The organism is Actinoplanes cyaneus, assembly GCF_016862095.1.
Classification (GTDB): domain Bacteria; phylum Actinomycetota; class Actinomycetes; order Mycobacteriales; family Micromonosporaceae; genus Actinoplanes; species Actinoplanes cyaneus.
On the sequence record NZ_BOMH01000010.1, the window covers coordinates 1 to 112824 of the forward strand.

At 71.6% G+C, this 112824-nt stretch carries 95 protein-coding genes; 50 read left to right on the plus strand and 45 right to left on the minus strand.

Going from position 1 to position 112824, the window contains the following annotated elements; all coding sequences use genetic code 11:
* Positions 1–75: 75 nt before the first annotated feature.
* Positions 76–858, minus strand: coding sequence for an Rv1486c family protein (locus Acy02nite_RS06760; protein WP_203738945.1), 783 nt, complete (start codon positions 856–858; stop codon positions 76–78).
* A gap of 89 nt (positions 859–947) precedes the next feature.
* On the opposite strand from Acy02nite_RS06760, the gene Acy02nite_RS06765 reads away from it, so the two are divergent.
* Entirely contained in the window at positions 948–1754 is an 807-nt protein-coding gene (locus Acy02nite_RS06765) for a DUF3097 domain-containing protein (RefSeq protein WP_203738946.1), read from the plus strand.
* Here Acy02nite_RS06765 and pdxR read toward each other — a convergent pair.
* Entirely contained in the window at positions 1735–3153 is a 1419-nt protein-coding gene (gene pdxR / locus Acy02nite_RS06770; protein WP_203739029.1) for a MocR-like pyridoxine biosynthesis transcription factor PdxR, read from the minus strand. The genes Acy02nite_RS06765 and pdxR overlap by 20 nt on opposite strands.
* A 66-nt stretch (positions 3154–3219) precedes the next feature.
* Between pdxR and Acy02nite_RS06775 the strand changes: the two genes are divergently transcribed.
* On the plus strand, positions 3220–4092 hold the full coding sequence (locus tag Acy02nite_RS06775) for a DMT family transporter (RefSeq protein WP_203738947.1): 873 nt from the start codon (positions 3220–3222) through the stop codon (positions 4090–4092).
* Between the two features lie 431 nt (positions 4093–4523).
* Here the strand turns inward: Acy02nite_RS06775 and Acy02nite_RS06780 are convergent, their stop codons facing one another.
* Positions 4524–5834: a serine hydrolase domain-containing protein gene (locus Acy02nite_RS06780; RefSeq protein WP_203738948.1), complete on the minus strand. Its 1311-nt coding sequence runs from the start codon at positions 5832–5834 to the stop codon at positions 4524–4526.
* 83 nt (positions 5835–5917) lie between these two features.
* On the opposite strand from Acy02nite_RS06780, the gene Acy02nite_RS06785 reads away from it, so the two are divergent.
* The 4 genes from Acy02nite_RS06785 (at position 5918) to Acy02nite_RS06800 (ending at position 9067) form a co-directional block, all read left to right on the plus strand.
* On the plus strand, positions 5918–6394 hold the full coding sequence (locus Acy02nite_RS06785; RefSeq protein ID WP_425548142.1) for an NfeD family protein: 477 nt from the start codon (positions 5918–5920) through the stop codon (positions 6392–6394).
* A 35-nt stretch (positions 6395–6429) separates the two neighbouring features.
* On the plus strand, positions 6430–7548 hold the full coding sequence (locus Acy02nite_RS06790; RefSeq protein ID WP_203738950.1) for an SPFH domain-containing protein: 1119 nt from the start codon (positions 6430–6432) through the stop codon (positions 7546–7548).
* 168 nt (positions 7549–7716) lie between these two features.
* Positions 7717–8388 (plus strand): hypothetical protein, encoded by a 672-nt coding sequence (locus Acy02nite_RS06795; RefSeq protein WP_203738951.1) that lies wholly within the window; start codon positions 7717–7719, stop codon positions 8386–8388.
* 91 nt (positions 8389–8479) lie between these two features.
* Positions 8480–9067 carry a dihydrofolate reductase family protein gene (locus Acy02nite_RS06800; RefSeq protein ID WP_203738952.1) on the plus strand — a complete coding sequence of 196 codons (588 nt, stop codon included), beginning with the start codon at positions 8480–8482 and terminating at the stop codon, positions 9065–9067.
* An 81-nt stretch (positions 9068–9148) separates the two neighbouring features.
* Here Acy02nite_RS06800 and Acy02nite_RS06805 read toward each other — a convergent pair whose 3' ends face one another.
* Positions 9149–9955, minus strand: a complete 807-nt coding sequence (locus Acy02nite_RS06805; RefSeq protein WP_203738953.1) for a TrmH family RNA methyltransferase — start codon at positions 9953–9955, stop codon at positions 9149–9151.
* A 163-nt stretch (positions 9956–10118) separates the two neighbouring features.
* Here Acy02nite_RS06805 and Acy02nite_RS06810 point away from each other — a divergent pair, with 163 nt between their 5' ends.
* Both Acy02nite_RS06810 and Acy02nite_RS06815 read left to right on the plus strand, forming a co-directional pair.
* Entirely contained in the window at positions 10119–11936 is a 1818-nt protein-coding gene (locus Acy02nite_RS06810) for a flavohemoprotein (RefSeq protein ID WP_203738954.1), read from the plus strand.
* Positions 11937–12004: 68 nt separating this feature from the next.
* Complete coding sequence (locus Acy02nite_RS06815) at positions 12005–12838, plus strand: YwqG family protein (protein ID WP_203738955.1); 834 nt, start codon at positions 12005–12007, stop codon at positions 12836–12838.
* Positions 12839–12924: 86 nt separating this feature from the next.
* On the opposite strand, the gene Acy02nite_RS06820 is transcribed toward Acy02nite_RS06815, so the two are convergent.
* Positions 12925–13722: a tetratricopeptide repeat protein gene (locus tag Acy02nite_RS06820; protein WP_203738956.1), complete on the minus strand. Its 798-nt coding sequence runs from the start codon at positions 13720–13722 to the stop codon at positions 12925–12927.
* A gap of 235 nt (positions 13723–13957) precedes the next feature.
* On the minus strand, positions 13958–15256 hold the full coding sequence (locus tag Acy02nite_RS06825; RefSeq protein ID WP_486303522.1) for a MurL-like N-terminal domain-containing: 1299 nt from the start codon (positions 15254–15256) through the stop codon (positions 13958–13960).
* A gap of 74 nt (positions 15257–15330) precedes the next feature.
* Between Acy02nite_RS06825 and murD the strand changes: the two genes are divergently transcribed.
* The 9 genes from murD to Acy02nite_RS06870 all read left to right on the plus strand — a co-directional run bounded on the left by murD (position 15331) and on the right by Acy02nite_RS06870 (position 28210).
* On the plus strand, positions 15331–16680 hold the full coding sequence (gene murD, locus Acy02nite_RS06830) for a UDP-N-acetylmuramoyl-L-alanine--D-glutamate ligase (protein ID WP_203738957.1): 1350 nt from the start codon (positions 15331–15333) through the stop codon (positions 16678–16680).
* 1236 nt (positions 16681–17916) lie between these two features.
* Complete coding sequence (locus Acy02nite_RS06835) at positions 17917–18822, plus strand: MurR/RpiR family transcriptional regulator (RefSeq protein ID WP_239174375.1); 906 nt, start codon at positions 17917–17919, stop codon at positions 18820–18822.
* Position 18823: 1 nt separating this feature from the next.
* Positions 18824–19018, plus strand: coding sequence for a hypothetical protein (locus Acy02nite_RS06840; RefSeq protein ID WP_239174349.1), 195 nt, complete (start codon positions 18824–18826; stop codon positions 19016–19018).
* A gap of 32 nt (positions 19019–19050) precedes the next feature.
* Positions 19051–20478, plus strand: a complete 1428-nt coding sequence (ngcE, locus tag Acy02nite_RS06845) for an N-acetylglucosamine/diacetylchitobiose ABC transporter substrate-binding protein (RefSeq protein WP_203738959.1) — start codon at positions 19051–19053, stop codon at positions 20476–20478.
* Between the two features lie 31 nt (positions 20479–20509).
* On the plus strand, positions 20510–21412 hold the full coding sequence (locus Acy02nite_RS06850; protein ID WP_203738960.1) for a carbohydrate ABC transporter permease: 903 nt from the start codon (positions 20510–20512) through the stop codon (positions 21410–21412).
* A gap of 14 nt (positions 21413–21426) precedes the next feature.
* The gene (locus Acy02nite_RS06855; protein WP_203738961.1) at positions 21427–22332 is read left to right on the plus strand and encodes a carbohydrate ABC transporter permease; all 906 of its coding nucleotides are present in this window, start codon (positions 21427–21429) and stop codon (positions 22330–22332) included.
* A gap of 31 nt (positions 22333–22363) precedes the next feature.
* Positions 22364–23998 carry a bifunctional 3'-5' exonuclease/DNA polymerase gene (locus Acy02nite_RS06860; RefSeq protein WP_203738962.1) on the plus strand — a complete coding sequence of 545 codons (1635 nt, stop codon included), beginning with the start codon at positions 22364–22366 and terminating at the stop codon, positions 23996–23998.
* 117 nt (positions 23999–24115) lie between these two features.
* Positions 24116–27715 carry a methionine synthase gene (gene metH / locus Acy02nite_RS06865; RefSeq protein WP_203738963.1) on the plus strand — a complete coding sequence of 1200 codons (3600 nt, stop codon included), beginning with the start codon at positions 24116–24118 and terminating at the stop codon, positions 27713–27715.
* 18 nt (positions 27716–27733) lie between these two features.
* Complete coding sequence (locus Acy02nite_RS06870) at positions 27734–28210, plus strand: gluconokinase (RefSeq protein ID WP_203738964.1); 477 nt, start codon at positions 27734–27736, stop codon at positions 28208–28210.
* 32 nt (positions 28211–28242) lie between these two features.
* Here Acy02nite_RS06870 and Acy02nite_RS06875 read toward each other — a convergent pair whose 3' ends face one another.
* Complete coding sequence (locus tag Acy02nite_RS06875) at positions 28243–29067, minus strand: metal-dependent hydrolase (RefSeq protein WP_203738965.1); 825 nt, start codon at positions 29065–29067, stop codon at positions 28243–28245.
* A gap of 109 nt (positions 29068–29176) precedes the next feature.
* Positions 29177–29575 (minus strand): DUF1707 SHOCT-like domain-containing protein, encoded by a 399-nt coding sequence (locus tag Acy02nite_RS06880; RefSeq protein ID WP_239174352.1) that lies wholly within the window; start codon positions 29573–29575, stop codon positions 29177–29179.
* Between the two features lie 220 nt (positions 29576–29795).
* Here Acy02nite_RS06880 and Acy02nite_RS06885 point away from each other — a divergent pair, with 220 nt between their 5' ends.
* Both Acy02nite_RS06885 and Acy02nite_RS06890 read left to right on the plus strand, forming a co-directional pair.
* Positions 29796–31436 (plus strand): sensor histidine kinase, encoded by a 1641-nt coding sequence (locus Acy02nite_RS06885; protein WP_239174355.1) that lies wholly within the window; start codon positions 29796–29798, stop codon positions 31434–31436.
* 21 nt (positions 31437–31457) lie between these two features.
* Entirely contained in the window at positions 31458–32129 is a 672-nt protein-coding gene (locus tag Acy02nite_RS06890) for a response regulator (protein WP_203738967.1), read from the plus strand.
* A gap of 478 nt (positions 32130–32607) precedes the next feature.
* Here the strand turns inward: Acy02nite_RS06890 and Acy02nite_RS06895 are convergent, their stop codons facing one another.
* The 3 genes from Acy02nite_RS06895 to Acy02nite_RS06905 form a co-directional block, all read right to left on the minus strand.
* Entirely contained in the window at positions 32608–33093 is a 486-nt protein-coding gene (locus Acy02nite_RS06895; RefSeq protein ID WP_203738968.1) for an NUDIX hydrolase, read from the minus strand.
* Positions 33094–33478: 385 nt separating this feature from the next.
* Positions 33479–34957, minus strand: a complete 1479-nt coding sequence (locus Acy02nite_RS06900) for a GGDEF domain-containing protein (protein ID WP_203738969.1) — start codon at positions 34955–34957, stop codon at positions 33479–33481.
* Positions 34958–35007: 50 nt separating this feature from the next.
* Positions 35008–36834 (minus strand): amylo-alpha-1,6-glucosidase, encoded by a 1827-nt coding sequence (locus tag Acy02nite_RS06905; protein WP_203739032.1) that lies wholly within the window; start codon positions 36832–36834, stop codon positions 35008–35010.
* A gap of 114 nt (positions 36835–36948) precedes the next feature.
* Between Acy02nite_RS06905 and Acy02nite_RS06910 the strand changes: the two genes are divergently transcribed.
* Positions 36949–39603, plus strand: a complete 2655-nt coding sequence (locus Acy02nite_RS06910) for an MGH1-like glycoside hydrolase domain-containing protein (RefSeq protein ID WP_203738970.1) — start codon at positions 36949–36951, stop codon at positions 39601–39603.
* A gap of 308 nt (positions 39604–39911) precedes the next feature.
* Here Acy02nite_RS06910 and Acy02nite_RS06915 read toward each other — a convergent pair whose 3' ends face one another.
* The 4 genes from Acy02nite_RS06915 to Acy02nite_RS06930 form a co-directional block, all read right to left on the minus strand.
* Positions 39912–40184 carry a hypothetical protein gene (locus tag Acy02nite_RS06915; RefSeq protein ID WP_203738971.1) on the minus strand — a complete coding sequence of 91 codons (273 nt, stop codon included), beginning with the start codon at positions 40182–40184 and terminating at the stop codon, positions 39912–39914.
* A 70-nt stretch (positions 40185–40254) separates the two neighbouring features.
* Positions 40255–40896, minus strand: coding sequence for a type IV toxin-antitoxin system AbiEi family antitoxin domain-containing protein (locus Acy02nite_RS06920; protein WP_203738972.1), 642 nt, complete (start codon positions 40894–40896; stop codon positions 40255–40257).
* Between the two features lie 174 nt (positions 40897–41070).
* The gene (locus tag Acy02nite_RS06925) at positions 41071–42900 is read right to left on the minus strand and encodes an anthranilate synthase family protein (RefSeq protein WP_203738973.1); all 1830 of its coding nucleotides are present in this window, start codon (positions 42898–42900) and stop codon (positions 41071–41073) included.
* Positions 42901–43237: 337 nt separating this feature from the next.
* Positions 43238–43471, minus strand: coding sequence for a hypothetical protein (locus tag Acy02nite_RS06930; RefSeq protein WP_203738974.1), 234 nt, complete (start codon positions 43469–43471; stop codon positions 43238–43240).
* Between the two features lie 185 nt (positions 43472–43656).
* Between Acy02nite_RS06930 and Acy02nite_RS06935 the strand changes: the two genes are divergently transcribed.
* Complete coding sequence (locus Acy02nite_RS06935; RefSeq protein ID WP_203738975.1) at positions 43657–44055, plus strand: response regulator transcription factor; 399 nt, start codon at positions 43657–43659, stop codon at positions 44053–44055.
* On the opposite strand, the gene Acy02nite_RS06940 is transcribed toward Acy02nite_RS06935, so the two are convergent.
* The 3 genes from Acy02nite_RS06940 to Acy02nite_RS06950 all read right to left on the minus strand — a co-directional run bounded on the left by Acy02nite_RS06940 (position 44048) and on the right by Acy02nite_RS06950 (position 47975).
* Positions 44048–45016, minus strand: a complete 969-nt coding sequence (locus Acy02nite_RS06940; protein ID WP_203738976.1) for a permease prefix domain 1-containing protein — start codon at positions 45014–45016, stop codon at positions 44048–44050. The two genes, Acy02nite_RS06935 and Acy02nite_RS06940, sit on opposite strands and share 8 nt — an antisense overlap.
* The gene (locus Acy02nite_RS06945) at positions 45013–45402 is read right to left on the minus strand and encodes a PadR family transcriptional regulator (protein ID WP_203738977.1); all 390 of its coding nucleotides are present in this window, start codon (positions 45400–45402) and stop codon (positions 45013–45015) included. The genes Acy02nite_RS06940 and Acy02nite_RS06945 overlap by 4 nt, the downstream gene beginning before the upstream one ends.
* 398 nt (positions 45403–45800) lie before the next feature.
* A complete protein-coding gene (locus Acy02nite_RS06950) occupies positions 45801–47975 on the minus strand; it encodes a glycoside hydrolase family 3 C-terminal domain-containing protein (RefSeq protein WP_203738978.1) in 2175 nt (724 codons plus the stop codon).
* A gap of 157 nt (positions 47976–48132) precedes the next feature.
* On the opposite strand from Acy02nite_RS06950, the gene Acy02nite_RS06955 reads away from it, so the two are divergent.
* The gene (locus tag Acy02nite_RS06955) at positions 48133–48789 is read left to right on the plus strand and encodes a TetR/AcrR family transcriptional regulator (RefSeq protein WP_203738979.1); all 657 of its coding nucleotides are present in this window, start codon (positions 48133–48135) and stop codon (positions 48787–48789) included.
* Here the strand turns inward: Acy02nite_RS06955 and Acy02nite_RS06960 are convergent.
* Positions 48764–49600, minus strand: a complete 837-nt coding sequence (locus tag Acy02nite_RS06960; protein ID WP_203738980.1) for an oxidoreductase — start codon at positions 49598–49600, stop codon at positions 48764–48766. The genes Acy02nite_RS06955 and Acy02nite_RS06960 overlap by 26 nt on opposite strands.
* Positions 49601–49707: 107 nt before the next feature.
* On the opposite strand from Acy02nite_RS06960, the gene Acy02nite_RS06965 reads away from it, so the two are divergent.
* On the plus strand, positions 49708–50610 hold the full coding sequence (locus Acy02nite_RS06965; protein WP_203738981.1) for a LysR family transcriptional regulator: 903 nt from the start codon (positions 49708–49710) through the stop codon (positions 50608–50610).
* Positions 50611–50653: 43 nt separating this feature from the next.
* Here Acy02nite_RS06965 and Acy02nite_RS06970 read toward each other — a convergent pair whose 3' ends face one another.
* The 3 genes from Acy02nite_RS06970 to Acy02nite_RS06980 are packed head-to-tail and all read right to left on the minus strand — an operon-like array spanning position 50654 to position 52590.
* The gene (locus tag Acy02nite_RS06970; protein ID WP_203738982.1) at positions 50654–51874 is read right to left on the minus strand and encodes an NYN domain-containing protein; all 1221 of its coding nucleotides are present in this window, start codon (positions 51872–51874) and stop codon (positions 50654–50656) included.
* Between the two features lie 45 nt (positions 51875–51919).
* Positions 51920–52189, minus strand: coding sequence for a GlsB/YeaQ/YmgE family stress response membrane protein (locus Acy02nite_RS06975; RefSeq protein WP_203738983.1), 270 nt, complete (start codon positions 52187–52189; stop codon positions 51920–51922).
* A gap of 17 nt (positions 52190–52206) precedes the next feature.
* Positions 52207–52590: a YccF domain-containing protein gene (locus tag Acy02nite_RS06980; protein ID WP_203738984.1), complete on the minus strand. Its 384-nt coding sequence runs from the start codon at positions 52588–52590 to the stop codon at positions 52207–52209.
* 95 nt (positions 52591–52685) lie between these two features.
* Here Acy02nite_RS06980 and Acy02nite_RS06985 point away from each other — a divergent pair, with 95 nt between their 5' ends.
* Complete coding sequence (locus Acy02nite_RS06985) at positions 52686–53189, plus strand: hypothetical protein (RefSeq protein WP_203738985.1); 504 nt, start codon at positions 52686–52688, stop codon at positions 53187–53189.
* A 148-nt stretch (positions 53190–53337) separates the two neighbouring features.
* Here the strand turns inward: Acy02nite_RS06985 and Acy02nite_RS06990 are convergent, their stop codons facing one another.
* Both Acy02nite_RS06990 and Acy02nite_RS06995 read right to left on the minus strand, forming a co-directional pair.
* The gene (locus tag Acy02nite_RS06990) at positions 53338–55446 is read right to left on the minus strand and encodes a sigma-70 family RNA polymerase sigma factor (protein WP_203738986.1); all 2109 of its coding nucleotides are present in this window, start codon (positions 55444–55446) and stop codon (positions 53338–53340) included.
* Between the two features lie 122 nt (positions 55447–55568).
* The gene (locus tag Acy02nite_RS06995; RefSeq protein ID WP_203738987.1) at positions 55569–56837 is read right to left on the minus strand and encodes an alpha-hydroxy-acid oxidizing protein; all 1269 of its coding nucleotides are present in this window, start codon (positions 56835–56837) and stop codon (positions 55569–55571) included.
* Positions 56838–56883: 46 nt separating this feature from the next.
* Between Acy02nite_RS06995 and Acy02nite_RS07000 the strand changes: the two genes are divergently transcribed.
* The 6 genes from Acy02nite_RS07000 (at position 56884) to Acy02nite_RS07025 (ending at position 68523) form a co-directional block, all read left to right on the plus strand.
* Entirely contained in the window at positions 56884–58380 is a 1497-nt protein-coding gene (locus tag Acy02nite_RS07000) for a DNA polymerase IV (protein WP_203738988.1), read from the plus strand.
* A gap of 341 nt (positions 58381–58721) precedes the next feature.
* Positions 58722–63533, plus strand: coding sequence for an RHS repeat domain-containing protein (locus Acy02nite_RS07005; protein ID WP_203738989.1), 4812 nt, complete (start codon positions 58722–58724; stop codon positions 63531–63533).
* Positions 63534–63546: 13 nt separating this feature from the next.
* The gene (locus Acy02nite_RS07010) at positions 63547–63894 is read left to right on the plus strand and encodes a hypothetical protein (protein ID WP_203738990.1); all 348 of its coding nucleotides are present in this window, start codon (positions 63547–63549) and stop codon (positions 63892–63894) included.
* A gap of 241 nt (positions 63895–64135) precedes the next feature.
* Positions 64136–65890 carry an aa3-type cytochrome oxidase subunit I gene (ctaD, locus tag Acy02nite_RS07015; protein ID WP_203738991.1) on the plus strand — a complete coding sequence of 585 codons (1755 nt, stop codon included), beginning with the start codon at positions 64136–64138 and terminating at the stop codon, positions 65888–65890.
* 125 nt (positions 65891–66015) lie between these two features.
* Entirely contained in the window at positions 66016–67485 is a 1470-nt protein-coding gene (locus Acy02nite_RS07020) for a hypothetical protein (protein ID WP_203738992.1), read from the plus strand.
* 483 nt (positions 67486–67968) lie between these two features.
* A complete protein-coding gene (locus Acy02nite_RS07025) occupies positions 67969–68523 on the plus strand; it encodes a TetR/AcrR family transcriptional regulator (RefSeq protein ID WP_275407289.1) in 555 nt (184 codons plus the stop codon).
* A 107-nt stretch (positions 68524–68630) separates the two neighbouring features.
* Here Acy02nite_RS07025 and Acy02nite_RS47145 read toward each other — a convergent pair whose 3' ends face one another.
* The 9 genes from Acy02nite_RS47145 to Acy02nite_RS07070 all read right to left on the minus strand — a co-directional run bounded on the left by Acy02nite_RS47145 (position 68631) and on the right by Acy02nite_RS07070 (position 78276).
* Positions 68631–69677 carry a GtrA family protein gene (locus Acy02nite_RS47145; RefSeq protein ID WP_203738993.1) on the minus strand — a complete coding sequence of 349 codons (1047 nt, stop codon included), beginning with the start codon at positions 69675–69677 and terminating at the stop codon, positions 68631–68633.
* A 452-nt stretch (positions 69678–70129) separates the two neighbouring features.
* On the minus strand, positions 70130–70741 hold the full coding sequence (locus tag Acy02nite_RS07035; RefSeq protein WP_203738994.1) for a TetR/AcrR family transcriptional regulator: 612 nt from the start codon (positions 70739–70741) through the stop codon (positions 70130–70132).
* 249 nt (positions 70742–70990) lie between these two features.
* On the minus strand, positions 70991–71911 hold the full coding sequence (locus Acy02nite_RS07040; RefSeq protein ID WP_203738995.1) for an NAD-dependent epimerase/dehydratase family protein: 921 nt from the start codon (positions 71909–71911) through the stop codon (positions 70991–70993).
* Positions 71908–72996: a cytochrome P450 family protein gene (locus Acy02nite_RS07045; RefSeq protein WP_239174359.1), complete on the minus strand. Its 1089-nt coding sequence runs from the start codon at positions 72994–72996 to the stop codon at positions 71908–71910. Before Acy02nite_RS07045 ends, Acy02nite_RS07040 begins: the two co-directional genes overlap by 4 nt.
* Entirely contained in the window at positions 72993–73745 is a 753-nt protein-coding gene (locus Acy02nite_RS07050) for a glycosyltransferase (protein WP_203738996.1), read from the minus strand. The genes Acy02nite_RS07045 and Acy02nite_RS07050 overlap by 4 nt, the downstream gene beginning before the upstream one ends.
* The gene (locus Acy02nite_RS07055; RefSeq protein WP_203738997.1) at positions 73742–75178 is read right to left on the minus strand and encodes a class I adenylate-forming enzyme family protein; all 1437 of its coding nucleotides are present in this window, start codon (positions 75176–75178) and stop codon (positions 73742–73744) included. The genes Acy02nite_RS07050 and Acy02nite_RS07055 overlap by 4 nt, the downstream gene beginning before the upstream one ends.
* Positions 75179–75184: 6 nt before the next feature.
* Positions 75185–75928 (minus strand): glycosyltransferase family 2 protein, encoded by a 744-nt coding sequence (locus Acy02nite_RS07060; RefSeq protein ID WP_203738998.1) that lies wholly within the window; start codon positions 75926–75928, stop codon positions 75185–75187.
* Complete coding sequence (locus tag Acy02nite_RS07065) at positions 75925–76920, minus strand: 3-oxoacyl-ACP synthase III family protein (RefSeq protein WP_203738999.1); 996 nt, start codon at positions 76918–76920, stop codon at positions 75925–75927. The genes Acy02nite_RS07060 and Acy02nite_RS07065 overlap by 4 nt, the downstream gene beginning before the upstream one ends.
* 15 nt (positions 76921–76935) lie before the next feature.
* The gene (locus Acy02nite_RS07070) at positions 76936–78276 is read right to left on the minus strand and encodes a serine/threonine-protein kinase (protein WP_239174379.1); all 1341 of its coding nucleotides are present in this window, start codon (positions 78274–78276) and stop codon (positions 76936–76938) included.
* Between the two features lie 156 nt (positions 78277–78432).
* On the opposite strand from Acy02nite_RS07070, the gene Acy02nite_RS07075 reads away from it, so the two are divergent.
* The 5 genes from Acy02nite_RS07075 to Acy02nite_RS07095 all read left to right on the plus strand — a co-directional run bounded on the left by Acy02nite_RS07075 (position 78433) and on the right by Acy02nite_RS07095 (position 81758).
* Positions 78433–78816, plus strand: a complete 384-nt coding sequence (locus Acy02nite_RS07075) for a hypothetical protein (protein WP_203739001.1) — start codon at positions 78433–78435, stop codon at positions 78814–78816.
* A 103-nt stretch (positions 78817–78919) separates the two neighbouring features.
* On the plus strand, positions 78920–79492 hold the full coding sequence (locus tag Acy02nite_RS07080) for a TetR family transcriptional regulator (protein WP_203739002.1): 573 nt from the start codon (positions 78920–78922) through the stop codon (positions 79490–79492).
* Positions 79493–79551: 59 nt separating this feature from the next.
* Positions 79552–79746: a sensor histidine kinase gene (locus Acy02nite_RS07085; protein WP_203739003.1), complete on the plus strand. Its 195-nt coding sequence runs from the start codon at positions 79552–79554 to the stop codon at positions 79744–79746.
* 88 nt (positions 79747–79834) lie between these two features.
* Positions 79835–80908: a hypothetical protein gene (locus Acy02nite_RS07090; protein WP_203739004.1), complete on the plus strand. Its 1074-nt coding sequence runs from the start codon at positions 79835–79837 to the stop codon at positions 80906–80908.
* A gap of 214 nt (positions 80909–81122) precedes the next feature.
* Positions 81123–81758: a hypothetical protein gene (locus Acy02nite_RS07095; RefSeq protein WP_203739005.1), complete on the plus strand. Its 636-nt coding sequence runs from the start codon at positions 81123–81125 to the stop codon at positions 81756–81758.
* Between the two features lie 13 nt (positions 81759–81771).
* Here the strand turns inward: Acy02nite_RS07095 and Acy02nite_RS07100 are convergent, their stop codons facing one another.
* Complete coding sequence (locus Acy02nite_RS07100) at positions 81772–82659, minus strand: SDR family oxidoreductase (protein WP_203739006.1); 888 nt, start codon at positions 82657–82659, stop codon at positions 81772–81774.
* Between the two features lie 86 nt (positions 82660–82745).
* Between Acy02nite_RS07100 and Acy02nite_RS07105 the strand changes: the two genes are divergently transcribed.
* A complete protein-coding gene (locus Acy02nite_RS07105) occupies positions 82746–83306 on the plus strand; it encodes a TetR/AcrR family transcriptional regulator (protein ID WP_203739007.1) in 561 nt (186 codons plus the stop codon).
* 59 nt (positions 83307–83365) lie between these two features.
* Here the strand turns inward: Acy02nite_RS07105 and Acy02nite_RS07110 are convergent, their stop codons facing one another.
* Both Acy02nite_RS07110 and Acy02nite_RS07115 read right to left on the minus strand, forming a co-directional pair.
* Positions 83366–84598 (minus strand): SLC13 family permease, encoded by a 1233-nt coding sequence (locus Acy02nite_RS07110; RefSeq protein ID WP_203739008.1) that lies wholly within the window; start codon positions 84596–84598, stop codon positions 83366–83368.
* A gap of 42 nt (positions 84599–84640) precedes the next feature.
* Entirely contained in the window at positions 84641–85939 is a 1299-nt protein-coding gene (locus tag Acy02nite_RS07115; RefSeq protein WP_203739009.1) for a hemolysin family protein, read from the minus strand.
* A gap of 347 nt (positions 85940–86286) precedes the next feature.
* Between Acy02nite_RS07115 and kdpF the strand changes: the two genes are divergently transcribed.
* The 9 genes from kdpF to Acy02nite_RS07160 all read left to right on the plus strand — a co-directional run bounded on the left by kdpF (position 86287) and on the right by Acy02nite_RS07160 (position 97084).
* Positions 86287–86376 (plus strand): K(+)-transporting ATPase subunit F, encoded by a 90-nt coding sequence (gene kdpF, locus Acy02nite_RS07120; protein ID WP_203739010.1) that lies wholly within the window; start codon positions 86287–86289, stop codon positions 86374–86376.
* Positions 86376–88022 (plus strand): potassium-transporting ATPase subunit KdpA, encoded by a 1647-nt coding sequence (gene kdpA, locus Acy02nite_RS07125; RefSeq protein WP_203739011.1) that lies wholly within the window; start codon positions 86376–86378, stop codon positions 88020–88022. Before kdpF ends, kdpA begins: the two co-directional genes overlap by 1 nt.
* Positions 88019–90079, plus strand: coding sequence for a potassium-transporting ATPase subunit KdpB (gene kdpB / locus Acy02nite_RS07130; RefSeq protein ID WP_239174362.1), 2061 nt, complete (start codon positions 88019–88021; stop codon positions 90077–90079). Before kdpA ends, kdpB begins: the two co-directional genes overlap by 4 nt.
* Positions 90080–90084: 5 nt before the next feature.
* A complete protein-coding gene (locus tag Acy02nite_RS07135) occupies positions 90085–90888 on the plus strand; it encodes a potassium-transporting ATPase subunit C (protein ID WP_203739012.1) in 804 nt (267 codons plus the stop codon).
* Between the two features lie 2 nt (positions 90889–90890).
* Complete coding sequence (locus tag Acy02nite_RS07140) at positions 90891–93368, plus strand: DUF4118 domain-containing protein (RefSeq protein ID WP_203739013.1); 2478 nt, start codon at positions 90891–90893, stop codon at positions 93366–93368.
* On the plus strand, positions 93365–94036 hold the full coding sequence (locus Acy02nite_RS07145; RefSeq protein WP_203739014.1) for a response regulator: 672 nt from the start codon (positions 93365–93367) through the stop codon (positions 94034–94036). Before Acy02nite_RS07140 ends, Acy02nite_RS07145 begins: the two co-directional genes overlap by 4 nt.
* 72 nt (positions 94037–94108) lie before the next feature.
* Complete coding sequence (locus Acy02nite_RS07150) at positions 94109–95650, plus strand: methyl-accepting chemotaxis protein (protein ID WP_425548225.1); 1542 nt, start codon at positions 94109–94111, stop codon at positions 95648–95650.
* A gap of 25 nt (positions 95651–95675) precedes the next feature.
* Positions 95676–96791, plus strand: coding sequence for a WD40/YVTN/BNR-like repeat-containing protein (locus Acy02nite_RS07155; protein WP_203739015.1), 1116 nt, complete (start codon positions 95676–95678; stop codon positions 96789–96791).
* Positions 96788–97084 carry a MoaD/ThiS family protein gene (locus Acy02nite_RS07160; protein ID WP_203739016.1) on the plus strand — a complete coding sequence of 99 codons (297 nt, stop codon included), beginning with the start codon at positions 96788–96790 and terminating at the stop codon, positions 97082–97084. The genes Acy02nite_RS07155 and Acy02nite_RS07160 overlap by 4 nt, the downstream gene beginning before the upstream one ends.
* Before the next feature lie 163 nt (positions 97085–97247).
* Here Acy02nite_RS07160 and Acy02nite_RS07165 read toward each other — a convergent pair whose 3' ends face one another.
* Both Acy02nite_RS07165 and Acy02nite_RS07170 read right to left on the minus strand, forming a co-directional pair.
* Positions 97248–97604 (minus strand): hypothetical protein, encoded by a 357-nt coding sequence (locus tag Acy02nite_RS07165; RefSeq protein WP_203739017.1) that lies wholly within the window; start codon positions 97602–97604, stop codon positions 97248–97250.
* A 95-nt stretch (positions 97605–97699) separates the two neighbouring features.
* Positions 97700–98569, minus strand: coding sequence for a hypothetical protein (locus tag Acy02nite_RS07170; protein WP_203739018.1), 870 nt, complete (start codon positions 98567–98569; stop codon positions 97700–97702).
* Between the two features lie 161 nt (positions 98570–98730).
* On the opposite strand from Acy02nite_RS07170, the gene Acy02nite_RS07175 reads away from it, so the two are divergent.
* Positions 98731–99285: a TetR/AcrR family transcriptional regulator gene (locus tag Acy02nite_RS07175; protein WP_203739019.1), complete on the plus strand. Its 555-nt coding sequence runs from the start codon at positions 98731–98733 to the stop codon at positions 99283–99285.
* A 39-nt stretch (positions 99286–99324) separates the two neighbouring features.
* Here Acy02nite_RS07175 and Acy02nite_RS07180 read toward each other — a convergent pair whose 3' ends face one another.
* The gene (locus Acy02nite_RS07180; protein ID WP_203739020.1) at positions 99325–100332 is read right to left on the minus strand and encodes an SDR family NAD(P)-dependent oxidoreductase; all 1008 of its coding nucleotides are present in this window, start codon (positions 100330–100332) and stop codon (positions 99325–99327) included.
* 126 nt (positions 100333–100458) lie between these two features.
* Here Acy02nite_RS07180 and Acy02nite_RS07185 point away from each other — a divergent pair, with 126 nt between their 5' ends.
* Positions 100459–101652, plus strand: coding sequence for a DUF1444 domain-containing protein (locus Acy02nite_RS07185; RefSeq protein ID WP_239174383.1), 1194 nt, complete (start codon positions 100459–100461; stop codon positions 101650–101652).
* Positions 101653–101662: 10 nt separating this feature from the next.
* A complete protein-coding gene (locus tag Acy02nite_RS46360) occupies positions 101663–103048 on the plus strand; it encodes an NmrA family NAD(P)-binding protein (RefSeq protein WP_239174365.1) in 1386 nt (461 codons plus the stop codon).
* 155 nt (positions 103049–103203) lie between these two features.
* Here Acy02nite_RS46360 and Acy02nite_RS07195 read toward each other — a convergent pair whose 3' ends face one another.
* The 6 genes from Acy02nite_RS07195 to Acy02nite_RS07220 form a co-directional block, all read right to left on the minus strand.
* On the minus strand, positions 103204–104004 hold the full coding sequence (locus Acy02nite_RS07195; protein ID WP_203739022.1) for a carbohydrate ABC transporter permease: 801 nt from the start codon (positions 104002–104004) through the stop codon (positions 103204–103206).
* Positions 104001–104867: a carbohydrate ABC transporter permease gene (locus tag Acy02nite_RS07200; protein ID WP_203739023.1), complete on the minus strand. Its 867-nt coding sequence runs from the start codon at positions 104865–104867 to the stop codon at positions 104001–104003. Before Acy02nite_RS07200 ends, Acy02nite_RS07195 begins: the two co-directional genes overlap by 4 nt.
* Entirely contained in the window at positions 104864–106090 is a 1227-nt protein-coding gene (locus tag Acy02nite_RS07205) for an ABC transporter substrate-binding protein (protein WP_203739024.1), read from the minus strand. The genes Acy02nite_RS07200 and Acy02nite_RS07205 overlap by 4 nt, the downstream gene beginning before the upstream one ends.
* 68 nt (positions 106091–106158) lie before the next feature.
* Complete coding sequence (locus tag Acy02nite_RS07210; protein WP_239174368.1) at positions 106159–108345, minus strand: ATP-binding protein; 2187 nt, start codon at positions 108343–108345, stop codon at positions 106159–106161.
* A 30-nt stretch (positions 108346–108375) separates the two neighbouring features.
* The gene (locus Acy02nite_RS07215) at positions 108376–108795 is read right to left on the minus strand and encodes a response regulator (RefSeq protein ID WP_203739025.1); all 420 of its coding nucleotides are present in this window, start codon (positions 108793–108795) and stop codon (positions 108376–108378) included.
* A complete protein-coding gene (locus tag Acy02nite_RS07220) occupies positions 108792–109367 on the minus strand; it encodes an FAD-binding oxidoreductase (protein WP_203739026.1) in 576 nt (191 codons plus the stop codon). Before Acy02nite_RS07220 ends, Acy02nite_RS07215 begins: the two co-directional genes overlap by 4 nt.
* Before the next feature lie 93 nt (positions 109368–109460).
* On the opposite strand from Acy02nite_RS07220, the gene Acy02nite_RS07225 reads away from it, so the two are divergent.
* Both Acy02nite_RS07225 and Acy02nite_RS07230 read left to right on the plus strand, forming a co-directional pair.
* A complete protein-coding gene (locus tag Acy02nite_RS07225) occupies positions 109461–111470 on the plus strand; it encodes a sensor histidine kinase (RefSeq protein WP_239174372.1) in 2010 nt (669 codons plus the stop codon).
* Positions 111471–111537: 67 nt separating this feature from the next.
* Positions 111538–112767 (plus strand): GAF domain-containing sensor histidine kinase, encoded by a 1230-nt coding sequence (locus tag Acy02nite_RS07230; RefSeq protein ID WP_203739028.1) that lies wholly within the window; start codon positions 111538–111540, stop codon positions 112765–112767.
* The last annotated feature ends 57 nt before the right edge of the window (positions 112768–112824 follow it).

Sequence of the window (112824 nt, forward strand, 5' to 3'; positions counted from 1 at the left end):
AGCCGGCTCATGCCGCCCGCTCGGGGCCGGCTCATGCCGCCCCCTCCGAGCCCGATGATTCGCTCGCAGGCTCGCTCATGCGTTCAGCGGCGCGTTGCACGCTGCGACCAGCGCCTGCCGGCACGCCGCGGTGAGCGGCCGCAACGCCTCGTCCCGCTGCTGCGCCTCGTAGCCGTTGACAGCCCCGCCGGGCGCGTTCGTCCCGGCGAGCGCCAGCACCTGGTCGAGCACGCTGGCCCGGGCGAACAGCCGCCGGGACCGCGGGTCGAACCCGGGCGGCAGGGTGGCCGTGCTCTCCGGCCGGCGCAGCGCCTGCAACGCCCCGGCCAGCTCGGGTTTCCACTGCGCCACGTCCAGTCTGGTGAGCCGGGTGGTGGCCTCGCCGAGCGCCGCCGTCAGTTGCGCCTCGGCCTCGGCCGCGCCCATCTGGAACACCGGCCGGTGCTCGGGGGCGGGCAGCACCTGCCAGACGACGGTCTCGAACTCCACTCCGGAGCCGGACGTGTGCCGCCGCACCTCGGGCACCAGCCCGAACCCGGGAGTGATGACCGCCTCACCGGCCAGCAGCGCGGCGCCGGTCAGCGGGCCCGGGCCGGGCAGCCCGCGTGGGTCGCCGGGCACCGGGAGGACCAGCCGGATGTCGTCCGGGTGCAGCTTCGCGAAGATCGGCAGGCCCTGGCCGAGCGGCACGTCGGTCCAGGTGCCCGGAGCATCGGCGACGAGGTGCTCCTCGTCGGCGGCGATCTCGTCGGCCAGGTCGTCGAACGGAACCAGTCCGGCGCGCCAGGCCCGCACCCAGGCCACGAATCGGGTGGACCGGCGTGCGGTGCGGGTGGCCGCATCTGCTGCGGAATGCATGCGAGCAAGGGTACGTGCCACCCCGGAACCTTGTCTCGACTCGGAGCGTCACCCCGGCGTGTCCAAAAGTACGGGTTACCGTGCGACCCATGTATGGGGAGGATGTGCTGTCCGGCAACTGGCGCCGGCGTAAGACCGTTCCGGAGGTGGACGCCGAGCCCGACCTGGTGGTCGAGGACGCGGACTCCGGCTTCTGCGGTGCGGTGGTCGGGTTCGAGCTCGGCGCGGTCGTGCTGGAGGACCGGTTCGGCAAGCGGCGCAACTTCCCGCTCGCGCCGGCCGCGTTCCTGCTCGACGGTCAGCCGGTCACGCTGCGGAAACCGGCCCCGTCGGCGACTCCGCCGCAGCGCCGGATCACGGCGTCCGGGTCGATCGCTGTGGCGGGCGTCACGGCGCAGGTCGCGAAGGCCAGCCGGATCTGGGTGGAGGGCATCCACGACGCGGCTCTGGTCGAGCGGATCTGGGGCGACGACCTGCGCATCGAGGGTGTGGTGGTGGAGCCGCTGGACGGCATCGACGACCTGGCCTCAGCGGTCCGCGAGTTCGGGCCGGGCCCGCGCCGCCGGCTCGGGGTGCTCGTCGACCACCTGGTCCCGGGCTCGAAGGAGAGCCGGATCGTGGCCTCCGTCACCCACCCGGACGTGTTGATCACCGGCCATCCGTACGTGGATGTCTGGCAGGCCGTCAAACCCGAGCGCGTCGGCCTGAGCAAGTGGCCGGTCATCCCGCCGGGTCGCCCGTGGAAGGAAGGCGTCTGCCAAGCCGTCGGCGTCCGCACCCCGCAGGACATGTGGCGTAAGATCCTCGCTTCGGTCCACAGCTACAAGGACGTCGAGACCCCCTTGATCAACTCGATGGAACGCCTCATCGACCACGTCACGGTCGTGGAGGACTGAGCGCCTGGCCGATCCGGGCCGCCGCCTCGATCAGGCGGTCCGGGGTCTGCGCGGCGTAACCCAGGACCAGGCCGGGCGGGCCGGGCAACCGCCGGTGCCAGGAGAGCGGATGCACCAGCACACCCGTGGCCCGCACCTGCTCGGCGATCGCGACGTCGTCCCCGGACGGCAGCTCGACGAGCAGGTGCAGCCCGGCCGCGACGCCACGGACGCGGGCCTGCGGCAGATGCGCGCGCAACCCGGCGAGCAGGGCGTCGCGTCGCGCGCGTTGCCGGGCCCGCACGGTCCGCAGGTGCCGCTCGTAGTCGCCGTTCGTCAGCAGCTCGGCCAGCACCAGCTGCGGCAACGCGGAACTGCCCAGGTCACTGGCGTGCTTCGCGGCGAGCAGGTCGGCCTGCAGGCGCCGTGGCGCGATCAGCCAGCCGAGCCGCATCCCGGGCGCCAGCGATTTCGAGATGCTTCCCAGGTACGCCACCTGCTCCGGAGCCGAGCCCTGCAGCGCGGCGACGGGCGTGCGGTCGTAGCGGTGCTCCGCGTCGTAGTCGTCCTCCACGATCAGGCGGTCGTCCTCACCGGCCCAGGCCAGCAGCTCGCGACGACGGTCCGGGGCGAGCACGACGCCGGTCGGGAACTGGTGCGCCGGGGTCAGCACGACGGTGGTCGCGCCGGTTTCCCGCAGCGGGCCGACGAGTATTCCGTTCCGGTCAATGGGGACGGGCTCGGTGCGTACCCCCCAATGGGTCAATTGATCGCGGGTGCCGCGCGATCCCGGATCCTCCACGGCCATGGCGGCTGCGCCGCGGGCCACCAGAACCTGCGCGAGGAGCGCTTGACCTTGCGCTACGCCGCCGCACACCAGGACGTCGTCCGCGTCGGCCCGGATTCCGCGGGTACGGGCGAGCCACCCGACAAGCTCACCCCGCAGTCGCGGGCTGCCCCCGGGGTCGCCGTAACCCAGATCAGAAGCGGTCACCCGATCGAGCACCGCACGCTCCGCCCGTAGCCATGCCGCGCGCGGGAAAGCGGCGAGATCGGGCACCCCGGGGGACAGGTTCAGGTCGATGCCGTCCGGCGTGGACAGCGGCAGCCGCAGCTCGTGCAGGGTCCGTCGCCGGTCCGCGGCGGGTCTCGGCGGGACCGCCGCGTCGCGCGCCACCACGGTCCCCGAGCCGGTCCGCGCGCTCGCGAGTCCTTCGTCGACCAGCCGCTGGTATGCCTGCACCACGACACCCCGCGAGACGCCGAGCTCGGCCGCGAGCAGCCGGGTCGCCGGCAGTCGTGTCCCGGGCGCGAGCCGTCCGGCCGCGATCGCGCGCCGCAGCCCGTCGGTCAGCCACCCGGTCAGCCCTTTGGCGGGCGCCTCGCCGGGCCGCAGCTGCAGAAAGTCCGAGCCCGGAATTGGTCCACCTCATCCCGCCGGGATTGGTCCTCGAACCGGACCATACTCGCCCCGAGCATGGAGTGCATGAAGGCGTTACCCATCCTCGCCGGCGCGACCGGCATGGTCTTCGTCGGCGGCAGCGTCGCAGTCTCCGGCTACCTGGCCGACGCGCCGAACCTGACGATCCAGGCTTTCCGGTACGCCGTGGCGTGCGCTCTGCTGCTGCTCTGGGCGTCCCGGACCCGTACGCCCCTGCGCCGCCCCCAGGGCCCGGAATGGCTCTGGCTGCTCGGCGTCACCGTGGCCGGCCTCCTGGTCTTCAACATCGCCCTGGTCCACGGCGCCCGCCACGCCGAGCCGGCCGTCCTCGGCGTCGCCGTCGCCTGCGTCCCGATCCTGCTCGCCCTCGTCGGTCGCGGGCCTCGGCGTCGGGTGCTGCCGGCCGCGGCCGTGGTCACGCTCGGCGCGATCCTGGTCGAGGGCCTGGGCCGGGCCGACGGCGCCGGCGTCCTGTGGGCGGTGGTCACGTTCGTCTGCGAGGCGCTGTTCACCCTGCTCGCGATCCCGGTGCTGGACCGGCACGGCCCGCTCGGCGTCTCCGTCCACGCGACGTGGATGGCGGCGGTCCTGTTCGGCGTGTCCGGCGTGGTCGTCGAGGGCCCGTCCGCGATCCTGCGCGTGCACCCGGACGACGTGCTGGCCGGCGCCTACCTCGCGATGGCGGTGACGGCCGTGGCGTTCCTCCTCTGGTACACCTGCGTGACCCGTCTCGGCCCCGGCCGGGCGGGCCTGCTGACCGGAGTGGCGCCCATCTCCGCGGCCCTGACCGGCATGGCGCTCGGCGGTCCCACTCCCGGCCCGCTCGTGTGGCTCGGCATGACGACGGTCGGCGCCGGCCTGGCTCTCGGCCTGACCACTCCCGTCCCTGCCCGCGAGCCGGCCCTGACCCCCGCCTGACCAGGTGTCAAGCTTTCCACATCAGCGCGTTGTCCACAGGCAGCCGGCGTGACCTTGGCTTGGCGCGCGACAATGGTCGTGGGTTCGCCCCCCGGTGGTGGGTGGGGACTCCGTGGTGGTCGGGGACTCCGTGGCGCCTGGGGACTGCGTGACTGCGTGGCGGCTGGGGCCGCGTGGTGAGTGGGCACTCCGTGACGCTGTCCGCGAGGCCGCGGTCCACTTTCTGGCGGCTGCCGCGCTCCCGGCCCTGGCTGGTGCTCAGGGGGTGCTATCGCGCCTCATAACACCCGTCAGGGCCAGCCGGCCGCCGTGAGCTGGTGGTCACGGTTGTCATCGGGCGTCATACCGACCGTGAGCACCAGCCGGGGCCGGGGTGAGCTCGACCCGCCACGGAGATCGCCCCGGGAAGCCGTGAGGTGGACGAGCCCCCGCTAAGCGAGATGCCGCGGATCGCGACTGAACACGAAGGTGGCGATGTCGATCGCGGAGGTCGTGCCCTCGGGGGAGCGCAGCACCGACAGGACCTCGCCCTCGTTGTCGCCGGTCGTGCCGCGCCAGCGGTCCGGCGCTTCCCGGCGGAACACGGTCCGGTGGTGCGGCCCGATCATCACCAGGTTCTCGCCGTCCGGCACGATGTCGTACTCGCGGCCCATCCACCACCAGCGCCCGCAGATCTCCGCGGCCTCGCCGCGCGGCGGCGCGGGTGGCTGCCAGGCGGCGACCGGCGCCTCGGGTTCGCTGTCCAGGACGGTGGTGAGGGTGCGCAGGCTGAGATCCTTGATGTGCTCGCTGCCGCCGAGGCCGTAGGCGTTGGCGAAGACGACGACGCCCATCCGGCTGCGGCGGTGCACGGCCAGGTGTGAGACGTAGCCGGGCATCGAGCCGCCGTGCCCGGCGTAGACGCGCTCGCCGACCCGGAACAGCTGCGGGCCGAGGCCGTGCCCGACCGTCCAGGATTCGAGGTCGGCGATGGCGACCGGGCTGCACATCTCGTCGACGGTCTCGCGGGCCAGGACGGCCGGCGCGGGGTCGGCGAGGAAACCGGCCCACTTGGCCATGTCGGTGACGGTCGACCAGAGCTGGCCGGCCGGGGCCATCGCGCCGGAGTCCGGGCGCGGCTCCTCGTGCAGCGTCCCGTCCAGCCCATGAACGACGTAACCGCGGGCGTACGGCTCGAGGGGCAGAAGGCTGGTGCGTTTCATGCCGAGCGGGTCGAGCACGCGTTTGGTCACCAGGTCGGCCCAGCTCTGCCCGGTGACGCGGGCGAGCACCGCACCGAGCAGGCCGTAGGCGAGGTTCGAGTAACGGTAACGGCGGAACGGCGGGCCGGTCAGCTTCTCGTAGGTCAGCCCGGCCAGCAGCTGGTCGACGTCACCCCCGGCGTGGCGCTCCCACCACGGGCCGTCCGGCTCGCGCTGCAGCCCGGACACGTGCCCGAGCAGCTGGCGCAGCGTGACACCGCCGATCGGGGTGCCGGGCAGGTGGCGGTAGAGCAGGTCGTCGAGGGCGAAGAAACCCTCGTCGCGCAGCTGCATGACCAGCGTCGCGGTGATCGTCTTGGTGATCGAGCCGAGCCGGTACTGCGTTTTCGGGTCCGGACGAGGGTTCTCCCCGGCGCCCGCGAAGTGCAGCACCGCGCGGTCCCGCACCACTGCCAGGGCCAGTGACGGCACGCGGCCGTGCGCCTGGGCCCGGGCGGCGATCTCGTCGATCCGCCGGGTGGTTTCCGGAAGCAGTGTCACGGTGGGGGTCCTCCTGTGGTGCGACTGACGGGTCTAACTGTCCGAGCAGCATTCGGCTACGCGAAATCAGGGCATCGCCGGGGATGCGTGGACGTGACACGATCGATGATGTGGCAGCCGTACTCTGGATCGTCCTCGCCATCGCCCTGGTGATCGGTGAGGCTTTCACCGCGTCCTTCCTGATCATCTTCTTCGCGGCCGGCGCCGGCGCCGCGGCCGGGGCCGCCGCTCTCGGTGCGAACCTGCTCCTGCAGGTCATCGTGTTCGCCGTGGTCTCCGGGCTGTCGGTGGCGGCGATCCGTCCGGTGGTGATGCGGCATGCCCGCTCGGCGCTGGAGTCCGGTGACACCCCGTTCGGCATCGAGGCCATGGAGGGTCATCACGGCCTGGTGCTGGAGGATGTGGACGCCGACCACGGGCAGATCCGGATCGAGGGGGAGATCTGGCAGGCCCGCTCGTTCGACGGTCACGAGACGTTCGCCGCCGGTCAGCGGGTCCGCGTGGTGAAGGTGCGTGGCGCCACCGCCCTCGTCTGGCACGATGACCTGCCCGATCACTGAGAAACCCATCAGTCACACAGATAGAGAGGCGCGCCATGGGAGCTGTCGTCGCAGTCCTCGTCATAGTCATCGTGCTGTTCGCGGTGATCACCATCGTCCGGTCGATCCGGATCGTCCCGCAGCAGCGGATGGACGTCGTCGAGCGGCTCGGTAAGTACAAGCGCACCCTCAGCCCCGGCCTGAACGTGCTGGTCCCGTTCGTCGACGCGGTGCGCAGCAAGGTCGACATGCGGGAACAGGTCGTCTCCTTCCCGCCGCAGCCCGTCATCACCTCGGACAACCTGGTCGTCTCGATCGACACGGTGCTCTACTTCAAGGTCGTCGACCCGGTGCGGGCGACCTACGAGATCGCCAACTTCCTGCAGGCGATCGAGCAGCTCACGGTCACCACGCTGCGTAACGTCATCGGCTCGCTGGACCTGGAGCGGGCGCTGACCAGCCGCGAGGAGATCAACCGTCACCTGTCCACGGTGCTGGACGAGACCACCGGCCGGTGGGGCATCAAGGTCACCCGGGTGGAGATCAAGGCGATCGAGCCGCCGCCGAGCATCCGCGACTCGATGGAGAAGCAGATGCGCGCCGAGCGGGAGCGCCGCGCCACGATCCTGAACGCCGAGGGTCACAAGGCGGCGCAGATTCTCACCGCCGAGGGTGAGAAGCAGGCCGCGGTGCTCCGGGCCGACGGTGACCGGCAGTCGCGGATCCTTCAGGCCGAGGGCCAGGCCAAGGCCATCCGTACGGTGTTCGACGCGATCCACAACGCGAACCCGTCCCAGAAGGTGCTGGCCTACCAGTACCTTCAGGCGCTGCCGCAGATCGCGAACGGCTCGGCCAACAAGGTGTGGATCGTGCCGACCGAGCTGACCAAGGCCCTCGAGGGTCTGGGCGGCGCGCTCGGCGGCCTGGCGAGCATGGTCGGCGACGTGCCGAAGTCGGGCGTCGACGCGGGTGCCGTCGAGCGTGAGGCGGTCGCGGCGGCCGCGGCCGCGTCGGCCGAGGCGCAGCGGGTGAACGCCGAAGTGAAGGCGGCCGAGGCGCAGGTCTCCGCGGACCCGGACGCGACCGCCGCGCTGGAGGCGCCGCAGCCGGTGCCGCCGTCGTCGGCGATCGGCGGGGCCGACTACAACGGTGCGAACCAGCCCGAGCGCGCCTGAGCAGCACTTCTGAGGACGGCCTGCCCCGAATCGGGCAGGCCGTCCGGCTTTTCCGGAGATTTCTGAGATACGGCTCACACGTTGCCGTGGATTTGTCATGCTTCGACTCGGATTTCCGACCGGCGCCCCGGCCGCTCGGCGTGTCATCCCTGCGAGCGAGGCGGAGCCATGAGCATCAGCCATCGTCAAACCGCGAGCGGCCGGCCCCTGCGGGTCGCGCCGGCCTGGGTCGGCGCCGCGCCGGCCGGGTCCTCCGCGGACCACTACCTGCTGCCGGTACGGGACGCCGTGTGGATCTGGTCGGTGCGGAGGTTCGCCCGGCTGGCCCTGTGGGCGTTGCCCGCCGCCGCGGTCCTCTACGGCTGGTTCACCCTGGGCGTCAACGTCCCGCCCGGCCCGCTCCCGGTGGGCCTGCTCGCCGCCTGGCTCGCCACCATCGCGCTGATCGCGCTGGCCGGCCTGCTCGCCGGGTCACGCACCCGGCGGATCGCGATGACCGGCCTGCTCCTGGCCCTGGCCGGCGCCACCCTGCTGCTGCCGCTGGCCGCGCTGCCCGAGGAGACCGCCGCGGCCGCGGTCGCGATGAGCCCGGAACAGGTGCCGATCCTGGTGGAGACGGCGTGCGCGGTCTCCGGCGCCGGGGTGCTGCTGCTCGGCTGGGCGGTGTTCCGCTCCCAGCTGGTCAACCCGGCCGACGGGGTGCTGCTGATGCTGGCCGCTGTCGCGATCGGCGCCGGGTCGTACGCGGTGAAGCCGCTGCCCACGGTCGGAGCCCTGCTGCTGCTCGCCGCCGGCATGGGCCTGGCGTGGACGGGCGGCCGCCTGGTGCCACGCTCCTGAGCTCCTCAGGGGCCTCCCAGAAGCCGGCGCCGCGCTCCTGGCCCGGCCTCGAGGCTGGTGCCGCCCTCCTGAACTCGGCAGACTCGTCGGCATGACCCGAGTGATCGCCGACATCTCGATGTCGCTGGACGGATTCGTGACCGGCCCGAACGTGAGCGCCGCCAACGGCATGGGCGACGGCGGCCTGGCGCTGCACACCTGGGCGCTGCACCCCGACCCGGTCGACGCCGGCGTGCTGGACGAGACGGTCGCCGCCACCGGCGCGGTCATCATGGGCAGGCGCCTGTTCGACATCATCGACGCGCCCGGCGGCTGGAACGACGAGATGGGGTACGGCGGGAGCCGTGCCGCCGACCCGCCGGTGCTCGTGGTCACCCGCACCCCGCCGGAGCACGTGCGGCTGGCCGACCGGATGACGTTCGTGGTCGACGGTGTGGCGAGCGCGGTGGCGAAGGGCGCGTCGATCGCCGGCGAGCGGGACGTCGTGATCATGGGCGGGGCCGAGGTGATCCGGGGCGCGCTCGACGCCGGGCTTGTTCACGAGCTGCGGCTGCACCTCGCCCCGGTTCTGCTGGGCGCGGGCACTCCGCTCTTCACCGGCGCCCGGGTGCGGCAGCTGCGCCAGGTGCACGCGCGCCCGTCGAGCCAGGCCACTCACGTCACCTACCAGGTGAGCTAGCCCAGCGCCGGGTCCGACCGGAGCCGGGCCCGACACCGCAGAGATCTGCCAGAGGCTTCCCGCGTACGGCGGTTGACCCGCTCAGCGCGGCGCGTCGCGCGTCAACTCGTAGAACGTGATCGCGGCGGCCGTGGCCACGTTCAGGGAGTCCACGTCGTTGTGCATCGGGATGGCGACCCGGACGTCACTGGCCTTCAACGCCTGACCGGTGAGGCCGGGACCTTCCGCCCCGAGGAGCAGCGCGGGCCGTACGCGCTGATCGGGGGTGAGGTCCTGAAGGGCGACCGCGTCGGGCGCGGGTGTCATCGCGAGCAGGGTGAAACCGGCGTCGCGGATGGTGGTGAGCGGATCCGGCCAGGTGTCGGTCCTGGTGTACGGGATCGCGAACACCTCGCCCATGCTGACCCGGACCGCGCGGCGGTAGAGCGGGTCCGCGCAGTTCGGCGAGAGCACGATCGCGTCGATGCCGAGCGCCGCGGCGCTGCGGAACAGCGCGCCGAGGTTCGTGTGCGTGTTCAGGCCCTCCAGCACGGCCAGGTTCCGCGCCGTCGTGAGCAGCTCGCCGAGCGTGGGCTGCGGGCGGCGGTGGAACGAGGCGAGGATCCCGCGGTGCACGTGGAAGCCGGTGATCGACTCCAGGACCGGCGGCGCCGCGGTGTAGAGCGGCGCGTCGCCGGGCAGCCCGGTCAGCTGATCGGCGCGTTTCTCGTCGACGAGCGCCGAGCGCATCCGGTACCCGGCGCGCAGGGCCCGCTGGATGACCAGCTCCCCCTCGGCGATGAACAGGCCGTTCGGCGGCTCCCATCGGGTCCGCAGCTCGAGGTCCGTCAGGGCGCGGTAGTCGCCGATCCGGGGGTCGTCGGGGTCGGTGATGGCGGTGGCTGGCACATCAGCATTCTGCCGATACGCCGGTCCGGCGGTTCACGGCGGCTGAACGGACGACAACCACGGGCGGGCCGTGCCGATGGTCGTCTACGGGGTGTCGACGGGCGCACCGTGCGGGAAGATGGACGCAGGTGCTGGTTGTCCGTCTCGGTCATGGGGGTGTCAGATGTCGTCTGGTCAGGGATCAGACCCCCATCTGCTCGGCCTGCTCCGGGCGATCCGGCTCCGGCAGAGCGCGCCCGACGCGGCGGCGGCCGGCGCCGCGGACACGGCTGCCGCGCTGTCCGAGATCGCCAAGGCGAAGACCGCCGAGGGGGATTCTCCGCCCGTGCCGCGGCCGGTGCTGCCGGGTTCCCGGCCGGATTCCGCTGTCGTGAGATCGGGTGCCGACGCCGCGGCCGGCGACAACGCGGAGCCGCCGCCGGTGGACGCGTCGTCCCCGGGGCGGGTCGGCGGGGTCGGTGCCACCGGCCGGGCAGGGTCCTCGCCGCAGGGCCCGGCCGAGCCACCACGCACCCCGCGCGGTGACGGCCCGCAGCCCCGCGGCGCCGGCTCCGAGCTGCTCTGGCGTGGCGGTCAGGGTGCCGTGCTGGGCCGCTCCGGCCTGGGCGGGCGCTCCGCGGGGCCGGATCGCGCCGGGGCGAGCGCGGCCTACGGCGTACCCGTCAATCGGGTCAATCCGATCACCGGCGTGAACCCTTCCGGCCCGGTCGGCCCGGTCCCGGCCGTGCCCGGCGTCGCGGCGCCGCGCCCGATCGGCCCCACCGGCACCGAGTTCCCCTCCGTCACCCCTGCGGAGTATGCCGCGCACTTCGCCCAGAAAGCCACCCGGCGCAACCTGCCCGGCGACGGCATGGACCCGGGCGACACGATGGCGTTGCGCGACACGCAGCGGCTGCTCAGCACCAGCCTGACCTTCGCCGGCGGCGTCGACGAGGTGGCCGGGCGCCTCTGGCACGCGCTGCTGCAGGCCCAGCCGGCCCTGCTCACCTCGCTGCCCGGCACGCCAGAATCCCAGCGCGTTCAGCTCGCCCGCGCGCTCGCCTGGCTCGTGCACCGGCTCGACGACCCGCCGGCCGTGGTCGCCGGCTGCGGGCAGCTCGGCGCGGCGCTCGCCGAGTGCGGCCTGCAGTGGAACCAGTTGCAGCTGGTCGGCGCGGCCCTCGCCGAGGCGACCCGGGCCGGGATGGCGCCGGGTGTCTGGCGGCAGGAGTTCGATCAGGCGTGGCGGTGGACGTGGCAGCACGTCTACGAGTGGCTGGTGCACGGCGGCACGCTGGTCGCCTACCAGCCGACCATCTGGGACGCCGAGGTGATCAGCCACGAGCTGCGCCGCCCTGACCTCGCCGTGGTGCGGCTGCGGCCGTTCCTGCCGCTGCCGTGGCGCCCGGGGCAGTATGCCCGGGTCGAGGTCGCCGGCGTGCCCGGCATCTGGCGGCCGTACTCGCTGGCCGGCGCCCCGGCGCTGGACGACGTGATCGAGCTGCACGTCCGGGCGAAGACGGAGACCGGGGTGAGCGGCACGCTCGTGCACGACACCCGGGTCGGCGATCGCATCCGGGTCAGCCGCGCCGAGGGCGAGATGGGGCTGCCGGCCGAGCCGGGCCGGGGCGTGCTGATGATCGCGGGCGACACCGGGGTCGCCCCGATGAAAGCGATGCTCGCCCACCTCGCGGCGGTGCGGGACCCGCGCCCGGCGGTGCTCTTCTGGGGGGTGCGGAATCTGAGCGAGATGTACGACCTCGACGCGCTGATGGCGCTGTCCCGGCAGGCGCCGCGCGCGACGGTCGTTCCGGTGGTGTCCGAGGGCGACCCGGGGCCGTACCCGTTCGGGCTGGTCACGGACGCGGTCGCGGCCTACGGGGAGTGGTCGCGGCACGAGGTCTACCTGGCCGGGCCGCCGCTGATGCTGGCGGCGACGAGCATGGCGCTGCGGCAACTGGGCGTCTCCCCGGCCCGGATCCACCACGACGCCCCCGAGTGATCCCGTCCCTTTCGCCGTAGGTGGCGGATCCTCCTCACCGGCACGCCGCAGTCGGGCAGACTTTCTCCGTGGCGGAGATCGACGATCACCTGCTCGGGGCGGCCGCCCCGCCCCTGCGTGCCGTGCTGACGGAGACGGCCCTGCCGTCGCTGCGCCTGACCGTCGCCGCGGAGTGCGCCCCTGATGCCGCGGGGACCCGCCTCGGCGGTCTGCCCCTGCTGGCGCCGGGCACGACCTGGCCGCACTCCCCGTCGGGCAACCCGCAGGCGTTCCTGGGCCAGCTCGGCACCGACGACGTCAACGCCCGCCTCGGTGTCCCGCTGCTGCCGCCGCGGACCGTCCTCGGCTTCTTCTACGACTGGGCGGAGCAGCGGTGGGGTTTCGACCCCGGCGACGCCGGCCACTGGCGGGTGACCGCGACCCCGGTGGACGAGGCCGTTCCGCTCTCCGGCGAGTCGTTCACGGCGCACGCCGTCACCGCCACGAGGGTCTGCACCGTGCCCGCGATCGGCGAGCCGCCGGTCGAGGCCGTACGCGGGGAGAGGCACTGGTGGCAGCGCCATGACCCGGTCGAGGACTTCTACGGCTCCCTGGAGAACGACGAGCGGGTGCCATTGCACCGGGTCTTCGGGTGGCCCGACCCGGTGCAGGGGCCGATGCAGCTGGAGTGCCAGCTCGCCGCGAACGGCGTGCACCACGGCAACCCGGCCGGGGTGGAGGGCGCGCGGGTCGAGGAGCTGACGCCGGGCGCCCCCGACTGGCTCCTGCTGTGGCAGATCGACACCGACGACGAGATGGACTGGATCTGGGGCGATGCGGGGCGCCTCTACTACTGGATCCGCCGCCAGGATCTCGCGGCCGGCGCCTTCGACCGCACCTGGCTCGTCCTCCAATGCCCGTGAGGCCTTGCTACCGGGACTCGGCCGCGGCAGCGGCCAGGCGTCTCACGAGTCTCCCAGCGCCATGGCCGCGGCACCGGCCAGGCGTCTCACGAGCCGCCCTGCGCCATGGCCGCGGCCTGACGGGCGAAGATCTGAGCCCGGAAGCTCTTACCCTGTTCCTGGTACCGGGCGGCCACCTCCCGCAAGCCGGCGATCACGTCGCCGCGGTAGCCGCCGGTCTCGCGGTCGAGCATCTGGTACAGCGCCAGCGACTCCTTGGCCGCCCGCATCGCCTCTGCGGGGCGGTTACTCCGGGCCAGCAGCGCGGAAAGGTCGCTGAGAGCGGCGGCGAGCTGGTCCCGGTACTCGGGGTCGGCGCCGGCCGTGGCGCGGGCGACAGCGGTGCAGCGTTCACCGGCGGCCAGCGCCTCCTCGAGGCGGCCCGATCGGGCGAGCGCGGTGGACTCCGTGTTCAGCGAAAGCATGAGGTCGGGGAGAAAGCGCGAGCCGTACGTCTCGGACAGGCGCTCGCGCAGGCCCATGCCTCGGCCGGCCGGCCGGCCGGACCGGGCAAGCCACAGTGCCAGGTTGTCCACCGCGGTGGCCACCGTGGGCTCGTCACCCAGCTCACGGGCCAGCGTCACGGCCTCCCCGGCCGGCGGCAGCGCCGCATCGACACGGCCCACGCTGCCCAGATGCCGCGACGCGGCGATCACCATCAGCGGCACACCCGACCGGTACGCGGGGTCGGCGGCGGCAAGCTCACGGAACGTCTCGATCAGCGCCACCGAGGGGATCGGCGCGTCCGGGTCCCACTGCTCGATGCCGACGACCCGCTCCGCCAGCTCCAGGCGTACAGCTGTGGCTTGGTCATGGTCGCCGGTCACGCCGGTTTCGTCGGGCACTGACGGTTCCTCTCCCAACGTCGGCGTCGGGCCACCTTGATCCGTCGACTGTGTCACAACAGCCGCCGTGCCGCGACCGGTGCCGTAGCCGGGTGGAGCTGAGGTGCGCCCCGCTGCCGTAGCCGGGTGGAGCTGAGGTGCGCCCCGCTGCCGTAGCCGGGTGGGGCTGAGATGCGCCCGTTGCCGGCCACACTCACGACCCCGCCGCGGCCCCGGTCGAGTTCCGGAACGCGCCTCAGAGGGCGTCGGTGAGGATCTTCAGGTAGGACGCCGGGATGTGGTGCTCGCCGCCCGGCGTGAACACGTTGCTGTGCGACGCGTCGTCCCACGCCGAGGCCGGCACCGCCGCCCGCAGCGCCACCAGCACCGGCGCGTCGTCGGTCAGCATCGAGAGCGCGACCAGGCACTCCTCGGCCTCGCCCACACACTCGAACGGCTTGTGCGCGTCGACCCCGAGCAGCTCCAGGAAGCCCGGCACCTGTGCCTGGTCGGCGAACAGGTCGTGCCCGAAGATGTGCGCCAGCCGCTCGCGTGGCATGTGCGGGGCCATCGCCAGGAACACGAACCGGCACTTCGGACAGTCACCGCACCACCGCGCGGTCGGGTCGTGCAGCTTGAAAGCCTTGTTACAGGACGTAACAACATCATCGTACGCTGTGTGACCGGCGAAGAGCTGCGCGATGTGCAGCTCGGAGAGCGTCCGCAGCAGCGAGAAGTACGGGTCGACCAGCCCGGTGTGCGCCGTCACGGCGTCCCGCAGAAGCCCCTCGGCGAGCACCCCCTTGGACCACTGATGGTTGACCTCGTGACCGTTCCAGATCAGGTTCGGGTCGGAGGCCGAGCGCTCGTTCGACATCACCACCGGGCCGAGCCCGTGCCAGACCGCGGTGGCGATCGCGATCAGCGAGTTGATCGCCGTGACCGGGATGTGCCCGTTCAGCGCGCCCGCCTTGTTCAGCTCGAACAGCCGCGGGTCGAGCCGGCGCCGGGCGGCCAGCGCGGGCAGGCCCGAGGCGGCGTTCACGTTCTCGATCACCGGGTTCGGGTTGACCGAGAACGGCACCGGGTCGAGCCCGGCCGCCCGCAGGATCTCCAGCGTGACGATCGAGTCCTTCCCGCCGCCGACCGCGGAGAGCGGCCGCCCGGTGACCGGGACCGGGGCCGCGGCGGGCAGCGTGCCCGGCGTCTCGACGGTCAGCTCCAGCACGTGCGGGAGCTGGTTACGGTACGCATACTCCGCGAGCCCGTCCGTGTAGATCCGGGTGAACCAGGCGGCCACCTCGGGCGCGACCGGTCGCGGCGCTTCGATCCGGGGCGGGGCGCCGACCTTGTAGTAGCTGACTCCGGCGACCACGTGCAGCAGCTCGAGGACCCGATGCAGGGTCTCCGGGCTCCGCGGCTCGGCCGGCACCGGCAGCGTGATCGTCTCGGTGAACTCCAGCGGCTCCGGCCCGTCGAGCACGTAGTCGAACGTGGCGACCCCGGTCGAGGGGTCGAACGCGTACGAGGGGAAGCGCATGACGTCGAACTGCACCCGGGAACTCCTGTCTGAGGGCCGACCGGCAATATTAATGCGGTTCCGCGAAAAGACGACCTGGGGGAGATGACGTGCGCCTGGCAGACCTGCGTGGCCGATCGGTGGCGGTCTGGGGGACCGGTCGCGAGGGCCGTGCCGCGGTCGCCGCGATCGCCGCCCACGAGCCGTCCCGCCTGATCGCCGTCAACGACGGTGCCGGCTACCTCGAGGACCCGTGGGACGACCCGCGCGCCCCTCTCGCCGGTGGCGAGCACGCCTTCGCGGCCCTGGCCAGCGCGGACGTGATCGTCCGTTCACCCGGCGTGCCGTCCACCCACCCGTTCATGGCGGACCTGCGCTCCCGCGGCATCACGATCACCGGCGGCAGCGCGCTCTGGATGGCCGACCACGCCGCGCAGACCGTGGGCGTCACCGGCAGCAAGGGCAAGAGCACCACCTCCAGCCTGATCAGCCACCTGCTGGCGGCGGTCGGGCACCCGAACGCGTACGGCGGCAACATCGGCGTCCCCCTGCTCGACCTCCCCCCGGCCGAGCTGTACGTTCTCGAGCTCTCCAGCTACCAGTGCGCCGACCTCACCGACTCCCCGCGGGTGGCCGTCGTCACGTCCCTGTTCCCGGAACACCTCGACGCCCACGGCGGCGAGCGGGAGTACTACCGGGACAAGCTCAACCTCCTCGCCCACGGTCCGGAACTGATCGTGGTCAACGGTGTCGACGAGCGCCTGCGCGACGAGCTCCGCGGCGTGACCGCCCGCGACGACGTCCCGCCCGTCCGCGCGGCTGCCGGCGACTCCCGTTTCCGGGTCGAGGACGGCCTCGTCAAGTGCGGCGACCAAGCCCTGTTCGACCGGGCGGCGTTGCAGCTCAAGGGTGCTCACAACGAGCGCAACCTGTGCGTGGCGCTGGCCGTGCTGGACGGCATGGGCGTCGACGTGATCGGCTCCCGTTCCGAGCTGGAGGCCGCGGTCCGCTCGTTCCAGGGCCTCCCGCACCGCCTGACCGAGATCGAGGACCCGTCCGGCGTCACGTTCGTCGACGACACCCTCTCCACCGCGCCCTACGCCACGATGCACGCCGTCGAGGCCTACGACGGCCGGCCACTCACCGTGCTGGTCGGCGGCACCGACCGTGGCCTCGACTACTCTCCGTTGCGAGACTTCCTCGCGTCGCGCGAACTCACAGTGATCGGCATGCCGGACAGCGGCCCGCGCATCCTGTCCGAGTTGTCCGGCCTCCCGAAGATCACCACCCACCACTCCGACGACCTCGCCGACGCCGTCCGCATCGCCCGCGCCGTCACCCCACCCGGCGGCGTCGTCCTGCTCTCCCCGGCCGCCCCGAGCTACGGCCGCTTCCGCAACTACGAACACCGCTCCGAAGCCTTCCTCGAAGCCATCGCAGCCACCGCCGGCAACGCCTGAAGAAACCTCCAAGAGCTTCCTGGATGCCCTGCGAACACCGCTCCGAAGCGATCACAGGCAAGGGCTGAAGAACACCTTCAAGAGCTTCCTTGCCTACCTCCGCTGTGGTCCGGGCCGTCGCTCCCGCGGGGACCCTTCCGGGCTGAGCAGGGCGCGGGGCGCCCAGAACGCTCAGCCCTCCAGGGCGACGTCCGTGGGTGGTCCAGCTCAAAAGGACCCCCCAACCCGCCACCATCCGCGCCCCACCCCCGGCTGGTGCCGAGGGTCGTGTTGGCGCGCGGATGGAGCCGTGAGTGCCAGCTCGCGCCGCCCGGCTGGCGTTGAGGGCTGTGGCGGTGCGTGGGTGCAGCCGTGAGTGCCAGCTCGCGCCGTCCGGCTGGCGTTGAGAGCTGTGTTGGTGCCCGGGTGGAGCCGTGAGTGCCAGCCGGGGGCGTGAGGCGCGGCTGGGCCGTGAGTCGGGCGGGCATCGCGACGGCGACGCCGCGGGCGCGGGGGCTGGGCGGCGCGGGGCTGAGTGTTGCCGGGCTGGGGCTGCGGGGGTGGGGGTTGCGGGCTGGGAGTGACGTTGTAGGTGGTGGGGGCAACGTCGCGGTAACGGTGGGGAGGGGTGGCGGTGACCGCGGCGGGCGGGGTGACGGACGCGGGACCTGCGGTTCGGCCGGGGCGACGGCGCGAGGCGGGCGGCTCACCGCCGTACCCGGAAATAATTTTGATCTTGTTTCTGGAGTAACGACGAGGTTTCGCGGAGTCACCTGAACCGGCCGATCGGCCCATGATCAGATGGCTGTTCGGGAGCGGTCGACCTGCCCGAAAGGACTACGGCAAAACGGGCGCAAGCTGGACATGTGATGGCGGCCACGCCGTAAGGGTCATTCCAGGATCGATGACCGTCATCCGACCCCGCCGAAACACGGGTTAATCAGCCCAGCTCAGGTAACGGTTTGAAAACTTCACCCACAGTCTTGACACAGGGGGGCCTTTAGTAAGAACTTTTACCGCGACAGTAAACAGTCCTTCCTGAAGGGGTGTCCGATGGCTGAGCCGGAGATGGACGGCGCCGCGCAGACCGCGGTCGCGTTCTCGCCGGCCCGCGACCTGGCTGCCCCCAGTGGGAGCGACCAGACCATGCGGGACCGGCTTGAGCAGGGATTGTGGTCCCGGAGTGAGTCCCGCAACCGCATCGACAGCGGGCGCGCCGAGAACGGGCGTGCCGAGAAGGACGCCGGGCGCACCGAGATGCCGGACCACGGTCGTACCGCGAATGAAAAAAGCGACCAAGGCGTTCTGGTCAGGGTCCGCACGCAGCTGACGGAGTTCACCGGCGCCCTGCAGCGGGTCGCCGAGCAGGTCCTCGCGGATCCCGCGGCGGCCTCCCGGGCGACCATCGTCGAGCTGGCCGAGCGGTCCGGGACCTCGCCGGCGACGGTGACCCGGTTCTGCCGGGCGCTCGGGTTCGACGGCTACGCGGATCTGCGGCTGGGCATCGCCGCCGAGACCGGGCGCGCCCGGCTCTCCGGCTGGACGGTGGACATCGGCCGGGAGATCCAGCCCAACGACCCCCTGGAGCGGGTGCTCGGCCAGATCATGGCCGCCGACACCAGGGCCATGCACGACACCGCCTCGCTGCTGGACCTGGCCGAGGTGGATCGGGCCGCGGTGGCGATCGCCGGCGCGGCCCGGGTGAACATCTTCGGCGCCAGCGGCAGCGCGCTGGTCGGCGAGGAGATGCAGTTCAGTCTGCACCGCATCGGCATCCCGGTGTGGGCCTGGACCGACGTGCACAACGGCCTGGCCAGCGCTGCGCTGTCCCGGCCCGGCGACGTCGCGCTCGGCATCTCGCACAGCGGCGAGACCGGCGAGACGATCGAGATGCTCGCGGAGGCGAGCAGCCGGGGCGCCACCACCATCGCGCTCACCAGCTTCCCGCGTTCCCCGCTGGCCGAGCTCGCCGACATCGTCCTGCTCACCGCCACCCAGGCCACCACCTTCCGGCCGGACGCGCTCTCCGCGCGGCATCCGCAGCTGGTGGTCCTGGACCTGCTGTACGTCGCCGTCGCGCAGCGGACCCACGAACGCTCGCACGCCGCCTTCCAGCGGACCGCGCAGGCGGTTCACGGGCACAAAGCGGTGAAGGACGTCTGACATGCGCAACCACATGCTCGACAGCCCGGCTCAGCACCACCAGGCCGAGCAGTCGCAGATCCGAACGGCACGCGGTACCGCCTGGGGGCCCCTCATGGCCGGTGCGATCATCACGTCCCTGCCTGTGGTGATCTTCTTCCTGTCGATCCAGCGGAACATCGCCACCGTGCTGACCGCCGGCGCAGTCAAGGGCTGAACCAACTCCTGTCACACCCTGAAAGGACATCGATGTCTGAGATAACGACTTCCCGTCGTACCCTGCTCCGCCGCGCCGCTGCGGTGGGCCTGGTGGCCGCTCCGGGCGTGAGCTTCCTGAGCGCCTGTGCCGGCTCCGACGACAGTGGCGACACCTCCAAGCAGGCGACCGGCACCAAGTCGGCCGACAACCCGCTGGGTATCGACCCGAAGGCCGGCGTCGAGATCGTCATCTTCGACGGTGGTCTCGGCACCAAGTACGCCACCGACGTCGACACCCCGCTCTTCAACAAGAAGTGGCCGGACGCCAAGATCACGTACTCGGCCACCCAGCAGGTCGCGACGACGATCAAGCCGCGCCTCAACGCCGGCTCGGCGCCTGACATGATCAACAACTCCGGCTCCGACATCATGGACTTCGGCGCCATCGTGAAGGCCGGCCAGGCGGCCGACCTGAGCGACCTGTTCGCCGCCCCGTCGCTGGACATCGCGGGCAAGACCGTGGCCGAGACCCTGGTCCCGGGCGCGGTGCAGCAGGGCACCTACGACGGCAAGCCGTTCGCGGTGAACTACTCCTTCACCGTCTTCGGCCTCTGGTACAACAAGAAGCTGTTCGACAAGAACAGCTGGACCGTCCCGACCACCTGGACGGACTTCACCGCGCTGCTCGACAAGATCAAGGCGGCCGGCGTCACGCCGTTCGGCTACGCGGGCGCCAACGCGTCGTACTACATGGTTCGCGCGCTCCTGACCAGCGCCGCGAAGATCGGCACCGAGCAGGTGCTGAAGGACATCGACAACCTGAAGCCGGGCGCCTGGACGAACGACGCCATCATGCAGGCCGCCAAGGCCTGGGGCGAGGTCGGCAACAAGTACATCGACAAGTCCTTCCTGGGTCTCAAGCACACCGAGGTCCAGCTGCAGCAGGACCAGGACAAGGTCGCCTTCTACCCGTGCGGCTCGTGGCTGGAGAACGAGCAGGCGGCCAGCACCCCGGCCGGTTTCGAGTACGCGATGATGGCGTTCCCGAGCGTCACCGCGGCGGACAAGCTCCCGGCGACCGCGATCAACGCCGCGGCCGGCGAGATCTACTTCGCGGCGGCCAAGAGCAAGAACCCGCAGGGTGGCAAGGAGTACCTGCGGACGATGCTCTCCAAGGAAGCGGCGCTGGAGTTCACCAAGCTCACCAAGTCGCTGACCGTGGTGGCGGGCGCGGCCGACGGCGTGACCATCAGCCCCGGCCTGACCAGCGCGAACGACGCCCTGAGCAAGGCCGGCCAGGACGTCTTCATGGGTTACCTCTTCGACACCTGGTACAAGAAGCTGGACGACGCCTCCCGCGAGGCCGTCAACCAGCTGATGTTCAAGGGCGGCGACGCGAAGAAGTTCTGCGACACCATGGAGGCCGCTTCGCAGGCCGTTGCGAAGGACTCCTCGATCACCAAGTTCACCCGTTCCTGATCCGTCCTTTTCACACCCCGAGGTAGGCGTCATGCGGCACGGCAAGTATCCCTTCATCATCGGTTTCCTTGTCGTGCCGCTGGCGCTCTATCTGGTGTTCGTGGTCGGCGCCTACCTGCAGATGTTCCAGCTGTCCTTCACGGACTGGTCGGGCTTCGGCAGCTTCAACTACGTCGGCTTCGACAACTTCGCCAAGCTCTGGGACGACCCGGTCTTCTGGATCGCCCTGCGGCACAACGTCTACATCCTGATCGCGATGCCGATCGTGACCATCGCGATCGCCCTGTTCTTCGCCTTCCTGCTGAACGTCGGCGGCAAGAGCAAGGGCGGCACGACCCAGGGCGTCTGGGGCTCCAAGGTCTACCGGGTCGTCTTCTTCTTCCCGCAGCTGCTGGCCCTGGCCATCGTCGCGGTGATCTTCGGCCGGGTGTTCGGCTCGGACCGCAGCGGCATGCTCAACGGCCTCTTCCCGGATTCCTGGTCGCCGTGGCTGTTCCTGGCCGACGAGCGCTGGGCGCTGATCTGCATCGCGATCGTGCTGATCTGGCAGCAGATCGGCTTCTACGTGGTCCTCTTCTCGGCCGGCATGGGCTCGATCGGGCAGGACATCTACGAGGCCGCGGCGCTGGACGGCGCGACCAAGGTGACGCTGTTCTTCCGGATCACGCTGCCGCTGCTGTGGGACACCCTGCAGGTCGCCTGGGTCTACCTGGGCATCGCCGCCTTCGACCTGTTCGCCCTGGTCAACATCATGTCGGTGAACAAGGGCGGGCCGAACAACGCGACCCAGGTGCTGAGCTACCAGATCTACCTGAACGCCTTCCAGAACTCGCAGGCCGGGTACGCCTCCGCGATCGGCGTGGTGCTGTTCTTCCTCACCCTGACGTTCGCAGCCCTGACCCTGCGGGTCACCCGCCGCGACGCCGTCGCCTGATCGCGGAGTTAGCCATGACGAACCTCGTTACCAACGCCCCCGCGGTCGCCAGCCGGCCCGCCCCCGCCGTCCGCAAGACCGGCAAGGTCAACCCGCTCAACGGGGTCGCGCACATCGCGCTGTTCCTCTGGGCGCTCGCCACCGCCGGCCCGCTGATCTGGGTGCTGCTCGCCTCGTTCAAGAGCAACACCGAGATCTTCCTGGGCAAGCCGTTCGCGCTGCCGGAGCACTTCTCCCTCAAGACGTACACCGATGCCTGGACCGAGGCGCACATCGGGCAGTACTTCATCAACAGCATCATCGTGGTCGCCATCAGCACGGCCGGCACCATGCTGCTCGGCTCGATGGCCGCGTACGTGCTGGCCCGGTACCGCTTCCCGGGCAACCGGGCGATCTACTACCTGTTCGTCTCCGGCCTGGCGTTCCCGACGTTCATGGCGCTCGCGCCGATCTTCGGCATCGTCAAGAGCCTGGGCCTGCTGAACACGTTCACCGGCCTCATCCTGGTGTACATCGCGTACTCGCTGTCGTTCACGGTGTTCTTCCTGACCGCGTTCTTCCGCACGCTGCCGCACGAGATCGACGAGGCGGCGCTGGTCGACGGGGCCGGGCACCTGCGGCGGTTCTTCCAGGTGATGATGCCGATGGCGAAGTCCGGCCTGATCAGCATCACGATCTTCAACATCGTCGGCCAGTGGAACCAGTACCTGCTGCCCGTGGTGATCATGCAGGGTGCGGGCTCGGACTCGAACTGGGTGCTCACCCAGGGCATCGCGAACATCAGCGTCCAGGCCGGTTACCACGCCGAGTGGTCGACGCTGTTCGCCGCCCTGACCCTGTCGATCATCCCGATGATCATCGTCTACGCGATCTTCCAGCGGCAGATCCAGGCCGGTCTCACCGCGGGCGCGGTCAAGTAGTTCTGTCGTACCCCGAGAGCAGAATGACCATGTGCTGGTAGCGGTTCTCCCTGACGGCCGGCTCCAGGATCTGGATGCCGGCGGGCGGCCGGTCGGAGCGCCTCATCGGGCGCCCGACCTGCCGGCGGCCATCGCCGCGCGCGAGGCCGCCGAGCAGCCGCGCTGGGTGTGGCCGGCCACCGCCGACATCTACCCGGCGTTGCTGCGCGCCGGGGTCCGGGTCGCCCGCTGTCACGACCTCGAACTCACCGAGGCCCTTCTGCTGGGACATGCCGGGCGCTGGGGCGAGCCACGGGGGCTCGCCGCGGCCTCCGCCCGGCTGCGCGGGCTTCCCGTCCCGCCCGATCACGCCCGGCCCGACGCCGAGCCGCCTGGTTTCAGCCAGGGCGCGCTGTTCGAGACGTCCGCGCCGAGCCCGGTCGACATCGAGGACCTGATCGAGGTGTACGCGGATCAGCAGCGCCGCCTCGCGCTGACCGAGTACCCGGGCCGCTTCCGGATGCTGGTGGCCGCCGAGTCCGCCGGCTCCCTGATCGCCGCGGAGATGGGCCACACCGGGCTGCCCTGGCGCGCCGACGTGCACGACCAGTTGTTGCGCGAGCTGCTCGGCCCGCCCCAGCCGATGGGCCCGCCGCGCCGCCTCGCCGAGCTGACCGCCGAGATCAACGAGGCGTTCGGCACCCACGGCCTGCATCCGGACCTGCCGGCCGAGGTGGTCCGCGCGTTCGCCAGGGCCGGCATCCAGATCCCGAACACCCGCCGCTGGGTGCTGCGCCAGGTCGACCACCCGGCGGTCCGCCCGCTGCTGGAGTTCAAGGAGCTCTACCGGCTCTGGACCGCCAACGGCTGGTCCTGGCTCGACTCCTGGGTCCGCGACGGCCGCTTCCACCCGGAGTATGTGCTGGGCAACGTCGTCTCCGGCCGCTGGGGCGCCCGTGGCGGCGGCGCCCTGCAGGTGCCGAAGGTGGTCCGGCGTGCGGTGATCGCCGACCCGGGCTGGCGGTTCGTGGTCGCCGACGCCGGCCAGCTCGAGCCCCGGGTGCTCGCCGCGGTCTCCGGCGACCACCGGCTGGCCCGGGCCGCCGCTGCGGGCGACCTCTACGCCGCGCTCGCCCGCGACTCGTTCGACGGCGACCGCGCCAAGGCCAAGGTCGCCCTGATCGGCGCCATGTACGGGCAGACCGGCGGCGACGCGATCCCGGCCCTGGCCGTGCTCCGCCGGCACTACCCGACCGCCTTCGACTACGTCGAGCAGGCCGCCCGGGTGGGGGAGAACGGCGGGCTGGTCCGTTCCTGGCTGGGCCGCACCTGCCCGCCGGTGTCCGCCCCGCGCGACGCCGGCCTGGATCCCCCGGACGAGGCGGCGCCACCACCCGGACGGGCGAGGGGCCGGTTCACCCGGAACTTCGTGATCCAGTCCACGGCTGCCGAGTGGGCGCTGATCCTGCTCGCCACGCTGCGCACCGCGCTGGCCGGCACCGATGCCGAGCTGGTCCTGTTCGTGCACGACGAGGTGGTCGTGCACTGCCCCGCGGAGCAGGCACAGCAGGTCGCCGAGGCGGTCCGGGAGTGCGCCACGCGGGCCGGGCGGATGCTTTTCGGCGCCAGCGAGGTGCGGTTCCCGCTCGACGTCTCAGAGGTTGGTTCCTACGCCGACGCGAAGTGAGGAAGTGGGTAAAGTTGGTGGTCCGGCCGAGAGGCGCTGCAGCGGGACAACCCGTCACGCTCGACCGGTGATCAACCCGAACCAAGGGCGCCTCCGACTTCTCTCGGAGGTGTACCCGTGACTCAGACCGTCACCACGCTGCGCGAACTCCTCGCCGAGCGGGTTCTGGTGCTGGATGGCGCCGCCGGCACGATGCTGCAGGGCGCCCGGCTCACCCCCGCCGACTACCGCGCCGAGCTCATCCCGGCCGACCACGAGCAGGACGTCACGGGCGACCCCGACCTGCTGAACCTGACCCGCCCGGACGTGATCCTCGACATCCACCGGCAGTACCTGGCGGCCGGCGCCGACATCATCACGACGAACACCTTCACCGCGACCACCATCGCCCAGGCCGACTACGGGCTGGAGCACCTGGTGCCCGAGATGAACGTGCGGGCCGCGCGGCTGGCCCGGCAGGCCGCCGACGAGGCGGAGGCCGCCGACGGACGGCGCCGGTTCGTGGCCGGTGACGTCGGGCCGCTGAACGTGACGCTGTCACTGTCACCCAAGGTCGACGACCCGGCCTACCGTGCCGTCACGTTCGATCAGGTCAAGACGGCGTACGCGCAGCAGATCTCGGCCCTTGCCGAAGGCGGTGTCGACCTGATCATGGTGGAGACCGTCTTCGACACGCTGAACGCCAAGGCGGCGATCGCGGCGGCCCACGAGGTCGCCCCCGAGCTGCCGCTCTGGGTCTCGGTCACCATCGTCGACCTCTCCGGCCGCACGCTCTCCGGGCAGACCGTGGAGGCCTTCTGGCGCTCGATCGAGCGGGCCCGTCCGCTGGTCGTCGGGCTGAACTGCGCGCTCGGCGCGGCCGAGGCCCGCCCGCACGTGGCCGAGCTGGCCCGCCTGTCGGACACGTTCGTCGCCGCCCACCCGAACGCCGGCCTGCCGAACGCGTTCGGCGGCTACGACCAGACGCCCGAGGAGACCGGCGCCCTGATCGGCGAGTTCGCCGCGTCCGGCCTGGTCAACATCGTCGGCGGCTGCTGCGGCACCACGCCGCCGCACATCGCCGAGGTCGCGCGCGCGGTCCGGGACGCCACGCCCCGGACCATCGACCCGCCCGCGCCGACCACCCGGTTCAGCGGCCTGGAGCCGTTCGCGATCGGGCCGGACACCGGCTTCGTCATGATCGGCGAGCGGACCAACGTGACCGGCTCGGCCAAGTTCCGCCGGCTCATCGAGGCCGACGACTACCAGGCCGCCGTCGACGTGGCGCTGGACCAGGTCCGTGGCGGCGCGAACCTGCTCGACGTGAACATGGACGCCGACCTGCTCGACAGTGAGCGCGCGATGACCACGTTCCTCAACCTGATCGCGACCGAGCCCGAGGTGGCCCGGATCCCCATCATGATCGACAGCTCGAAGTGGAACGTGCTCGAGGCCGGCCTCAAGTGCGTGCAGGGCAAGGGCGTGGTGAACTCGATCAGCCTCAAGGAGGGTGAGGAGAGCTTCCTGGCGCAGGCCCGCCGGATCCGCGACTTCGGCGCCGGCGTGGTCGTGATGGCCTTCGACGAGCAGGGCCAGGCCGACACGGCCGACCGCAAGGTCGAGATCTGCGGCCGGGCCTACGACCTGCTGGTCGGGGACGGCTTCGACCCGACCGACATCATCTTCGACCCGAACGTGCTCGCCGTCGCCACCGGCATCGCCGAGCACAACGGGTACGCGAAGGCGTTCCTCGAGGCCCTCCCGCGGATCAAGCAGCGCTGCCCGGGCGCCCGCACCAGCGGCGGCATCTCCAACCTGTCGTTCGCGTTCCGCGGCAACGACATCGTCCGTGAGGCGATGCACTCGGCCTTCCTGTTCTACGCGGTCCAGGCCGGGCTGGACATGGGCATCGTCAACGCCGGTCAGCTCGCCGTCTACCAGGACATCCCGGCCGACCTGCTGGAGCTGGTCGAGGACGTGCTCTTCGACCGCCGGCCGGACGCCACCGACCGGCTGGTCACCTTCGCCTCCACGGTCACCGGCAGCGGCGCCAAGCGCGAGGTCGACCTGTCCTGGCGCGAGGCGCCCGTCGAGGAACGGCTCAGCCACGCGCTCGTGCACGGCATCGTCGACTTCATCGAGGCGGACACCGAGGAGGCCCGGCTGAAGCTGCCCCGGGCGCTCGACGTGATCGAGGGCCCGCTGATGGACGGCATGGGCATCGTCGGCGACCTCTTCGGCTCCGGCAAGATGTTCCTGCCCCAGGTGGTCAAGAGCGCTCGCGTGATGAAGCGCTCGGTGGCCTACCTGCTGCCGTACATGGAGAAGGAGAAGACCGAGGGCTCCCGCGGCCAGGGCAAGGTCGTGCTGGCCACGGTCAAGGGCGACGTCCACGACATCGGCAAGAACATCGTCGGCGTGGTGCTGGGCTGCAACAACTACGAGGTGATCGACCTCGGGGTGATGGTCCCGACCGCCAAGATCCTGGACACCGCGATCGCCGAGGGCGCCGACGCGATCGGCCTGTCCGGCCTGATCACCCCGTCGCTGGACGAGATGGTGGCGGTCGGCGCCGAGATGCAGCGCCGCGGGCTCAAGCTGCCGCTGCTGATCGGCGGGGCGACCACCTCGAAGCAGCACACCGCGGTGCGGATCGCCCCGGCGTACGACGGCTCGACCGTTCACGTCCTGGACGCGTCCCGCGTTGTCGGCGTCGTCGGCGACCTGCTCGACGCCGACCGCGCGGTGACGCTCGACGAGGCGAACCGCGCCGAGCAGGAGCGCCTGCGCGAGGCGCACGAGAAACGGCACGCCCAGCCGCTGCTCACCCTGGCGCAGGCCCGGGCGAACCGGGAGCGGGTCGACTTCGGCGACCTGCCGGTGCCCGCGTTCACCGGGGTCCGCGAGGTCCAGCCGACCATCGCCGAGCTGCGCGAGATGATCGACTGGCAGTTCCTGTTCCTGGCCTGGGAACTCAAGGGCAAGTACCCGGCGATCCTCAAGGAGCCGGTCGCCAAGGAACTCTTCGACGACGCCAACGCGATGCTCGACAAGATCATCGCGGACGGGTCGTTCCAGGCGCGCGGCCTCTACGCGTTCTGGCCCGCGCACAGCGACGGCGACGACATCCTGCTGGAGAACGGGCGCGGCTTCCCGATGCTGCGGCAGCAGACCGAGAAGCCGGCCGGCCGGGCCAACCGCTGCCTGGCCGACTACATCGCCCCAGAGGGCGACCACCTCGGCGGTTTCGCCGTGGCGATCCACGGCGCCGAGAAGCTCGCCAAGAGGTACGAGGACGAGCAGGACGACTACAAGGCCATCATGGTCAAGGCCCTGGCCGACCGGCTGGCCGAGGCCTTCGCCGAATACCTGCACCTCAAGGCGCGCCGCGACTGGTTCGAGCCCGGCTCGCAGCCCAAGCTCGAGGATCTGCACGCCGAGCGCTTCCGCGGCATCCGCCCGGCCCTGGGCTACCCGGCGAGCCCCGACCACAGCGAGAAGAAGGACCTGTTCCAGCTGCTCGACACCGGCCGGATCGGGGTGGCGCTGACCGAGTCGTTCGCGATGACCCCGGCCGCGGCGGTCAGCGGCCTGATCTTCGCCCACCCCGACGCGAAGTACTTCACCGTCGGGCGACTGGGTAAGGATCAGGTCGAGGACTACGCCGCCCGGCGTGGCATGCCGGTCGCCGAGGTGGAACGCTGGCTGCGGCCGAACCTGGCCTACTCGATCGACTGACGTACAGGGGGAACGCGAATGGTGCCGATCGTGGTCATGGGAGTCACCGGCTGTGGCAAGAGCACGATCGGCAAGGCCCTGGCCGAGCGGCTCGGTGTGCCCTACTCCGAGGCCGACGACTTCCACCCGGCGGCGAACGTGGCCAAGATGCACAGCGGGGTGCCCCTGACCGACGGGGACCGGGCGCCCTGGCTGGCCGCCATCGCGTCCTCCCTCGGCCCCGGTGACCTCGTCGTGTCCTGCTCGGCGCTCAAACGGGCGTACCGGGACGTGCTCCGCGCCGGAAACCCGGACGCTTACTTCGTCCACCTGGTGCTGACGCCGGAGACGGCGACTGCCCGGGTCAGCGGACGGGCCGGGCACTTCATGCCGAGCACGCTGGTGGCGTCGCAGTTCGCGATCCTGGAGCCGCTCGGCGACGACGAGAACGGGATCGGCGTCGACGCGACACTGGCCGTGGAGAAGATCGTGGAGAAGGTGCTGAGCCGGCTCTGACGGGCCGGCTCCCTCGTACCCGCCTCAGGTTCCTACTTCGAGGCCCACACGTCTAGGTTCAGGCGTTCCAGCAGGGCCGGGGCGAACAGCCCGACCAGCGACACGCACGAGATGATCGTGAAGGCGGTGGTCAGGACGACCGTCTCGGTCTTGCCGCCGACCTTCACGGCGAACTTGTTCGGGATGCCGACCATGCGCCACATCCGGTTGCGGCCGGTCGGGATCGGCCAGAAGATCGGCACGCCGTTCTTCGTGATCATGTCGCCGAGCAGGTGCACCACGCAGCCCGCGCCGACCGCGAAACCGAGCAGCGGATAACCGCGGTCACCGGGCAGGTTTGCCGCGGTGAACCAGGCGATGCCGCCCGCCGCGAGCGTGACGATCAGCCAGCCGGCCCGCTCCGCCCACTTCTCGAACAGGCCGCGCAGCGCCAGGCCGGCCATGAAGAAGATGATGCCGACCACCGCCCACTTGCCGTAGTGCGCGGCCAGCGCGGTGGTGCCCCAGCCGACCAGCCCGGCGAACGGCAGCGTGTGCGTGAACGTCCGGTGCCCGTGGTCACGCCTCGGGTCGCGCTTCTGCCGCGTCGCCGCGTAGATCCCGAGCGAGATCTTCTCGATCACCTCGGCGACGAACAGCGAGAACACGCCGAACGTCCGGGCCACGGTGGCGCCGCCCTGATTGGTGGTCACCTTGCCGGAGAGATCGAAATCGGGCAGCAACGCGCCGCCGGCGGCCATCGCCGTGCCCACGCCGATCATCAGCGGCGTCTGGTGATAGTCAGCGAACTGGTCGAGCGCCCAGCTGCCGGCCAGCCAGGCGGCCGCCCCCGACAGTGCGTGCGACGGACCCATCATGTGCGTCGTCCCTCCCCGAACAAACTGCGACACTGTCGCAGAGGCGGGGATGAAGATCAACGACCGAGGCGTCCACAGCGGAGTGGAGTCGGCCACCCGACACTTGCGGCTAGTGCCGCAGCTGCAGCCGGTGGGTGCGGCGGAACTCGTACCGCCCGGATCGGGCGTGCCGGACAAGGCCCATCACCAGGAAGAACAGCGGGAACGCGGGCCAGAAGAACGGTGCCCCGGAGAGCACCCAGAGGGCCACGAGAACACCCGCGAGAATCAGGACGAAACTGGCATGCCGCTGCACCGACCGGCGTGTCGCGGGCGGGCGCCGCGCCGGCAGATCGCTCGTCAGCGCCGCCAGTTCGTCGCGGAACCTCGCCGCGTACGCGGCACCCAGCCGCTCCTCGCCCTCGTCCAGAGTCAGCCGGCCCTCGCCCATCGCGGCACGCAGGATCTCGGCGATCTGCTCGCGCTCCGAGTCGGAGGTCCGCAGCCGGGTCACTTGTTCGGGATACACGATGTCCTCCTCGGCGGTTCTGCTCCCTCCAGGTTCCGCGCCGGGCGAGGTCGCGGCGTCGGCCCGGCGACGCATCCGGGCGCGGTGCAAATCAAGATCAATCACCTTTCCCGTACGACCGGGGGAGTAGGAGCCCCGCGGAATTACTCCCGTGGGCGTACGCCGGGATCCGGACCCGGGGCCGATGCCGGCGCCGCCCCGGTGACGTAGTTTCGGCTGCATGAGGCAGCGCGGGCGGGACGGGCGCCGGGAGCCGCGGGACGACCGCTGCTCCTCGTTCGGCGATCCGCCGCCGCGCGCCGATGCCGAGCTCCGCCCGGAGCACTGGCGGCACCGCGTCCGGCAGGCGCACGACGGGTGGCCGCCCGCCTCGGTGATCGCCACCACGGTCGTCCAGATGGTCGCCACCAACGTGCTCTCCTCGCACGCCGGCGGCCTGCTGCTCCGCCCCTGGGACAACCTCACCACCCTGCTGCTGCTCGCCGGCCCGCTGGCGCTCTTCTGGCGTCGCCGCGCCCCGGCCACGGTCTTCGCCGTCACGGCGGCCGCCGCCATCGTCCTGACCACGCAGCTCGCGCTGAACGCCGCCTACACCGTCCCGGCCGTCATCGCGCTCTACACGCTGGCCCGCACCGGCCGTCGCCAGACCGCGCTGATCAGCGCCACCACCGCGTGGGCCGTCTGGCTGGGCATCTCCGTGGGGCTGACCGACGTGCTGCACCTCGACGAGCGTGCGGTGCCGAAGACGGGGCAGGCCTGCCTCGCCGCGACCGGGCTCGGGCTGGTGATCCTGCTCGGCGGCGCCGCCCGGATCCGCGCGGAGAACTACGCCGCGCAGGCCAGGACCCTCGCCGAGCAGACCCGCCGGCGCGAGGAGCAGGAACGGCGGCAGGCCTCCGAGGAGCGGCTGCGGATCGCGCGGGAGCTGCACGACGTGCTCGGCCACCACCTGTCGCTGATCAACGTGCAGGCCGGGGTCGGGCTGCACCTCATGGACCAGCGTCCCGAGCAGGCCCGCGAGGCGCTGACCGCGATCAAGAGCGCCAGCGCGGAGGCGTTGCGCGAGGTCCGATCGGTGCTGGGCGTCCTGCGCACCGACGACGAGGCGGCGCCCCGGCAGCCCGCGCTCGGGCTCAACCGGCTGAGCGAGCTGACCGCGACCGCCGGCATCCCGGTCCGCACGACGGTCACCGGCGAGCCGCGCGAGCTGCCCGCCGAGGTGGACCGCGCGGCGTACCGGATCGTCCAGGAAGCTCTCACCAACGTCCGCCGGCACGCCGGGCCTGAACCCGAGGCCGACGTCGCGGTCGGCTATCTGCCGGCCGCGCTGTACGTCTCCGTCCGCAACGGCGGGCCGTCCGTGGCCGAGCCGCCCCCGCCGCCCGCCCCGGACGGTGACACGGGCAGCGGCATCGCCGGGATGCGGGCCCGGGCGGAAAGTCTCGGCGGCAGGCTGGAGGCGGGGCGGCCCCCGACGGGCGGCTTCCTCGTCACCGTCATCCTCCCGACCCGGACGCCGTCGCCTGCCGCTCCGACCTCGCCTGCCGCTCCCACTTCGCCTGGCGCTCCCACTTCGCCTGGCGTTTCGACCTCGCCTGGCGCTCCGACGTCGCCTGCCGCGCCGGCCCAGCCCGCCGCGCCGACCTCGCCGGCTCCGGCTTCGCCCCCCTGCCCGGGCCCGCCGGCGCCGTCCACGGGTCGTTCTGCCGCTGGGCCGGTTGCGCCCGGATTGTCGGATGTTGGCGGGGCGGATCGGGCTGGCGACGTGGTTCATCGTGGCGCGACGGTGACCGGTGACGCCGGGAGCGAGAACGGCCGGGCGCGGCGTTCACCGGACACACATGAGAGCTCGGACGGGTAGATGGCTCCGGAGGGGAAGAAAATGATCTCGGTGGTGCTGGCGGACGACCAAGCGTTGGTCCGGGCCGGTTTCCGCGCGCTCCTCGACGCCGAGCCGGACATCCGGGTGGTCGGCGAGGCCGCGGACGGCGTCCAGGCGGTGACCCTGGTCCGTGCCACCCGGCCCGACGTGGTGCTGATGGACATCCGCATGCCCGGCGTCGACGGGCTGGAGGCGACCAAGCGCATCGCGGCCGACCCGGCATGCGCCGACACCCGGGTCGTCATTCTCACCACGTTCGAGCTCGACGAGTACGTGTTCGAAGCCCTGCGCACCGGCGCCTCCGGCTTCCTGGTCAAGGACACCGAGCCGGTCGAGCTGATCCGCGGTGTCCGCGCCGTGGCCGCCGGCGACGGCCTGCTGTCACCCAGCGTCACCCGGCGGGTGATCGGCGAGTTCGCGGGCTCCGGGGCGACCCGCCGGCCCGAGCCACCCCGCGAACTGGACCAGCTCACCGACCGCGAACGCGAAGTGATGGCCCTGGTCGCCGAGGGCCTGTCCAACGACGAGATCGCCGCCCGCCTCGTCATCAGCCCCGCCACCGCCAAGACCCACGTCAGCCGCACCATGATCAAGCTGGGCGCGCGCGATCGGGCGCAGTTGGTCGTCTACGCCTACGAAGCCGGCCTCATCCGCCCCGGCTGGCTCACCTAGCCCGCGAGCCGCCCTGGCCGGGCGCCAACCACGTCGAGCCGACCGGCCCGGCCGCCGGCCCAGCCCTGATCCGGCCGCCCAGCCTGGCAACGCAGGTGCCCGCGGCCTCGCTTACCCGAGCAGGCAACGTCGGTGTCCGCGGCCTCGCTCACCCGACCCGGCAACGTCGGTGTCCGCGGCCCCGCTCACCCGACCCGGCGCACCGGAGTGCCGAGCGCCGCGTCGGCACCGCCACTCAATCTCGAACAACCAGCAGAGTGCCAACGGTCCGGCCTGCCGAGCAGAAACTGTCCCGGACCAATAGCTGGCGGTGAGGGTTGTATCGGGGCTCTGTTTCAACCGTGAGTGCCAGCCGGCCGTCGGTGGCTGGTGGTGAGGGTTGTGTCGGGGCGCCCTTCCAGCCGTGAGTGCCAGCCGGGTGGCTTCGGCTGGTGGTGAGGGCTGTTTCGGCGGGCTGGTGGGGCTCGGAGCCGGCGCGTCAGAAGCCGCCCTCGCCGGGCGCGGCGAAGTACGGCAGGGCGTTGTCGTCCAGGGCCAGCGCCAGCAGGCGGTGAGTGAACTCGTCGAGCTCGGGCAGTGCGTCGAGCGGGAACCACCCCACCGCCAGTGACTCGCTGTCGTTGACGCGGGCCTCGCCGCCGACCGCACGGCAGCGGAAGAAGATGTTGACCATCTGGCAGCGGTCGCCGTTCATGTAGGTGACGTTGTGCGAGACGACACCCGCCAGCCGTTCGATCTTGATCTGGACCGCGGTCTCCTCCTCGACCTCGCGGACCACGGCGTCGGCCGGCTGCTCACCCGGGTCCATCAGGCCGGCGATCAGGTTCCACTCGGCGTTGTCGCTGCGCTGGTGCAGCAGCACCTCGCCGCGGTCGTTCAGCACGATCGCCGACACGGTCGGGAACATGAGCAGTTCATGGCCGACCCGGTCGCGCAGGTTCCGGACGTAATCGGAGGCAGGCATGCCCCGAACCTACCCATGACCGGTTGCCGAGGTGTGAACGTGTGGTGCGACCGCCGTGTCGGCGCCGCAGGTGCCGCGGTCCAGGCGGGCGGGCCTGCGTAAACCCCACCCTTACCAAGGGGGCAGACCGCCCAGGCACCATTATCGCGAAGAACAGAGCGGTCGAGCACCGGCCCTGTGGACAACCTGCCGCTGTGGAAAACCGGCAGAACTGCCCGGCTTCTGATAGGGCTGCCAGGGGCCGGGAGGGGCCGCGGAGGCGGCCGAAGCCTGGCGAGGAGATCGGGAGGCGGGCCAGGGCCCGGAGGAACGGCGGAGGCGGCCAGTGGCGGGGGACCGTGGCGTGAGGCGGGCTCAGCCCAGAAGGCCGGCCCCGGCGTGTGCTTCAGCCCTGGATGGGTGCCGGCCTGTGCACCTCGGGGGCGAGGACCGTCCGGTTGCGCCCGGCCGACTTGGCGGCGTAGAGCGCCTGGTCCGCCGCCCGCAGCAGTTCGGCGGGCTCGGCGAGGGGCCCGGGGGCGGTGGCCGCGCCGATCGAGGCGGTGACCGTGATCAGGGTCTGGTCGGTGACGGCGACGGGCAGGTCGGCGACGAGTTTGCGGGTGCGTTCGGCGAGTGGTGACAGGTCGGCGGCGGAGATGTGCGGGATCACGGCGATGAACTCCTCGCCGCCGTACCGGGCGAGGGTGGCGCCGGCCCGGGTGCCGGAGGAGAGGCGTTGCGCGATCTCGCGGAGCACGCGGTCGCCGCCCGGATGCCCGTACGTGTCGTTGACTCTCTTGAAGTGGTCGATGTCGATCATGATGAGGCCGACGTTGTAGCCGGTCCGGGCCGCTCGCCGGCATTCGGTGGCGAGTGCCTCCTCGAAGTATCGGCGGTTGCGCACCCCGGTCAGGGCGTCGGTGTCGGCGGCCCGCCGCTGTGCCGCGACCAGGCCGGCCATCCGGGCCAGCACCAGCAGAAACATCACCGCACAGGCGGTGCTGGTGAGCGGGACGTCCACGTCGCGCCCGGCCAGGTGCTCGCCGAGTTGGAGGCCGGGCACCATCAGGACGGCGCAGGTGAGCATGGTCAGGCGGGCCGGGGTGGCGTCGGGCGCGGCGATCCGGCTGGGCGAGTCGAAGTCGCGCATCGCGGGGTGCAGCGCGCATGCGCCGAGCAGGCCGAGCGAGACGATCCAGGTGGCGCTGGTGATCGGCTCGCTCGTGTTCGATCCACCGAGAAGACCGACGATCGCGTACGCCGTGTCGGCCGCGAACATCAGCAACAGATACCCGAGGAGCAGGCGGAGCGACGTGCTGCGCCCGCCCGACCGCAGCACCAGCCGGATCGCCAGGATCAGCAGCATCAGGTCGAGGATCGGGTACGCCGCCTCGGTCAGTTTCTCGGACATCGCCAGTTCCGAGTCACCGGCGACCGGCTTGATGAAGAACTCCCAGCTCAGGATGCTGGCACTGATCGCCACGACGAGCGCGTCCAACCCGGTGGCGAGGTCCCAGCCCGGAGTGCGGCGCCGGATGAACGTGACCACCGCCGCCCCGATCAGCAGCGTGCTGCTCAGGTACAGCACGTCGCTCGGTGTCGGCTCGGTCATCTCGCCGGTGGTCCAGAGGTCGAAGTCGTAGATCGTGTCGGCGACGGCGTAGAGCACCTGTCCGGCGGCGAGGGTGATCCAGCCGGCCGGGCGAGTCGGCCGGTGGATCAGGATCCCGGTCACGATCATGAGCGGGGTGGCGCAGGTGATCGCCAGGTAGGGGATTTCGTGGCCCAGGAACGGCCACCCGAGTATCAGCCTCAGGCAGCAGAGCAGCGCGCAGACGGCGACCACGACGAGCCACAGCCGCCACGGCCGGTTGCGATGCATGTCTCCAGCCTCCGGTCCGACGGTTGCAGAACGGGTGCGAAGCCGGATCCTCAGAGTTTCCGCGCCCGGAGTTGCTCGGCGACCGACCAGGCCTGGAACGGGCAGCCGGTGCCGGTGTGCGGGGCGTCGCCGTCGGCGGTCTCCGAGATCGACCCGAGTCCGTGCTCGGTCAGGTGCCGTTCCGCGTCGGCGAGCACGTCCGGGACGGCTGCGCCGAGCCGGTGCCATGCCGCGGCGTACGGTCCGGTGAGCCACGGCCAGACCGTCCCGGTGTGGTACGCCCTGTCCCGTTCGCCCGGTCCGCCGGCGTGCCGCCCGTGGTAGCCGGGGGTTCCCGGCGCCTGGCTGCGCAACCCCATCGGCGTGAGCAGCGCCGCCCCGATCCGCCCGAGCACCACCGGGTCGGGTTGCAGCGGCGCGTGCGGCAGCGACCAGGCCAGCAGTTGGTTGGGCCGCAGCGTGTGATCGCCGAGCACGTCCTGCAGCAGCCCGGTCAGGGTGGGGAAGGAGCGCGCGAAGCTGTCCCGGGCCCTGCTCTCCAAGGGGGTGAAGGAGTCACCGAGGGTGGCCAGCGCGTTGATCCACAACGCGTTGATCTCCACGGCCTTCCCGGTACGGGGCGTGACCGCGACCCCGTCCACGCGCGCGTCCATCCAGGTCAGCGCCTCGCCGGGCGCCCCTTGGCGGAGCAGGCCGTCAGCCGGGTCCACCCGGATCCCGTAGCGGGTGCCGGCCAGATGATGCTCGATCACTCCCGTCAGGGCCGGCCGGAGCGTGTGGAGCAGCTCGTCGTCGCCCGTCACCGTCACGTGCCGGTCGGCCGCGTGCAGGAACCACAGGGTCGCGTCCGCGGTGTTGTACTCGACGCTGCCGGTGTCCGCGGTGTTCGCCAGCATCCCCTCGGAGAGCGTCGCGGCGTACGCCAGGAGCAGCTCCCGGCCCTCGTCGAAGCGCCGCGTGGACAGGAACAACCCCTCGTAAGCGATCATCGTGTCGCGCGACCACGCCCCGAACCACGGGTAGCCGGCGACGACGTCGGGTCCGCGCACCACGAAGGCGTCAGCCGCGAGCACGAGAGCCGCCTCGACGTGGTCGGCGGGCGCCGCCGCGGCGACGATCCCGCGGTTGCGGCGGCGGGCGGCGTCCACTGCTCCGGGGGCGGGTGGCGAGGAGAGGTCACCGGCCCACGCGACGACCTCGACGGGACTTTCCAGTGCGGAGTGGAAGCTACCGGCGTACCACAAATCCTCGTGATCCTGAAGGCCGCGGGCCGCCTCCTCGCGGTAGCGGAATCCCTCGAACCACTCGCCGGCCGAGGCGAAACCCGGCCCGGCGATCCGGTACGCGTTCTCGACGACGCACCCGTCCGCCGTCGGCGCGACGGAGAGCGAGGAGCCCTGCTCGCCGTGTGCGTTGCGCCACGCGCAGAGCGCCTCCAGGGTGATCCGGACCGGTCCGCCGGCGATCTGCCGGTGCACCACGGTGACCGCCGCCCGCCCGTGCGTCGTCGCGATCTCCCGCTCGATCACCACGTCCCCGATCCGCCACCGCCACCGCGGCACCCCGTCGATCAGCTCGAACGAGGTCAGCAGCTCGTGCCCGCGCGGGTCGATCACCCCGCCGGCCCACTCGTGGCAGCCGAGCCGCACCCGCGCGCCGGACGGCAGCGTGACCACCGTGTCGAGCGCGGCGAGGCCCAGCATGCGGGACGCGGGCGTGGCCCCGGACACCACCAGCAACCCGTGGTACCTGCGCGTCCGCAACCCTGTGACGGTCCCCATGGCGTAGCCGCCCAACCCGTCGGGTAGCAGCCATTCCCGGGCCGATCCGCCGATCGGATCAGTACATATCTGCGGTCCGAACGCGATCGGTCGCACGGTGGACATGGAAGGGGACCTCCGACCATGGGGAAGAATCGGCGAGGCCGACACACTTGACACCAGACCGTGACAGTCTCAGTGTGATCGACTCCTGACCGTAATTTCGTGGGGATGGTGAGAACGGACGTGTCGGAGCGGGATCGGCTGGCCCAGGCCGACTCCGGCGAGCAGCCGTGGCGCGCCTGGGGTCCCTACCTCTCCGAGCGGGCGTGGGGCACGGTCCGCGAGGACTACAGCGAGCACGGGACGGCGTGGGACTACTTCCCGCACGACCATGCGCGCTCCCGGGCGTACCGGTGGAACGACGACGGCATGGCCGGGATCTGTGACGACCGGCAGACGTTCTGCTTCGCGCTCGCCCTCTGGAACGGCAAGGACCCGATCCTCAAGGAGCGGATGTTCGGCCTCGGCGGCGACGGCGGCAACCACGGCGAGGACGCCAAGGACTACTGGTGGTACGAGGACTCGACGCCCACCCACTCGTGGATGCGCTGGCGCTACCACTATCCGCAGGCCGAGTTCCCGTACGACCAGCTGGTCCGGGTGAACGGGCAGCGCTCGCGCACCGAGAGCGAGTACGAGCTGGTCGACACCGGCATCTTCGACCAGGACAGGTTCTGGGCGGTCACCGTCGACTACGCCAAGGCCGGCCCGCAGGACATGTGCATCGCGATCACGGTGTCGAACCGCGGCCCGGAGAAGGCGACCCTGCACGTGCTGCCGACCCTCTGGTTCCGCAACACCTGGGCGTGGGGGCTGCCGAACCGGCCGATGCCGTCACTGAGCGGCACGCCGGGGCGGATCGCCGGGCGGCACCGCTCGATCGGTCACATCACCCTCGACGCCGAGGGCGAACCGCCGGCCCTGGTGTGCGACAACGAGACCAACGCTCAGCGCCTGTGGGGACTGCCGGGCCGCAGCCCGTACCCGAAGGACGGGATCAACGACTTCCTGATCTCCGACATGCCGACGGTGAACCCGTCCGGCGTCGGGACGAAGGGCGCGCTGCACTACGAGATCACCTGCGCGCCGGGGGAGAGCCGCACCATCCGGCTGCGCCTCGCGCAGACCGACGCGCCAGCGCCGCCGCCGGGCCCCGGAGGGGAGTACCTGGGCGAGGAGTGGACCGCGGTGATGCGCGACCGGCTCGCCGAGGCCGACGCGTTCTTCGGTGAGATCATCCCGGCCGCCGCGTCGGCGGACGAGGCCGCGGTGGCCCGCCAGGGCATCGCCGGGCTGATGTGGGGCAAGCAGTTCTACCACTTCGACGTCAAGCAGTGGCTGGTCGGCGACCCGGCCAACTCGCCGCCACCGCCGGGCCGGCGCTACGGCCGCAACAACGGCTGGTGGCACATGAACAGCTTCGACGTGATCAGCATGCCGGACCCGTGGGAGTACCCGTGGTACGCCGCGTGGGACCTGGCCTTCCACTGCGTCAGCATCAGCCGCGTCGACCCGGGCTTCGCGAAGTCCCAGCTCCTGCTGCTGCTCCGCGAGTGGTACATGCACCCCAACGGCCAGATTCCCGCGTACGAGTGGTCGTTCGGCGACGTGAACCCGCCGGTGCACGCGTGGGCCGCGCTGCGGGTCTTCGAGATCGACGGCGGTCGTGACTACGACTTCCTGTCCCGGATCATGCACAAGCTGCTGCTGAACTTCACCTGGTGGGTGAACCGCAAGGACGTCGGCGGCAACAACGTCTTCGAGGGCGGCTTCCTCGGCCTGGACAACGTCGGCCCGTTCGACCGGTCGGCGGCGTTGCCGGTCGCCGGGGTGCTCGAACAGTCCGACGGCACGGGCTGGATGGCGATGTACGCGCTCAACCTGCTCGACATGGCGATCATCCTGGCGCTGCACGACCGGGCGTACGAGGACATGGCGACGAAGTTCTTCGAGCACTTCACGTACATCGCGGAGGCGGCGTACCGGCAAGGGCTGTGGGACGAGGAGGACAGCTTCTTCTACGACGTGCTGCGCCTGCCCGACGGCCACAAGGTGCCGCTCAAGGCCCGCTCGATCGTCGGCCTGCTCCCGCTCGCCGCGACCACCCGGCTCACCTCCGACACGCTGAACCGGCTGCCCGAGGTCAACGCGCGGGTGCGCTGGATGCTGCACAACCAGACCGATTACGGCGACGTGATCAGCGCCCGGCGCCTGGGCGGGGCCGACCGCCGCCGCCAGCGACTGCTCAGCATGGTCGGGCAGGACCAGCTGCTCCGGATCCTCGCGCGCCTGCTCGATCCGGAGGAGTTCCTCTCGCCGTACGGGCTTCGCACGCTCTCCCGGTCACACCTGGAGAAGCCGTTCACGGTGTCGCTGGGCGGCTCCGACTTCACTGTCGGCTACGAGCCGGCGGAAAGCACGAGCGGCCTGTTCGGCGGCAACTCCAACTGGCGCGGTCCGGTGTGGATGCCGGTCAACTACCTGCTGGTCGAGGCGTTGCGCGAGTTCGCCGAGTTCTACGGCGAGGACCTGCGCGTCGAATACCCCACGGGCTCCCAGACGAAGGTGTCGCTCTCCGAGGTCGCCGACGACCTGGCGCGCCGCCTGATCGCCCTGTTCGTCCCGGACGAGACCGGCCACCGCCCGATCTACGGCGCGACCACCCTGTTCCAGACCCACCCCGACTGGAAGGACCTGATCGCCTTCCCGGAGTACTTCCACGGCGACAACGGCGCCGGCCTCGGCGCTTGGCACCAGACAGGCTGGTCCGCCCTGGTCGTCGACCTGATCCTCACCCTCCACGACCCCCGCAAGAACCCCTAGCCCGATCGCCCCGTCAGCGGCGGCCAGAGGCGGAGAGGTTCGCCGTCGCGCCGGGTGGTCAACGCCCGACGCCCGGCTGGCCGCTGGAGGTGTTTCCGGGTGGGGATGCACCTCTGGGGTCCAGCCGGGCTGCTCTGGCTGGTTGCTGGAGGTGTTTCCGAGTGCGGATACACCCGTGAGGTCCAGCCGGGCCGCTTCGTGCGAGGCAACGGGAGACATGCCGGGACCGCGGGCGTACTTCCCTGGAGCTGAGTGATCGGCGAGGCAGGGCGTCCGTGGTGCGGAGCCCTGCCTCGCCGGTCGGTGGGTCAGTGGGCGCGGCTGACGATTTCCTCGGCCACGTGGCGGAGCTGTTCGTGGTCGGGGTTGAAGCCGGCGGCGATGTCCGGGTGCAGACCGGCCCGGGCCTGCTCCAGGAGCATGCTGGTGACCTGGTCGACGCTCTCCCCGGCATAGTGCTGCTGGATCTTGGCGGTCGCGGCCTGCAGGGCCGAACTGAGCTGATCCTCCAGGGGACCCTGCAGTTTCTGCTCCACCGGGTTGAGCGACTGCGTATCGAGAGTGACGTGCGGTTCGGACAAGGTTTCCTCCGAAGGTCAGCGACGCCGTGCGGATACCCGGCTGTCGGCGCTCAGTAAACAATTCAACGAGTCAGGTGGCCCGGGGGAGATCCCAATCGTCGTCGAGGACCGTGTCCTCGATCAGCTCGCGCCGGGTCAGCCGGGGCAGGCGGGCCAGCACCGGCCGGATCTGGGCCGAGCTCACCAGCTGCTGGTGCTGGACGGCGCCGAGCACGATCATCGCCTCCAGCCCGTCCGCCGCCCACTCCACGGCATCGATCAGGGCGCGGGCCGCCGTGGTGCACGGTGGCGCCGCCGTCGGGCAGACGTCGGCACTGCCCAGCCGCCGCGTGCGGTGCACCACGACGTCCGGTGGCGTGTGGCGGGCCGGCCGGCTCGCGGGCACCAGCACGTGGACCGGGAGGTCACCGGCCACCGGCCCGGTGTCCAGGCCCAGGAGCCGCAGCGCGGTCACGCCGGCGAGCGGCGCGGGCCGCCCGTGGCCGGCGGTGAGGCTGGCGATCCACAGGCGCTGCCGATCGTCCGCGTCGTCGGCACGGGTCAGGTAGAGCCCGTGGTGCACGCGTCTCCACCGCCCGGACCGGAGTCGATGGCGGACGGCCTTGTCGCTGAGCTGCTGCCGGGCCTGCTGCCAGGTGATCAGGCCGTCCTGCCGGTGCAGGAGCGCGTGGAGCGCCGGGGCGTTGCGCGGGGTGGAGTCGCAAGTCGTCATGCGCCCAGCATTCGCGCTCCGAGCCGCGGTTTCCAGCCCCTGTGGACAGCGCCGGGCGGGGCCGTGACGCTCACCGGCGCGGACCCTCGGGTGAGGGGCGTCAGCGGTACACGACAAGGGTCGGTGGTCCAAGGTGAGGCTCTCGATCACCTTGGACCACCGACATCCTCTTCGCTACCCGTTCGCGAGCGGGCTAACCACTTCGGCCAGCAACGGCGGAAGAAGTTCACGAAGAACGTCGATCCCGTCGCGGCTGAGCACCGACTCCGGGTGGAACTGCACCCCGGCGAACCGCGGCCCGCGCAACGCGTGCACCGCCCCGTCGGCCGGGTCCCGGGCGATCTCCACCGGGCCGTACGGCGAGGGCATCGAGGACACCGCACAGGACGCCGCGAAGCTGGAGTAGAAGCCGACCCGCCGGACGCTGCCGAACAGGTCCACGTCCCGCGCCAGCCCCTGATAGGTCTGCTCCCGCCGGAACAGCGGCAACCCCAGGTGCAACGCCAGCAACTCCTGACCCAGGCAGACCGCGAACAGTGGCCGCCCCGCGGCGAGCCGGGCCGCCACGATCCCGCGCAGCGCCGTCATCTTGGCGTCCTCCGGCGACGACGGGTCCCCGGGGCCGGGCCCGGCCACGAGCAGGTCGGCGTCGGGCACGGGCGCGGACCACGGCACCACGGTGACGGCCAGCCCGAGCGCTTTGAGCTGGTGCGCGAGCATCCCGGTGAACGTGTCCTCCCCGTCCACGATCACCGCCGAGCGCCCGGCCAGCGACGGCACGGCCAGTGCGCCCTCCGCGCGCGAGTCGAGCCAGAACCGGGCGAGGTCCACGTTGCGGGCGGCCAGCGTGCGCTGCTCCTCCTCGCCGGCCGCGGGCGGGGGCGACGTCCGTACGGGAATGGTGGCGGCCCCCAGCGCGGACAGCACGCCCGCCGCCTTGGTGTGGGTCTCGGCCACCTCGCCCGCCGCGGTCGAGTGCCTGACCAGCGTCGCGCCGACCGGGACGCGCAGGGTGCCCCGGGGCGTGATCTCCGCGGTCCGGATCAGGATCGGCGCGTCCAGGGACTGCGTGCCGTCCTCGGCGACCTCCAGCAGCGCCAGCACGCCCGCGTAGTAGCCCCGCCCGCGCCGCTCGTGCCGCGCGATCACCCGGCACGCGTTCTCGATCGGGCTGCCGGTCACGGTCGGCGCGAACATGGTCTCCCGCAGCACCTCCCGGACGTCCAGCGAGCCGCGCCCGGCCAGCAGATACTCGGTGTGCGTGAGATGCGACATCTGCTTGAGGTACGGCCCGGCGACCTGCCCGCCGTGCTCGGCCACGGTCGCCATCATCTTCAGCTCCTCGTCGAGCACCATGTACAGCTCCTCGACCTCCTTCGGGTCCCGCAGGAAGTCGATCAGCTCGCCGGAGCCGTGCCGGAACGTGCCGCTGATCGGGTTCATCATCACGATGCCGTCGGTGACGCTGACGTGCCGTTCCGGGGTCGCCCCGACCAGGGTCCGCGTGCCGGTGTGCACCAGGAACGTCCAGTACGTGCCCTGCTCGCCCTGCAGCAGCCGGCCGAACGCGGCCCGCGCCGCCTCCACCGGGTCGCCGTCCACTGTCGCCTCGAAGACGCGGTGGATCACGAAGTTCGCGCCCTCGCCGTGCCCGATCTCGTCGCGCAGCACGTCCTCGACGATCGCCCCGTACTCGTCGTCCCCCAGATCGAACCGTCCCCCGGAGACCCGCAGCTCACCGGCGGGGAAGTCGCTCAGCGGCCGGGTCTCGCGGGTGGTGACGAGCAGGCATTCCAGCGGCGCGCCGTCGTCCACGCAGTCGAAGCCGCGCTCGGCGATCTGCCGGTACGGCACCACGGCGAGCACGGGCCGCCCCGGTTCGAGCGGAATGCCGGCGAGCGTCTCCACGGTGATCACCTCGCCGGTGAGCACCTCGACGTGATCGGCGCCGTCACGGTGCAGAAGGGCGAACGGCCGCTGCGGCAGTGCTGAGGATGTGGGCATGGTCCCTCGTTCCGGGCAGGGGCCGCGTGCCGAGTCCAGCCATGCAAAACGGCCGCCTCGACGAGGCGGCCGCGGTTGGTTACGCGCGAGTGGTGGCCGCCGTCAGGCGGGCCACCACATGCTCAAGCGCGCGTTCATGACCGGCAGCCTAGCCGCGCCCGTGCGCCCGCCGCCATCCCGCCGCCCGCATTTCCCGCGATGAGGGACCGGATCAACCCCTCCTCCCGCGTACGCCGTGAGCACCAGGCCGGCCTGGCGGGCGTCGCGGTCGGGAGCCGGCGCCGGGATCACCTCGCGGGTGAGTGCCACGGGCGCCGGCTCACGCCGTACGCGCGAATCAGGCGGCGAAGGCGAGCCGGACGGCGGACCGTGCCCACCGCATGCGGCCGATCGCACAGTCCGGATGCTCGCCGAACTCCTGGGCGACCAGCGCGGCGCAGCCGTTCTCCCCGAGCCGGCTCACCGTCGTGGTGACCGCCTCGCGGATCACCTCCAGGGTTGGCGCCTGAGAACGCTGCAGGTCGGAGACGAAGAGCGCTTCGGTGCGGACGTCGTCGATCATCGCGGTCATCGGTCCCTCCCGGTTCGATGCTTTGCCGATGGTGGCACGCGGACCAGCACACTCCCGCCGGGTGGCAGGCCGGGCGCACCCCGGGTGCAGACGGGTTGCACGGCGCAATCCCGCCATCTCGCCTCCATAGCCGCATATCACCGGATACGGTGTTACGAGCGTGATGCCGATCGAGGGGAGCTGCCGTGACCACGGTCCTGGTGGCCGACGACGACGCCGACATCCGGGATCTGGTGGCGTTCAAGCTGGAGCAGGCCGGTCTCGAGGTGATCACGGTCGGGGACGGTCAGGCCGCCGTGGAGCAGGCCCGCACGCGCCGCCCGACGCTCGCCGTGCTGGACGTCTCGATGCCGCTGCTCTCCGGGATCGACGTGTGCCGCATGCTGCGCGCCGACCCGGCCACCGCCGGCATGCTGATCATCATGCTCACCGCCCGGGTCCAGGAGCAGGACGTCGAGGGCGGGTTCAGCGCGGGCGCCGACGACTACGTGACCAAGCCGTTCAGCCCGCGTGAGCTGGTGTCCCGGATTCAGGCACTGCTCACACGGGCTCGAACACAGGACGCGACCCCCGGGCTCAGCTGAAGTCGTAGCTCCCGCCGGTGCCCGGGACCTTGCCCGGCAGCCCGCGCCGCGTCCGCTCGGCCCGCAGCGCCGTGTCGATGATGTCCCACGCCGCGCCGACCACCACCAGGGCGATGAGCCCGGTGTTCATCCAGCCCCGGGCGTTGCCGCCGTCGAGGTCGAGGAAGCCCTGGAAGGCGGGGTTGAAGAACCGGTCGGAGGCAAGCAGCCAGACCAGCGGCGCCGCCCATGCCACGGTGAGCACCGCGTTCACGACCGCGACCGTCCGGGTCGTCGCGCCGAGCCGGTACACCCAGACGTAGTAGAAGGCGCGCAGGACGAACAGCGCGATCATCACGGGCCACCAGAAGGACCAGTTCGCCGGGTCGAGCAGCGGCACGTCGGTGAACGTGAACTGCTGGAGCACCAGCGCCGCGATCAGCAGCACCACCCACACGACCCCGGTGAGCATCTGACCGAGGCCGGCGCGCTGGGCCTCGTACCGCGGAAGGTCCTTGAGCGACCAGTTGACCTTGACCGGCGTGTTCGTCCGCTCGGCGATCGCGAAGACCAGCGTGACCCAGAAGCAGAGGTGCGCACCGACAGTGATCAGCCCGGACACCGCCCCGCCGATGATCTTGCCGATGTTCGGGTCCTCGAAGATCTGGACCACGACCCCGACCGTCACGACGATCGGCAGCACCGTCCAGAGCAGGATCTTCAGCAGCCGCCGCCAGACCGGGAACAGCTCCGGCCCGATCAGGTAGGCCGGGCGCCCCGCATACCGATCCGCCAGCCGCTCCGGATCGCCCAGCTCGGTGAGGGTGGTCTCGACGGCCGCCTCGCGGGACTCCCCGGCCTCGACCCGGGCGTCGACCGCGTCCTCGATGGAGGCGCGCAGCTCACGGTCGATGTCGGCGCGCTGCTGCTCCGGGATCCGCCGCAGCGCGGTGAAGACGTAACGATCGACGAGGTTGGTCATTTCTCGCTCCCCAGAGTCGTGCCGGTGGAAAGGTCGCCGATCGCGGCGTCGAGCCGTTCGTCGGAGAGGTCGCCGATCGCCGTGTTGAGCCGTGCCCACTCGCCGCGCAGGGTCTCGGCGAGAGCCTCGCCCTGCTCGGTGGTCCGGTAGAACTTCCGCGGGCGGGTCTCGTCGGTGTTCCATTCGCTGGTCAGCAGCCCCTGCGCCTCCAGGCGGCGCAGCAGCGGATAGAGCGTGTTCGCCTCGACCTCGAAGCCGGCGCGGCTCAAGGTCTCCAGCAGTGAGTAGCCATAGCCGGGCGTGCGCAGGACGGTGAGGCTCGCGACGACCACGGTGCCGCGCCGCAGTTCCTGCAGATGCCCCGCTAGCGTCGCATCCATTGTCATGCCAGCAACGATAGTGTGTGTCGCACACTATGGCAACCCGTTACAGCAAAGTGGCTCGCCACCATGTAGTTGCGAGCCACTTCCAAGATCAACTTCAAGATCTTCATTGCCCCTCTCCGCCGGGGTACGGACCGTCGCTCCCGCGGGGACCCTCCCGGGCTTCGCAGGCCGCTGGGGCGGCCAGAACGCGAAGCCCGCGAGGGCGACGTCCGTGGGTGGTCCCGGTCCGGCTCCAACCCCGCCCGGCCTCAACCCGGCCCGGCCGGGCTCGGCTCGGCTTCGGCTCACGGGCAGTGGGAAGTGCGGGCCCTGCCTCGACTGAGGGGCGGCGGAAGCGCCGGCTGCGGGACAGCGCGAAGCCCCGGCCCGCATCGGGCCGGGGCTTCGGGACGGATCGGCTAGTCGTTGGCGGCTTTGACCAGGCCGGCGAGCGCGTCCCCGGTGAACGGACTGCCCGGAAACATCGCCATCCGGCTCAGCGGCAGGCTGTTCAGCATCATCAGCATCCCCGGGTCGGAGGCCATCGCGGCCATCGTCGAGTCGCCGGCCCCGGCCGCCGCCGCGGCGAACAGCTCACCCAGCAGCGCGGCGCCGCGCGGGTCGGCGAACCACTCGCCGACGCTGGAATCCGCGGTCAGGGGCACCCGCACCTCGTCGCCGTCGACGTGCCGGGTCACTGTCGCCCGGATGTCGCGGGACGAGGCGCCGACCTCGAAGACGTAGTCCCCGTCCTCGACGACCCACCGCCCGAGCCGGGTGTCCCAGTACGCCAGGTCGTCACGGTCGACGTGCAGCACGACCTCGACGGTCTCGCCGGCCGCGATCGCCACGTTCGCGAACGCCTTCAGCTCGCGCGGGGCGCGCCGCACCTTCGAGCCCGGCAGCGAGGCGTAGACCTGGACGACCTCGCGCCCGTCGGCCGAGCCGGTGTTGGTCACCGGAACCCGGACCTCCAGCCCGTCCCCGGCCACGGATCCGTAGGAGAACGTCGTGTAGGAGAGCCCGAACCCGAACGGGTACGCCACCGGGGTCTCCCGCGCGTCGAACCCGCGGTAACCCACGTGCAACCCCTCGCCGTACCGGACGTGCCCGTGCTCCCCGGGAAAGTCCAGGTAGGACGGGTGGTCGGCGAGCTTGACCGGGATCGTCTCGGTGAGCCGCCCGGACGGGTTGACCCGCCCGAAGAGCACGTCGGCGATCGCGCTGCCACCGGCCTGCCCGAGCAGCCAGCCCTCCACGATCGCCGGGACCTGTGACTCCCAGCCGCTGGTGAGCAGCACCGCGCCGTTGGAGAGCACCACGACGGTGTTCGGGTTGACCGCGGCGACCTGCTCGATCAGCGCGAGGTGCTCGGCGGGGAGGTCGAGCGAGTCGCGGTCGGCGCCCTCGGTCTCGTGCACGCTGCCCACGAAGACCAGCGCCACGTCACTGGCCCGGGCGAGCTCGACGGCCTCGGCGGGATCGTCGTAGCCCGCCGCGAACGTCACGGCGGCGCTGGTCGAGGCCTGGATCTGGGTCAGCGCGTCGTCCAACCGGGTCGGCGTGATCTGCGAGCTGCCCCCGCCCTGGTAGCGCGGGGTCCGTGCGAACTCGCCGAGCACCGCGATCGTCTGCCCCTCGGCGCGCAGCGGGAGCAGACCGCCGTCGTTCTTCAGCAGCACGATCGCCCGTCCGGCGATCTCCCTGGCCAGGGCGTGGTGCGCGGCCGCGTCGTAGCTTCCGGTCTCGCGCTTCCCGGCCTTCACGATCAGGTCCCGTACGCGTTCTGCCGACGTCCGCAGAGCGGCGCCGTCGAGCGTTCCCGCCTCGACCGCCTCGACCAGCGCCCGGTCACCGGTGGCGTCCGGCCCGGGCATCGCCAGGTCCAGCCCCGCGCGGACCGCCGCCACCCGGTCGACGACTGCGCCCCAATCGGAGACGACCAGGCCCTCGAAGCCCCACTCGCCGCGCAGCACGTCGGTGAGCAGCCAGCGATTCTGGCTCGCGTAGACCCCGTTGATCCGGTTGTAGGCGCACATCACGGTCCACGGCTGCGCCTTCGTCACGACCCGGTGGAACGCCCGCAGATACATCTCCCGCAGCGTGCGCTCGTCGACGTCGGCGCTGATCCGCATCCGGTCGGTCTCCTGGTTGTTCACCGCGAAGTGCTTGAGCGACGCGCCGACCCCCTTGCTCTGCAGGCCGCGCACCCACTCGGTGGCGAGCGCGCCGGTCAGGATCGGGTCCTCGGAGAAGTACTCGAAGTTGCGGCCGCCGAGCGGGCTGCGCTTCAGGTTGACGCCCGGCCCGAGCAGCACGGCCACGTCCATGGCCCGGCACTCGTCGCCCAGCGCCTCACCCATCCGGCGCAGCAGCTCCGGATCCCAGGTGGAGGCGCTCGCCACGGCGGGCGGGAAGCAGGTGGCCGGGACGCCGGCCAGCAGGTCGCCCTCGGAGGCCTGCACCCGGACCCCGTGCGGACCGTCGGTCACCGTGATCACCGGAAGGCCCGCCGACTCGACACCGGTGGTGTGCCAGAAGTCGCTGCCGCTGGTGAGCGCCGCCTGGTCAGCGACGCTGAGCTCGGAAGTCATGGGATCGGCCGCCCTTACTGAGTACCTAGTAGGTATTAACTACTTGGTAACATAACCTCGGCCCGGGCCGCGGGCAAGAGGCTGCTGGATGGGAAGAGTCTGTGAACAGCACATCCATGAGGAACCCGGCGAACGGCGCACCTGCTGGGACTGCGCGGTGAACGACGCACCGCTGCGCCGCCGCGACCGCGCGCGGCTGCCCGCCGCCGAACGCCGCCGCCAGATCCTCGACGTGACCACCCGCCTGATCGCCGAGCGCGGCTTCTGGGGCCTGTCGATGCAGGACGTCGCGGACGGCTGCGGCCTGACCGTCCCCGGCCTGCTGCACCACGTCGGCTCGAAGGACAACCTGCTCGTCGCCGTCCTGGAACTGCGCGACGAGGAAGATCACCGGGCACTGGCCGCCGCACTCGGCCGCCCCGTCGACGAACTGGCCGGCATCGTCCCGCTCCCGGAGATCTGCCTGACCCTGGTCCGGCGCAACGCCGGCCAGCCCGAGATCGTCCGGCTCTTCGCGGTGCTGGAAGCGGAGTCGCTCGCCCCCGCCCACCCCGCCCACCGGTACTTCCAGGCGCGCCAGGAGAGCACGATCAACGCCATGACGCTGCTGGCGCGGGCCCACGGCGTACCGAATCCGGAGATCCTGGCCCGGCAGGTGATGGCGCTGATGGACGGCCTGCAGATCCAGTGGCTGCGCGACCCCGCGGGCATCGACCTGGTCGCCACCTGGACCGCGGCCGCCGACGCCCTCTTCGCGAGAGGTGCGACTCCTGGGCGTGCCGGCGCCGTCAATCCAGATCTGTCGAACGGCTGAGCTTCTCCCACCTTGCCAACTCGGCCCGCAGCAGCTCGTGGTGTGCGGTGAGGTGGTCCACCGCGTCGTTGCCGAGTGCCAGCCGCAGCGGTGGCTCAGTGCTGCCGAGCGCCTCCAGAATGGCTCGCGCCGCCTTGACGGGGTCGCCTGGCTGGGCGCCGTCCATGGCGTCGACGGCGGCACGGGTGGACGCCGTCGACACGGCGTAATCCTCGATGATCCGCGATCTGTGCATCCGGTGGCCGCCGAACTCGGTCCGGAACGCTCCCGGCTCCACGATCAGGACCCGGACACCGAACGGTGCGACCTCCGCCGCAAGTGCTTCGGACAGGCCCTCCAGCGCGAACTTCGCCGAGCAGTAGGCTCCGAAGCCCGGCATGCTCAACTGCCCGCCCATCGAGCTGAGCTGAACGATCGCCCCGCTGCGCTGGGCACGCATGTGCGGCAGGGCGGCCTTGGTCACCGCGACAGCACCGAAGAACATCACGTCCATCAGAGCTCGTAGTTCGGCAAGGTCGAGTTCCTCGACGGCGCCGACGCTACCGTGGCCGGCATTGTTCACCAGCACGTCGATGCGGCCGAACTCGGCGATCGTCTGCTCGACCGCGGCAAGCGCCTGCGCATCGTCGGTGACATCCAGCGGCGCCGTCCGCACCCGGCCCTGCCCGATGGTGATCAGATCGTCCAGTTGCCGCGGTCGGCGCGCGGTGGCCATCACCCGATCTCCTGCGGCGAGAGCCGCCAGCACCAGTTCTCGACCGAATCCGGCCGAAGCGCCCGTGATCAACCAGACACGGCCCGTCTCCGTCATCGCCACCCTCACTCCCACATGGACCGTCCACGTCTCGGAGCTACCTTGCCCAACCGCACTGGAAGGCCGCCAACACAGCCTTCCTTCAGCGGTTACAGTCTGAGCCTGTGACCGTTGAGTTGCGGCAACTGCGCTACTTCGCCGCCGTGGCCGAACACCTCAGCTTCAGCCGCGCCGCGAAGCACCTGAACCTGGCTCAACAATCGCTGTCGCAGCAGATCAGAGCCCTCGAACGCGGTCTCGGGGTGCGCCTGTTCGACCGTGACACCCGCGGCACCCGGCTGACCGCCGCCGGACAGGCGTTCCTGCCGGAAGCACGCGCCGTCCTCGCCCGCTGCGACACTGCCGTCCTCGTGGCGCGGCGCGCGGGCCGCGGTGAGACCGGCCACCTCAATGTGGCGTTCCTTACCTCGACCGCCAACTACATGCTGCCGCCGGTCGTGCGGGCCATGCGTGAGCGGTTCCCCGATCTCGAGCTGACGACCTATGACGTACCGATCGATGAGCTCGTCGCGGGGTTGCGTACCGGGCGCTTCGACGCCGCGTTCAGCCGCCCGCCGCTGGTGCCGGACGTGGCGACCCGAGTACTTGCTGTCGAACCGGTCTGCGCGGTGCTGCCTGCCGGGCACCCACTCGCCGGCCGCGACGTGATCCACCTGTCCGACCTCGGCACCGAGAACTGGGTGCTCACGCCGCGAGACTCGTGGCCGCCCTGGCACGCCAAGTACGACCGGGACTTCGCGGCTGCTGGATTCACTCCCCGGGTTGTCCAGCGTGCGGCCGGCGTGCCGAATCTGCTCGGCCTCGTCGCGGCAGGCGTCGGAGTGACCCGCCTCGCCCGATCGGCCCGCAGCATCCGCCGCACCGGGGTCGTGTTCGTGCCGCTGGCCGACGACCACGCCGAAACCGTCGTCGCATGGATGCACAGCCATGAAGGACCGGTACTGCGGAACCTCCTCGACGTCACCGCCACCTTGACGGGAACCGCGAACCTCACCTCCGAGGGCTGAGCATCCACCTCGGTCCTCGGTCCTCGGTCCTGTGGACGACCCGTCAGGCTCCCAGCCAGGCGCGGACCTCGGCGATATCCTCCTCGCTGAGCGCGATGGCCGCCGCCTCCGCCCGGTTCAGCACGTTGTCCGCGAACGCCGACGCGATCTCCACGGCCTGCGGCGGCGGCTGGCGGTAGAGCGGCGCCCCGCCGAACGCCGTCCCCCGGGTGACGAACGCGATCGCGCTGCGGCTCACGTCGACGCCCTGGGAGGCGAGCTGGTCGCGGGCCCACCGGGTCGCCTCGGTCAGGTTGAAGTGGTGCCCGGCCGCGTAGTCGGCCAGCGCCTGGTAGATCGGCGGCCACATCTCCATGGCCAGCCGCGGCAGGCTGAGCAGCGCGGAGAGGCGGCCGACCGGCTCCGGCGCGGGGCCGGTGGCGACTCCGGACTCCGGCGCTTCGTGACGTGCGGAGTCCCAGAGGAAGTGGTTGGAGAACTTCGCGTTCGGCAGGGACAGGCTCTCCAGCGCGCGGACGAACCCGCCGTTGCCGAACCAGTTCGTCTCGTCGACGCTGGGGCCGAGCTGACGGCGCAGGTCGTGGGCGAGCGACGCCAGGTTGAGCGGGCCACCGGCCGCTGTGTAGCGCCAGCTGACCAGGTCACGGAACTGCTCGTAGGAGACCGGCGTCGCCGGGTCCACCGGCGTGACCGAATCCTCGTCGCTCTCCACCGGCTCGCCCTGGACGAGCTCGAGCAGCTCCTGGCTGGTGATCAGTCGGTCGGCGACCGCGATGAACGCCTCGGCCGCGTCCGACGGCGAGACGATCGTGGTGCGTCGGTCGGCGCGGCGAAGACGTACCAGCAAGGGGGTCATGTCCGAATCGCCGGAGGCGATGACGAACTCCTCGAACGTGACCGGGTCGGCGACCGCGTCGACGGCGTCGACGACCATCCGGATGTCAGCGGCGTTCTTGGTGTGGGTCAGGCGCGGGCAGTCGATCACCTCGAAGCCGGCGTTGACGAAGAACGGCCGGAACTGCGAGTAGTAGAGCCGCGGCTGGGCGGCCTCGGTGTCCGGGTTCGGCACCCAACCGCCGGGGTTCATGTAGCAGCGCAGGATCAGCCAGCGGCGCGGGCCGTCGACGGTCAGCGACGTGGTCAGGCGGACCAACCACGCGGCCGGGTCCTTGGCGAACTGGATCGCCACGTCCGGGTCCTGCTTGATCAGTCCGCTGAACACGTTGTCGAAGTCCAGATAGAGTGCGGCGCGTACGCGGGCCATGACCGAAAACCTACCGTGCCCGCGCCGCGCCCGCGTTCAAGTGCTCTACAGCCGGCGTCGCCGTCCCGCGCCGGAGACCAGCGCCACGCCCAGCGCCGCGAGTCCCACCTGCAGAATCAGCTCGATCCAGTCGATGCCGTCGGTGTCGGCGACGCCGAGAGCCACCGCCACGAACGTGCCGGCCAGCCCCGCGACGACGCCGACCAGCAGCGTCACCCAGATCGGCAGGCTCTGCTTACCGGGCAGGACGAGGCGCCCCAGCGCGCCGATGATCAGGCCGAAGACGATGGCGGTGAAAATGCCGTTGATCTCCATTGTCGAACCCCTATCTGTCAGGGCACGTCCACGATCTCCCGGCCCAGCGGCCAGAACGCCACCGGCACCAGCTTGAAGTTCGCGACCCCGAACGGGATGCCGATGATCGTCACACACTGCGCGATGCCGATCACGATGTGGTGCAGCGCGATCCACCAGCCGAACAGGACCACCCAGAGGATGTTCGCCAGGCCGGAGGCGACCCCGGCGCCCGGACGGGCCACGACGGTACGCCCGAACGGGGCCAGCGAGTAGACCGCGATCCGCGCGGCGGCGACGCCGAACGGGATCGTGACGACCAGGGCGAAACAGATCAGGGCCGCGAGACCGTAGCCGAGCGCCATGAGGAAGCCGCTGCCGAAGATGAACCAGAGGACGTTGAGGATGAAACGCACAGGCACAGCATGAGCCCGGGTTGCCACCCTTAGGGGTACGCCCGGACCGTGTCGCACAAGCGGGACGCCCGGCCGGTCGCCGGATCCCGTTGAGTGCTGCCGTGCAACTCGCCCACGTGCTCGACGTCCTGCAGGAGCTCCATGCCGTGAGCGATCACCCGGAGCTCGCCGCGGTGGAGCGTTTCGGCGCCGACGCCATGCCCGGCGGGCCGTCGCCGGCGGGCCTGCGGCTGCGCTACGAGACCGGCTCGTTCGCCTATCTCTGGGGCGCGGTCTGGGCGGGGGAGACGGCCATGACCGTGCCGGCGGACCTTCCCCCGCCGTCGCGGCGCGCCTCCCGGGCCGTGGTCTTCGCCGCGCAGCTGCTCGACGCCGCCCGCCCCGGCGTGTTCCGCAGCTGGGAGCTGGTCGCGCTGCGCGATCTGGGCCCGGCCGACGCGCGCGGCAAGGTCCCGCTGGGCTTGCGGATCACCTGCGCCGACGGTACGTCGTTCCTGCTGCGAGCCACGTCGGCCGGTGGCCCCACGCGCGAGCCGGACACGGAGCCCCACCCGTCCTACCGCCTCCCCCTCACCGCCGGGCAGCCGGCTGGCGCTGAGGGCTGAAGCCCGCCCCCGAAACAGCCGTCAGTGCCAGCCGAGGTCGCGCGGCTGGTGCTCACGGTTGGGATCCGGGCCGGAGGCAACCGTGAGTGCCAGCCGGAACCCGCCGGCGGAGCGGATGGCCGGGCCGCGGCCGGGCGTGGCCGTCGCGTCAGCCGCCGCTCATCGACGCGCCCGCGCCGTTCGCCGTCGCCAGGAACGTGGTGCCGGGCAGGGCCCCACCGCCCGTACGGGAACCCTCGGCAACCGTGGGGTCAGCGGACCGGAAGGTGACCGCCTCGCCCTGCCACGAGTTGTGGGTCTGCCGCGCCGAGGCGGAAAGTCCCTGCTCACCCTGGGTGTTGCCGACCGCGACGTCGTATCGCAGGATGGCCGGGGCGGTCGTGATCGCGAAACCCAGGCCCGTGTTCCGGTACGCCGTGTTGTTACCGAGCGTCAGCGCCGCGGTGTTCCCCTCGTCGACGAAACCGTGCCCGTCGTTGTTCCACGCCGCGTTGTGCCGGATCGTATGGGTGGCCGCCGCCGACGGGGTGCCGCCGCCGATCGCGAAACCGTTCGCGCCGTTGCGGAACGACCAGTTGGACTGCACCGTCACCGCGTCCCTGAAGTCGCCGAGGTTGATCCCGTCGCCGCCGTTGCGGAACGCCCGGTTGCCGCGCAACTGGTTCCCGGCACCGTCGCCGAACTGCACGGCCAGGCCGGACCCCTTGTTGTCGGAGAAATCGCTGTCCAGCACCTGGTTGCCCACGGTCCCCGGGTCGCGCAGCATCAGGCCGGAGCTGCCGCTGCCGCGGATCGTGAGGCGCCGGAGGACGACGTTGCGGCACCCACTGCAGACGTACGCCTGAGCGGGCGCCCCGGTGATCTCCAAGCCCTGGACGGTCCAGTAGGCGGCCGTCTGCGTGATCGCCCACTTGTCCGCCGGGACGCCCGACATGTCCAGGACGGGACGTTCGCCGCTGTAGCCGGTGAGCGTGATCCGTTTCGCGGCGGTGCCGCTCGTGGTGATCTCGATCGGACTCGTGACCCGGTAGGTGCCGCCGCGCAGAGCGATCGTCCGGCCGGGCTGCACGACGGCGACGGCCTTGCCGAGCGAGGCGAAGGGGTGTTCCGCGCTGCCGTCGCCGCTGTCCGACCCGGAGGGCGAGACGTAGATGTCGGCCGCTGCCGCCGCGGGCGCCCTCGTCGGGGTGGCACTGGCGCGCGGGCCGGGATTCTGCGCGGGCGTGGTGGCGGTGGCCACGGGCGGTGCGGCCGACAGCGGCGCCTCCGGATCCGCGGGGGAGTGGTGGACCGCGTACGCGAATCCGCCGCCTGCCACGGCCGTCACGGTCACCGCCACCAGCGCCTTGTTCTGCAACGCCGCGACCAGCGCGGTCCCCTTCGCCGTGGTGACCATGGCCGGCGCGGCCGATCCGCTGTGGATCGCCGCCTGCAGCGCCGCGGTCAGCGCGATCGGCACCGGCAGCGCGACCGCTCCGAGCAGCAGCCGCTCCGGCGGGACCAGGCTGTTCCGACAGGTGCGGCACTGCGCGCAGTCGCGCACGTGCCGGGCCAGACGCTTGCGCCAGACCGAGTCGGTGGTGCCGTCCCAGGGCCGGACGAGTTGCGAGAGGCCGGTGCAGGGCGGCTTGGCGCGCAGTGCCCGGACCACGCCGCGCGCCAGGTCCACCTGCGCTTTCATCCGCTGCACCCGGACCGAGGCGTGTTTGGGCGCGACGCCCAGCGTGGCGGCGAGCTCGGCCCGGGTGAGCCGCCCGGACGCCTCCTGCCACCAGAGCGCGAGCAGCTCCCGGTCGGCGTCGTCGAGCCAGCGGCCGGCCTCGGCCAGTTCCCGGCGCTGCTCGGTGACGACCAGTTCGGAGGCGGTCCGCTCGGCGAAGTCGCTCGCCGGGTCGGGCACGTCGACGGGCTCCGGGTGGCGGCGCAGCAGCGTCATCTTGCGGGACCGCAGATGCATCTGGAGCTGCCGGTACGCGATGGCGACCAACCATGATCGGAATCGGTCGGGCTGGCGGAGCGCGGTGAGGCCGCGGATCGCCTTGAGCATCGTCTCCTGGACGATGTCGTCGACGTCCGGGTGCCCGTCGAGGGCCCGCCCGACGATGTTGTAGATCAGCGGGAGGTGCCCGGTGACGAGCTCGTCGAGGGCGGCGGGATCACCGGCTTGCGCGTCCCGGACCAGACGCGTGGTGTCCCGCGCGAGCGTCGTCCGAGTCTCCGCCACCGTCCCGCTCCGCCACGTCAGATTGATGGTCATGTCTGTTCCGGGGCCGCTGGCTGCGACGATGTGACCCGCTCCGAGATCGAGGCGTATCGTGGCACGCCGTTCCGGGGGTCGTCAATCGGCGGCTGGGAGCGCGCCCACGACGTGCCGCCCGATCAGCGCGGGGTCTCCGTGAGCGTCTGCCGGGTGATGTCCGCGATGGTCCGGGTCCCGGCCAGCGCCATCGTCAGGTCCAGCTCGGCGATCACGTTACGGATCACCTCGGCGACCCCGTGCGCGCCGGCCAGCGCGAAACCGTAGAGATGCGGCCGGCCGAGCAGCACGGCGTCGGCGCCGAGGGCCAGGGCGGTGAACACGTCCGCGCCGGTGCGGATGCCGCTGTCGAACAGCAGCGTCGGTTCCGGCCCCAGCTCGGCCCGGATCGCGGTGAGCGCGTCCAGCGACGCCACCGCGTTGTCCACCTGCCGCCCGCCGTGGTTCGAGACCACTATCGCGTCGACGCCGAGGTCGAACGCCCGCCGCGCGTCCTCCGGATCAAGGATGCCTTTCAGCACGACCGGAAGACTCGTCCGCCGTCGCAACGTCGCCAGGTGCTCCCAGCTCAACCCGGGGTTGGAGTAGATGTCGAGGAACGTCTCCACGCTCGCGCGGGGTGCCGGCGAGCGCAGGTTCGCCCAGAACGGGCCGGGGTGGTTGCGCGACATCGCGATCAGCGCCCGGATCGCGCCGGGCGTCACCTTCGGCCGTTCCCGCGGCTGCCTCGCCCGTTCGGCGGCGATCTCCCGGAACACCGGGTCCGACGTGTACTGCGCGATGCCGAGCCCCTTGGCGAACGGCAGCGATCCCAGGTTCAGATCCTGCGGCCGCCAGCCCAGCACCGTGGTGTCCAGGGTCACCACCAGTGCGCCCGCGCCGATCGCCTCGGCGCGCCGGATCAGGCTGTCGACGAGCCGCTCGTCGGAGCTCCAGTAGAGCTGGAACCACCGCGGCGTGTCGCCCATCGCGGCCGCGCACTCCTCCATCGGGTTGCAGCCCTGATTCGAGAAGATGTACGGCGTCCCGGTCGCGGCCGCCCCGGCGGCGATCGCGAGGTCGCTGTCCCGGCCCATCAGCGCGCCGGCGCCGACCGGCGCGAGCAGCAGCGGGCTGGGCAGGCGCGTGCCCAGCAGCTCGGCGGACAGGTCCCGGTCCACCGCTCCGGCCGCCATCCGCGGGACGATCGCCCAGCGGTCGAAGGCCTCCCGGTTGCGTCGCATGGTCCGGCCCTCACCCGCGCCGCCGGCCACGTAGGCCCAGGCCTCGGCGCTGCTCACCTTCCGGGCGCGGCGTTCCAGCTCGGCGAAGTCGGCCGGCACGACCGGGCGGCGCCCGAGCGTGCCCGCGCGGTAGATCGTCGACTGACGGGACAGTCCGGCGTCGGGCATCACGAGGCTCCTCGAATTGTCGTACCGCGTGCGTAGGCTGCGGATCGTGAGGGGGGATCCGAGCATTCTGCACGTCGACCTGGACGCGATGTTCGCCGCTGTCGAGCAGCGTGACAAGCCCTCGCTGCGTGGCAAGCCGGTCGTCGTGGGCGGGGTGGCCGGGCGGGGCGTGGTCTCCACCGCGTCGTACGAGGCGCGGGTCTTCGGGGTGCGCTCCGCCATGCCGATGGCCCAGGCGCGCCGCCTCGCCCCGTGGTCCACCGCCTATCTCTCCCCGCGCTTCGCCGCCTACAAGCGCACCAGCGAGGTCGTGATGCGCCTGCTCGGTGAGGTGTCCCCGCTGATCGAGCAGGTCAGCATCGACGAGGCGTATGTTGATCTCGCCGCCACCGGCACCGACCTGAGCGTCGACGGCGTGACCGCCCTCGCCCTGGAGCTGAAGGCGCGGATCGCCACCGCGACCGGCGGGGTCACCGGCTCGATCGGGGCGGCCTCGTCCAAGCTGCTCGCCAAGATCGGGTCGGACCTGAACAAGCCGGACGGGCTGACCGTCGTCCCGCCCGGCGAGGAGCTGGCATTCCTGCACCCGCTGCCGGTGAACCGGCTCGGCGGTGTCGGCCCCGCCACCGAGCAGCGACTGCACCGCTCCGGCGTCCGGACCATCGGCGACCTGGCCGCGGTGTCGCTGGAGCACCTGATCGACTGGTTCGGCCAGTCCCACGGCGCGGGCCTGTTCCGCCTGGCCCGCGCGCAGGACGACCGTCCGGTGATCAGCGAGCGCGAGGCGAAGTCGGTCTCCGCCGAGGAGACGTTCGGCATCGACGTCACCGACCCGGTCCGGCTCAAGCGCGAGCTGGATCTGCTCTCCGCCCGGGTCGCCGGGCGCCTGCGCTCGGGCGGCCTGGCCGGCCGCACCGTCAACATCAAGGTGCGCCACGGCGACTTCACGACGGTGACCAGGGCGTTCACCCGCGACCACCCGACCGACGACGGCCGCCTGGTCGCTCAGCTCGCCCGCCGCCTGCTTTCCGAGGTCGACACGTCCGGCGGCATCCGCCTGCTCGGGGTCGGCGTCTCCACCCTGACCGACTTCGCCCAGGACGACCTCTTCAGCGAGACGCAGCACGCCGCCGACCTCTTCCCGGTGCTGCCCGTCGCCGGCATCTCCGACGAGCCGGCCATGATCGCGGCCCCGCCGCCCGCCGCGATCCTGTCTGCCGTTCCCGCGGACGGCCCGGCGCCCGTCACGTCCGGGCCGTCGTCCCCGGAGTCTTCGAAGTCCCCGGAGTTCCCCGCTCCGGAGGGGTCCGGCGTCGCGCAGACCGGAGCGGAGCCCGGAACCGAGGACGGGCCGGTGGCGTGGCGGCCGGGGCAGGACGTGCTGCACGACGAGATGGGCGCCGGCTGGGTGCAGGGCAGCGGGCTCGGGCGGGTCACGATTCGCTTCGAGGGCCCGCTGACCGTGCGGGGTCCGGTGCGCACGTTCGCCGTCGACGATCCCCGCCTGCATCCCACCGACCCGCCGTCCTGGGTGATTTCGTAGCTTGGCGCTGTCGTGTCCTCTTTGGACGGCTTGTCCAGGTTGATCATGGCTACCCCGGCGATCATCGATGAAACGTGTCCGGATTTCGGAATCCGATAACAGGCTTCGCGGATTTCCGCCGCCTAAGTGATGAAGGCAACACTGCAGATCTTTGCTGCATGTAAATCATCTGGGTCGCTACGGCGCGTCCCGGCTCTCGTGCGTACGCGCTAGTTATGTCCACATTGATCCCTCTCCTTGCGGGATCGCGGTTACCAAAAGTAATCGTTGTCTTCCTTCGGGTATGTGACTTAACTGTTGGCGATCATCAATGTCTACCGGGATCCCTTGGAGGTCCGGCGATGAGTCATGCCCTTTTCCGATCACCCTCGAGACGCCGCTCGCGCGGCGCCGCCACCGTCGCGCTCGTGATGGTCGCGGCCACCGTGCCGGCCGTCTCCCGGCCGACCGTCGCGGCCGCCGCGCCACCGGCCGCACCGGCCGCACCGGCGCCGGCCGCACTGGACTGCACCGCCCCCGCCCCGGACGAGACGAACGCCATGGCCGCGGCCCGGGCCTGCGGCAGGCCGGTGGAGAACCTATCGGCGCGGTCGGAGACCCAGGATGTCTTCGCGAACGCTGACGGCACCTGGACGGCGAAGATCTACGCCGGGCCGGTCCGGATGCGGGACGCGGCCGGAGCCTGGACACCGATCGATCTGACCATGCGGGCGGAGGCGAATGGTCAGGTGGCGCCGGTCGCGCATCCGGGCGGCCTGCGGTTGTCCGGCAAGGCCGGCGACGGCGAGCACGAGCTGCTGAGCGTCGAGGCCGGCGGCAAGCGGGTCAGCATCGCCTGGAACGGGGCGCTCGCCGAGCCGGTCCTTTCCGGCAACCGGGCCACCTACCCGGAGGTGCGGCCCGGCGTCGACCTGGTCGTCGAGGCGTCGACAACCGGGGTGGAGCAGTTCTTCGTCGTGAAGAACGCGGCGGCGGCCGCCAATGTGGCCACCCTGCGGCTCCCGGTGCTCGCGCCCGGTCTGACCAGCAAGTCCGACGGCTCCGGCGGACTGGTGTTCACCGACGGCAAGGGCAAGACGGTCGGCACGTCGCCGACCCCGGAGATGTGGGACGCCACGATCGACCCGGCCACCGGCGGCCCGAAGCGCGTCACCAAGGTCCCGGTGAAGCAGAAGGCGCGCCAGGCGGGCGGCACCGACCTGACGCTGAGCCCGGCGAAGGACTTCTTCACCGACCCGGCGACCGTGTACCCGGTGGTCGTGGACCCGCAGATCAACCCGCTGGGCGTCACCTTCGACACGTACGTGAAGGAGGGCGACACGGTCGACCGGTCCGGGAGCAACGACCTGCAGCTCGGCCTGACCTCGGGCAACGTCGCCCGGTCGTTCATCGGCTGGAACACCGGTGTCCTGCTGGGCCGCCAGGTCACCGCCGCCACCTTCAACTTCTACAACTGGTACTCCCAGTCGTGCACCGCGGCGCAGTGGGAGGTGTGGACCACTGACGCGGCGACGTCGGCGACCCGCTGGGGCAGCCAGCCGGCCTGGCGGACCAAGGAGGTGACCAGCACCGCCACGAAGGGCTTCAACTCCTCGTGCAAGGACGGCTGGGTCTCGGTCAACGGACTCTCCTTCCTGCAGCGTGCGGTGACGGCGAACAAGTCCACGGCGTTCATGGGCCTGAAGGCCACCGACGAGACGTCGGTGAACAGCATCGGCTTCAAGCAGATCCGCTCGAGCCAGCCGGCCGCCACGGACCAGCAGGGCCAGCAGCCGTACGCGGTGGTCACCTACAACAGCTACCCGAACGCGCTGGACGCCACCAAGCTGCAGCCGGGTGACGCCACCGAGACCGGCACCCGTACGCCGGAGATGAAGGGTGTCTTCAGCGACCCGGACGGCGGCACCGGACGCGTCGACTTCGAGGTCTACGACCGCACCGGCGCCACCCTGAAGACGTCGGGCTCCGGCACCACGGTGTCGAACGGCAGCGAATCCGTCTGGACCGTGCCGAGCGGCAAACTGGACGCCAACACCACGTACAAGTGGCGGGCCCGCGGCCACGACGGCAGCCTGGCCGGCCCGTGGTCGGAGTGGCGGTTCATGACCACCTCGGACGGCTCGCCCGCCGGTGAGCAGCGCCGCTTCTCCTTCCAGGACCAGGACCTCACCGACCGGCTCCAGCTCAAGGTCAACGTCGCCAACGGCAACCTGCTGCTGCAGAACACCGACCTGCAGATCCACGGCACCGGACTGGATCTGACCCTGGACCGCTACTACAACTCCCGCTCCACGGCCACCTCGACGCTCGGCAAGGGCTGGACGCTCGGCACCGCGCAGGACGTCAAGCTGGCGTTCTCCAAGACCGACCACGCGACCGCGGACATCACCTACCACGCGCCGACCGGGTTCACCGCCAAGTTCATCAACTCGGCGAGCAACACCTGGAACACACCGTCCAGCCTGGACGCCAAACTGACCCGCAACACCACCGACGGCGAGTTCCGGCTCAAGTTCGACAAGAGCGAGGCGAGCTTCTACTTCGCCGACTCGACCGGGCGCCTGCTCCGCAGCGTCGACAAGAACAAGAACAAGATCACTTTCGGGTACGACGGCAGCGGCAACGTCACCACGATCACCGACAGCCAGGACCGGGTGACCACGCTCGCGTACGCCTCGGGCCGGCTCACCTCGGTGACCGACCCGGCGAACCGGCGGATCGGCTACGGCTACGACGGCTCGCAGAACCTGCAGACGGTGACCGACTCGGCCGGCGGCACCACCCGCTTCGACTACACCGGCGACCGGCTCACGAAGATCACCACGCCGGAGGGCCGGGTCACCAACCTCGGCTACGAGCCGGACACGTCCCGCATGATCGACTACTTCGAGCAGGTCAGCCCGGGCGGCGACCCGGACAGCGCCCGCTACACGTTCACCTACTCGGCGGGCAAGACCGAGGTCACCTCGCCGAGCGGCAACGCCACCGGCTCCACCACCGACGGCATCACCACGCACACCTACGAGACCCGTGACCGGGTCACCGAGGTGAAGGACCCGCTCGGCCACAAGCAGGGCAAGAAGTACAACGCCGACGACAACGTGGAGACCAACACCGACGCGCTGACCAACACCACCTCGTTCGGCTACGACCCGAACACCAACAATCTCACCTCGATCGGTATCGCCACCGGCGCGAAGGGCAATCTGTCCTACAACAACACCTCGCACCCCAACGCGCCCAGCGGCTCCTCCGACCCGCAGGGCAACAGCATGAGCTACTCGTACGACGCGGCCGGCAACAAGACCGCGACGGAGAGCGCGCAGTACCCGGGCAAGAAGATCGACGAGTCCGAGTACAACGACAACGGCACGGTCAAATGGCGCGAGGACGGCAAGGACGTCAAGACCAACTACTCGTACGACGCCAAGGGCAACCTGACCAAGGTCGACAACCCGGCGCCGCTCGGTGACATCGCCATCGTTCCCGACCCGCTCTCCCGGATGAGCGAGCAGACCGACGGCAAGGGGCAGAAGACCAAGTACACCTACGACCAGCTCGACCGGCCCGACCGGGTCACCTATCAGGACGGCACCGTCGTCGACTACGACTACGACCGGGACGGCAACCTGATCCGGCTGACCGACCCGACCGGCATCACGTCGTTCAGCTACGACGGGTTCGGCCGGCAGACCACCAAGCAGGCGCCGGGCGCCGCGCCGCTGACCTACCAGTACGACCGCAACGGCAATCTGACCCGGTTCATCGATGCGGGCGGCGCGGTGACGTACGCCTACAACGAGGCGAACCTGCTGACCTCCATGCAGGAGCCCGGCGCGTCCGGACAGGTGACCTTCACCTACGACGACAACAACCGGCGCCGGTTCATGTACCTGCCGACCTCGCCACGGATCACCGTCGAGATGAAGTACGACAAGTCCGGCCGCCAGACGTCGATCGTCGCGACCAACGACTCGTCCGGTGCGAAGCTCAGCTCGTTCTCCTACGACTACACCAAGAACGGGGTGGACACGGCGCTCCGGCAGTCGGTGACCGACCTGTCCGGCACCACGACCTACTCGTACGACAAGCTCAACCGGCTCACCAAGGCGACGGCGCCGAACTGGTCGCGCAGCTACGACTACGACGAGAACTTCAACCGCACCTCGAAGACCGAGGACGGCACCACCACGTCGTACGACTACAACGACGCGCACCAGCTGACCAAGGGCGGGTCGACGACCTACTCCTACGACGCCGACGGCAACCTCACCAACTCGTCGTCGGGCTGGAGGCTGGGCTACAACGCGGTCAACAGCCAGACGACGACGATCACCGCTCCGGGTAAGCCGGAGCACCAGCCGCTGCAGTACGGGGGTGCGGACCAGACCGAACGGCGGCGGGCCGGCAGCGTCACCTACGGCACGTCGTCGCTGGGCGTGTCGTCGGCGACCTCGCTGCAGTCCTACAACGTCACCACCGGCGCGGGTCAGGACGACATGGAGCCGTCTCCTGGCACGTCGAGTTTCTACACCCGGGACAGCGGGGGGAACCTGATCAGTTTGGTGGCCAACGGGGCGCGGTATTACTACCTGGTCGACGGACTGGGATCGGTGGTCGGTTTGGTGAACGGCAGCGCGCAGAAGGTCAACTCGTACAGCTACGACCCGTACGGCAACCAGCTGTCGGTGTCGCAGCAGGTCGCCAACCCCTGGCGCTACGCCAGCGGCTTCTATGACGGGCCCACCGGGTTGACCAAGTTCGGCGCTCGCTACTACGACCCGGGCCTGGGCCGCTTCTCCCAGCGAGACCCGTCGGGCAGGGACCTGCCGTACGCCTACGCCGGAGCCAATCCGGCGAACAACACCGACCCCACCGGCTTGGACAACGACTCCATGGCCAACGATGCCTTCGGCCTGCTCGCGGGTGGTCTGATCGGGCTGGGCGTCAGCGCCTTCGCGTCGATGTTCGTCGGGCCGCTCATCGGAGGCGCGATCGGCGGCTGCATCGGTGGCATGGTGGGCACCGCCATCTCACAGCACGGGGACGTCAACGCCGGGGGTTTGGGACTCAACTGCTTCGCCGGAGCAGTGGTCGGCTTGGCTGGAGGCATCTTCGTCAAGGGCGGATATCGTGGCGGACCTCTCAAGTAGGACAGCGAAGTTCGTGGCAGCGGCGCTGTTGGCGATCGGCTGGGCCAGCATCGTGGTGTTGCTGGGCTGGTTGCTCTACCCCGCCATGGGATCTGGGCCTTGGATCGCACTGGGAGCGTTGACGGTGATCGGCGCGGTCGTATGGCGCCGGCGCAACGATTCCTGGCGTGTCGCGCTGTCCCCGCAGCAGAACCGGTTCCTTCTGCTGATCGGCGGATACATGCTCGCGATGTGGGTGGTGGTGTGTCTATTCGCTGCCACGATGGAGGTATGGGCTCCACCCCAGCTCATCGCGTTGCTTCCGGTAATGCCTGTCTGCCTGATCGGGGTAGGACTTCTGGGAAGGCGAGCGGACCGATAGCGGCGCGCCGCTGGATGAGCGAGCTATGAAGACGTGGTGGGCCGCGGTGAATACCGCGGCCCACCACGTCTCTGAACCAGTTTCCGGATGGTGGATGGTGACCCTGCTTCCGACTGGTTGCCGGATTGTGCGGATGGCGCCTGCCGGCAGGGTTGACCGGAAATGGGGGCTGTGGCGTGGGTTGGCAAGGGCATTGGGGGGGAGTACGAACGGATCGAGCGCATCCTGAGCAGGAGGCCCCATGACCACCGTCGTGCCGCGCCCGGTGCGGACCCGTCCCTGGCCGGTTCGCCGGCAGGTGCGCGGCTCGTGGCTGGCCCGCACCATCCGCACCACCGATGCCAAGCAGATCGGCATCATGTACATGGTCACGGCGTTCGCCTGGTTCGTCGTCGGCGGGCTCCTCGCTCTGATCATGCGCACCGAGCTGGCCCGTCCCGGCATGCAGTTTCTCTCGCCTGAGCAGTACAACCAGATGTTCACCATGCACGGCACGATCATGTTGCTGTTCTTCGCGACACCGATCGTGTTCGCCTTCGCGAACTTCGTCGTCCCGATCCAGATCGGCGCGCCGGACGTGGCGTTCCCGCGGCTCAACGCGTTCGCGTACTGGCTCTACCTGTTCGGTGGCCTGATCGCCCTGGGCGGCTTCGTCACGCCCGGCGGCGCGGCCGATTTCGGCTGGACTGCCTATGTGCCGCTCAGCGGCGGCATGCACTCGCCGGGCGTCGGCGGCAACATGTGGGTCGTCGGGCTGGCGATCTCCGGCCTCGGCACGATTCTCGGCGGCGTCAACATGATCACGACGATCCTGTGCCTGCGCGCGCCCGGGATGACCATGTTCCGCATGCCGATCATGACGTGGAACATCCTGCTCACCAGCGTGCTGGTGATCCTGGTCTTCCCGTTCCTGGCGGCGGCGCTGTTCGCCCTCGCGGCCGACCGCATCCTGGGCGCCGAGGTGTTCAACGTGGACACCGGCGGCCCGATGCTCTGGCAGCACCTGTTCTGGTTCTTCGGCCATCCCGAGGTGTACGTCGTCGCGCTCCCGTTCTTCGGCATCATCACCGAGGTCATCCCGGTGTTCAGCCGCAAGCCCGTGTTCGGGTACAAACCGCTGGTCGCGGCCACGCTGCTGATCTCCGGGCTGTCGATGAGCGTCTGGGCGCACCACATGTTCGCCACCGGCCAGGTGCTGCTGCCGTTCTTCAGCCTGCTCAGCTACCTGATCGCGGTGCCGACCGGGATGAAGTTCTTCGTCTGGATCGGCACCATGTGGCGCGGGCAGCTCTCGTTCGAGTCGCCGATGCTGTTCGCGATCGGCTTCCTGGTGACGTTCCTGCTCGGCGGGCTGACCGGGGTGCTGCTGGCGTCGCCGCCGGTCGACTTCCACGTGCACGACTCGTACTTCGTCGTGGCGCACTTCCACTACGTGCTGTTCGGGACGATCGTGTTCGCGGTCTTCTCCGGGATCTACTTCTGGTTCCCGAAGATGTTCGGGCGGATGCTCGACGACCGGCTCGGCAAGGTCCACTTCTGGCTGACCTTCATCGGCTTCCACACCACGTTCCTGGTGCAGCACTGGCTGGGCAACGAGGGCATGGCCCGGCGGTACGCGGACTACCTGCCCGGCGACGGCTTCACCACGCTGAACACCGTCTCGACGATCGGCTCGTTCATCCTCGGGGCGGCGACGCTGCCGTTCCTCTACAACGTGTGGAAGTCGTACCGGGCGGGGGAGACGGTGAGCGTGGACGACCCGTGGGGACACGGGAACTCGCTGGAGTGGGCCACCTCGTGCCCGCCCCCGCTGCGCAACTTCGACCGGATGCCGCGGATCAGGTCGGAACGGCCGGCGTTCGACGCGAAGTTCCCGCATCTCTCGGTGGAGGGCCGCGGCGGGACACCGGAGGAGGGTTCACTGGTGCACGGGGAGGATCTGTCCGAGGAGCGCGCGGCGGCCGGCGGCACGGACCGCCGGGACGATTCGGACTAATCAGCAGATAGGCGCATTTGACGGTGTGCGCGGATGGTGAGCGACTGTCACGGCGACCGTAGCCGGACTCGGGGTCGATCCGATGAAACGTCGGACACTTCCTCCTATGTCCGGAAGGAACCCTCATGTCGTTCGCCCGTCGCCAGGTCCCCCAGCCGCGCCGTCCCCACGGCGCCGCGCCGGCCGCCGCCGCAGCCCTCGCCGTCGTGGCGCTGGCCGTGCCCGCGACCCCCGCGTCAGCCACCGGGACCGCCTGCACCATCGGGCGATTCAGCGCCACGTCCCAGGCCGACCTCGCGAAGATCACCGTCCTGGACCCCAGCCCGCTCGCCCCGGGCCTGCCCGCGCTCGCCGACGTCCGGCTCGCCCCGGCCCGCGGCGACGTCCTCGCGAGCGACCGCGCCGGCCGGTCCGTGGCCACCGCCGGTTACGCCGACGCGAAGCTGCTCGGCATGAAGCTCCCCGGCCTGCCCCCGCCGCACGCGGTCGCCAACCACGCGGCCCCCGGCGGGCCACCCGGCCCGGTCAGCGTCGCGCTCACCGCCCTGAACGCCGGCGGCCTCGCCACCGCACGACTCGGCAAGGCCACCGCCGAGGCGACCTGGACCGACAAGTACCACTGCGGCAGGACCGGCCCGCTCACCCGCGCCGCCACCATGATCGAGGGACTGAGCGTGCTCGGCGGCGCCGGCACCGCCCCGGCGATGCAGGCGGTCAGCGACCTCACCCACGCCACCAGCAGGACCAGCCTGCTCGAGGTCGGCCCGACCGGCTCCACCCAGAGCGCGACCGACGTCGTCGGGCTCGGTGGCGGGCGGATCGGCGTACGCGCGGGGGCCGGTGTCTCCCTCGGTGACCTGACCCTGTTCGGCGGCACCCCGCAGGAGATCACCGCCAAGGTGGTCAACCAGCCGACGCTCGAGGTCGTCGCCGCGGGCGACCGCAGGCACTCGTCGGTCACCTACCGGCCGGCGGTCCTGTCGGTGACGGCGGCCGGCAAGCCCGTGACCGGATTGGACAGCTCCCACTCCAGCGTCTCGCTGAGCCTGCTCGGCAAGCTCGCCGCGGACCGGCCGGCCTCCCTGCTCTCGGTCCGGCTCTCCCTGGGCGAGTCCCATCAGAAGATCACCGACGCTGGCGTACGGGCGCAAGCAGCCGCCCTCCGCGTCGAGGTGAAACTGGGCTCGGCGCACCTGCTGGACGTCGCGCTCGGCCACCTGTCGGCGGTGGTAACCGCCCCGTGCCGCATCGGCGCGACGGTCCCGCGCGACCAGGCCCCCGCGGGCGACGAGCCCACGGACGACGCGCCGTCCGACGATGCCCCGTCCGACGATGCCCCCGGCTCGGACGAGCCGGTCGACCAGCCGCTCCCGGCGCACCACTCCTCCTCCCCGGCCACCCCGGCGTCGTCCGGCCCGCCGGTCGCGGCGGCGGGCAACCCGGCCACCGGCGCGCCCGGCTCCGGTGACCTCGCCCTGACCGGCGCGAACGCGGCCGCCGTCGGCTTCACCGGCATCGGCCTGGTGGCAGGCGGTCTGGCGGCCCTCCTCCTGTCCCGCCGCCGCCGGACCGGTGCCCACGCCGCCGGCCGCTGACCCGCTGATCCCGGTGGGCCCACGGTGAGTCCCTGCCGCGGCGCGAACGATTCCGGAACCGTGCGGTTGTTGCCTTCCGCACTCCGGCATGGTTGGGTCCGCGTCTACCGAGAAAGTCGCTCTGCCCCGCCGGGCGGGGACTCGCGGACCGATGGGGGTCGGCCCGCGAATCCGCCCGGCACCCCGCTCCGGCGGTCGGCCACCGCCCCTCGAGGAGGGGATTCGCTCCGGTGGCCGGCCGCCGGTGTCCGTTGCGGCGCGTCGCCGCACCCGTGGTGGATCAGGAACGCGGCGCGGCATCGGGCGCCGGCCAGGCCCGCAGCACGAAACCCGCCGCGCGGGCATGACGGGACCGGGCAGGGGGCGCACGGACGGCGACTCCGGCCTGCCCGGGCCGATGGTGGGCGCCGACGGGCCGGGAGGCCCCGGGGAAGTGCCTGTGGGGCCGGTGGGCAGCTTGGGGAACCGCAATAAGATGATCTGGTGCCACAGAACCTCCCGCCCCGGGACGCGATCCGTCGCGCGGCCGGGGAGCTGTTCGTCCGGGATGGTTACGGCGCCACCACGGTGCGGGCCATCGCGGCGGTGGCCGGGTGCGACCCGGCGCTGGTGATCCGGCACTTCGGGTCCAAGGAGGGGCTGTTCCTCGCCACTGTCTCGGTCTCCGGTGACCTGACCGGCATTCTGGCCGGTCCGCTCGAGTCGCTCGGCCGCGAGCTGGTCCGCTATGTGCTGGACGGTGCCGAGAGCCCGGTCGCCGGGGTCTATCGCGCGCTGCTCACCGCCTCCGACCGCCCGGAGATCAAGGAACGACTCCGCGCCTCGATGCACGACGTCTTCGTGGGGCCGCTCGCCGAACGCATCGGCGGCGCCTATCCCGAGCTCCGCGCCCGCCTGGCCGCGGCCCAGTTCGCCGGGCTGATCAACGCGTACTGGCTGGTCGGCGACCCGGTCCTGGCCCGTGCCGAACGCGACGCCATCATCACCCTCTACGGCGACGCCATCCAACGCCTGCTGACCTGCGACGACCCGGCCTGACCCCGGAGCGGCACGGGGAAGCAGCCGCCTGGGCACGCGAAGACGGCCGGATCGGCCGCTTCACGACGGGACGGCGATGTCCGGCGACCATCCCGGGCGGCTCGGGGTCAGCTGCGGGCGGTGAGGTGCTGGCGGCGGTTGCGGTGCCAGGTGCGGAGCCGGCCGGCCGGGCGCTGGTTGAGCACGCCGGCGTTCGGCTGGCCGGTGCAGAGGCGGGCCGTCGGGATCGGGGCGAACGTGCCCAGGCAGGCGAGCGCGGCCGTGATGGTGGCGGTCGACGGGTATGGCGCGAACGCGGTCGCCGGCACGGACACCTCGGGGCCGGCCGGCACGTCGGTTGTCGCGCGGGTGGTCGACGCGTCGGCGGCCGGGGCGGGACCGCGACCGGTGGTGGCCGGGGCGGGACCGGCAGCGCCGTCGGCGGAGGCGGTCGTGACGGCCGGGGTGGGACCGGTGCCGCCGGTGGTCGCGGAGGCCGGGGCGGCGTTCGGGCGCCGGCGGAGGGCGCGTCCGCGCAGCGCGTTGCGGCGGGCACGCCGACCGGCGAAGGAGCTGCCGGGGACCGAACCGTCGGGGGCCGAACCGTCGGGAACCAAGCTGCCGGGGTTCGAGCCGCCGGGGACCGAGCCGCTGAGGAGCGAGCGGCAGGAAGGGCCGGTGGTGGCTGTGGCCGGGGACGAGCTGCCGGTGGTCGCGGCTTCCAGCGACGGGGCCAGGGCCGGGGCCGGGGCGACGTGGCGGCGGGCGGCGAAGACCCAGCCGCGCAGGATGACGTAGCGGACGCCGCCGATCACGCTGCCGGTCAGGGCCAGGATCATGGACTCGGTCAGCGCGGACGGGTGCGGCCCGGCGATGCCGGCGAACCACGGGGTCGCGGCCAGGTTCGCGAGGTAGACGACGACCGAGGTGAGGCCGGCCTCCCAGTGCAGGCGGCCGACCGCCGTCGTCGTCACGTTGAACGTGATGCGGCGGTGGGCCTCGGTGTTCGCCGGGGTGACCACGAGCAGCGCGAGCCAGCTCGCCCAGGTCGCGGCGAGGACCTCGCGCACGGAGACGTAGACGATCGTCTGCAGGACCGTACTGAGGGCGCCGACCAGCATGAACCAGACGAGCTGGCGGGGCACGGTCGCGTTCCACGCGGAGGGTCTGGTCATGACTGGACGCTTTCGGACAGCGATGGTTACCGCCAAAATGTCAACACCGTTGACGCCCCCTGTCAACGACGTTGACAGCGTGATGAGAGTTACCCTGCGCCATCGTTTGGTGGCGTTGTGAGGTGGCATCTGTCCGGTTTCGCGGACCAGTTCAGGGTAGAAGGTCCCGTTTTGACGGGCCGATTCCCGCGGTGCGCCACGCGGGCGTACCTGGAGACTGCAACCTCGCCGTTATCAGCCCGTTTCCGATCAGCGACGCCGTGTCGTAGGACGGTGCTCACGCCGTACGGCGGAATCGGCTCTTTGCGGAACAGCGAAGCGGGCGGCGCGCGGCGACCGGGACCACCGGAGTCCCCGCGTCGCACCGCGCGGATGCGGTGGCGACGCGGAACTACGCGTCAGGTGCGGATCGTGGGTCATGCGCGAGGAGCCGGCGCGTCGTGAGGACGCGGTCAGGTCGGGGGCAGCCGTGGGACGTGGCCGCTCATGGCGAGGTCGACGAGCTGCTCGACGGTGTGGCGGGGGAGGGCTGCGGGGCGGCCGGTCACCCGGTACGCCACGAGGCCGTGCCACAGGTCGAGGACCGCGTCGATGTCCACATCGGCCGGCAGGTCGCCGCGCGCTATGCCGCGCTGGAACACGTTGCGGGCGATGTCCCGGCGGGGCGCCACGACCTGCTCACGGAGCTTGGCGAGCGTGCCCGGGTCGTCGCTGGTGGCGGCGACGAGCAGCGTCATGGTGCTGCCGGGGCCGGCCGTCAGGTACTCGACGATCAGGCTGAAGAGCGTGGCCAGTTCGGCGCGGGTGTCACCGGTGTCGGGCACCGGCAGCACGGCGGAGCGTTCCACGATGAGGTCGCAGATCAGGGCCGGTTTGTGCGGCCAGAACCGGTAGACGGTCTTCTTCGAGACGCCGGCGCGGGTGGCGACCTCGTCGATCGTCACGTTGAGATATCCGGCCTGGTCGAGCAGGGTCTCGGCGGCCGTGAGGATGCGTGAGCGGGAATGCGGGTCCGGTGGGCGGCCCCTGCGGCGGGCGGCCGGCGCGGCGCTCGTCGGGATCATGGAACTCCTTCGGATGGACGGACCGGTGAACATCATTCCGATGTGATCGCCGCTGTCAATGAGGGAACAGCGTGTTTCCGCCGCCTGTCCCAAGCCTTGGAAATCCCACGAGATCTCCGAAACCGGCCGTTTCCGAAAGGGCGTCGCGCCGAGCCTGCCGGACGCTCCTATCTTCCTAGGATGCCCTACGCGGTGAGGCAATGCCCGCAACGGGCGTCAGCCGATCGAGCCGGATCGGCCGACAGGAGATCAGCCAGCAAGGGACCGGTCGGCGAGGTAGTCCGCGAACGTCCGGCGCGGCACCCAATCCTGCGCCAGCGCCCGCGTGATGTCGAGGACGACCGGAGCGGTGAGCTGCTCCAACGCGTACCGGGAAAGGGCCGGCGACCGCCGCGTGAGGCGCGAGACGGTCGTGCCCACCGCGGCGACCGCGCGGGCCAGCAGGAGAGCAACGTGCCGCACCGGGACCCCGCAGGCCGCCGCAACGACCGCGTCCCGGCTGTACGGCACGGCGTCCGCGATGTTGTAGGCGCCGGGCGGCCAGCCCCCGGTCAGCCGACCGGCGGCGGATGGTCGACCCGCGGCGGACAGGCAGGCGTCGGCGAGGTTCTCCACGGCGGTGAGGCTGAGCGCGATGTCCGGGCCGGGGAGCAGCACCCGCCCGCCGCGCACGGCCCGCCGCAGCCGTGGCAGCAGGTGCGGATCGCCGTCGCCGTAGACCGCCCGCGGCCGGAGGACCACGGCGCCCGCGGCCAGGGCGAGTGCTTCCCCGGCGGCCTTGGTCTTCCCGTACGCCGTGAGCCCGCCCAGCGGCTGATCCTCCCGGATGGGCGCGGGGCTGTGCGTGTACACGCTGGCGCTGCTCACCCAGACGAGCGGGCGGTCGCCGACGGCCGTGAGCAGGCGGGCCGTCCCGTCCACATTGACCGCGTGGAACGTACCGTCGCGTCCCGGCGGTGGGTCGCCGACCGCGGCCGCCAGGTGCACGACGACGTCGGCGCCGGTCAGGTCGGGCGCCCCCTGGGTGGCGTCCCAGAATCGGTGCTCACCGACCGGTCCGGGCCGGCGCCCGAGACAGATCACGTCAGCCCCGGCCGCCGCGGCGGCGAGCGCGACAGCCGACCCGCAGAAGCCGCTGGCTCCGGTGACGGCGATGCGCGGCGCGGTCATCGGTCGGGCGCCAGGATCAGGCGGGACCAGCCCGGCAGGGCGCTGCGCCGGTCGGCCCGGGCCGAGACGACCCGCGGCCGGTGGACGGCCAGGGCCCGCAGGGCGTCGCTGAGCTGGTGACGGGCCAGCCGGGCGCCGGGGCAGGCGTGCGGCCCGGCCCCGAAGACCAGTTGCGCGACGTGCGGGGGTGCAGGGTCGGCCGGGCACGGGTCGGTCCGGTGGGCGTCGACGGCGTGGCGGGCGACGAGGATCAGCCGGTCCCCGCGCCGGACCGGGCAGCCGTCGACCGTTCCGGCGGCGGCCGCCACCCGGGGCAGCAGCGGCGCCGGAGCGGTCACCCGCAGGAGCTCCGAGGTCAGGGCGTCGGGTGCGGTCCCGGCGAAGGACCACAGGCCGGCGTCGGCGCACCAGGCGGCGGCTCGCGGCAGCGCGGCCACGGTCGTGGTGACGGCGGCCACCGCGAGCATCGCCGCCAGCGCGGCGTCCTCGTGCGAGGCCAGCAGGTCGGTGAGCCGTGCCGTTGCGGCCCGCGCGGCGCGCCGGGCGCCGGGCCGCGGAATGCCGGGCAGATGCTCGCGTGCGGCGGCCGCTGCGGCTGCCCGGGCCATGGACGCCAGCGTGAGCGGGTCGGCGTCGACGCCGAGGAGGGCGGCCGCGGTTGCTCCGGCCAGTTCGGCGGTCACGTCGACCAGCTCGATCCGCTCACCGGCGGCGAGCGGTGCGAGGCGACGGTCGAGAACCGCGGTCCACACCGGACGCAGCCGCTGCACCGCGTCGGCGCCGAGCGCGAGCCCTCGCCGTGACCCCCGATGCCCGTCACCGTCCTGATTGAACAGCAGCTCTCCGCCGGTGAGATCGCCGGCGGCACCCCCGGTGGTGCCCGGCGCGTTGCGGTCGAGCGGGACCCGCGTCAACCCGTCGCGCACGGCCGCCTCGGAGTGCGCGAGGACCGTGCCGCCCAGTCGCCGTGCCGGTCGGCGCCGGGTGGCCGCGAGCAGCGTGAACAGCACCGGGTGGCCGGACAGGTAGACGCGCCGGTCGCGGCGCCGGGCCCGGCTCATGGATTCGCCTGCGAGCTTGCTCATCGGACGTGCACCTCACCGGAGCCGGCCGGGCGCCACCGCCGGTCCCAGTACCAGAGCAGCGTGCGCTTGGCGCCCCAGGCCCGCAGCCGCCGCAGGCTGTTCTCCACGACGAGGTCCTCGGCGCGCACGATCCGGTCGGTGTGCCGCCGCGCCCGGTTGAGCAGCGTCACGTCCTCCGAGCCGTCCTCGAGACGTTCCCGGGCGGTGCCGCCGCAGCGCTGGTACAGGTCCGCCGTCAGGGCCAGGTTGTGACCATGGATCAGGACATAGGGCGTACGGAACGAGGGGTCCCGATGTGCCCGGCGCCAGCGCCCGTAGAGCGCCGCAAGCCGCACCGCCCCAGGGAATACGTAACGCTCGGCGATCGACGGCCGCTCGTCACGCCGCGGCACGCTGCGCCCGCAGACCAGTTCCGCCCCGGCGCCGAGGTGACGCCGTGCCGTGGCCACCCAGTCCGGCGCGGGCAGGCAGTCCGCGTCGGTCCGCGCCAGCAGCACGGCTCCACGGCTGATCGCGTGCCGGAAGCCGGTGTCCGCCGCGGTGCCCGCCCCGGGTTCGTCCTCCCGCACCACCTCGACGGGGAACGGCGCCGGGAACGACCGCACCACCTCGGCGGTGTCGTCGGTGGACGCGTTGTCGACCACGACCAGCGTGAAACCGGTGTCGGTCTGGGCGGCCAGCGCTGCCAGGGTCGCCCCGATCGAGCGGCTCTCGTTGTAGGCAGGGACGATGACGGCGAGCGGCCTCATCGCCGTACCGCCGCGATCGCGAAGGCCGCGGCGGCGGCCCGGTCAGGTTTCCGGGAGCGCCCGGCGAGCGGCACCGGCGCGAAGAGCACGTGATCCGGCCGTGCGCCGCCCATCCGTCGCAGCGGTTCGCGCAGCGCCGCCTCGACCTGGGCCCGGGGCGTTCCCGGCGTGGTCTCGACGACGGCCACCACGTTCTCGTCGCCGTCGCCGGCCGGAATGCCGACCAGGACGGCCAGCGACACGCCCGGGACGTGCAGCGACGGCTCGTAGAGCCCGGGGTAGACGTTCTCCGCGCGCCGCAGGATCATGTCCTTGACCCGCCCGCCGAGGACGACGCGCCGCCCGTCGAGCCGGGCGAGGTCTCCTGTGGACACCCACTCGTGCGGTTCGCCCCCGAGGTAACGGTCGCAGACCCCGTTCCCGGCCAGCTGCAACTCCCCGCCCGCCGTCAGTCCCGCGCGGACCCCGGGCAGCAGCTCGCCCACGGGATCGCCGTCGCCGGTGTGGGCCGCCTTGCCGGTGGCCTCGATCGCGGCCGCGGGGAAGACCTCGGTCAGCGCGTAGACGCACCAGGCCTCGTCCGCGCCGGCCGCCCGCACCCGGCCGAGCAGTGACGACGACACCGGCGCCGATCCGCTGTAGACGCGGCCGCGCAACGGCACCCCGGCGTCCAGCGCGGTCCGCAGCTGCGGCGGGGTCAGGTAGGTGGCCTGCGGTCGCAGCGTGCCGATCTGCCGGGCCAGCGCGCGGGGGCGGCGGGACGGCACGCCGACCGGTGCGCCCGAGGCCAGCGCCGGGACGAGCACGAAGAACATCCCGCCGAGGATCGGCACGCCGGGCTCCGGGCGGACGAGCTCCGCCACGGCGCGCATCCCGGCGCCGAGCCCGGCCCGGGTGTGCACGACCGCGCGCGGGCTCGTGGTCGTCCCCGAGGTGAAGATGATCACGGCGTCGCCGTCGCCCTCGAAGACCGGTGGGGGTGGCCCGCCCGCTCGCAGCGCGGGCGCGGAGCCGGGCAGGCGGCGGCCCACGGTCACCGCCGGTGCGAGGCGTGACAGCTCGGGCAGGGCCAGCCCGGCGCGACGGGCCAGGGGCGCGGCCCAGCTCGCGACGGCCTGCGCTGCCGCGTCCGCGACGATCAGGGCCGGCTGTGCCAGGGCGAGGCGGGCGAGCAGCACGTCCGGCCCGGCGGAGGGGTCGAGGACGGCGATGCGCAGACCCATCCGGTACGCGGCGAGCAGCACCGCGAGCGAGCGGGGCCCGGGCCGCACGGCGACGCCCAGGGTGTCGCCGGGGCGCAGGCCGCGGGCGTGCAGGGCGCCGGCGTACGCGTCCCGCAGGCCGGCGAGGTCTCCCCGGGAGATCCGGCGCCGTCCCAGCAGGGCCGGGGTGTCGTCGCCGGGTCGCAGGGCGGCGTTCAGTTCACTGAGCATCAGCGGTCACCGGGGGTCGGGGGTGAGCGGGCCGCTGCCCTGGTCGAGGTACCACTTCGCGGTGCGGACGACGCCGTACGCGCGGATCCGCCGGGTCGAGTTCTCCACGATCATGTCGCGGCTGTGCACGATCGCGGCGGTCGTGGCGCGGACCCGGTTGAGGAAGAGCCGGTCGGTCGGGGAGGGCCGGCGCGGCATGCCGCCGCAGGCCTCGTAGAGCCCGGCGGTGATCGCCATGTTGTTGCCCGCGTGCATCCGGTACGGCGCGAGGTAGCCGTCGCCCCGGTGCGCCGGCCGGATCCGGCCGAACGCACTGGCGAGCGCGACCAGGCCGGCGAAGAACGCGCGCCCGGCCGGCCCGTGCTCGTCGCGCCGCGCGGTGATCTTGCCGCAGACCAGGCCGGCGCCGGCGTCCAGGGCCGCGCGTGCCGCGGCGACCCAGCCGGGGCCGGGCAGGCAGTCGGCGTCGGTGCGGGCGATCAGGCGCGCGCCGGCCGCGATGGCGTGCCGGAAGCCGGTGTCGACGGCGCAGCCGACACCTTTCTCCGGCTCGTCGATGACGTGGACCGGGAACGGCGCGCGGGCGGCGAACGCCCGGACCGCGTCGGCGGTGGTGTCGGTCGATCCGTTGTCGACGACGAGCAGGGTGAAGGCGCGGTCGGTCTGTGCGGCGAGCGCGTGCAGGGTGGCGCCGATCCGGGCCGCCTCGTCGAACGCCGGGACGACGACCCACAGGTCAGTCCCGGTCATGAGCGCTCCCACACCATGGTCATGATGCTGACCCCGCCGCCGAGCCCCATGAACAGCACCTTGTCGCCGGGATTCAACTCCGGCAGGACCCGATCCAGTTGTACGCCGAGAGTCGCGCTCGCCACGTTCCCGAGTTCGGTCACGGTCACCTCGAGCCGGTCCCGCGGCACGCCGGTGACCTCGACGAACCGGTCCAGATAGGGCAGTGACACCTGGTGCACCAGGATCTTCGCGTAGTCGGTGTGCTCGAGGCCGGTGCGGGCGCGGACCCGATCGAGGATGCTGGCGCCGACCTTCTCGAAGACGCCGCGCAGCCGGTGCCCGTCGCCGGTGAAGTACGTGTGCTCGTCGCCGCGCGGGTGCCGCGAGCCACCGCCCGGGATGCCGCCGACCGCCCAGTGCTGCGAGTGCGTCTCGGTGTCGATGTCCAGGATGCCGCCGGCGGTGACCGGCTCGACCACCACGGCGGCGCCGGCGTCGCCGAAGGTGAACCCGGCGAACGAGCGTCGTGCCTGCTCGATGCTGTCGACGCGGCCGCGCATCACCCGGGTCGGGGTCTCCCCGGTGACGACCAGCGCGCGGCGGGCCCGCCCGGCGAGGATCATCGAGCGGGCGACGTCGATGCCGTTGACGAAGCTGTTGCAGGCGTTGGTGACGTCGAGCGCGTGCGCGCGGCTGCCGAGCGCGGTCTGCACGATGTGCGCGGTGGCCGGCTCGACCATGTCGCGGCTGGCGGAGGCGAACAGCAGCAGGTCGATGTCGAGCGGGTCGAGGCCGGCCTGGGCCAGTGCCCGCCTGGCCGCGCCCGCGCCGAGGGCCGACGCGAACTCCTCGGGGCCGGCGACGCGGCGGCGCTCGATGCCGGTGAGCCGGGCGAACAGGCCGCGTGGCAGGCGGATGCCGCCGGCTCGGGCCACACCGTCCTGCAACTCGCCGGTGGTGACCTCACGTTCCGGAAGGTACGCGCCCACCCCGGTGATCCCGACATACATGGCCGACATTGTGCACTAGTCCAGCGACTCCACCACCATCGATAGTTTGGGCAGGTCAGCTGCCCATTCGGAACGTGGCGCGCGCCACTCGACGACGTAGGTCGTACCGCTGCCGCGGAGCACCCGCCGGATGCCGCGCATCGGGCCGTTCTCCGGGTCGGTGTACGTGTACTCCCAAGTTGTGTCCGGTGGCTCCGGCAGCGCCTCGATCCGCAGCCGCCGGTAGCCGGGCAGCCGGATCGAGCGTTCCTCGGCGCGCAGCGCGGCGGCCACGTCGTCCGGCGGGTTCGGCCAGCGGCTGATCCGCAGGGTGACGCGCTCGGCCGGGTCGCTGAAGGTGACCGCGCCGAACATCCGGCTCGACGTCCAGCCGGCCGGGACCTCGGCCCGGAAACCGGTGGGGTCGGTCCACGTGACGAACCCGGCCGGGGCGGCCGCGGCCGGCGGCCGCTCACCACCCTGGGCACTGCCGCCGATGGCCAGCGCGCCGAGCAGCGTGACCGCGGCGGCCAGCGCCGGCACCCGCCGCCGGATCCGCGACCGGGGCGGGGTGACGACCCGGTGGAGCAGCTCAGCGGTCTCGGCCGGGCTGATCCGGGCGGCCGGGTGCAGGCGCAGCAGGCCGGCCAGCACCGGGGTGAGCGGCCCGGCGCGGCGCGGGGCGTCCGGCGGGCCGGCCGCGAGCGCGCGCAGTGTGGCGGGGGTCGAGTTCCGCGCGTACGGCGGGCGGCCCTCCACCGCGTGGTAGAGCGTCGCCCCGAGCGACCACATGTCGGAGTCGGCGCTGGAGACGCGGTCGAAGAGGCGTTCCGGCGCGATGTACTTCGGTGAGCCGAGCACGACGCGCGCGTCGGTCAGGGCGGCGACCCCGGCCGCGGTCACGGCCGGGCCGAAATCGATCAGGACGATCCGGCCGTCGTCGCCGATCAGCACGTTGCCCGGCTTGACGTCCAGGTGCAGCAGCCCGGCCCGCAGCGCCGCGGTGAGCGCGTCCAGGACGGCCAGGCCGATCCGGGCGACCCGGGCCGGCGGCATCGGTCCGTGCTCCTGGATGACCTGTTGCAGCGAGCGGCCCTGGACGTACTCCATGATCAGCCACGGGCCCTCGGGGTCGGGCAGCACGTCGAACGTGCGGATCACGTGCGGGTGCCGGATCCGGGCGACGGCCTGGGCCTCGCTGAGTGCCCAGGTGCGCACCACGCCCTGCTGGTCGGGGTGCAGGCCGTCCGGAACCGTGCACTGCTTGATCGCGACGTCGAGGTGCCGGACGGCGTCGTGGGCCAGCCAGACATGGCTCATGCCGCCCGAGCCCAGGGGACGGATGATCCGGTAGCGCCCGGCGATGACCGTTTGCACCGTGACCAAGCCGCACCCCCGAGATTGGCAAACAGTAATCAGGAGGCTACCTTGCGTAGGCAACGGGTGGCTGTCGGATATCAGGCGGTGCGAGGAACACGACGCGGCGTACTGTCGCATGGCGTCCTTCGTGGACATTCCGGGGCGGTGAGGCGGATGCGCCGTGTGCTGGCTCTGCTCCTGCCCTGTCTGCTGTTCTCCTGCTCCGGTCCGGCTGCGGCTTCCGCGTCCGCGGTACGTCTCGGCGCCGTTCCCGCCGGGACCGGACACGCGATGGTCCTGAGCCCGGACGACCCGCGGACTCCGATGTATCTGCTCGTGGCGGGCTCCACCGCCGTCCTTCTGCTGGTGGTGCTCCTGCTGGCGCGCCGCCGGCGGTTCCGGCCGCCACGGGCCGCCGCCGTCCCGCTGGTCGCGCCGCCCGTCCCGCAGCCGCTGCCCCCGGGGCAACCGCCGCCGCGGCCGCACCGATCGGGCCGGATGCGCCCCGAGCCGCGGGGCCGGGCAGCCGTCCCGGCCGATCGGCGGGAGCGGGCCTGATCGATGCGGTTCGCGCCGCGCGGGGCGTCGTACCGAGAAAGTGAAGGTGATGACATTCTCGTTACCGGCCGGTAACGTGACTGGTCGGTAAGGGGGTGGAACGGTGCTCTACGGAACCCCGGTCGTCCGTCGCCGAGACGCTCAGCGCAACCGTGCGGCCATCGTTCTGGCCGCCACCGAGGTGCTGGCCGAGGGCGACCCGGTGGCCCTGATGCCCGAGATCGCCCGCCGGGCCGGCGTCGGCCAGGCCACGCTCTACCGGCACTTCGCGGACCGGCACGCGCTCACCTCCGCGGTCATCGAGCACCAGCTCGACCGCCTGGAGGAGGCCGTCGCCGGGCTGGCCGCCCACCCGGAGCACTTCCGGGAACTGCTGCGCTCGGTGCTGCACACCCAGATCGCGATGCGCGGCCTCGTCGTGCTGCTCCGCCGGCTGGACGCGCCCACCCAGAACCGTTACCGCCGGCGCGCCCTGGCCGCGCTGAGCGGGCCGCTGCGGCGCGCCCGCGAGCACGGGCACGTCCGCGCCGACCTGGTGCCCGAGGACCTGGCCCTGCTGTTCACGATGGTCCAGGGGGTCGCCGAGGCGACCGGCGACGCGGCGGCTGCCCGGGCCGCCGCCGACCGGTCGGTCGACCTCATGCTGGACGGGATCTGCCTGACCGCCGCTGACTGACGCCGGCACTCAGTTTCCCCGCAGGGCTGCCGATACCTCAGCTCGGATCGGGACATGAGGTGCCGCCGGAGTTCCGGCCGCGGCTGTTCGACCGGATGGCCCGCGCCGGCCAGACCGCGGGGACGGTCCGCGGGACCGGGCTGGGCCTCTACATCGTCCGGAGCCTGGCGCGCTCCAACGGCGGCGAGGTCCACTACGAGCCCAACCCGGGTGGTGGTTCCGTCTTCGTCGTCGAGGCCGACGCCGGCACGTGACCGGGCAGCCCCGTCGCGGGAGGGTTGCCGCCCTCGCGTACGGTCCCCGACCGAGTGATCGTCATCGACGGATCGGGGACCAGAGAACGTGCGCAACCTACGCCGGAACATCGTGATAGCGGCCCTGCTGGGGCTGGTGGCCGTGCTGCTGCCCGCGCCGGCCATGGCCGACAAGGGCGTGGTCGACCAGTACCCGCTGACCACGAGCCTCAACATCTACCCGCCCGCCACGGGCCAGTCCGCCCAGTACGTGAAGGTCGTGGACACGCAGCTGAACCTGGCCGCGGGCGAGTCGCGGCACCTGCGCGGACGCCTCGAGACCGTCAGCTCCACGACGGGCGTCGTGGCGTTCAACGCCGCCATCCAGTGCTTCGCCACCGGGTCGGACGCCCGGATCGGCAGGCTCGCGGTCTCGTCCCGCAACCATGAGGGCTCCGACGCGTCGTACGCGGTGACCGGTCACCTGCCGCTGCTGGTCGACAAGCTGTTCACCGCGCCGTCCGCCGGGTCGTACACCTGTGGCCTCTACGGGCTGACGGCGAGCACCAGCATCACCGGTTACCACCTGGCCGTGGTCACCGGCGGGAAGTCGTACCTGCAGGTCAGTGACGTCGACCAGGCCGGCGCGGGCGCGTGGGACAGCCTGCAGTGCAACAGCAAGGGCAACAACACGGCCGACTCGAAGTGCACCTTCATCGGCACGAGCGCCAAGTCGGACGTGTTCGTCTTCTACAACGACGGCTCCACCCCGAAGAAGTGGGCCTACGCCCCGGGCACGACGACCGTGCAGGCGCTCGCCAACGTCACCGTGACCACCTGTTACCAGGGAACCGCCTCGTGCGACGGCGTGCCGGAGTCCGAGCGCCTGCCGCGGACCGCGAACAGCTACTCCGCCGTGCAGTTCCGCCTGGACGTGATCCAGCTCGGCGCCGACAACTCCCACGCCTGCTACACCGCGCCGGCCACGACGGTCACGAACAACGTCCGGGACGACGCCCACCACTACACGGCGTACCTGGGCACGACCGTCACCGTCGACCCGAGCTGCGGCTCGATGTTCCTCATGCGGGTCTACGTCAAGCACGTCTCCGGCAGCCCGGTCAAGATCGACGGGGTGCAGGAGCCCAGTTCCCTCACCAACGGCATCATGATGAACCTCTGATCGACGGGACCCGGCACCCGGCCGCAGGGCTGGGCGCCGGGTCGCCCGCCGGCTCCACGGCCGGGCGATCGGGCAGGCCGGCCCGGCACGTGTGCCCGTCGGGGCGTGCACGGCCGGGTGGATCCGGAGTCCCCTGCCGGACAGATCGAGTTCGTTGACGTGCATGTCCTCCGCGCATAGTGTCGCCTCGATCTCTGACCCGCCGGAGGGTGCCATGAGCCTGTCGTCGATGGCCGAGGATGCCGCGCTGCGGCTGCAGGGCACCCCCGGGGCCTCCCCGAAGCAGGCCGCCGCCACCGCCGCCGCCGTCACCGCCGAGGAGATGGTGAAGGGCGCCCAGCCCGAGGCGGCCAAGAGTGCCGGCGAGAGTGCGGCCCGCACGTCGTCGGGCACCAGCATCGCCGGGTCGGTCCTCACCCAGCTCGTCAAGTACGTACCGACCGAGACGATCTCGGTCTACCTCGCCGTGCAGGCCGCGCTCGGCACTGTCACCACGCCGGCCGGCCGCGCCACGTGCGAGGCGAGCTTCACCTCCCGCTGGGTGTGGCTGATCCTGCTCGGGGTGGCGACGGTCCTGCTCACGATCGGGTTGTCGTATCGCAGCCAGAAGCAGGTTGCCCCGCAGGCGCGCTTCCGGGTGCCGATCGTCGAGTCCACGGCGGCGACCTCGGCGTACCTGGTGTGGGCACTGGCCCTGCCGACCACGCCACTGAACGACTTCTGCGGCTACAACGCCACGGCGTGGGGCTCCGTGCTGCTGCTGGCCGGGACGACGATCATCGCGACCACGGCGTACGTCTTCGGCAAGACCATCACCTGGGAAAAGGTCCTCCAGGAGAGCGGCAACTGAGCCCCGGCCGCGGTCACGCGACGTAGTGACCGGCGGCCAGGTCCTCCAGCAGGGTCGGGTGGGCCGGCTTCCAGCCCAGCAGGCGCTGGGTGGCCTCGCTCGACGCGCGGGCGTCGGTCGCGAACATGCGCCCGACCCAGCCGAAGTGCTCGTCGGCCGCACTGTCCGGGAACGATCGCACCGGCACCTCCAGGGCGCGGCCGATCGCCTCGGCGATGTCACGGCTGCGGATGCCCTCCTCGGCGACGGCGTGCAGGATCGTGCCCGCGGGGGCCTGCTCGATCGCGAGGCGGATCAGCGTCGCGGCGTCCCGCACGTGCACGGCCGGCCAGTGGTTCGCGCCGTCACCGACGTACGCCGAAACGCCTGTGTCCTTGGCGATCCGAGCCAGGATCGAGGTGAAGCCGTAGTCGCCGGGACCGTGCACGGTCGGGGCGAAACGGGCGATCAGCGGCCGCACGCCACGGTCCGCCAAGGTGAGCGCGACCTGCGCGTTCTCCTGTCGCGGATGGCCGGGGCCGGCCGGGGCATCCTGCTCGGTGATCACCTTCCCGGGCGCGATGCCGAAGACGCCGGAGGCGATGAGCAGCGGCCGCCCGGTGCCTTCGAGGCCCGCGCCGAGTGCCTCGATCGCCCGCCGGTCGGTCGCCGCGGCGTCCGCCATCCGGGTGAAGTCATGGTTGTAACCGAGGTGGATGACGCCCTCGGCGGCCGCGGCGCCGGCGTGCAGCAGCTCCGGGTCGTCGATGGTGCCGCGCAGGACCGAGGCGCCGAGCGCGGCGACCCGGCCGGCGGCGGCCTCCGAGCGGGCCAGGCCGGTGACCCGGTGACCGGCATTGATCAGCTCGGTGACGGTGGCGGAGCCGATCCAGCCGCTGGCGCCGGTGACGAAGACGTGCATGACAGCCTCCACGAGATGTGATGTCACTTGATGACATGAACCGTAGCGTACGTGATGTCATCGTGTGACATGACTAGGATCACCGTATGGTGCGATGGGAGCCCGGGGCCGCCGGGCGGCTGCGCGAGGCGGCGATGGAGCTGTACGTCGAGCGCGGCTTCGAACAGACGACGGTTGCCGAGATCGCCCAGCGGGCCGGGGTCACCGCGCGTACCTTCTTCCGGCACTTCGCGGACAAGCGGGAGGTGCTCTTCGCGGGCTCGGAAGACCTGGCCGGAGCACTGATGCGGGCGATCGTGGAGGCGCCGGCCGGGGCGGGCCCGATGGCCGTGGTCGCGGCCGCGCTGGACGTCGGCGGCGGGCTGCTGGGGCAGGACCGCGAACGATCCCGGCACCGGCAGCTGATCATCAGAGCCAACCCCGAGCTGCAGGAACGTGAGCTGATCAAACTGGCGCGGCTGGGGGACCGGCTTGCCGAGGGGCTGCGAGCGCGCGGGATCGCGCCGCGCGAGGCGGTGCTCGCGGCGGAGGCCGGGATCCTGGTGCTGCGAGTGGCGTTCGAGAGCTGGGTGTCCGGAACCGATCAGGGCGACCTGCGGGTGATCATGGCCGAGACGCTGGCCGCGCTGCGGACGGTGACCGCCTAGCCGGCCGGGCCGGCGCTACGTCGGCCGCCGAGCCCGCGACCGCGACCGCCGGGCCGGGGTCAGGAGGCGCCGGAGAGCCGCAAGCCGGCCCACAGCGTCACCACCGCCGCGATCAGGCACAACGGCACAGTGGCCAGGCCAAGCAGCAGGAACTCGCCGGTCCGCGGCGCGGCGTCCCGGGCATGCAGGATCCGCCGCCAGAGCAGCGTCGCCAGCGAGCCGACGTAGGTCAGATTCGGCCCCACGTTCACCCCGATCAGCACCGCCAGCACCAGTCCGGGTGAGTGTGCCGCGGCCGGCAGCAGGACCAGGGTCGCCGGCAGGTTGTTCAGCAGGTTCGCGAGCACCGCGGCCAACCCCGCGACGAGGAGCAGCCCCACCAGATCGGCGTGCCGGGGCACCAGCGCGTCGATGCGGTCGCCGAGCCCGTTCGCGCGCACCGCGAGGACCACCACGCCGAGCCCGAGGACGAACGCGCAGAACATCGGGTTCGCCTCGGTGACGAGCGTGCGGACCCGCAGTTTGGGCCAGAGCGGGACGGCCAGCGCGACTGCCCCGGCCGCCGCCACCCAGGCCGGCTCGACGCCGAGCGGCTGCAGCGCAGCGAACGCGGCGAGCGTCAGGGCCAGGACGACCAGGGCGTACTTCGGGGCCGGCCCGGGTGGCTCCGGAAGAGAAGCCCGGCCGTCCAGGTCTTTGGCGAAGAAGAAGCGGAAGATCACGTACTCGACGGCGACGACGGCGATCCACGGCACGGCCATCAGCGCCGCGAACCCGGCGAAGCTCAGCCCGCTCGCGGCGAAGGCCAGCAGGTTCGTCAGGTTGGAGACGGGCAGCAGCAGCGACGCCGAGTTCGCCAGGTGCGTGCAGGCGTAGACGTGCGGGCGGGCGCGGACCCCGGCCCGCGCGGCTACGGTCAGCACGACCGGGGTGAGCAGCACGACGGTGGCGTCCAGGCTGAGCACCGCGGTGGTCACCGCGGCCGCCGCGAAGACCGCGGTCAGCAGCCGTTGCGGGCGTCCGCGGCCGAACCGCGCGACGGCCGTGCCGGCCCAGGCGAAGACCCCGTGCTCCTCGGCGAGGTGCGCCAGCACCAGCACGGCCGCCAGGAACAGCACTGTCGGCAGCAGCTCCCGCACCTCGTGCAGGGCGTCCCGTGGGGTGACCAGGCCGCCGGCGACGCAGATCAGCGCCGCGGGAACCGCCGCGACCGCTTCCGGAAGGCCGCGCGGCCGGGCGACGGCGAAGGCGAGCACCGCGCCCAGCAGCACGAGCGCAATGATCGTGAACACCGCCGCACGCTGCCCGATCCGCCGGCCGGGCAAACACCGGGGTCAGGCGACTGTGGCGGGCTTCTCACTCTCGACCGGCCGCAGCCGCAGCCGGGTGATCGCCCGGCCGGTGACCTCGACCACCTCGGCGGTGTGCCCGTCGATCGCCACCGTCTCGCCCGGCGCGGTCGGGATGTGCCCGAGCCGGGCCAGCACCAGACCCGCCACGGTGGTGTAGTCGCCCTCGTCCTCCTCCTCGAGGTCCACGCCGATGTCCGGCAGATCGTGGATCGGGAACGTGCCGGGAAGCAGCATCGCGCCGTCGTCCTCGCGGACCACCGACTGCACGTCGCGGTCGGTCTCGTCGTAGATCTCGCCGACCACCTCCTCGACGAGGTCCTCCATCGTGACGATGCCGTCGATCGCGCCGCGCTCGTCCACCACCAGCGCGAGCTGCTGACGCTGGGAGCGCAGCTGGCGCAACGCGTCGGTGATCTTCAGCGTCTCGGGGAGGAAGAGCGGCGTGAACATGTGGTCGATAACGTGCCCGTCCGAGCCGATCAGGTCACGCAGGTGCACCACGCCGAGCACGTCGTCGAGCCCCAGCGGCCCGGTCACCGGCGCCCGCGAATGCCCGCCCTCGACCAGGAGCTGCAGGGCCTCGCCGGACTTCATCACGGCCGGCAGGATCAGCACGTCGCGGCGCGGGACCAGGATCTCCCGCAGGGTCCGGTCGGCGATCTCGAACGCGCCGCTGATGATCGTGCGCTGCTCCGGCGTGAACTCCTGCTGCTGGGCGACCATGTCCCGGATCTCCTCGGTGCTGACCTCCTCGCGGGCCGCGTCCGGGTCACCGCCGGCCATCCGCACCACCAGGTCGGTGGCCTTGCCGAGGAACCAGACCACCGGCCGGGACAGCGTCGCCAGCACGTCCAGCGGGCGGGCCACCGTCAGCGCCCAGCCCTCGGCGCGCTGCATCGCCACCCGTTTCGGCGCGAGCTCGCCGATGACCAGGGTGAAGAAGGTCAGGACGATCGTGACGAGCACGATCGCGGCCGGCTCGGCGGCGGTGCCGAGGAAGCCGAGCGGGCCGATCAGCGGCTGCGCGAGGGAGACGGCCGCGGCCGCCGACGCCAGGAAGCCGGCCAGGGTGATGCCGATCTGAATGGTGGCGAGAAACCGATTCGGATCCCGCGCGAGTTTGGCCAGGGTCCGCCCTGTCCGGGACTGCCGCTCCAGGCGCTGGAGCTGGCTCTCCCGCAGCGAGATCAGGGCCATCTCACTGCCCGAGAACGCCGCGTTGAGCAGCACCAGAACCACGACCAGGACAACTTGCCACCCGTATCCGCCCACGGCGGACATCAACTCCCTCGCACACGTCATGATCCGCCGCCGAGGATCGGCGTCGAATCAGGTCAAGGTACCCAGCGAAGCTGAACGTCACTCTCAGGATCTGTTCTTTTTGTTGACATCGAGCGCGGCGGGGTGACCGGCGTCTCCCGGCGTCAACAGGGCGTCAATAACGACGCGAACGGCGTCTGCGCGGTGTGAACGACCCTGCCACCCGCGCCCGCGGCGAGGTTGAGTTCCGGCGTACCCCGAAAACCCCTCGATCCCAGGAGAACTCCCGTGGCCGATCTCGGCTTCGTCGTGCTCACGGTGGCGCTGTTCGCAGCGCTGACCGTGCTGGTCCGGGCGGTCGAACGCTGATGAGCGCCGTCAACCTCGCCGGCCTGATCATGGCCGTCCTGCTGGCCGCCTTCCTGGTGGCCGCCCTGCTCTTCCCGGAGAGATTCTGATGTCCGGCTGGTTTCTGACCCTCTCGCTGGTGGTCGCGCTGGCCGCGGTCCACCGGCCGTTCGGCGACCACATGTACCGCGTCGTCGTCGACAAGCGGCACACCATGGTGGAGCGCGGCATCTACCGCGCGGTCGGCGTGGACCCCGCGGCCGAGCAGACCTGGGGCGTCTACGCCCGGTCGGTGCTGGCGTTCTCCGCCGTCTCGATCCTCTTTCTCTACCTGCTGCTGCGTCTGCAGGACCGGCTCTGGCTGTCACTGGGCATGGACCCGGTCAAGGACCACGTCGCCTGGAACACCGCGGTCAGCTTCGTCACCAACACCAACTGGCAGGCGTACGCGGGGGAGTCCACGATGGGCCACCTCGCGCAGATGTCCGGCCTGGCCGTGCAGAACTTCGTGTCGGCCGCCGTCGGGATCGCCGTCGCGGTCGCGCTGCTGCGCGGTTTCGCCGCCCGGAAGGCGAGCACGCTGGGCAACTTCTGGGTCGACCTGACCCGGATCACGCTGCGGATCCTGCTGCCGATCTGTGTGCTGGCCACGCTGATCCTGATGATCTCCGGGACGGTGCAGAACCTCTCCGGCGGCACCGACGTCACCACGCTGACCGGAGCGACGCAGCACCTCACCGGGGGCCCGGTCGCCTCGCAGGAGGCGATCAAGGAGCTGGGCACGAACGGCGGCGGCTTCTACAACGCCAACTCCGCCCACCCGTTCGAGAACCCGAGCGTGTGGACGAACTGGCTGCAGCTGTTCCTGATCCTGCTGATCCCGTTCAGCCTGCCGCGGGTCTTCGGCCGGATGATCGGGCAGAACCGTCAGGGGTACGCGATCGTCGCCGTGATGGCGGTCCTGGCGATCGCCAGCATCGCGCTGACCGTGGGTTTCGAGACGCACGGCGCCGGCACGGTCCCGCAGGCGGCGGGCGCGGCGATGGAGGGCAAGGAGGCCCGCTTCGGGGTCAGCGGCTCGGCGGTCTACGCGGCCGTCACCACGCTCACCTCGACAGGCGCGGTCAACTCGTTCCACGACTCGTACACGTCGCTGGGCGGCATGATGCCGATGATCGACATGATGCTCGGCGAGGTCGCTCCGGGCGGCACCGGATCGGGCCTCTACGGGCTGCTCGTCCTCGCGCTGATCACGGTCTTCGTGGCCGGGCTGATGGTCGGGCGCACCCCGGAGTACCTGGGCAAGAAGATCGGCGCCCGGGAGATCAAGCTGGCGTCGCTCTACTTCCTGGTCACGCCCGCTCTGGTGCTGATCGGGACGGCCGCCGCGTTCGCGACCGGCAACAACGCCACGGCACTGAACACCGGGCCGCACGGGCTCTCCGAGGTGCTCTACGCCTTCACGAGCGCCGCCAACAACAACGGCTCGGCGTTCGCCGGCATCACCGTCAGCACCGGCTGGTGGGACACCGCGACCGGCCTGGCGATGCTGCTCGGGCGGTTCGTGCCGCTGATCCTCGTGCTCGCGCTGGCCGGTTCGCTCGCCAGGCAGCAGCCGGTGCCCGAGTCGGAGGGCACGCTGCCGACGCATCAGCCGCTCTTCGTCGGCATGGTCGTCGGCGTGACCGTCGTGCTCGTCGCGCTGACCTTCCTCCCCGCTCTCGCTCTCGGACCCCTCGCGGAGGGCCTCTCATGACCGCCGTTCTGGAAAAGACCCAGACCAGGAACACAACAAAGACGATTGCCGCCGTACGGCGTGACGCCCTGCCCGACGCGCTGCGCAAGCTCGACCCGCGCACCCAGTGGCGCAACCCGGTCATGTTCATCGTCGAGATCGGCGCGGTCTTCACCACCGTCCTGTCGATCGCCGAGCCCAGCCTCTTCGCGTGGCTGATCACCGGCTGGCTGTGGCTGACCGTGCTCTTCGCGAACCTGGCCGAGGCGGTCGCCGAGGGACGGGGCAAGGCGCAGGCCGCCGCGCTGCGCTCCGCCAAGCAGGACACCATGGCGCGCCTGAGGGACGGCCGGGTCGTGCCGGCGCCGGACCTTGCGCTCGGCGACGTGGTGGTGGTCGAGGCCGGCGAGACCGTCCCCGGCGACGGTGACGTCGTCGAGGGCATCGCCAGCGTCGACGAGTCGGCGATCACCGGCGAGTCCGCCCCGGTCATCCGGGAGTCCGGCGGCGACCGGTCGGCGGTCACCGGCGGCACGAGGGTGCTCAGCGACCGCATCGTCGTGCGGATCACCCAGCGGCCCGGCGAGAGCTTCGTGGACCGGATGATCGCCCTGGTCGAGGGCGCGAACCGGCAGAAGACCCCGAACGAGATCGCGCTGAACATCCTGCTGGCCGCCCTCACGATCATCTTCCTGCTGGCCGTGGTCACGCTGCAGCCGCTGGCGATCTTCAGCAAGGCGTACCAGGCGGCGGCCCCGGACAGCGCCGCGATCACCGCGCACGGCGTGACCGGGATCGTGCTGGTGTCCCTGCTGGTCTGCCTGATCCCGACCACCATCGGGGCGCTGCTCTCCGCGATCGGCATCGCCGGCATGGACCGGCTCGTGCAACGCAACGTCCTCGCGATGAGCGGCCGGGCCGTGGAGGCGGCCGGTGACGTGAGCACGCTGCTGCTCGACAAGACCGGCACGATCACCCTCGGCAACCGGCAGGCCTGCGAGTTCGTACCGCTGAAGGGGGTCGATCCGCAGGCTCTTGCCGACGCCGCGCAGCTCAGCAGCCTCGCCGACGAGACTCCGGAGGGTCGCTCGATCGTGGTGCTCGCCACGAGCGAGTACGGGCTACGGGAGCGTGAGGCGGGCCTGATGACCGGCGCCACCTGGGTGCCGTTCACCGCGCAGACCCGGATGAGCGGCGTCGACCTGCCCGGCCGCAGCATCCGCAAGGGCGCGGCCGCCTCGGTGATCACGTGGGCGCGGCAGCACAGCGCCGAGGTCGACGCCATCGTGGACCGGATCAGCGACGAGGGCGGAACACCACTGGTCGTGGCCGAGAACGATCAGATCCTCGGCGTGATCCACCTCAAGGACGTGGTGAAGCCCGGGATGCGGGCGCGGTTCGACGAGATGCGCCGGATGGGCATCCGGACCGTGATGATCACCGGCGACAACCCGCGCACCGCGGCCGCGATCGCCGCCGAGGCCGGGGTCGACGACTTCCTCGCCGAGGCCACGCCCGAGGACAAGCTGGCGCTGATCAGGAAGGAGCAGCAGGGCGGCCGGCTGGTCGCGATGACCGGTGACGGCACCAACGACGCGCCCGCGCTCGCCCAGGCGGACGTCGGCGTGGCCATGAACACCGGCACGTCGGCCGCGAAGGAGGCCGGCAACATGGTCGACCTCGACTCCGACCCGACGAAACTGATCGAGATCGTGGAGATCGGCAAGCAGTTGCTGATCACCCGGGGCGCGCTGACGACGTTCTCCATCGCCAACGACATCGCCAAGTACTTCGCGATCATCCCCGCCATGTTCGCCGGGGTCTACCCGGGCCTGGACACGCTCAACGTGATGCGGCTGCACTCGCCCGGCTCGGCGATCCTCTCCGCTGTCGTCTTCAACGCGATCGTGATCGTCTTCCTGATCCCGCTCGCCCTGCGCGGGGTCCGCTACCGGCCGTCGTCGGCCGCCGCGCTGCTGCGGCGCAACCTGCTGATCTACGGCGTCGGCGGGGTCGTCGCGCCGTTCCTCGGCATCAAGCTCCTCGACCTGTTCATCCAGCTCATCCCCGGGATCTGATCCAGATGCGTCTACCTGCCTGGCTCGCTCACCACCTCGCCGCGCTGCGGGCGCTGCTCGTCCTCACCGTGATCCTCGGTCTCGCCTATCCACTGCTGTTCGTCGGCGCCGGCAAGATCCCCGGACTGTCCGCCAAGGCCGGCGGGTCGCTGGTGACCGTCGGCGGCAAGGCCGTCGGCAGCTCCCTGATCGGCCAGTCGTTCGGTGACGACCCGCGCTACTTCCAGAGCCGGCCGTCGGCCGGCGCCTACGACCCCACGGCGACCGGCGCGAGCAATCTCGGGCCGGAGGACGTGGTCGACACCCCGGACCGGCAGAGTCTGCTCACCCAGGTCTGTGCCCGCGGTCTGGCGATCGGCAAGCGGGAAGGCGTGGACGGCAGCCGGCCCTTCTGCACTGCCGACGGGGTCGGCGCGGTCCTCGCCGTCTTCCACCGGGACGGCTTCACCGGGCCGGTCACCAGGGTCGTGTCGGTCAACCAGACCGGCGCCCCGTTCCTCACCACCTATCAGGGGGTGACCGTCGAACCGGCCGAGGCGGGCGAGGACTACCGGGCCCTCGGCGCCGTGATCACCCCGATCCGCGGCAACGCCCCGGACCACCCGGTGGTGCCCGCCGACGCGGTCACGGCGAGTGCCTCCGGTCTCGACCCCGGCATCTCTTCCGCGTACGCGGATCTGCAGGCACCGCGGGTGGCCCGGGAACGTGGCGTCACACTTGATCGCGTACATCAGCTGATCGGAAGGAACACCGAGGGTGGCGTCGTCAACGTGCTGAAGCTGAACGTCGCGCTGGACGGCGGCAACTGACCATGGCTCGCGGCGAGTTGCGGATCTATCTCGGGGCGGCGCCCGGCGTCGGCAAGACCTACGCCATGCTCGAGGAGGCGCACCGGCGCGCCGAGCGTGGCGCGGACGTGGTCGTCGCGCTCGTCGAGACGCACGGCCGCAAGCACACCACCGCGATGATCGGCGACCTGGAGGTGCTGCCACGCCGCGAGATCGGCTACCGCGGCGTGGCCTTCACCGAGCTGGACCTGCCGGCCGTCCTCGCCCGGCGGCCGGAGATCGCGGTCGTCGACGAGCTGGCGCACACCAACGTGCCCGGCAGCGCGCACGAGAAGCGCTGGCAGGACGTCCGGGAGCTGCTCGACGCCGGGATCAGCGTGCTGACCACGGTGAACGTGCAGCACCTGGAGTCGCTCAACGACGTGGTCGCCCGGATCACCGGTGTCGAGCAGCGCGAGACCGTGCCCGACGCCGTGGTCCGCGAGGCCGAGCAGGTCGAGCTCGTCGACATGACACCGGAGGCACTGCGCCGGCGGATGGCGCACGGCAACATCTACCAGCCGGAGAAGATCGACGCGGCGCTGGGCAACTACTTCCGTACCGGCAATCTCACCGCCCTGCGGGAACTGGCCCTGCTCTGGCTCGCCGACAAGGTGGAGGACCAGCTCGATCGCTATCGGGCCGACAACGACATCGACGCGACCTGGGAGACCCGGGAACGGGTCGTGGTGGCGCTGGCCGGCGGGCCGGAGGGCGACACGCTGATCCGCCGGGCGGCCCGGATCGCCGCCCGCACCAAGGGCGCCGGCCTGATGGCCGTGCACGTGACCCGCAACGACGGGCTGGCCGGCGCCGACCCGGCGGTGCTGGCCCGGCAGCGGGTGCTCGTGGAGAGCCTCGGCGGGACGTATCACCAGGTGTCCGGCGCGGACGTGTCCCGGGCGCTGCTGGAGTTCGCGCGCGGCGTCAACGCGACCCAGATCGTGCTCGGCGCGTCCAGCCGGGGCCGGTTCGCCCAGCTGCTCACCGCCGGGGTGGGCATGACGACGACCGCGCTCTCCGGCTCGATCGACGTGCACCTGGTCACCCACGAGCGGGCCGGCCGGGGCAGACGCCGGGAGCGGATGCCGGCCGCGCTGTCCCGCGGCCGCCGGATCGCCGGCTTCGCGACCACGCTGCTCGGCCTGCCGCTGCTCACCGCGGTGCTCGCCACCGTGCCGGACCCGCCGCTGGTAAACGACATCCTGCTGTTCCTGGCAGCGGTGGTCGGCGTCGCGCTGGTCGGCGGGCTCTGGCCGGGGCTGCTCGCCGCGGTCGCCGGGTCCCTGCTGCTGAACTGGTTCTTCACCCCGCCCTACCACCGGTTCACCATCGCCGAGGGGCAGAACCTGCTGGCCCTGTCGATCTTCGTGGTGGTCGCGGTCGCGGTGAGCTGGGTCGTCGACACCGCAGCCCGCACGACCCGGCAGGCCGCGCAGGCCGCCGCCGAGGCGCAGACCCTCGCCGCGGTCGCCGGCGGAGTGCTGCGCGGGCAGCGGCCACTGGTCGCGTTGCTCGACCGGCTGCGCGAGACGTTCGCGTTGCAGTCCGTGGCGCTGCTGGAGAACGGGACGGCCGTCGCCGCGGTGGGCGAGCCGGTCTGCGCCGACCCGGCCGGGGCGGACGTCACGGTCACCGCCGATGACGGGCTGGTGATGCTGCTCAAAGGCCACACGCTGGAAGCCTCGGACCGGCGGATCGTGGAGGCGTTCGCCGCGCAGGCCGCGGTGGCGCTGCGCCAGGAACGGCTCGCCGCCGAGGCGGCCACCGCCAAGCCGCTCGCGGAGGCGAACAGGCTGCGGACCGCGCTGCTCGCCGCCGTCAGCCACGACCTGCGTACGCCCCTGGCCAGCGCGAAGGCGTCAGTGGCCGGACTCCGCAGCGCCGAGGTGGAGTTCGACGAGGAGGACCGGGAGGAACTGCTCGCCACCGCCGACGAATCACTCGACCGGCTCGACCGGCTCGTCGCGAACCTGCTCGACATGAGCCGCGTGCAGTCCGGGGCGCTGGGCGTGACGCGGATCGCGGTGGGCGCCGAGGAGGTCGTACCGCGGGCTCTGGATGATCTCGGTCCGGAGGGGCGGGTGATCGCGGTGCGCGTGCCGGACGACCTCCCGCTCCTGGACACGGACCCCGGGCTGCTGGAACGGGTGCTGGTGAACGTGCTCGCGAACGCGCTGCGCTACAGCCCGCCCGACCGGCCGCCGATGGTCACCGGCAGCAGCCACGGCGACACGGTCGAACTGCGGATCATCGACCACGGCCCGGGCATCCCGGAGGACCGGTGGGACGATGTGTTCCTGCCGTTCCAGCGACTCGGTGACCGTGACAACCACAACGGCGTCGGCCTGGGCCTGGCCCTCTCCCGCGGGCTGGCCGAGGCGATGGGCGGCACGCTCACCCCCGAAGAGACCCCCGGAGGCGGCCTCACCATGATCCTCGCGCTCCCGGCCGCCTCATGACCATCAAGATCCTTGTGGTGGATGACGAGCCGCAGATCGTCAGGGCGCTGCGGATCAATCTCAAGGCTCGGGGGTACGAGGTGGAGACCGCCCGGGACGGCGCCTCCGCCCTGCACGTGGCCGCGCACTTCCACCCCGACCTGGTCGTGCTCGACCTGGGCCTGCCCGATCTGGAGGGCACGGAGGTGATCGCCGGCCTGCGCGGCTGGACCACCGTGCCGATCATCGTGCTCTCCGGGCGGGCCGGCAGCGCCGACAAGGTCGAGGCCCTGGACGCCGGCGCGGACGATTACGTGACCAAGCCGTTCGGCCTCGACGAGCTGCTCGCCCGGATCCGCGCGGTGACCCGGCGCGTGCAGCCGCCGGAGACCGAGTCGCCGATCGTCACGATCGGCGCGCACACCGTCGACCTCGCCACCCGTTCGATCAGCGGCGACGTGAAGCTCACCCCCACCGAGTGGCAGCTGCTCGAGCACCTGGCCCGGCACCCCGGTAAGCTGATCACCCAGCGTGAGCTGCTGCACGACGTGTGGGGCCCGCAGTACCAGACCGAGACGAACTACCTGCGGCAGTACATGGCCCGGCTGCGCCGCAAACTGGAGGACGACCCGGCCCGCCCGCGGCATCTGCTCACCGAGCCGGGTATGGGGTACCGCTTCCGGCCCTGAGTTTTTCTCTACATCCCGTCGTGAACAGGCCGAATGGTGTGGTGACAGGTCTGGCGGCGAAGGGGTGGCAGCGTGCGGTGGTTCGGTTCCCGGGAGGACGGCCTGATGGTCGCGCGGCCCATCCCCCGCGACGTGGAGGCGCTCGAGGAGCTGGTCCTGGCCCTGGACACAGCGGTCGACGAGACGAACGCGTGGCGGATCACGGTGGCCAGCACTGTCGAGTCGTACGGCTTCGGGTACGGCGCGGTCTGGGTCCCTCAAGGCAGGGAACTGGTCCTGGTGCACGAGACCGGCCGGCTCGTGCCGCAGATCAAGGCGGTCATGTCCGGCGGCACTTCCCTGCCCTCCGACTCCGGGCTGATCGGTAAGGCGTACCGGTCCAAGCAGCTGGCGCACGCCGAGTCGGTGGCCGAGTGCGGTGACTGCCGGCGCTGCAAGGCGGCGCTCGACGCCGGCATGGTCGCCGGCCTGGTCCTGCCGGTGGTCAAGGGCACCGAGGTGGTCGGGGTGCTGGAGTACTACTCACCGACCGCGCTCTACCTGGACGCACCCCGCAGGGAGAAGTTCGCGACGATCGCCCGGATCGCCGAACGCGCCCGTAGCGGTGCTGTCGCCGCCGCCGAGCTGCGCCAGGTCGCCGACGACCGGATGGCGGTCACCACGGTCGTCTCCAAGGTGGGCGCGGCACAGGACACCCAGGGGGCGCTGCGAGCCGCCCTGGACGCGGTGCGCTCCTCGTTCGGCTGGGCGTACGGGTCGTACTGGGAGGTCGACCCGGCCGACAACGTGCTGAAGTTCCAGGTGGAGTCGGGCTCGGCCGGTGACGAGTTCCGCAGGGTCACGCTGGCCGCCACGTTCGCCGAGGGCGTCGGGCTCTCCGGTCGTGCCTGGCGGGCCCGGGACCTGGTCTTCGTGCGCGACCTCGCCGAGCTGACCGACTGCGTGCGGGCGCCGGCGGCGGGCCGGGCGGGGGTGCGTTCCGGGGTCTGCTTCCCGATCATGAGCCATGACCAGATCGTCGGCACCATGGACTTCTTCACCACCGAGTACATCGACCTCTCCGACTCCCGCGCCGCCGCCCTGCGCAACGTGCAGCAGCTGGTCAGCCAGCGACTCGAGGTGCTGCGCGCCGGGGAACGGTCGGCTGCCAACGCGCGCGCCCTGCTCGACACCGTCGATCGTCTGCGCAACGCCAGCGGTGACGCCACAGCGGTCGCCGAGCAGGCCGTCACCCGCGCGTCCGCGATGACCGCCGAGGTCGCCGCGCTGGGACAAGCGTCCACCGCGATCGGCGACGTCATCAAGATCATCGAGTCGATCGCCGAGCAGACGAACCTGCTCGCGCTGAACGCGACGATCGAGGCGGCCCGGGCCGGGGAGGCGGGCAAGGGCTTCGCGGTGGTCGCCGGAGAGGTGAAGGACCTGGCCCGGGAGACCGCCGAGGCGACCCAGAAGGTGGCCGAGCAGATCGCCGGGATCCAGGCCAGCGCGGAGACGGTCGCGTCCGGCATCCACACCACCAGCGAGACGATCGGCAAGATGGACGCGGTCCAGGTCCGGATGAACGAGGTCCTCGCTGAACAGGCTGAAATGGCCCGCGCTCTCGAAGGATGACGGTTTTCTACGGCACAGTGAGCGCATGACTGGTGTTCGGGTACTGGTAGGCACACGCAAAGGCGCGTTCGTCCTCACCTCGGACGGGACGCGCCAGGACTGGACGATCGACGGGCCGCACTTCGCGGGCTGGGAGATCTACCACCTCAACGGATCCCCGGCCGAACCTGACCGGCTCTGGGCGTCACAGACGTCGGGCTGGTTCGGCCAGATCATGCAACGCTCCGACGACGGCGGGAAGAACTGGCAGGCGGTCGGCAACGACTTCACCTACACCGCCCCGGTCGGCGATCACCTCTGGTATGACGGCACACCCCGTCCCTGGGAGTTCAAGCGCATCTGGCACCTCGAACCGTCGCGCACCGACCCGGACACCGTCTGGGCCGGCGCCGAGGACGCGGCGCTCTACAAATCCACCGACGGCGGCCAGACATGGGAAGAGCTGACCGCGCTGCGGCAGCACCCGACCGGCCCCGGGTGGCAGCCCGGCGCGGGCGGCATGTGCCTGCACACGATCCTGCTGCACCCGACCGACCCGCAACGGATGTACGTCGCGATCTCCGCGGCCGGCGCGTTCCGCACCGACGACGGCGGGAACACCTGGCTGCCCATCAACGCGGGGCTGCGCTCGGAGGGCCTGCCCGACGAGGACGCGGAGGTCGGGCACTGCGTGCACCGCCTCGCCATGCACCCGTCCCGGCCCGACACGCTGTTCATGCAGAAGCACTGGGACGTCATGCGCACCGACGACGCGGGCGGGCGGTGGCGGGAGGTCAGCGGCAACCTGCCGACCGACTTCGGCTTCCCGATCGCGGTGCACGCGCACGAGCCGGAGACGATCTACGTCGTCCCGATCACCAGCGACTCCCTGCACTACGTGATGGACGGCAAGCTGCGCGTCTACCGCAGCCGCAGCGGCGGTGAGGAGTGGGAACCGCTGACCGCGGGGCTGCCGCAGTCACACTGCTACCTGAACGTGCTGCGCGACGCGATGGCCGTGGACACCCTCGACGAGTGCGGCATCTACTTCGGGACCAGCGGCGGCCAGGTCTACGCGTCGGCCGACAGCGGCGACAACTGGACCGCGATCGCCCGGGACCTGCCGCCCGTGCTCTCCGTGGAAGTCCAGGTGCTGCCATGATCCGGGTCATCCTGCCGGTGCACCTGCGGACCCTCGCGCACAGCGGCAAGGAGGTGCTGGTCGAGGTCTCCGGGCCGGTGACCCAGCGGGCCGTCCTCGACGCCGTCGAGCGCGACTACCCGATGCTCGCCGGCACCATCCGGGACCGGCAGACCGGGCAACGGCGGCCGCTCGTGCGGTTCTTCGCGTGCGAGGAGGACCTGTCCAACGAACCGCCCGACACGCCGCTGCCGGAGCGGGTGGCCCGGGGTGAGGAGCCGTTCATGGTGGTGGGCGCTATGGCAGGCGGTTGAGTGGGGCTGGGCCTGATGGCCTCGCTTCGCTCGGCGGGCATTTCGCCCCTTTGGGTCGATGACGAGAGTGCCGGAAAACGACTGCGCTTCGCTGGTTGTTTTCCGGCACTCTCGTCATCGACGGGCGAAATGCGCTTCGGGCGCGGTTCGGCCTGGCCCTGGGTCAGCCCTTCGGGGGCTTGTGGGGGGTGGCCGGAGTCGTGCTCGTGATCTTCACGCCGTTGACGTTGATCACTTGTGGCAGGTTGCTGAAGTTGAACGGCCAGGCGCTCTGGTTCCACACTCCGGTGCGGACCCGGCCGTTGTTGACGATCAGCACCGAGCTGCTGCGGTTCGCCCGCCAGTTCGCGCAGTTGTGGTGAGTCCAGAGACCGGTCTGTGCGCCGATCCGGTTGAACGTGTCACACGCGGCCCGGACATCCGGGTCGTCCTTCGGGGCGGCCTGGGCCGGCCCGGCGGTCATCGCGAGAGCGGCGAGGATTCCGCCGCCCGCGGCCGCCAGCCTCATCACGGTTCGCATTTCTCAAACCCCCTTCTCCCGTACGTCTTCTCACTCAGCTGACCACGAAGAACGCGGCCGCCCTCCCGGATTCGGGAAAGCGGCCGCGAGGGTGTTCAGCGCAGTGCGGGTGTGGGCGTGGCGGTGCCCGGTTCGGCGGTCGTACCCGGTTCAGCGGTCGTGCCCGGTTCAGCGGTAGTGCCTGGTTCGGCGGTCGTGCCTGGTTCAGCGGCGGTGCCCGGACCGGTGGCCGTGCCCGGTTCGGTCGCCGCCGGAGCCGGCTCGGCGGTCGGGGCCGGTTCGGGCGTGGCGGTGGGAGCGGACGCGGAAGCGGCCGGCTCCGGCGTGACCGCGCCACCCGCCGGGGTCTCCGTGCCGGGAGTTGCCGTCGTGCCCGGCGCCGGCGCACTCGGCGTCTCGGTGGCGACGGGTGTGCCGGAGCCGCCCGGCGTCTCGGTGGCGACGGGTGTGGTGGCTGCGCCGGGCGTCTCGGTGGCGACGGGTGTGGTGGCTGCGCCAGGCGTCTCGGTGGCGACGGGTGTTCCGGCGGGGCCGGGCGTCTCCGTGCTGCCCGGCGTGGGCGTGACGTCCGGGGAGGGGCTGGTGGCGGGCGCCGGTGTTCCGGGGCCACCAGCGGTGCCGCTGCCGGTGTCCGGGCCGGGCAGACCCGGCTGCTCCGGCCACATCGGTTGGCCCTGTTCATCGAAATCGACGATCAGGACGAATATCCGGCGGACTCCGTGGAATCCCTGCCGGCAGTCGGGGTTGTCCCAGGCCCCGATCGCGCTGCCGATCCGGCTGACCGACTCGCACGCGGCCTTGGTGTCGTAGTAACCGAGGACGTCGTCCGGGCGCTGGCCCTGCGCCTGACTTGCCGCGCCGCCGGCGTCCGGCACGTGCGCCGGCGCCGCCTGTGCGGGCGCGGCCAGTGCCGCGGCCAGAACGCCCGCTCCGGCGATGATCAGGCTCCGTGTCGTGGTACGCATCTTGTCCCTTTCTGGCGGTTGCCATGTCCGGGAAAGCCCATCACGGATCCGGCAAGCCTTTCACCTGATCGAAGGAATTAGCGTGATTTAGACCTAGAAAGGGGTTCTGGTGTGCTGTGCGATGTGCTTCACCGGTCGTACGGCGGCATACGATCGGGGGCATGGTGAGGCGTACGGGCGCGGAGACCCGTGAGGAGATCCGCTCGGCGGCGACCCGGCTGTTCCGCGAGCGGGGCTATGCGCGCACCTCGGTGCGGGACATCGCGGCCCTGGCGGAGAGCAACCCCGCCCTGGTGATCCGGCATTTCGGCAGCAAGGAGCTGCTCTTCCTGGACGCCATGCAGCTCACCATCGACGACGAGCCGCTGCTGGACGTGCCACCGGCCGAGTTCGGCGAGCGTTTCGTCGCCCGGCTGCTCGCCGACGACGACGTCCGCGGCGTTTACCTCGCCCTGGTGCGGGGATCCCACGAGCCGCAGATCAAGGAACGTCTCCGGACGATCCACGAGCACACGTTCGTCGGCCCGCTGCGCGCACGCCTGACCGGGCCGGACGCGGATCTGCGTGCCCGCCTCGCCGCCGCGGTGGTGGGTGGCCTGCTCTATGCGCTGTGGGTGGTCGGCGACGCCCAGTTGGTCGCCGCCGACCCGCGAGAGCTGGTGACCCGCTACGGAGCACTGCTCCAGCAGCTGATCACCCCGGACGGCCGAGCCTGACTCACATCGGCGGTTACGGCAATGTGAGGTGCGGCAGTGTCACTGGATCGACCAGCCGCCGTCCGACGGCAGGACCACGCCGTTGAGGTTGACGCCGTCGTCGCTGAGCAGGAACGTGATCGACGCGGCGAGGTGCTCGGCGGCCGCCACCCCGGGGATGAGCTTCAGGAACGGGCCGGTCCTCCCGAGGCCGTAGGGGGACTGGTTCGTCGGGCGCATGCCGGTGGCCACCCCGCCGGGGGCGACGGCGTTGACGCGGATGCCCTCACCGCCGTACATGAAAGCGGTGTTCTTGGTGATCCCCACGACGGCGTGCTTGGAGGCGGTGTAGGCCACCCCCGCCGCGTTGCCGCGCAGCGCGGCCTCGGACGCGACGTTGACGATCGCGCCGCGCCGGGCGTCGAGCATCACCGGGACGACCGCGCGGGTCAGCTTGAAGACGCCGTCGACGTTGACCGCGAAGACCCGCTGCCAGATCTGGTCGGACGTCTCGTGGACGGGCGTGAAGTCGTCCATCACGCCGGCGACGTTGGCCAGGCCGTCGATCCGGTCGCCGGCCGCGGTGACGATCTCGGCGATGCCGGCGTCGCTGGTGATGTCCGCGGTGACCGGCACGACCGCGTCGCCGAGCTCGTCGGCCAGCGTCTTGAGGCCGTCGGTGGTGATGTCGACGGCGACGACCCGGCCGCCCTCGCGGACGATGCGCGACGCGGTGGCCCGGCCGATGCCGGAGGCGGCACCGGTCACGATCACGGTCTTGCCGTCGAAGCGGCCCGCGGTGATCTGCTCGCGCCAGGCGCCGGAGTCGTCGTCGCCGTCCGGGACGACCCCGCCGTTGACCTGCAGCACCAGGGCGTCGACAGCGGCCTGGGGGAGCTGACCCTGGCTGAGCGCGACGAGCTGGCTCAGCGGCAGCCCGCGGACCGGGGCGAGCTGGGTCTCGTCGAACGCGCCGCCCTGACCGAGCAGGTCGCGCAGCGCGGGGCCGCCCTCGGGGTGGGCCAGCCAGTCGCCGATGGTGCTCGCGGCGGTGAGGATGTTCGCCATGCTTCGTTCCTTGCGGGAGAGAGGGCCGGGGTGCGAAGTAAACTTAGTTTACTTCGTGGGAGGAGGGAAAGGTCCCGGTCGAGCCTGATCCCGGTGCCCCGGGTCGGCTAGGGTTCCGCCGTGGGAATGCTGGACCGGTTCGTGTCGCCCCGGCGCCGATTCGCGGCGCTGGCCCTGCGCGTCGCCCGCCGCACGCCCGGGGTCGAGCGCGCGGTGGAGCGCCCGGAGGAGTTCGCCATCGCGATCTACCGCACCGGGTCGAGCGGGCCCGCGCACCTCTACCTGGCGAACATCTTCCGCGAGACCGAGGGCGCGACCGCCGCCGAGCGCCAGGAACGGCTCGCGCGGCTGGTGCGCATCATGGCGGCTCCGCCGCCGGCCGACGACTGGGATTCGGTACGGCCGAAACTGCGTCCCGTGCTGCGCCCGGTCACGTTCGGGTCCGCCGGTCCGCCCGGGATGCGGCCGCCGATCTCCCGCGCGGCCCTGCCGTACCTGAAGGAGCTGGTCGTCGTCGATCAGCCCGAGGCGATGGCCTACGTCGTGCCCGACCGCGTCGACGAGTGGGGCGTCTCCGCCGAGGAGGTCTTCGCCGCGGCCCGCGCCAACCTCGCCGAGATGGCCCGCGCCTCGCTCGACCAGCCCTGGCCCAGCGGGCAGCCGCTGATCAGCATGCTCGACGACGGTGACGCGTACTTCACCTCCCTGCTGCTGGCCCCGGGCTGGCTGGCCGAGGTGGGGGAGCGGCTCGGCGGCCCGGTCCTGGCGTTCGCGCCGGACAACAACACGCTGCTGCTCTGCCCGCTGCCGGAGACCACTGCCGAGCCGTTCTACGCCCTGGTCGACCAGCACTTCAAGGAGGCGCCGCGCAGCCTGTCGCCGGTCGGTTACGTGGCCGGGCCGCAGGGGCGGACGGCCGCCTACACCCCGCCGCCGGGGCACCCGCACCACCTCTCCGCCCGCCGTGCCCAGATGCTGCTCGCGCTGACCGAGTATCACGGGCAGACCAACTGGCTGTCGGAGCAGTACGCGCAGGCCGGCGTCGAGGTGCACGTCGGCGGGCTGCTCGCGGCCGAGCCGCTGGGCGGTGTGCCGGAAACCATCGCGGTGTGGACCGCGGGCATCAGCACCCTGCTGCCGAAGGCGGACGTCATCGCGTTCGTGCACCCGGAGGCGGGGCCGCAGTTCCAGGCGCCGTGGGAGGCCGTGGCGCAGCGGGTCGACCTGGAGGCCGAGCCACTGCTCGCGCCGGCGCGATACCGGGTGGACGACTGGCCGTCCCCGGCGGTGCTCGCCGAGCTCCGCCAGGAGATCGCCTGACCGGCGCCTCGTGACGGAGAACCAGTGGCGCGAAGCCGCGGCCGAGCGGGTCGTCGCCTGGGCCCGGAGAAAGGCGCCGTCGGCGGGGCAGCGGCGGGTCCTCGCCATCGAGGGCCGCTCCGGCTCGGGCAAGACGACCCTCGCCCGGGCGGTCGCGGAGCGGCTCGGCGCGCCGCTGATCCACCTGGACGATCTGTACGCCGGCTGGGACGGCCTCGACGAGGGCGTGGCCAACCTGCGGGCCTGGGTGCTGGAGCCGCTCGCGGCGGGACGCCCGGCGACCTGGCGGCGCTGGGACTGGGCGGCGCACGCCTACGCGGAGGAGCACCCGGTGCCGCCCGGCGACTGGCTCGTGATCGAGGGGGTCGGCGCCGGGGCGGGAGTGCTCAGGCCGTACCTCGCCGGGATCGTCCTTCTGAACAGCCCGCCCGCACTGCGGAAGCGGCGCGCCCTGGCCAGGGACGGGGAGACCTACGCACCGCACTGGCGGCGATGGGCCGCGCACGAGGACAGGTTCTACGCGACCGGGAACGTGACCGCCGGTCTGATCATCGAGAACGGGGTGCACGATAGGGACATGAGTGATCAACAGATCGGCGTGAGCGGGGCGTCCGGCCAGCTGGGAGGGCGGGTCGCGGAGCGGCTGGCGGCCCTCGGCGTACGGCAGAAACTGCTGGTGCGGGACGTGGCGCGAGCGCCCCGCCTGCCCGGCGCCGAAGCGGCCGTGGCGCCCTTCCACGACGGTGATGCCTGCCGGGCCGCGCTCGCCGGCCTGGACACGGTCCTGATGGTCTCCGCGTCGGAGACCCCGGACCGGGTCGAGCAGCACCGCACGTTCGTCGACGCCGCGGTGGCCGCCGGGGTGCGGCACCTGGTCTACATCTCGTTCTACGGCGCGGCGCCGGACGCGACGTTCACGCTGGCCCGCGACCACTTCGCCACCGAGCAGCACATCCGGTCGGCACCGCTGGCCGCGACGTTCCTGCGCGACAACCTGTACGCGGACTTCCTGCCGATGCTGGCCGGGGAGGACGGCGTGATCCGCGGCCCGGCCGCCGACGGGCGGGTCGCCGCGGTCGCCCAGGACGACATCGCGGACGCGGCTGTCGCGGTGTTGCGGGACCCGGCCGCGCACGCCGGCCGCACCTACGACCTGACCGGCCCGGAAGCACTGACGCTCGCGGAGATCGCGGAGATCGCCGGCGTCCGCTATCACGCCGAGACGGTCGAGGAGGCCTACGCGTCCCGGCAGCGATACGGCGCCCCGCAGTGGCAGCTCGACGCGTGGGTGTCAACGTACACCGCGATCGCGGCCGGCGAGCTCGCCGGCGTGACCACCCACATCCCCGACCTCACCGGCCACCCCGCGAAGTCGGTTGCCGACCTGCTGGCCTGAGCTGGTCCTCATGGTCGTTATGAGGCCCGGATAACGACCATGAGGACCAGCCGGAAGCGTGAGCGCGTCGCGGCCCGGGGCAGGACGGGCATCGCGCGGGTCCGAAGCGGAACTCGGCCCCGCGACTGGACCCGGCAACCCGGCCGGTGTGGATCTCAGCCCTTCACGGCTCCGGCCGTGATGCCGGCGACGAAGTGGCGTTGCAGGAAGGCGTAGGCCAGCACCATCGGCAGTGAAGCCACCACCACCCCGGTGAACAGCAGCGGATACTCGGTGAGGTATTCGCCCTGGAAGTCGAGCAGCGCCAGCGGCAGCGTGCGTTTGCCCGGCTCGTCGATGAACAGCAGCGGGTAGAGCAGATCGTTCCAGTGCATGACGACCAGGAAGATCGCGGTCGCGGCGAGGGACGGCGCGGCGACCGGCACCGCGATCCGCCGGTAGGCCGCCCAGGTCCCGGCCCCGTCGATCTCCGCCGCCTCGAAGAGCTCGGCCGGCAGGGTGCGCATGAAGCCGCTGAGGATGAAGACCGCCACCGGCAGCGTGACGACCACGTTGATCAGCATCAGCCCGGTCAGGCTGTTGCGCAGGCCGAGCCGGTCGAACTGCACGTACTGCGGGATCATCACGGCCTGCGCGGGCACGGCCAGCCCGAGCGCGAAGATCCCGAACAGGATCCGGGACGGCCACCGCGGCAGCCGTGCCACCGCGAACGCGACGAGGCTGCCGAGCAGCAGCGTGACCGGCACCGAGACGGCGACGACCAGGATGCTGTTGCCGAGCACCCGGAGCAGGTCCTGCTTCTGAAGGATCGTGACGTAGTTGTCCAGGGTGGGGCGGGTCGGCGGGCCGAACGGGGACGCGAAGAGGTCCGCTGTCGTCTTGAAACTGCCACCCACGATCACCACCAGCGGTACGACGATCAGCAGCGCGTAGATCGCCAGTAGGAGCCGTCTCATCCGTGGACCGTCCTCGCGGCTCGGTTCTGCAGGAAGGTGACCAGGGCGATCGCGGCCATGAACACGATCGACTCGGCGGCCGCGTACCCGAGCTGGGAGTTGGCGAACGTCGAGTAGATCCGCGTCGCGAGCACGTCCAGGCCGGACCGTGGCGGGTTCCCGGCGAGCCCGAGGATCAGGTCGAACGCCTTGAACGACTGCAGCGTGGTGTACGCGACCACGAGTGTCGTCGCGGGCGCCACCATCGGCCACGTGACGTGCCGGAACTGTTGCCATCGCCCGGCGCCGTCGGTCTTCGCCGCGTCGTATAGCTCGTCGGGGATCTGGTTGATGCCGGCGATGTAGACGACCATCATCTGCCCGGCGTGGAACCAGATCTGCGCGACCGCCACCCACAGGATCGCGGTGCTCTCGTTCCCCAGGTACGACGACTCGAAGCGTCCCAGCCCGACCGCCCGCAGCAGCGCGTTGGCCAGCCCGAAGTTCGGGTCGTAGACGAACTTCCAGATGAACGCGACCGACACCGACGACAGGATGGTCGGCAGGAAGAACAGTGCGCGCAACCACGTCGATCCGCGGCTGCGGGCGGCCAGCAGGACGGCCAGCAGCAGCGCCAGCGCGGTCTGCCCGAGCACCACGACCAGCAGGAACTTGAGGTTGTTGGTGAGCGCGTGCCGGAACAGGTCGTCGTTCGTGACGACGTCGGTCAGGTTCGCCGCGCCGACGTTGCGGAACGTGGGGCTGTAGCCGTCCCAGTCGGTGGTGGCGTAACGCAGTCCCTGCGCGGCGGGCAGCAGGAAGAACCCGCCGTACAGGATCAGCGCGGGGACCGCGAAGAGGTAGAGGGACCGGCTGCTTCTCATTTCTTCTGGTCGACGACCTTCTGCGCGGCCTCGGCGGCCTCTTCCGGGCTCTTGCCGCCGACCACCGCGACGGCCGCGTTCTCCACCGCGCCACGCACGTCGAGGTTGCTGAACTGGAAGCGCGGCGCGAGCGCGGTCTTCTTCGTGAGCCACGGCGCGAGCGCCTTGAGGTCGGGGTTCGTGTATTCCACGCCCTTGACGGTGACGTGCTGGGCGGTGCCGTTGGCGTAGACGCCGGCCACCGCGGGGTCGGAGAGCCGGTCGAGCCACGCCTGCGCGGCGTCCTGCTTGGACGACTTGGCGTTCACGCCGAGGATGAAGGTCGCGTTGAACACGCCCTCGTACCTGGCCTTGTCCGCGGTTGTCGTGATCGGCGCCAGCAGGTCGATCGGGAACGTCGCGCCGAGCTTGCGGACCCCGGAGACCTGGAACGAGCCGGTGGCGAGCAGGCCTGCCTTGCCCTGGGCGAAGAGGGCCAGCGCGGCGTCGCTGCCGGTGCCGGTCGCACCCTTCTGGAAGTACGGCGCGAGCTGCTGATACTGCTTGAGGACGGTGAGGAACCAATCGTCGGTCACCTTCGCCTCGCCGGTCTCGATCCTGCCGAGCGTGTCGTCTGCCGGGGCGTTGTTGACCACCATCACGTTGAGCAGCTGGCCGGCGTTCGCGGCGTCGCCACCGGGCCACGCGATCGGCGTGAGGCCCTTGCCCTTGAGTGTCTCGAGCAGCGCCAGGAAGCCGTCCCAGTCCTTCGGCGTCTCGGTGACCAGGTCACGGTTCGCCAGCGGGGTGTTGAAGACCAGCTGGTACGGCAGGCCGAGCTGTTTGCCGTCCTGCGCGCCCGCGGTGATCAGGTTCGGCTCGTACTTCTGCACGAGCGCCTTGCTCGTCAGGTCTGTCGAGATGCCGGCCTTCGCGATCTCCAGGAACTGCGCGCCGCGGAACGCGGTGAACGCGTCGCCGACCGTGCCGCCTCGGATCTTCTGCAGAGCCGTGCTCTGGTAGTCGTTCGAAGGGGAGATGTCCTGGCGTACGGCCAGTCCGGAGTCCTTGATGATCTGCTCGAAGACCTCCTTGTCCTCGGCACGCCAGTGGGCGAACGAGATCGGGCCGCCCGACGCGGACGTGGGGTCGGACGAGCCGCCCGGCCCGGCGCAGGCGGCCAGGAACGCGGCGGCCCCGGTGCCGGTGGCGAGGTGGAGGAATCGGCGACGGGAGTAAGGCATGGCGGAGATATTTACAGATCTCCTATAGATCAACAAGGTGATCTACGGCATGTGCACGTTCCCAGGTGTCAGCCGGTCGGAGCCGGCTCCCGGACCGCGTTCATCGGCTCCGGTCCATACGCCACCGCGCCGGGCAGGGTGAAGGCGAAGACCGTGCCGCCGCCCGGGTTCGGGCTCGCGTCGATGTGCCCGCCGTGCCGCTCCACGATCCGCCGGCAGATCGCCAGGCCCAGCCCGGTCCCCGGGTGCCCGGCGCCGTTGCTGGCCCGGTGGAAGCTGTCGAAGACCGCCGCGTGCTCCCCGTCCGGGATGCCGATGCCCCGGTCCGCGATCCGCACCCGGACGCCACCGTCCTCGTCGGTGCGCGCGGTGATGTCGATGCGTGGCGCCTGCCCCGGCGGCGTGTACTTGACGGCGTTCCCGACCAGGTTGTCGATCACCTGCCGGAGCAGCACCGGGTCGGCGTGGACGTCCGGCAGCGGCCCCACGAACACGTCCGGCCGGGCGCCGGGCTCCAGGTCCGGCGCGTCCGTCCGGGTGGTGACCACGTCGTCGACCAGCGCCCGCAGGCTCAGCCGCTCCACGCGCAGCGTCGCGTCCCGGGCCGCGGTGTAGTCGAGCAGCTCGTTGATCAGCCGTTGCATCCGGGCGGCGCCGTGCAGCACCTTGGCGGTGCCCTGGCGGGCCTGGTCCAGGGTGGGCGCGCCGGCGCCGTCGGCCAGGTCGTCGAGGGCGTCCGCGACCAGTTCGGCGTACGCGCTGACCAGCGTCAACGGCGCTTTGAGGTCGTGCGCCACCACGCCGGCGAAACCGCGCAACTCGGTCTCCACCCGCTTGCGGTCGGTGATGTCGTGGAAGACCGCGACGGCCCCGCGCCGCCCGCGCGAGGTGTCGATGGGCCGCGCCGACACGCTGAGCACCCGGTCGTCCGGGTGGCCGCTGTGCCGGACGACCATCTCCACCTGGTCGACGCTCTCCCCGGCCAGCGCGCGGACCAGCGGCATCTCGGCGGCCGGGAACGGCGTCACGCCGTCCGGCCGGTACAGCCCGAAATGCTCCTGCCAGGTCTCCGTCCCGCCGGCGCTGTCGTCGTCCTGGCCGAGGATCTCCCGGGCCGCCGGGTTGTGCAGCAGGAAGCTGCCCTGCGGGCCGGCCACGGTGACCCCGTCGCTGATGCTGTCCAGCACCGCGCGCAGCAGCACGGCCTGCCGCTTGGTCTCGGCCTGCTCGGTGAGCAACTGGCTGGTCTTCGCCCGGACCCGGCTCTCGGCCCGGTCCCGTCCGGTGGCCAGCACCCAGACCAGTGTGGTGAGCAGCAGGGTGAGCAGCAGCCCGCCACCGGTCGCGGCGGCCGGCAGCCCGGTGCCGGCGCCGGGCAGGTCGCTGTGGGCGGCGGCCAGGTGCACGGTCCAGGCCGAGTCGGCGACCGGCACGTCCACCGCGCGGTGCAGATCCGCGCGACGCTTGGCCGGGTTGTGCATGGACGCGACGGTGACCGTCTTGCCGTTCGCGTTCTCCGCCTCCAGCCGCAGGTCGGTCAGGTCCCGGCCGGCCGCGGTCAGGGTCGCGCCCATGAAGTCCTGGCCGCGCACCCCGAGCAGGATCCAGCCGAGGAAGCTCTGCCCGTTCTCCCGGTAGATCGGGGCGGCCAGGACGAACGAGAGCTGTCGCTCGGCCGCCGGCAGCCGCCGGTCGACCAGCAGCTCGTACGTGTCGGAGACGGCCACCTGCCGGCTGCGGCGTGACTGGGCCAGCGCCGCCGCGGGCGCGGGCGACTGGGTCACATCCAGTCCCACCGCGCCGGTGGTGCCGTCCAGCTCGGTGGCCAGCACCGAGAACGCGTGCTCGCCGGTGCCCACCGGTCGCAGGGTCAGGCCCGGTTCGCCGCGGTCCCGCCACGTCCGCTGGACCTGCTCCACCTCGCTGTCCCGGGCCGGCACGATGAGGGCGACCGAGGTGCTGCCGGCCAGTCTCATGAAGTGCAGCGGGGCGGTGATCGCGGCGTACTCGTCGGCGGTCAGGATCTGCTGCGCGCCGACAGCGCCCGCGGTGGTGCGCAGCGTGTCGACGTAGCGGCGGGTCTCCGCCTGCACGGCTGCGGCCACCGTGGCGGCGCGCCGGTCCATCTGCACGGCGGCGGCGGACCGTTCGTCGCGGCGCAGCACCGCCCCGACGCAGAGGGTCGCGACGCAGCCGACCACGGCGACCAGCACGCTGACCGCCGTGGCCCGTGACCCGGGTCGACCACGCCTCACCTTCGACTAATCGGGCCCTTCGCGAGATCCCTAAGCGCCCCTGGGAAGAAGCCAGCCGACCCGGCGTACGAGATCCGCCGGGTTGAGCGGTTTGGCCAGATACTCCTCGGCGCCCGAGACGTACGCCAGGTCGATGTCCGTCTCGGTCGCCATGCCACTGAGCATGATCACCGGGATGTCCGCGGTCGCCGGGTCCGCGTGCATCCGGTAACAGACGCTGAGCCCGTCCAGACCCGGCATGACGATGTCCAGGATCACCAGGTCGGGGTGGGTCCGGCCGACGATGGTCAGCGCGGTGCAGCCGTCCGCGGCGGTCACCGTGTGGTACCCCGCCATCTGCAGTTTGAACGTGACCAGGTCACGGACGTTCTCGTCGTCGTCGACGACCAGGATCGTCGGCCCGGTCAGGGCGGGGCTCAGGACCGGAACGGATTCCAGGACGGCTGTCATGCTGACTCCCAACATCGTCGGCTGAAGTGCCCGGAGTCATCGGCGCGGGATCCGCCCCCGCCAGCTGAACCACAGTTGCGATCAGGGAGCGGGCTGCCACTGGCCTCCACCCGGTCGTGCAGGAATCCGGAGATCAGCCCGTCCGGGGCGCCTGCCCGGCCGCGCACCCGGCGCACCGTGATCCGCAGGGTTCCGCTGCTCGGGGCCTGGGACAGCGAGTACTGCCGGAGCTGGCGCGAGCCGTCCGGCAGATCCACCGCGACCGTGACGTACTGCCCCGGTGCGAAGTGTGGCGCGGGCTCGCCGTCCACCGGCGTCAGCAGCAGTGAGATCGTGTCGTCCGCCTCGGCGACGGTCGCCTCCGGCCCGGCGCCGATCAGGTGCGCGGCGAACGCGGCGACCGCGCAGGCAAGGGCCTGCCGCTGCTCGCCGGTGGCCTGCGCGTTGCGGCTGAACAGGTTGGCCAGCTCCGGATTCTCGCCCAACATCGTCGAGTAGAACTCGCCGGTGACGGCGTCGAGATGGGCGCCGACGACGGGCAGGCTGCGATACCTCTTTGAGAGGGTCCTCACGTCCCCGATGTTCAGATATTCGCCGTACGTGCCGAAGTGGGGGACAGAGCCGTCCAGCCGACACGAGGGCGATCCCCTATGAGCCTCCGGAAGTTGTCCAGTACCGTGCGCTTCGCCGCGCTCTACGTCATCGCGATCGGCGCGGGTCAGCTCACCGTCCTGGGCAGGCCGGACGCTCTCCCGGTGATCTGGCCGGCCACCGCGGTCGCCGCCGTGTGGCTGGTGAGCCGCAACGACTCGCGCTGGCGCTGGGCCGACGTCGCGCTGCTGGGGCCGCTCACCGCGGCCGTGCTCGCGGCCACCGGGACGACGCCCGGCCCGGCTCTGGTCCACGGCGCCGCGGCGACGATCGGGGCGCTCGTCTTCGCGGTGGCGGCGGCCCGCTGGCTGCCCGGCGTCTGGACGGCCGGCGGGCGTCCCCTCACCACCCTCGGCGACCTGCTCAGGATGTTGCTGGTGGCGATCGTCGCGGCGCTCGCCGGTGGGCTCCCCGGGGGCATCGCCGAGCAGTGGATCACCCAGGCGCACTCGCCGGCCGCGGTCGCGATCTGGGTGGTCCGCGACGTGGTGAGCGTGCTCGTCTTCGGGGCGGCGGCCGGCCGGCTGAGGAACCGCCCGGATCAGCCCGCGTGGATGGAGGCGGTGATCGTCTACTTCCTCTCGGCGGCCGCCTACTTCTACGTGTTCTTCGTCAACCAGCGCCTGCCGATCGGGTTCGTGCTGGTCGCGATCACGGTGTGGGTCGCGCTGCGGCTGCCGACCGTGCTCACGATCGGGCACGTCATGGTCTTCGGCACGACGGCGGCCGTGTTCACCGTGCACGACCGGGGCCCGTTCGCGGCCGCCGGTCACGGCGGGCTCGTCATCCAGCTCTACGTCGGGGTCCTGGCGCTGGTCGGGCTCGCGCTGGCGTTCAGCCGGGACGAGCGGGCCGCGCTCATCGAACGGCTGCGCGCCTCCGAGCACGAGGCCACCGAGAAGGCCGGCCTGATGACCACGATCGTCAACTCGATGACCGAGGGGCTGGCCATCCTCGACCAGAACGGTCGCCTGGTGCTGCGCAACCCCGCCGCCGGCCGGCTGCTCGGCGCCGCCAGCCAGGTCGCCGGCGGCGCCGCGCTCGGCAGCGACTACGGCTTCTTCCACCCGGACGGCACCCCGCTCAGCGACGCCGAACTGCCGTACCACCGGGCGCTCGCCGGTGAGGACGTGCAACCGATGGACGTGCTGATCCGCAACGCGGCGGTGCCCGAGGGACGCATCGTCCGGTTCAACGTGGCCCGGCTGGCCAGCCCCGGCGGCCTGCAGCACGTGGTGGTGATCTTCCACGACGTGACCGCCGACCGCCGGCACCGCGACGAGCTGATGTCGTTCGCCGGCCTGGTCGCGCACGACCTGCTCAACCCGCTGACCACGATCGAGGGCTGGGCTGAGGTGCTCGAGTCCGAGCTCGCCGGGTACAAGCCGGCCGAACGCGTCAGCCGGATCCAGCGGGCCGCCGCGCGCATGCGCACGTTCCTCAACGGGCTGCTCGCCTACACCGCGGCCCGCGACGGCAAGCTGATGCCCACCACGATCAACCTGCAGTTGCTGCTCACCGACATCGCCAACAGCCGGTACGACCAGGCCGAGAGCAACGGCAAGCAGCCCCCGCAGTTCGCCCTCGGCCGGCTCGACGCGGTCGAGGCCGACCCGGTGCTGGCCCGCCAGCTGTTCGAGAGCCTGATCGACAACGCACTCGACCTGGCCGTGCCCGGGGTCCCGCCGCAGATCAGCGTCGCCGCGCAGCCGGCACCGAACGGGATGCTGCGCATCGACATCCTCGACAACGGGCGCGGGATCCCGGCCGGCATGCGTCAGGCCGTCTTCACCAGCTTCCACCGCGCCGAGGGATACGGCGGATCCGGGCTGGAACTGGCCGTCTGCAAACGGATCGTGGAGCGGCACGGCGGGACGATCGAGGCGATGGCCAACCCGTACGGCAGCGGCACCCGGATGACGTTCACCCTGCCGGCCGGGCGATCGGCGTACGCGCGAACCCTGGAGAACCAGTGGCAGCACCGCCCGCAGACTTCCGGGGCGGCCGCCCCGCATCCCCGATAGACCTCATCACCGGCGCGCGCCGACCGACCAATAGCAGTGACGGAACGCGGCTGAAGGAGACTCTTCGATGGCGGGCACCCAGTACGCCGGCGCGACGCCGGAGCAGGAGCGTCTCGCCGCCCTCCGGGGATACGAGGTCCTCGACACCGGCGCCGAGCGGGACTTCGACGACATCGTGACGCTGGCCGCGCAGCTCTGCGACAAGCCGATCGCCCTGATCAGCCTGATCGACGCGGAACGCCAGTGGTTCAAGGCGCGGTTCGGCACCGACGTCCGCGAAGGCCCGCGGGACACCTCGATCTGCGCCCACGCGATGGCCGGTCGCGACGTCCTGCAGGTCCCCGACGCGCTGCTCGACCCGCGCTTCGCGAACTGCCCGACGGTCGCCGGCGACCCGCACATCCGGTTCTACGCCGGCGCGCCGCTGATCACGCCCGGCGGCAAGGCGCTCGGCACGCTCTGCGTCGCCGCCCCCGAGCCCGGCGTGCTCACCGAAGCCCAGCAGCACGGCCTGCGCGCTCTCGCCCGGCACGTGGTCACCCAGCTCGAGCTGCGCAAGTACGCCCGCGACATGCACCAGCTGCACCAGCGCCTGCGCGGCGCCGAGCAGCTGAAGGACGAGTTCATCGCCCGCGTCAACCACGAGTTCCGCACGCCGCTCACCGCCATCAACGGTTACCTGGAGGTGCTCGGCGACCCGGAACTGCCCTCGGAGAGCCGCGACGGCTTCGTGCAACGCGTCCAGCGCAACTCCGACCGCCTGCTCGCCCTGGTCAACGACATGCTGCTCGCCGCGCAGGTCAGCGCCGGGAGCCGCGAGTTCCTGCGGGTCCCGGCCGACCTCGCCGTTCTCGCCCGCACCGCGGTCGCCGCGAACCGCCCGCTCGCCGAGGCCAAAGGCCTGACCATCACGGCCGAGACGACCGGCGGGGTCTTCGCCGACGTCGACGTGCTCCGGATGACCCAGGCCCTGGAGCGCCTCATCCTCAACGCGGTCAAGTTCACCGACACCGGCTCGATCACGGTCCGCGCCGAGGTTCGCGACGGCCACGCGACGCTGCTGGTCCGCGACACCGGCATCGGCATCAGCGAGGAGGACCAGGCGCGCGTGCTGGCCCCGTTCCGCCGTTCCGCCGACGCCGAACGCAACGAGGTTCAGGGCCTCGGCCTGGGCCTGGGCATCGTCAAGGCGATCAGCGAGGGCCACGACGGCGAGGTCCGGATCGAGAGCCGCCCCGGCGAGGGCAGCACGATCAGCATCGCCGTCCCCTCCGCGGGCCCCTATCCCGAGCTCTGAGAGAAGATCAAGTTCAAGATCTTCCTGTCCCAGGTCCGCTGTGGTCCTTCTCCGCTG

Coding starts and splice junctions, on each gene's coding strand:
- Acy02nite_RS06760 (WP_203738945.1), bottom strand. CDS start 858: ATGCATTCCGCAGCAGATGCGGCCACCCGCACCGCACGCCGGTCCACC.
- Acy02nite_RS06765 (WP_203738946.1), top strand. CDS start 948: ATGTATGGGGAGGATGTGCTGTCCGGCAACTGGCGCCGGCGTAAGACC.
- Acy02nite_RS06775 (WP_203738947.1), top strand. CDS start 3,220: ATGAAGGCGTTACCCATCCTCGCCGGCGCGACCGGCATGGTCTTCGTC.
- Acy02nite_RS06785 (WP_425548142.1), top strand. CDS start 5,918: ATGCGTGGACGTGACACGATCGATGATGTGGCAGCCGTACTCTGGATC.
- Acy02nite_RS06790 (WP_203738950.1), top strand. CDS start 6,430: ATGGGAGCTGTCGTCGCAGTCCTCGTCATAGTCATCGTGCTGTTCGCG.
- Acy02nite_RS06795 (WP_203738951.1), top strand. CDS start 7,717: ATGAGCATCAGCCATCGTCAAACCGCGAGCGGCCGGCCCCTGCGGGTC.
- Acy02nite_RS06800 (WP_203738952.1), top strand. CDS start 8,480: ATGACCCGAGTGATCGCCGACATCTCGATGTCGCTGGACGGATTCGTG.
- Acy02nite_RS06810 (WP_203738954.1), top strand. CDS start 10,119: ATGTCGTCTGGTCAGGGATCAGACCCCCATCTGCTCGGCCTGCTCCGG.
- Acy02nite_RS06835 (WP_239174375.1), top strand. CDS start 17,917: ATGCCGGACCACGGTCGTACCGCGAATGAAAAAAGCGACCAAGGCGTT.
- Acy02nite_RS06840 (WP_239174349.1), top strand. CDS start 18,824: ATGCGCAACCACATGCTCGACAGCCCGGCTCAGCACCACCAGGCCGAG.
- ngcE (WP_203738959.1), top strand. CDS start 19,051: ATGTCTGAGATAACGACTTCCCGTCGTACCCTGCTCCGCCGCGCCGCT.
- Acy02nite_RS06850 (WP_203738960.1), top strand. CDS start 20,510: ATGCGGCACGGCAAGTATCCCTTCATCATCGGTTTCCTTGTCGTGCCG.
- Acy02nite_RS06855 (WP_203738961.1), top strand. CDS start 21,427: ATGACGAACCTCGTTACCAACGCCCCCGCGGTCGCCAGCCGGCCCGCC.
- Acy02nite_RS06870 (WP_203738964.1), top strand. CDS start 27,734: ATGGTGCCGATCGTGGTCATGGGAGTCACCGGCTGTGGCAAGAGCACG.
- Acy02nite_RS06875 (WP_203738965.1), bottom strand. CDS start 29,067: ATGATGGGTCCGTCGCACGCACTGTCGGGGGCGGCCGCCTGGCTGGCC.
- Acy02nite_RS06885 (WP_239174355.1), top strand. CDS start 29,796: ATGAGGCAGCGCGGGCGGGACGGGCGCCGGGAGCCGCGGGACGACCGC.
- Acy02nite_RS06890 (WP_203738967.1), top strand. CDS start 31,458: ATGATCTCGGTGGTGCTGGCGGACGACCAAGCGTTGGTCCGGGCCGGT.
- Acy02nite_RS06895 (WP_203738968.1), bottom strand. CDS start 33,093: ATGCCTGCCTCCGATTACGTCCGGAACCTGCGCGACCGGGTCGGCCAT.
- Acy02nite_RS06900 (WP_203738969.1), bottom strand. CDS start 34,957: ATGCATCGCAACCGGCCGTGGCGGCTGTGGCTCGTCGTGGTCGCCGTC.
- Acy02nite_RS06910 (WP_203738970.1), top strand. CDS start 36,949: ATGGTGAGAACGGACGTGTCGGAGCGGGATCGGCTGGCCCAGGCCGAC.
- Acy02nite_RS06920 (WP_203738972.1), bottom strand. CDS start 40,896: ATGACGACTTGCGACTCCACCCCGCGCAACGCCCCGGCGCTCCACGCG.
- Acy02nite_RS06925 (WP_203738973.1), bottom strand. CDS start 42,900: ATGCCCACATCCTCAGCACTGCCGCAGCGGCCGTTCGCCCTTCTGCAC.
- Acy02nite_RS06930 (WP_203738974.1), bottom strand. CDS start 43,471: ATGACCGCGATGATCGACGACGTCCGCACCGAAGCGCTCTTCGTCTCC.
- Acy02nite_RS06940 (WP_203738976.1), bottom strand. CDS start 45,016: ATGACCAACCTCGTCGATCGTTACGTCTTCACCGCGCTGCGGCGGATC.
- Acy02nite_RS06945 (WP_203738977.1), bottom strand. CDS start 45,402: ATGACAATGGATGCGACGCTAGCGGGGCATCTGCAGGAACTGCGGCGC.
- Acy02nite_RS06950 (WP_203738978.1), bottom strand. CDS start 47,975: ATGACTTCCGAGCTCAGCGTCGCTGACCAGGCGGCGCTCACCAGCGGC.
- Acy02nite_RS06960 (WP_203738980.1), bottom strand. CDS start 49,600: ATGACGGAGACGGGCCGTGTCTGGTTGATCACGGGCGCTTCGGCCGGA.
- Acy02nite_RS06970 (WP_203738982.1), bottom strand. CDS start 51,874: ATGGCCCGCGTACGCGCCGCACTCTATCTGGACTTCGACAACGTGTTC.
- Acy02nite_RS06975 (WP_203738983.1), bottom strand. CDS start 52,189: ATGGAGATCAACGGCATTTTCACCGCCATCGTCTTCGGCCTGATCATC.
- Acy02nite_RS06990 (WP_203738986.1), bottom strand. CDS start 55,446: ATGACCATCAATCTGACGTGGCGGAGCGGGACGGTGGCGGAGACTCGG.
- Acy02nite_RS06995 (WP_203738987.1), bottom strand. CDS start 56,837: ATGCCCGACGCCGGACTGTCCCGTCAGTCGACGATCTACCGCGCGGGC.
- Acy02nite_RS07005 (WP_203738989.1), top strand. CDS start 58,722: ATGAGTCATGCCCTTTTCCGATCACCCTCGAGACGCCGCTCGCGCGGC.
- ctaD (WP_203738991.1), top strand. CDS start 64,136: ATGACCACCGTCGTGCCGCGCCCGGTGCGGACCCGTCCCTGGCCGGTT.
- Acy02nite_RS07020 (WP_203738992.1), top strand. CDS start 66,016: ATGTCGTTCGCCCGTCGCCAGGTCCCCCAGCCGCGCCGTCCCCACGGC.
- Acy02nite_RS47145 (WP_203738993.1), bottom strand. CDS start 69,677: ATGACCAGACCCTCCGCGTGGAACGCGACCGTGCCCCGCCAGCTCGTC.
- Acy02nite_RS07035 (WP_203738994.1), bottom strand. CDS start 70,741: ATGATCCCGACGAGCGCCGCGCCGGCCGCCCGCCGCAGGGGCCGCCCA.
- Acy02nite_RS07040 (WP_203738995.1), bottom strand. CDS start 71,911: ATGACCGCGCCGCGCATCGCCGTCACCGGAGCCAGCGGCTTCTGCGGG.
- Acy02nite_RS07045 (WP_239174359.1), bottom strand. CDS start 72,996: ATGAGCAAGCTCGCAGGCGAATCCATGAGCCGGGCCCGGCGCCGCGAC.
- Acy02nite_RS07050 (WP_203738996.1), bottom strand. CDS start 73,745: ATGAGGCCGCTCGCCGTCATCGTCCCTGCCTACAACGAGAGCCGCTCG.
- Acy02nite_RS07055 (WP_203738997.1), bottom strand. CDS start 75,178: ATGCTCAGTGAACTGAACGCCGCCCTGCGACCCGGCGACGACACCCCG.
- Acy02nite_RS07060 (WP_203738998.1), bottom strand. CDS start 75,928: ATGACCGGGACTGACCTGTGGGTCGTCGTCCCGGCGTTCGACGAGGCG.
- Acy02nite_RS07065 (WP_203738999.1), bottom strand. CDS start 76,920: ATGTATGTCGGGATCACCGGGGTGGGCGCGTACCTTCCGGAACGTGAG.
- Acy02nite_RS07075 (WP_203739001.1), top strand. CDS start 78,433: ATGCGCCGTGTGCTGGCTCTGCTCCTGCCCTGTCTGCTGTTCTCCTGC.
- Acy02nite_RS07095 (WP_203739005.1), top strand. CDS start 81,123: ATGAGCCTGTCGTCGATGGCCGAGGATGCCGCGCTGCGGCTGCAGGGC.
- Acy02nite_RS07100 (WP_203739006.1), bottom strand. CDS start 82,659: ATGCACGTCTTCGTCACCGGCGCCAGCGGCTGGATCGGCTCCGCCACC.
- Acy02nite_RS07105 (WP_203739007.1), top strand. CDS start 82,746: ATGGTGCGATGGGAGCCCGGGGCCGCCGGGCGGCTGCGCGAGGCGGCG.
- Acy02nite_RS07115 (WP_203739009.1), bottom strand. CDS start 85,939: ATGTCCGCCGTGGGCGGATACGGGTGGCAAGTTGTCCTGGTCGTGGTT.
- kdpF (WP_203739010.1), top strand. CDS start 86,287: ATGAGCGCCGTCAACCTCGCCGGCCTGATCATGGCCGTCCTGCTGGCC.
- kdpA (WP_203739011.1), top strand. CDS start 86,376: ATGTCCGGCTGGTTTCTGACCCTCTCGCTGGTGGTCGCGCTGGCCGCG.
- kdpB (WP_239174362.1), top strand. CDS start 88,019: ATGACCGCCGTTCTGGAAAAGACCCAGACCAGGAACACAACAAAGACG.
- Acy02nite_RS07135 (WP_203739012.1), top strand. CDS start 90,085: ATGCGTCTACCTGCCTGGCTCGCTCACCACCTCGCCGCGCTGCGGGCG.
- Acy02nite_RS07140 (WP_203739013.1), top strand. CDS start 90,891: ATGGCTCGCGGCGAGTTGCGGATCTATCTCGGGGCGGCGCCCGGCGTC.
- Acy02nite_RS07145 (WP_203739014.1), top strand. CDS start 93,365: ATGACCATCAAGATCCTTGTGGTGGATGACGAGCCGCAGATCGTCAGG.
- Acy02nite_RS07155 (WP_203739015.1), top strand. CDS start 95,676: ATGACTGGTGTTCGGGTACTGGTAGGCACACGCAAAGGCGCGTTCGTC.
- Acy02nite_RS07160 (WP_203739016.1), top strand. CDS start 96,788: ATGATCCGGGTCATCCTGCCGGTGCACCTGCGGACCCTCGCGCACAGC.
- Acy02nite_RS07165 (WP_203739017.1), bottom strand. CDS start 97,604: ATGCGAACCGTGATGAGGCTGGCGGCCGCGGGCGGCGGAATCCTCGCC.
- Acy02nite_RS07170 (WP_203739018.1), bottom strand. CDS start 98,569: ATGCGTACCACGACACGGAGCCTGATCATCGCCGGAGCGGGCGTTCTG.
- Acy02nite_RS07175 (WP_203739019.1), top strand. CDS start 98,731: ATGGTGAGGCGTACGGGCGCGGAGACCCGTGAGGAGATCCGCTCGGCG.
- Acy02nite_RS07180 (WP_203739020.1), bottom strand. CDS start 100,332: ATGGCGAACATCCTCACCGCCGCGAGCACCATCGGCGACTGGCTGGCC.
- Acy02nite_RS07185 (WP_239174383.1), top strand. CDS start 100,459: ATGCTGGACCGGTTCGTGTCGCCCCGGCGCCGATTCGCGGCGCTGGCC.
- Acy02nite_RS07195 (WP_203739022.1), bottom strand. CDS start 104,004: ATGAGACGGCTCCTACTGGCGATCTACGCGCTGCTGATCGTCGTACCG.
- Acy02nite_RS07200 (WP_203739023.1), bottom strand. CDS start 104,867: ATGAGAAGCAGCCGGTCCCTCTACCTCTTCGCGGTCCCCGCGCTGATC.
- Acy02nite_RS07205 (WP_203739024.1), bottom strand. CDS start 106,090: ATGCCTTACTCCCGTCGCCGATTCCTCCACCTCGCCACCGGCACCGGG.
- Acy02nite_RS07215 (WP_203739025.1), bottom strand. CDS start 108,795: ATGACAGCCGTCCTGGAATCCGTTCCGGTCCTGAGCCCCGCCCTGACC.
- Acy02nite_RS07230 (WP_203739028.1), top strand. CDS start 111,538: ATGGCGGGCACCCAGTACGCCGGCGCGACGCCGGAGCAGGAGCGTCTC.